The organism is Streptomyces sp. NPDC003691, from assembly GCF_053981115.1.
In genome coordinates, this window is the sequence record NZ_JBSFNQ010000004.1 from 1 (window position 1) to 114,282 (window position 114,282).

At 72.4% G+C, this 114,282-nt stretch carries 93 protein-coding genes, 2 tRNA genes and 2 pseudogenes (1 of these 97 only partly in view); 64 read left to right on the forward strand and 33 right to left on the reverse strand.

Going from position 1 to position 114,282, the window contains the following annotated elements; translation table 11 throughout:
- Positions 1-25: 25 nt before the first annotated feature.
- The gene (locus tag ACWDR0_RS03075) at positions 26-745 is read right to left on the reverse strand and encodes an nSTAND1 domain-containing NTPase (RefSeq protein ID WP_456349858.1); all 720 of its coding nucleotides are present in this window, start codon (positions 743-745) and stop codon (positions 26-28) included.
- A 134-nt stretch (positions 746-879) separates the two neighbouring features.
- Between ACWDR0_RS03075 and ACWDR0_RS03080 the strand changes: the two genes are divergently transcribed.
- Positions 880-2,361: a glycosyltransferase family 39 protein gene (locus ACWDR0_RS03080; RefSeq protein WP_456349859.1), complete on the forward strand. Its 1,482-nt coding sequence runs from the start codon at positions 880-882 to the stop codon at positions 2,359-2,361.
- Between the two features lie 121 nt (positions 2,362-2,482).
- Here the strand turns inward: ACWDR0_RS03080 and ACWDR0_RS03085 are convergent, their stop codons facing one another.
- Positions 2,483-2,896, reverse strand: a complete 414-nt coding sequence (locus ACWDR0_RS03085) for an NUDIX hydrolase (RefSeq protein ID WP_456349860.1) — start codon at positions 2,894-2,896, stop codon at positions 2,483-2,485.
- Entirely contained in the window at positions 2,893-3,552 is a 660-nt protein-coding gene (locus ACWDR0_RS03090; RefSeq protein ID WP_456349861.1) for an NUDIX hydrolase, read from the reverse strand. Before ACWDR0_RS03090 ends, ACWDR0_RS03085 begins: the two co-directional genes overlap by 4 nt.
- A 448-nt stretch (positions 3,553-4,000) precedes the next feature.
- Here ACWDR0_RS03090 and ACWDR0_RS03095 point away from each other — a divergent pair, with 448 nt between their 5' ends.
- From ACWDR0_RS03095 to ACWDR0_RS03120, 6 genes are all read left to right on the forward strand, one after another.
- Positions 4,001-4,510: a nucleoside-diphosphate kinase gene (locus ACWDR0_RS03095; protein ID WP_456349862.1), complete on the forward strand. Its 510-nt coding sequence runs from the start codon at positions 4,001-4,003 to the stop codon at positions 4,508-4,510.
- Positions 4,511-4,568: 58 nt separating this feature from the next.
- Complete coding sequence (locus tag ACWDR0_RS03100) at positions 4,569-4,946, forward strand: hypothetical protein (RefSeq protein WP_456349863.1); 378 nt, start codon at positions 4,569-4,571, stop codon at positions 4,944-4,946.
- A 238-nt stretch (positions 4,947-5,184) separates the two neighbouring features.
- Entirely contained in the window at positions 5,185-5,766 is a 582-nt protein-coding gene (locus ACWDR0_RS03105; protein WP_456349864.1) for a hypothetical protein, read from the forward strand.
- Positions 5,748-6,647: a hypothetical protein gene (locus ACWDR0_RS03110; protein ID WP_456349865.1), complete on the forward strand. Its 900-nt coding sequence runs from the start codon at positions 5,748-5,750 to the stop codon at positions 6,645-6,647. The genes ACWDR0_RS03105 and ACWDR0_RS03110 overlap by 19 nt, the downstream gene beginning before the upstream one ends.
- Positions 6,644-8,077, forward strand: a complete 1,434-nt coding sequence (locus ACWDR0_RS03115; protein ID WP_456349866.1) for a hypothetical protein — start codon at positions 6,644-6,646, stop codon at positions 8,075-8,077. The genes ACWDR0_RS03110 and ACWDR0_RS03115 overlap by 4 nt, the downstream gene beginning before the upstream one ends.
- Positions 8,078-8,181: 104 nt before the next feature.
- Positions 8,182-8,919, forward strand: a complete 738-nt coding sequence (locus tag ACWDR0_RS03120; RefSeq protein ID WP_456349867.1) for a class I SAM-dependent methyltransferase — start codon at positions 8,182-8,184, stop codon at positions 8,917-8,919.
- Between the two features lie 50 nt (positions 8,920-8,969).
- Here the strand turns inward: ACWDR0_RS03120 and ACWDR0_RS03125 are convergent, their stop codons facing one another.
- Positions 8,970-9,425 carry a hypothetical protein gene (locus ACWDR0_RS03125; protein ID WP_456349868.1) on the reverse strand — a complete coding sequence of 152 codons (456 nt, stop codon included), beginning with the start codon at positions 9,423-9,425 and terminating at the stop codon, positions 8,970-8,972.
- Positions 9,426-9,507: 82 nt separating this feature from the next.
- Between ACWDR0_RS03125 and ACWDR0_RS03130 the strand changes: the two genes are divergently transcribed.
- From ACWDR0_RS03130 to ACWDR0_RS03140, 3 genes are all read left to right on the forward strand, one after another.
- On the forward strand, positions 9,508-10,197 hold the full coding sequence (locus tag ACWDR0_RS03130) for a GntR family transcriptional regulator (RefSeq protein WP_456350012.1): 690 nt from the start codon (positions 9,508-9,510) through the stop codon (positions 10,195-10,197).
- Positions 10,194-12,947 (forward strand): dolichyl-phosphate beta-glucosyltransferase, encoded by a 2,754-nt coding sequence (locus ACWDR0_RS03135; protein WP_456349869.1) that lies wholly within the window; start codon positions 10,194-10,196, stop codon positions 12,945-12,947. Before ACWDR0_RS03130 ends, ACWDR0_RS03135 begins: the two co-directional genes overlap by 4 nt.
- A 314-nt stretch (positions 12,948-13,261) precedes the next feature.
- Positions 13,262-13,912, forward strand: a complete 651-nt coding sequence (locus ACWDR0_RS03140) for a hypothetical protein (protein ID WP_456349870.1) — start codon at positions 13,262-13,264, stop codon at positions 13,910-13,912.
- A 112-nt stretch (positions 13,913-14,024) separates the two neighbouring features.
- Here the strand turns inward: ACWDR0_RS03140 and ACWDR0_RS03145 are convergent, their stop codons facing one another.
- A complete protein-coding gene (locus tag ACWDR0_RS03145; protein ID WP_456349871.1) occupies positions 14,025-14,774 on the reverse strand; it encodes an SLATT domain-containing protein in 750 nt (249 codons plus the stop codon).
- Between the two features lie 400 nt (positions 14,775-15,174).
- Between ACWDR0_RS03145 and ACWDR0_RS03150 the strand changes: the two genes are divergently transcribed.
- From ACWDR0_RS03150 to ACWDR0_RS03185, 8 genes are all read left to right on the forward strand, one after another.
- A complete protein-coding gene (locus ACWDR0_RS03150; RefSeq protein ID WP_456350013.1) occupies positions 15,175-15,510 on the forward strand; it encodes a YbaB/EbfC family nucleoid-associated protein in 336 nt (111 codons plus the stop codon).
- Positions 15,511-15,675: 165 nt separating this feature from the next.
- Entirely contained in the window at positions 15,676-16,275 is a 600-nt protein-coding gene (gene recR / locus ACWDR0_RS03155; RefSeq protein WP_456349872.1) for a recombination mediator RecR, read from the forward strand.
- Positions 16,268-16,924, forward strand: coding sequence for a DUF5063 domain-containing protein (locus ACWDR0_RS03160; protein WP_456349873.1), 657 nt, complete (start codon positions 16,268-16,270; stop codon positions 16,922-16,924). The genes recR and ACWDR0_RS03160 overlap by 8 nt, the downstream gene beginning before the upstream one ends.
- A 297-nt stretch (positions 16,925-17,221) precedes the next feature.
- The gene (locus ACWDR0_RS03165; protein WP_456349874.1) at positions 17,222-18,493 is read left to right on the forward strand and encodes an aspartate kinase; all 1,272 of its coding nucleotides are present in this window, start codon (positions 17,222-17,224) and stop codon (positions 18,491-18,493) included.
- Positions 18,490-19,578, forward strand: coding sequence for an aspartate-semialdehyde dehydrogenase (locus tag ACWDR0_RS03170; protein ID WP_456349875.1), 1,089 nt, complete (start codon positions 18,490-18,492; stop codon positions 19,576-19,578). Before ACWDR0_RS03165 ends, ACWDR0_RS03170 begins: the two co-directional genes overlap by 4 nt.
- A gap of 312 nt (positions 19,579-19,890) precedes the next feature.
- Complete coding sequence (locus ACWDR0_RS03175; RefSeq protein ID WP_456349876.1) at positions 19,891-20,616, forward strand: SigE family RNA polymerase sigma factor; 726 nt, start codon at positions 19,891-19,893, stop codon at positions 20,614-20,616.
- Entirely contained in the window at positions 20,613-21,944 is a 1,332-nt protein-coding gene (locus ACWDR0_RS03180) for a hypothetical protein (protein ID WP_456349877.1), read from the forward strand. Before ACWDR0_RS03175 ends, ACWDR0_RS03180 begins: the two co-directional genes overlap by 4 nt.
- Positions 21,945-22,180: 236 nt before the next feature.
- A complete protein-coding gene (locus ACWDR0_RS03185) occupies positions 22,181-22,762 on the forward strand; it encodes a hypothetical protein (protein WP_456349878.1) in 582 nt (193 codons plus the stop codon).
- A gap of 11 nt (positions 22,763-22,773) precedes the next feature.
- Here ACWDR0_RS03185 and ACWDR0_RS03190 read toward each other — a convergent pair whose 3' ends face one another.
- The gene (locus ACWDR0_RS03190) at positions 22,774-23,724 is read right to left on the reverse strand and encodes an SURF1 family protein (RefSeq protein WP_456349879.1); all 951 of its coding nucleotides are present in this window, start codon (positions 23,722-23,724) and stop codon (positions 22,774-22,776) included.
- A gap of 27 nt (positions 23,725-23,751) precedes the next feature.
- On the reverse strand, positions 23,752-25,668 hold the full coding sequence (locus ACWDR0_RS03195; protein ID WP_456349880.1) for a prolyl oligopeptidase family serine peptidase: 1,917 nt from the start codon (positions 25,666-25,668) through the stop codon (positions 23,752-23,754).
- Positions 25,669-25,738: 70 nt separating this feature from the next.
- Between ACWDR0_RS03195 and ACWDR0_RS03200 the strand changes: the two genes are divergently transcribed.
- A complete protein-coding gene (locus ACWDR0_RS03200; RefSeq protein ID WP_456349881.1) occupies positions 25,739-26,575 on the forward strand; it encodes a class I SAM-dependent methyltransferase in 837 nt (278 codons plus the stop codon).
- A gap of 105 nt (positions 26,576-26,680) precedes the next feature.
- Here ACWDR0_RS03200 and ACWDR0_RS03205 read toward each other — a convergent pair whose 3' ends face one another.
- From ACWDR0_RS03205 to ACWDR0_RS03220, 4 genes are all read right to left on the reverse strand, one after another.
- Positions 26,681-26,992 carry a DUF6191 domain-containing protein gene (locus ACWDR0_RS03205; RefSeq protein WP_456349882.1) on the reverse strand — a complete coding sequence of 104 codons (312 nt, stop codon included), beginning with the start codon at positions 26,990-26,992 and terminating at the stop codon, positions 26,681-26,683.
- Between the two features lie 3 nt (positions 26,993-26,995).
- Complete coding sequence (locus ACWDR0_RS03210; RefSeq protein ID WP_456349883.1) at positions 26,996-27,706, reverse strand: 4'-phosphopantetheinyl transferase family protein; 711 nt, start codon at positions 27,704-27,706, stop codon at positions 26,996-26,998.
- Between the two features lie 343 nt (positions 27,707-28,049).
- Positions 28,050-28,625, reverse strand: a complete 576-nt coding sequence (locus ACWDR0_RS03215; protein WP_456349884.1) for a TerD family protein — start codon at positions 28,623-28,625, stop codon at positions 28,050-28,052.
- Between the two features lie 158 nt (positions 28,626-28,783).
- Positions 28,784-30,298 (reverse strand): chloride channel protein, encoded by a 1,515-nt coding sequence (locus ACWDR0_RS03220; RefSeq protein WP_456349885.1) that lies wholly within the window; start codon positions 30,296-30,298, stop codon positions 28,784-28,786.
- A 203-nt stretch (positions 30,299-30,501) separates the two neighbouring features.
- Here ACWDR0_RS03220 and ACWDR0_RS03225 point away from each other — a divergent pair, with 203 nt between their 5' ends.
- Together ACWDR0_RS03225 and ACWDR0_RS03230 are read left to right on the forward strand one after the other, a co-directional pair.
- Entirely contained in the window at positions 30,502-31,917 is a 1,416-nt protein-coding gene (locus ACWDR0_RS03225) for a hypothetical protein (RefSeq protein WP_456349886.1), read from the forward strand.
- A gap of 79 nt (positions 31,918-31,996) precedes the next feature.
- A complete protein-coding gene (locus ACWDR0_RS03230) occupies positions 31,997-32,467 on the forward strand; it encodes a DUF7144 family membrane protein (RefSeq protein ID WP_456349887.1) in 471 nt (156 codons plus the stop codon).
- Between the two features lie 233 nt (positions 32,468-32,700).
- Here the strand turns inward: ACWDR0_RS03230 and ACWDR0_RS03235 are convergent, their stop codons facing one another.
- The gene (locus ACWDR0_RS03235) at positions 32,701-33,816 is read right to left on the reverse strand and encodes a hypothetical protein (RefSeq protein WP_456349888.1); all 1,116 of its coding nucleotides are present in this window, start codon (positions 33,814-33,816) and stop codon (positions 32,701-32,703) included.
- A gap of 378 nt (positions 33,817-34,194) precedes the next feature.
- Between ACWDR0_RS03235 and ACWDR0_RS03240 the strand changes: the two genes are divergently transcribed.
- Genes ACWDR0_RS03240 through ACWDR0_RS03250 form a run of 3 tightly spaced genes read left to right on the forward strand, consistent with a single transcriptional unit; the run spans position 34,195 to position 36,638 of the window.
- A complete protein-coding gene (locus tag ACWDR0_RS03240; RefSeq protein WP_456349889.1) occupies positions 34,195-35,523 on the forward strand; it encodes a glycosyltransferase 87 family protein in 1,329 nt (442 codons plus the stop codon).
- A complete protein-coding gene (locus ACWDR0_RS03245) occupies positions 35,520-35,912 on the forward strand; it encodes a gamma-glutamylcyclotransferase family protein (RefSeq protein ID WP_456349890.1) in 393 nt (130 codons plus the stop codon). The genes ACWDR0_RS03240 and ACWDR0_RS03245 overlap by 4 nt, the downstream gene beginning before the upstream one ends.
- 33 nt (positions 35,913-35,945) lie before the next feature.
- On the forward strand, positions 35,946-36,638 hold the full coding sequence (locus tag ACWDR0_RS03250; protein ID WP_456349891.1) for a M24 family metallopeptidase: 693 nt from the start codon (positions 35,946-35,948) through the stop codon (positions 36,636-36,638).
- Positions 36,639-36,762: 124 nt separating this feature from the next.
- Here ACWDR0_RS03250 and ACWDR0_RS03255 read toward each other — a convergent pair whose 3' ends face one another.
- The 3 genes from ACWDR0_RS03255 to ACWDR0_RS03265 all read right to left on the reverse strand — a co-directional run bounded on the left by ACWDR0_RS03255 (position 36,763) and on the right by ACWDR0_RS03265 (position 38,891).
- Positions 36,763-37,623 carry a hypothetical protein gene (locus ACWDR0_RS03255; protein ID WP_456349892.1) on the reverse strand — a complete coding sequence of 287 codons (861 nt, stop codon included), beginning with the start codon at positions 37,621-37,623 and terminating at the stop codon, positions 36,763-36,765.
- A gap of 189 nt (positions 37,624-37,812) precedes the next feature.
- Positions 37,813-37,886, reverse strand: a tRNA-Pro gene (locus ACWDR0_RS03260).
- A 78-nt stretch (positions 37,887-37,964) separates the two neighbouring features.
- Positions 37,965-38,891, reverse strand: a complete 927-nt coding sequence (locus ACWDR0_RS03265; protein WP_456349893.1) for a metallophosphoesterase — start codon at positions 38,889-38,891, stop codon at positions 37,965-37,967.
- 155 nt (positions 38,892-39,046) lie between these two features.
- Here ACWDR0_RS03265 and ACWDR0_RS03270 point away from each other — a divergent pair, with 155 nt between their 5' ends.
- Entirely contained in the window at positions 39,047-39,511 is a 465-nt protein-coding gene (locus tag ACWDR0_RS03270) for a GatB/YqeY domain-containing protein (protein WP_456349894.1), read from the forward strand.
- Positions 39,512-39,709: 198 nt separating this feature from the next.
- Here ACWDR0_RS03270 and ACWDR0_RS03275 read toward each other — a convergent pair whose 3' ends face one another.
- Positions 39,710-42,073: a transglycosylase domain-containing protein gene (locus ACWDR0_RS03275; RefSeq protein ID WP_456349895.1), complete on the reverse strand. Its 2,364-nt coding sequence runs from the start codon at positions 42,071-42,073 to the stop codon at positions 39,710-39,712.
- Between the two features lie 492 nt (positions 42,074-42,565).
- Here ACWDR0_RS03275 and ACWDR0_RS03280 point away from each other — a divergent pair, with 492 nt between their 5' ends.
- Complete coding sequence (locus ACWDR0_RS03280) at positions 42,566-42,910, forward strand: WhiB family transcriptional regulator (protein WP_040915279.1); 345 nt, start codon at positions 42,566-42,568, stop codon at positions 42,908-42,910.
- Positions 42,911-43,244: 334 nt separating this feature from the next.
- Here the strand turns inward: ACWDR0_RS03280 and ACWDR0_RS03285 are convergent, their stop codons facing one another.
- Together ACWDR0_RS03285 and ACWDR0_RS03290 are read right to left on the reverse strand one after the other, a co-directional pair.
- Positions 43,245-44,753: an ArsA family ATPase gene (locus ACWDR0_RS03285; protein ID WP_456349896.1), complete on the reverse strand. Its 1,509-nt coding sequence runs from the start codon at positions 44,751-44,753 to the stop codon at positions 43,245-43,247.
- The gene (locus ACWDR0_RS03290) at positions 44,750-45,805 is read right to left on the reverse strand and encodes an ArsA family ATPase (RefSeq protein WP_456349897.1); all 1,056 of its coding nucleotides are present in this window, start codon (positions 45,803-45,805) and stop codon (positions 44,750-44,752) included. The genes ACWDR0_RS03285 and ACWDR0_RS03290 overlap by 4 nt, the downstream gene beginning before the upstream one ends.
- 242 nt (positions 45,806-46,047) lie before the next feature.
- Between ACWDR0_RS03290 and ACWDR0_RS03295 the strand changes: the two genes are divergently transcribed.
- The 4 genes from ACWDR0_RS03295 to ACWDR0_RS03310 all read left to right on the forward strand — a co-directional run bounded on the left by ACWDR0_RS03295 (position 46,048) and on the right by ACWDR0_RS03310 (position 48,851).
- The gene (locus ACWDR0_RS03295; RefSeq protein WP_456349898.1) at positions 46,048-46,209 is read left to right on the forward strand and encodes a DUF4177 domain-containing protein; all 162 of its coding nucleotides are present in this window, start codon (positions 46,048-46,050) and stop codon (positions 46,207-46,209) included.
- Complete coding sequence (locus ACWDR0_RS03300; RefSeq protein ID WP_456349899.1) at positions 46,206-46,688, forward strand: RidA family protein; 483 nt, start codon at positions 46,206-46,208, stop codon at positions 46,686-46,688. Before ACWDR0_RS03295 ends, ACWDR0_RS03300 begins: the two co-directional genes overlap by 4 nt.
- Before the next feature lie 355 nt (positions 46,689-47,043).
- A complete protein-coding gene (locus ACWDR0_RS03305; RefSeq protein ID WP_456349900.1) occupies positions 47,044-48,024 on the forward strand; it encodes an NUDIX hydrolase in 981 nt (326 codons plus the stop codon).
- Positions 48,021-48,851 carry an MBL fold metallo-hydrolase gene (locus ACWDR0_RS03310; RefSeq protein WP_456349901.1) on the forward strand — a complete coding sequence of 277 codons (831 nt, stop codon included), beginning with the start codon at positions 48,021-48,023 and terminating at the stop codon, positions 48,849-48,851. Before ACWDR0_RS03305 ends, ACWDR0_RS03310 begins: the two co-directional genes overlap by 4 nt.
- A 174-nt stretch (positions 48,852-49,025) precedes the next feature.
- On the opposite strand, the gene ACWDR0_RS03315 is transcribed toward ACWDR0_RS03310, so the two are convergent.
- The gene (locus tag ACWDR0_RS03315; protein ID WP_006347667.1) at positions 49,026-49,700 is read right to left on the reverse strand and encodes a Crp/Fnr family transcriptional regulator; all 675 of its coding nucleotides are present in this window, start codon (positions 49,698-49,700) and stop codon (positions 49,026-49,028) included.
- Positions 49,701-50,023: 323 nt separating this feature from the next.
- Here ACWDR0_RS03315 and nth point away from each other — a divergent pair, with 323 nt between their 5' ends.
- The 3 genes from nth to ACWDR0_RS03330 all read left to right on the forward strand — a co-directional run bounded on the left by nth (position 50,024) and on the right by ACWDR0_RS03330 (position 53,245).
- Positions 50,024-50,899 carry an endonuclease III gene (gene nth, locus ACWDR0_RS03320; RefSeq protein WP_456349902.1) on the forward strand — a complete coding sequence of 292 codons (876 nt, stop codon included), beginning with the start codon at positions 50,024-50,026 and terminating at the stop codon, positions 50,897-50,899.
- 145 nt (positions 50,900-51,044) lie between these two features.
- Complete coding sequence (locus ACWDR0_RS03325) at positions 51,045-51,851, forward strand: NUDIX hydrolase (protein ID WP_456349903.1); 807 nt, start codon at positions 51,045-51,047, stop codon at positions 51,849-51,851.
- 194 nt (positions 51,852-52,045) lie between these two features.
- Positions 52,046-53,245 (forward strand): MarP family serine protease, encoded by a 1,200-nt coding sequence (locus tag ACWDR0_RS03330; protein WP_456350014.1) that lies wholly within the window; start codon positions 52,046-52,048, stop codon positions 53,243-53,245.
- A 191-nt stretch (positions 53,246-53,436) separates the two neighbouring features.
- Here the strand turns inward: ACWDR0_RS03330 and ACWDR0_RS03335 are convergent, their stop codons facing one another.
- The 6 genes from ACWDR0_RS03335 to ACWDR0_RS03360 all read right to left on the reverse strand — a co-directional run bounded on the left by ACWDR0_RS03335 (position 53,437) and on the right by ACWDR0_RS03360 (position 61,972).
- Positions 53,437-53,625: a hypothetical protein gene (locus tag ACWDR0_RS03335; RefSeq protein WP_456349904.1), complete on the reverse strand. Its 189-nt coding sequence runs from the start codon at positions 53,623-53,625 to the stop codon at positions 53,437-53,439.
- Between the two features lie 141 nt (positions 53,626-53,766).
- On the reverse strand, positions 53,767-54,702 hold the full coding sequence (locus ACWDR0_RS03340; RefSeq protein ID WP_456349905.1) for an alpha/beta fold hydrolase: 936 nt from the start codon (positions 54,700-54,702) through the stop codon (positions 53,767-53,769).
- A 195-nt stretch (positions 54,703-54,897) separates the two neighbouring features.
- Positions 54,898-55,365: a phage holin family protein gene (locus ACWDR0_RS03345; RefSeq protein ID WP_456349906.1), complete on the reverse strand. Its 468-nt coding sequence runs from the start codon at positions 55,363-55,365 to the stop codon at positions 54,898-54,900.
- A gap of 80 nt (positions 55,366-55,445) precedes the next feature.
- Positions 55,446-56,861, reverse strand: a complete 1,416-nt coding sequence (nhaA, locus tag ACWDR0_RS03350; RefSeq protein WP_456349907.1) for a Na+/H+ antiporter NhaA — start codon at positions 56,859-56,861, stop codon at positions 55,446-55,448.
- Positions 56,862-57,253: 392 nt separating this feature from the next.
- Positions 57,254-59,209 carry an acetate--CoA ligase gene (gene acs / locus ACWDR0_RS03355; RefSeq protein WP_456349908.1) on the reverse strand — a complete coding sequence of 652 codons (1,956 nt, stop codon included), beginning with the start codon at positions 59,207-59,209 and terminating at the stop codon, positions 57,254-57,256.
- A 363-nt stretch (positions 59,210-59,572) separates the two neighbouring features.
- Complete coding sequence (locus tag ACWDR0_RS03360; protein WP_456349909.1) at positions 59,573-61,972, reverse strand: SulP family inorganic anion transporter; 2,400 nt, start codon at positions 61,970-61,972, stop codon at positions 59,573-59,575.
- Positions 61,973-62,267: 295 nt separating this feature from the next.
- Between ACWDR0_RS03360 and ACWDR0_RS03365 the strand changes: the two genes are divergently transcribed.
- Positions 62,268-63,716 (forward strand): hypothetical protein, encoded by a 1,449-nt coding sequence (locus tag ACWDR0_RS03365; protein WP_456349910.1) that lies wholly within the window; start codon positions 62,268-62,270, stop codon positions 63,714-63,716.
- 15 nt (positions 63,717-63,731) lie between these two features.
- Here ACWDR0_RS03365 and ACWDR0_RS03370 read toward each other — a convergent pair whose 3' ends face one another.
- Positions 63,732-64,727: an ATP-binding protein gene (locus tag ACWDR0_RS03370; protein ID WP_456349911.1), complete on the reverse strand. Its 996-nt coding sequence runs from the start codon at positions 64,725-64,727 to the stop codon at positions 63,732-63,734.
- A 102-nt stretch (positions 64,728-64,829) separates the two neighbouring features.
- Here ACWDR0_RS03370 and ACWDR0_RS03375 point away from each other — a divergent pair, with 102 nt between their 5' ends.
- The gene (locus ACWDR0_RS03375; RefSeq protein WP_456349912.1) at positions 64,830-65,669 is read left to right on the forward strand and encodes an oxidoreductase; all 840 of its coding nucleotides are present in this window, start codon (positions 64,830-64,832) and stop codon (positions 65,667-65,669) included.
- A gap of 524 nt (positions 65,670-66,193) precedes the next feature.
- Here ACWDR0_RS03375 and ACWDR0_RS03380 read toward each other — a convergent pair.
- Positions 66,194-67,024 (reverse strand): annotated as a pseudogene (locus tag ACWDR0_RS03380) (HAD family hydrolase); the annotation flags it as partial.
- A 537-nt stretch (positions 67,025-67,561) separates the two neighbouring features.
- Between ACWDR0_RS03380 and ssd the strand changes: the two are divergent.
- The 7 genes and pseudogenes from ssd to ACWDR0_RS03415 all read left to right on the forward strand — a co-directional run.
- Entirely contained in the window at positions 67,562-68,599 is a 1,038-nt protein-coding gene (ssd, locus tag ACWDR0_RS03385) for a septum site-determining protein Ssd (RefSeq protein ID WP_456349913.1), read from the forward strand.
- Positions 68,596-69,765 (forward strand): TadA family conjugal transfer-associated ATPase, encoded by a 1,170-nt coding sequence (locus ACWDR0_RS03390; RefSeq protein WP_456349914.1) that lies wholly within the window; start codon positions 68,596-68,598, stop codon positions 69,763-69,765. Before ssd ends, ACWDR0_RS03390 begins: the two co-directional genes overlap by 4 nt.
- Positions 69,762-70,613, forward strand: coding sequence for a type II secretion system F family protein (locus ACWDR0_RS03395; protein ID WP_456349915.1), 852 nt, complete (start codon positions 69,762-69,764; stop codon positions 70,611-70,613). Before ACWDR0_RS03390 ends, ACWDR0_RS03395 begins: the two co-directional genes overlap by 4 nt.
- Positions 70,610-71,392 carry a type II secretion system F family protein gene (locus ACWDR0_RS03400; protein ID WP_456349916.1) on the forward strand — a complete coding sequence of 261 codons (783 nt, stop codon included), beginning with the start codon at positions 70,610-70,612 and terminating at the stop codon, positions 71,390-71,392. The genes ACWDR0_RS03395 and ACWDR0_RS03400 overlap by 4 nt, the downstream gene beginning before the upstream one ends.
- A 276-nt stretch (positions 71,393-71,668) precedes the next feature.
- The gene (locus ACWDR0_RS03405) at positions 71,669-71,806 is read left to right on the forward strand and encodes a DUF4244 domain-containing protein (RefSeq protein WP_246151044.1); all 138 of its coding nucleotides are present in this window, start codon (positions 71,669-71,671) and stop codon (positions 71,804-71,806) included.
- 31 nt (positions 71,807-71,837) lie between these two features.
- Positions 71,838-72,179: a TadE family type IV pilus minor pilin gene (locus ACWDR0_RS03410; RefSeq protein ID WP_456349917.1), complete on the forward strand. Its 342-nt coding sequence runs from the start codon at positions 71,838-71,840 to the stop codon at positions 72,177-72,179.
- A pseudogene (locus ACWDR0_RS03415) lies at positions 72,173-72,817 on the forward strand (Rv3654c family TadE-like protein); the annotation flags it as partial. The gene ACWDR0_RS03410 and the pseudogene ACWDR0_RS03415, both read left to right, overlap by 7 nt.
- A 447-nt stretch (positions 72,818-73,264) precedes the next feature.
- Here the strand turns inward: ACWDR0_RS03415 and ACWDR0_RS03420 are convergent.
- Entirely contained in the window at positions 73,265-75,748 is a 2,484-nt protein-coding gene (locus ACWDR0_RS03420) for a DEAD/DEAH box helicase (RefSeq protein WP_456349918.1), read from the reverse strand.
- 79 nt (positions 75,749-75,827) lie between these two features.
- Between ACWDR0_RS03420 and ACWDR0_RS03425 the strand changes: the two genes are divergently transcribed.
- The 16 genes from ACWDR0_RS03425 (at position 75,828) to ACWDR0_RS03500 (ending at position 97,620) form a co-directional block, all read left to right on the forward strand.
- Positions 75,828-76,181, forward strand: coding sequence for an STAS domain-containing protein (locus ACWDR0_RS03425; protein WP_006347640.1), 354 nt, complete (start codon positions 75,828-75,830; stop codon positions 76,179-76,181).
- 476 nt (positions 76,182-76,657) lie between these two features.
- On the forward strand, positions 76,658-77,107 hold the full coding sequence (locus ACWDR0_RS03430; RefSeq protein ID WP_456349919.1) for an ATP-binding protein: 450 nt from the start codon (positions 76,658-76,660) through the stop codon (positions 77,105-77,107).
- 799 nt (positions 77,108-77,906) lie between these two features.
- Positions 77,907-80,297 (forward strand): sodium-translocating pyrophosphatase, encoded by a 2,391-nt coding sequence (locus ACWDR0_RS03435; protein ID WP_456349920.1) that lies wholly within the window; start codon positions 77,907-77,909, stop codon positions 80,295-80,297.
- A gap of 375 nt (positions 80,298-80,672) precedes the next feature.
- Entirely contained in the window at positions 80,673-81,260 is a 588-nt protein-coding gene (locus tag ACWDR0_RS03440; RefSeq protein ID WP_456349921.1) for a small secreted protein, read from the forward strand.
- A gap of 227 nt (positions 81,261-81,487) precedes the next feature.
- The gene (locus tag ACWDR0_RS03445; protein WP_456349922.1) at positions 81,488-83,011 is read left to right on the forward strand and encodes a DUF7059 domain-containing protein; all 1,524 of its coding nucleotides are present in this window, start codon (positions 81,488-81,490) and stop codon (positions 83,009-83,011) included.
- Positions 83,012-83,611: 600 nt separating this feature from the next.
- Positions 83,612-83,809, forward strand: a complete 198-nt coding sequence (locus ACWDR0_RS03450) for a hypothetical protein (protein ID WP_456349923.1) — start codon at positions 83,612-83,614, stop codon at positions 83,807-83,809.
- Between the two features lie 382 nt (positions 83,810-84,191).
- A complete protein-coding gene (topA, locus tag ACWDR0_RS03455; RefSeq protein ID WP_456349924.1) occupies positions 84,192-87,041 on the forward strand; it encodes a type I DNA topoisomerase in 2,850 nt (949 codons plus the stop codon).
- Between the two features lie 315 nt (positions 87,042-87,356).
- Positions 87,357-90,698 carry a dTMP kinase gene (tmk, locus tag ACWDR0_RS03460; protein ID WP_456349925.1) on the forward strand — a complete coding sequence of 1,114 codons (3,342 nt, stop codon included), beginning with the start codon at positions 87,357-87,359 and terminating at the stop codon, positions 90,696-90,698.
- 276 nt (positions 90,699-90,974) lie between these two features.
- Positions 90,975-92,180 carry a DNA polymerase III subunit delta' gene (locus ACWDR0_RS03465; protein WP_456349926.1) on the forward strand — a complete coding sequence of 402 codons (1,206 nt, stop codon included), beginning with the start codon at positions 90,975-90,977 and terminating at the stop codon, positions 92,178-92,180.
- A gap of 98 nt (positions 92,181-92,278) precedes the next feature.
- A complete protein-coding gene (locus tag ACWDR0_RS03470) occupies positions 92,279-93,838 on the forward strand; it encodes an alpha/beta hydrolase (protein ID WP_456349927.1) in 1,560 nt (519 codons plus the stop codon).
- Between the two features lie 150 nt (positions 93,839-93,988).
- A tRNA-Thr gene (locus ACWDR0_RS03475) sits at positions 93,989-94,062 on the forward strand.
- A gap of 178 nt (positions 94,063-94,240) precedes the next feature.
- Positions 94,241-94,687, forward strand: a complete 447-nt coding sequence (locus ACWDR0_RS03480) for an SRPBCC family protein (RefSeq protein ID WP_456349928.1) — start codon at positions 94,241-94,243, stop codon at positions 94,685-94,687.
- A 127-nt stretch (positions 94,688-94,814) separates the two neighbouring features.
- Entirely contained in the window at positions 94,815-95,165 is a 351-nt protein-coding gene (locus tag ACWDR0_RS03485) for a YciI family protein (RefSeq protein WP_456349929.1), read from the forward strand.
- 4 nt (positions 95,166-95,169) lie between these two features.
- A complete protein-coding gene (locus ACWDR0_RS03490; RefSeq protein WP_456349930.1) occupies positions 95,170-96,420 on the forward strand; it encodes an RNA polymerase sigma factor in 1,251 nt (416 codons plus the stop codon).
- Positions 96,421-96,423: 3 nt separating this feature from the next.
- Positions 96,424-96,855, forward strand: coding sequence for a GNAT family N-acetyltransferase (locus ACWDR0_RS03495; protein ID WP_456349931.1), 432 nt, complete (start codon positions 96,424-96,426; stop codon positions 96,853-96,855).
- Between the two features lie 18 nt (positions 96,856-96,873).
- Positions 96,874-97,620: an AAA family ATPase gene (locus tag ACWDR0_RS03500; RefSeq protein WP_456349932.1), complete on the forward strand. Its 747-nt coding sequence runs from the start codon at positions 96,874-96,876 to the stop codon at positions 97,618-97,620.
- A gap of 111 nt (positions 97,621-97,731) precedes the next feature.
- On the opposite strand, the gene alaS is transcribed toward ACWDR0_RS03500, so the two are convergent.
- From alaS to ACWDR0_RS03515, 3 genes are all read right to left on the reverse strand, one after another.
- Positions 97,732-100,383, reverse strand: coding sequence for an alanine--tRNA ligase (gene alaS, locus ACWDR0_RS03505; RefSeq protein ID WP_456349933.1), 2,652 nt, complete (start codon positions 100,381-100,383; stop codon positions 97,732-97,734).
- Between the two features lie 34 nt (positions 100,384-100,417).
- Entirely contained in the window at positions 100,418-101,488 is a 1,071-nt protein-coding gene (tsaD, locus tag ACWDR0_RS03510) for a tRNA (adenosine(37)-N6)-threonylcarbamoyltransferase complex transferase subunit TsaD (RefSeq protein WP_456349934.1), read from the reverse strand.
- A 168-nt stretch (positions 101,489-101,656) separates the two neighbouring features.
- The gene (locus ACWDR0_RS03515) at positions 101,657-102,259 is read right to left on the reverse strand and encodes a TetR/AcrR family transcriptional regulator (RefSeq protein ID WP_456349935.1); all 603 of its coding nucleotides are present in this window, start codon (positions 102,257-102,259) and stop codon (positions 101,657-101,659) included.
- Between the two features lie 230 nt (positions 102,260-102,489).
- Between ACWDR0_RS03515 and ACWDR0_RS03520 the strand changes: the two genes are divergently transcribed.
- Positions 102,490-103,254 carry a hypothetical protein gene (locus ACWDR0_RS03520; RefSeq protein WP_456349936.1) on the forward strand — a complete coding sequence of 255 codons (765 nt, stop codon included), beginning with the start codon at positions 102,490-102,492 and terminating at the stop codon, positions 103,252-103,254.
- A gap of 289 nt (positions 103,255-103,543) precedes the next feature.
- Here the strand turns inward: ACWDR0_RS03520 and ACWDR0_RS03525 are convergent, their stop codons facing one another.
- On the reverse strand, positions 103,544-104,326 hold the full coding sequence (locus tag ACWDR0_RS03525; protein ID WP_456349937.1) for a TetR family transcriptional regulator: 783 nt from the start codon (positions 104,324-104,326) through the stop codon (positions 103,544-103,546).
- A 180-nt stretch (positions 104,327-104,506) separates the two neighbouring features.
- Between ACWDR0_RS03525 and ACWDR0_RS03530 the strand changes: the two genes are divergently transcribed.
- From ACWDR0_RS03530 to ACWDR0_RS03550, 5 genes are all read left to right on the forward strand, one after another.
- Complete coding sequence (locus ACWDR0_RS03530) at positions 104,507-105,439, forward strand: zinc-binding dehydrogenase (protein WP_456349938.1); 933 nt, start codon at positions 104,507-104,509, stop codon at positions 105,437-105,439.
- Positions 105,440-105,581: 142 nt separating this feature from the next.
- Positions 105,582-106,574, forward strand: a complete 993-nt coding sequence (locus tag ACWDR0_RS03535; RefSeq protein WP_456349939.1) for an LLM class flavin-dependent oxidoreductase — start codon at positions 105,582-105,584, stop codon at positions 106,572-106,574.
- 37 nt (positions 106,575-106,611) lie between these two features.
- Positions 106,612-107,709, forward strand: coding sequence for an alkene reductase (locus tag ACWDR0_RS03540; protein WP_456349940.1), 1,098 nt, complete (start codon positions 106,612-106,614; stop codon positions 107,707-107,709).
- A gap of 233 nt (positions 107,710-107,942) precedes the next feature.
- Positions 107,943-111,392, forward strand: coding sequence for a S8 family peptidase (locus ACWDR0_RS03545; protein ID WP_456349941.1), 3,450 nt, complete (start codon positions 107,943-107,945; stop codon positions 111,390-111,392).
- Positions 111,393-111,611: 219 nt separating this feature from the next.
- Positions 111,612-111,770 (forward strand): hypothetical protein, encoded by a 159-nt coding sequence (locus ACWDR0_RS03550; protein ID WP_456349942.1) that lies wholly within the window; start codon positions 111,612-111,614, stop codon positions 111,768-111,770.
- 117 nt (positions 111,771-111,887) lie between these two features.
- On the opposite strand, the gene ACWDR0_RS03555 is transcribed toward ACWDR0_RS03550, so the two are convergent.
- Positions 111,888-114,282: the 3' portion of a SpoIIE family protein phosphatase gene (locus ACWDR0_RS03555; RefSeq protein WP_456349943.1), read on the reverse strand. It continues 353 nt past the right edge of the window; 2,395 of the gene's 2,748 nt are visible here — the last part of the coding sequence; the start codon falls outside the window, past its right edge; the stop codon is at positions 111,888-111,890.

Genomic DNA, 114,282 nt, shown 5'->3' on the forward strand with positions numbered 1-114,282 from the left:
GTCCCCGGGCCACCGGAGTGCTGCCTCAGGGAACCGGTCGTACCGCACGCTTCGTGCGCCGGCCCGTCCCCCGCCCGCCGGGCGTCCGGCCGTCCGCCCATCCCGCGCCGGTCCCGTGCTCCGGAGCGAGCTGCGGTGCCGCCCGCCGGGCCGGGTCCCGAGGCGCCGCCGCCTCCCGGCCCGGCTCCCGCTCCCGGCCTGCCCCGGGCCCCGGGCCCCGGCCCGTCCCCCGCCCGCCGGGCGTCCGGTCGTCCGCCCCGGCACCCGCCTCCCGTACCGCCGGTATCAGCCCGGCCCGCAGCAGCGACGACTTACCGCTGCCCGAGGCGCCGACGAGGGCGGCGAAGCGGTGCCGCCGGGTGAGGGCGAGGAGTTCGGCGACCAGGTCCTCACGGCCGAAGAAGCGGCCGCTGTCCTCGGGGCCGTAGCGGGCCAGTCCGGGGTAGGGGCCGGGACCGTCGTCCGGCCCGGGCCCGCCGTCCGCGGCGGCCTCGCGCCAGCGCAGCTCCCACTCGGCGGCCCGGCCGCCCGCCCCGCAGGCGGACACATAGGCGAGGGCGACGGCGAGGGACGGCAGCCTCTCACCGGCCGCGGCGGCGGACAGGGTGGGGGCGGTGTACGGGGAGGAGCGGGCCATATCGCGGTACGTCGGCCCGCCGGCCCGCCGCCGTAACTCCCGCAGCTCGTGCGCGAACCGCTGGACCGGCCCGGCGGCCGGGTCCAGCGGCTTCTCCCGTCGTCCCATCCGTCCGCCCCCGTCCGCCGGTCCGTTCCGCCGCCACAGCCTGCACTGCCCGGCCCCGGCCTGCGAGGGTAGTGAATTGATGGGCCCGGCGGCGGGGACTGCGCATCAACGGGCGGCGCGGCTGGACTCGTCGCATGCTCGATATCGCAGGGCCGCCACGGGCCCCCTCAGCACTCCGCCGCCCCACCGCCCCCGCGCCCCCTGCCCGCCCCACGGGCACCTGGCGGATCGCCGTACCGCCCGCCGTACTGATGCTGGCCCTCGGACTGTGGGGTCTGGAGCGCGAAGGCACGCTCTGGGCCGACGAGGCGGTGACCTACGACATGGCGTTGCGCACGGTCGCCGAGATCCTGCGCACCACCGACTCGGCGGATGCGGTCCACGGCCTCTACTACCTCCTGGTGCACGGGGTGTTCACGGTCTGGGAGCCCGGACTCGTCCCGATGCGGCTGCCGTCGGTTCTGGCCATGTGCGCGACCGCCGCCGGAGTCGCCGCGATCGGCCGGCTGCTGGCCGGGCCGCGCGCCGGACTGCTGGCGGGGCTGGTGCTGCCGGTGCTGCCGATGGTGCAGCGGTACGCCCAGGAGGGCCGGTCGTACGCCCTGGTCTGCGCCTGCGTCACCTGGGGAACCTGGCTGCTGCTGCGCCGGAGGTGGACGGCGTATGCCGCGGTGATGCTCTTCGCCTGTCTGCTGCACGAGTTCGCGGTGCTGGCCCTGGCGGCGCACGGGGTGACCCTGTGGCTGGGCGCCCGGCCGAACGCGCTGCCGGGGCCGGAGGGGCGCGCGGCCGCGGTCTTCCACGCCCTGCCGCGCGGCTGGCGGATCGCCGCGGCGGTGGTCTCGCTTGGGCTCGCGCCGCTCGCCGGAATCAGCATGGCCCAGTCCCAGCAGGTCGACTGGATAGCTTTCCCGAGCAACCCCGATCTGATCCTGATCGCCCTGGGGGCGGTGCTGGCCCGGCTGAGCCTGCGCAGCCCGGCGCTGGCCGCGGTCGCGCCGGTCGCCGTGCCGATCCTGGTGCTCCCGACGGCGCTGCTGCTGGCGGTCTCCCTGTTCGACCCCCTGTTCGTGAGTCGTTATGTCCTCTTCTATGCCGTCGGCGCGGCGCTGCTGCTGGGGGCGGTGCTCGACCGCCACTGGTCACGGGCGCTGGTCCTGGCGACGGCCGCGGCATCGGTGGTCGTGCTCGTCGGCCACGGCCCGTACGAGCGCACCCCGGCCGCCCGCTCGGACAACGTCGGCAGGGTCGCGGCGGCGATAGCGGCGGCCTCCGAACCCGGCGACGGCGTCCTCTTCACCCCGTACCGCCGCCGCTCCAACATCCTGGTCCACTCCTCGTCCGTCGACGGTCTGAGGGACGTCTCCCTGGCCGCCGGACCCCGCGCCTCGGACACCCTCTTCGGCGCCGAACTGCCCCCGGACCGGATCCGGTCGCGGATGCTCGCGATGGACCGCATCGTGGCGGTACAGGACCACCGGGGGAAGCCGGTGGACCCGTTCCCGGGGGAGGCGGTGAAGCGCGAGGTGCTGGAGTCGGAGTTCACGCTCCGGGAGGAACGGACGGTGGGCCGGGTCCGGATCGGCGTCTACGTCCGCACGGAACGGGTCCGCTGAGGGCACCGGAGCACCGGAGCACCGAAGGACCGCAGCACCGGAGCACCGAAGGACCGGCGCACCGGGAGGGCGCGGTGGGCCGGGTGGGCCGGGTCGGCGCGGCCGGCAGGGGGCCGTCCGGCTACTCCTCCAGCTCCTCCTCCAGATACCGCTGAACGGGGGTGAAGAGGCCGTACGGGACGTACTCCGGGATCTCCTTCAGGCGGACCCACGCCAGCTCCGCCAGGTCCTCGGGATCGCCCACCTGCTCCGTACCGCCGAGGACCGTACAGGCGGTGTACGACATCAGCCGCCCGGTCGCGGGATGGACGCGCTCGCCGAGGGAGCGGAGCACCGAGACGTCGAGGCCGGTCTCCTCGCGGGCCTCCCGGACCGCCGCGCCGGCGACGGACTCGCCGCTTTCGATCTCACCGGCGGGGAACTGCCACGAAAGACTGCCCTCGCTCCGGCGGCGCCTGACCATCAGGACCCGGCCCCGGTGGACGATGACCGCGGCCGCGATGCCCGGCCGGACGGCGGGCTCCTGTTGCGTCATTTCGGTTCCTCCAGGACGGAAAGAACGGGTGGGAAGATCGTATGGGCGGGAATGAAGCGGGTGATCGCTTTTACCGGCACCCATATGACGTCGACGTTCTCGATCTCATCGGAGTTCGTGGCCTCGCCCGCCAGGTATTCGCAGAGGAAGTATTCGCACAGCACACTGGTCACCGGATGCAGCCGGTCGCCGAGCCGGCGGCGGACCGCACAGTGCACTCCGGTCTCGTCCAGCGTTTCCCGTACGGTCGCGGTCTCCGGCCGGGCGCCGGGTTTGACGACCCCCGCGGGGAATTGCCAGGTGATACCACTCGCATCCGTGTCCCTCCGGCAGACCAGCAGCACCTCCTGATCGCGTATCACCACCGCGATCGCCACGCGCAGCGCCTGCGCCCCGGACGGCCCCGGCACATGGCTGCCACGTTCCCTGGAGATCAGCAGGGCAAACCGCTGGCGTACCGACAGAACGGCATTTTCGTAAACCGTGTCGAGAAGCTGCTGCATTTCGCGGCGGGGCACCACATGGGGATCGGCGTGCCAGGTGGCCACCGTCCGGACGCCAATGCCCAATTGTGCGGCGAACTGCTCATTCGTGAGCCTCAGTGCTGCCTGCAGGAGGCAGGCGTACCGGCCGTTCCAGACGTCGATCACATCCATCGCCGCCCCCTCCGCCCCCTGGGTGTTCCCGCTGCGGGAACATCGGCACTGAAGGTGCACTACGGCTGCACCGGCGCTGCATGGTGGTGCCGGAGGCGCCGGGGGAAGAATGGTGGTCACCGGGGCGGGCGGTCGTACGGGACGCCCCTCCGGCAAACCCTTCCGGAAGATCTTCCCCATCGTGAACGAGAGCGCCTGACGGCCGTTGCCGGCAGTGAGCAGTAACGGTAAAGAGTTTAAAGGAGTGCTCCTGGGCGGTGGTCCGTTCGGCGCATAGTGGCCGGAAGAGGCTCCCCTTGGTATTCATGCACTGTGGTGTTGATCGCGCTGTGCCTCTCGAACGTGTAGTAATTCGGGCGGAAGTTCGGGTGAGGTCCCGCCGGTAGCCTCGGCACCGGACGGTCCTCCGGCCGTCATCCGGAATGTGCATCACATCGAAGGGACAGCCATGGCCCAGGACCGGGAACATTCGGTCGAGCGCACACTCGTTCTGCTCAAGCCCGACGCACTCGCACGCGGACTCGCCGGACGGATCTTCGCGCGATTCGAGGATGCCGCACTGAAGGTCGTCGGCACCAAGATGGTCTGGATGGACCGGGAGTTCACCCGGCGCCACTACTTCGACCTGGAAGAACGGCTGGGAGCCGAGGTCTACCGGCTGACGGATGCCTTTATGCGCCAGGGGCCGGTGATTGCCCTGGTGCTGGAGGGATTCGACGCGATCGCCACCGTACGGAAGATCGTCGGGAGCACTTATCCCAATGAGGCGCCCGCGGGAACCATCCGCGGAGATTTCTCGCACTACAGCTCGGCCGCCAGTATCGCCTCCGGAAAAGCCGTGGCCAATCTTGTGCATGCCTCCGGCAACCGGGCGGAGGCGGAACAGGAGGTGGCGCTCTGGTTCACCGGGGCCGAGCTGCACGACTACCGGACGCTGGCGGAGACCTATACGTACTGACCGTCCCGCCCCGGCGCGCGTTCACCCGGGCCGGGCAGCCGACCGTCCGAGAGGGATCATGAGCGACCGGAGTCCCCGTCCGGCGGCCGCCGCCGGAGAGCCCGCGTCCGTGGCGTACGTGGCGTCCGTGGCATCCGTTGAGGTCACGTCGTCCGCGGAGGTCGTGGAGGCCATGGCGTCGGCCTTCCGGCACGAGCTGGCGAACGACCGCCGGGCCGCCGCCGAGACCGCGTACGCCCTCGCGGTGCTCCACCGCGACCGGGGCGACTGGACGGCGTCCCGGGTCTGGGTACGGGAGTGCCTGGACCTGCTGGACGCCTGCCCGGCCGGCACCGAGGAGCAGGTCGCCACCCGCCGGACGGCGGTCGGCGGCGTACTGCTTCCGGCCCTGCTGCACGACGGGGTGGTCCGGGCACGCTTCGGCTGTCCGGGCTGACCCCGCGCACCTCCCGTAACCCGCGAACTCCCGTAACCCGTGCACTGCGCACACAGCAGACCGCATACAGCAGAGCGCACACCGCACACCGCAACTCCGCACCCACTCATCGGCAGTCCCGCAGTCCCGCAGTCCCGCAGTCGCCCGGACGATCCGCCGGGACCGGCTCCGGCCCTTCGCACACCCTCCGGGCCGGACCGGCGGGCCGCCGTGCCCGAACACAGGAGGCGAACACCACGTGCCCGTCGAGATCGAAATGCGCGCCCGCTACAGCCCGCAGACCCATGACCGGCTCCTCGGCCGGCTGCGGTGCGACGCCGAGGACCTGGGCCCCGACGACAAGAGCATCCACTTCTACGTACTCCCCGACCAACTGCTGAAGGTCACCGAGAACACGTCCGCGGGCACCGCCAAGGTCAGCCTGAAGAACAACCGGATCGGCCGTGGCGCCGCCTTCGGGGAGACCGAGTTCGCCATCGCCCCGGCGGATGTGGCGACCGCCGTACGCCTCCTCGACGCCCTCAGCTTCGGCGGCACCCGCCACGAGGCCTTCACCCGGCGCCACAACTTCCGCCTCGACGGCGTCGAGATCGCCGTCAAGTGGAGCGAGGCATGGGGACACCACGCCGAGTTCGAGGTGCTGCTCGACGACGACGCGCCCGGCGCCGCCCGTACCGCGGCGGCAGAGCGGATCGCCGGTGTCGCGGCGGCACTGGGCGTCGTACTGATGACCGAAGAGGAACTGGCCGAGTTCACCGCCGCCTTCGAGGCCCGGGAGCAGGAGCGCAAGGAGAGCGAGCGGTGGTCCGCAGGCACCTGACAACCGACCCTTCGACCGAGGCCGGTCTGGTGGGCCTCGCCGCGCGCGGGCGGCTCCCCGCGCACCAGTACCAGGACCGGCCCACCCTCGACTGGATCACCGCGCACCGGCCACCGCTCCGCCCGGCGCCCCGGCCGGAGCTGCCGCCCGCGACCCGGGCGCTGATCCTGCGGTCCGCGCCGCCCCCGGACTGGTACGCCGAACCCCGGCTCGCCGACTCCCTCCACGGCGTACGGCACGCGATGCGCACCGCGGCCCTCGCGGGCGTCCTCGCCGCGGCGAACGGGCTGGACGCCGCCGACACCGCGGCCGCCGTGGTGGCCGCGGCGGTGCACGACTGCCGCCGCCGCCACGACCGGGACGACCCGGGGCACGGGGAACGGGCGGCGCACTGGCTGACCGACCGGGCCGGAGAGGTGTGGGCGCGCTTCGGCCTGCCGCGGCCGGCGCCGCCGCACACCGTGCTCCGGGCCGCCACCGCCGTACGGCTGCACGACGTCCCGTACGAGGCCTTCGACCCCGGTGGACCCGGTGACTTAGGTGGACCCGGTGGCGGTCGCGGCGGCGACCCCGGCGGCGAGCGCCGTACGCCTCCGGCCCCTGCCCCGGCCCCTGCTCCGCCCCCGTACAACAACGCTCCCTACCGGGCCCACCGGGCCGTCTGCGACATCGTCAAGGCGGCCGACGCCCTCGACCGCTACCGGCTGCCGAAGCTCTCCTGGTGGCCCGACGGGCGCCGGGTCAGACAGCCCGGTTTCGACGGCTTCCGCGCACTCGCCTTCGACCTGGTCACGCTCTCCGAGCGGGCCCGGCTCGCCGGGGCGGACAGCGCGGCCGCCGTCCTGTCGGCGCTGGCGGAGAAGGACATCGCCCGATCATGACCTGGACCAGCAACGGGGGCGGGCCGGGCAGCTCTGCCACGGAACCCGTCGACGCGTACCGGCCGTGGGCCGACGCCCATGTCTTCTTCGACGCCGCCGGAATCCCCTTCGCCCAGACGGCGAACGGACCGCTCGCCCGGCAGACCGCCGCCTGGGAACGGCGCCTGCACGAATCGCCCAACGGCCATCTGCTGCGGCGCAACACCCTCTTCGACACCCTGCGCGGCAGCGGAACGCTCCACCTCCTCCATGTCACCCATGCCCTGGAGCAGATCAGCCGCCAGGGCGTGCTCTACCCGTCCGGGGGCTGCCTCGTCGGCAGCGTCTACTGTGCGCCGCTGACCCGCACCGAATACGGCTTCCGGATGCACAACCTCGCCGAGTACATCCTCACCAAGGAGGCCCCGGCCGGGCTGGCCCGGCTCGGGGTCACCGACCGGACACCCACTCCGCTGATCTTCGAGATCGATGTGCCCCCGCATGCCTACCGGGGGCTCGCCGGGGTCGACTACCTCCGGCTCGGCCTGATCCACCTGGGCATCTACCGGCATCTGGAGTATCTGCTGAGCACCGCCGAGCGGCACCGGCTGCGGGATGCCGTCGTGGCCCGGGTCCGTAACTCCGCGATCTTCCTGGCAACCGCGGCGGCCGTGGCCCACCGGGGGCTGCGGATCCCCGCCGGACCGTTTCTGCGGATGCTGGCGGACGCCGTGCCCAGGCTGCCCATCCTCGGCTATCTCTACTTCGAGGCGCTGTCGGAGTATCTGATGCTCCACTCCACCTCCCGGCACACCCGGCGCCTCGCCGACCTCGGGGAGCTGAACAACCGGCTCTACAAGGAGATGCTCTTCGCCTCCTATCCGAATCTGCCCGGCAAGTTCGACCTCGCCGCCTTCCACCCCCGGCCGGAGAAGCTGCCGGGTCTGCTCCGCCCGATCGACCCCACCGTCGACCCCGGCCACGCCGCCGACTACCTCGTCGAACGGATCAGCCATCTGGTGGTGGCCCGGCTGATCGCCCCCGGCGGGATCCCTCGCGCCTGGCACCACACACGCTGGGAGTTCGACGCCCTCACACCCCGCTTCGGGCCGCTGCTGGGCCATCTGATCCACCGGGAGCTGCGCACCTTCGGCCGCTATCCGGACTTCTACTTCTACTTCGACCAGTACAAGGCGCTCCAGGCGTGGAACTACTGGAACCAGATGGACATCGTCGCGCCCTTCAACGGCACCATGCCGAAGGGCGAACTGGGCATCAACCCGGCTTATCCGAACCTCGGTTACCGCGTCTGGCGGGCCGAACGGGACGACACCGGCCATGTGCATCCGGTCGAGCAGCTGCCGCTGACCATCGCGCCCCGGCTGGTGGACATCAAGTACACCCTCATGCGCAACAACCAGTGGGCCGCCCCGGCGCCCAGCGCGGCCTGAAACCCCGCCCGCACCCTTGCCCGCAACCCCGCCTGCGTCCTTGCCCGCACCCCCGCCCGCACCCTCATCCGCACCCTCATCCGGAACTCAACGGGAGAACCCTCATGCGCTCCTTCGGCGTGCCCGCTGCCGATGTCCTCGGCGAACAGATAGCGGCCACCCTCTCCGACCCCGCCACCACCCACGGCCTCGCCCGTGCGCTCCGGGCCGCGGCCCGCGAACTCCGGGTCCACCGCCACCACCAGGACGGCCGCAGGTCCCGGCCCGACGGCCGGATCGACCAGCGGCCCGCCCGGGTCCAGATCGGCGGCGGCGGACACCGGCCGGCCGGCTTCTTCAACATCGACGCGGCCCCGCCCGCCGATCTGCTCTGGGACGTCCGCGAGGGGCTCCCGCTGCACGACGGCTCGGTGGAACTCCTCTTCTCCGAACACTTCCTGGAGCACATCGACTACCCGCGCTCCGCCAAGCGGTACGCGGCGGAGGCGCACCGGGTGCTCGCGCCGGGCGGGCGGATCGTCACCGGGGTCCCGGACGCCGCCTTCGCCCTCGGCCGCCACTACGGGCCGCTGGACCCGGTCGAGGAGACCCTGCGCCGGTGGTACGGCCGCCGGGACTGCCGCCCGCACATCAACACCCGGCTGGACCTGGTCAACCTGGTCTTCCGCGACCAGGACGACGATCCGCACTACACCCCGCACCTGTGGGCGTACGACCACGAGAAGCTCGTCCAGCTCTTCACCGAGGCGGGATTCGCGGCGGTGGAGCCGTGGGAGTTCGATGCCACGATCGCGAATCCGAAGCGGCGGTGGGGGAGCGTGTACGTGGCGGCGGTGAAGTAGCCGGGCGCGGTACGGGTGCGGGCCCGGCTACTTCACCGCCGGGCCGCCGTTCACCCCAGCGGTTCGACCTCGACGAACCGCCGCCCCCGCTCCCCGCGGTACAGCAGCGCGTCCCAGCCGCCGATCGCGTCCAGCGCCGCCGTACAGGCCCGCAGCCGGGTGCCCGACTCCTGCTGGGCGCCGCTGCCCGGCGGGCCCAGCCACTCGATGTGCGCGGTGCCGGGGCGCGGGCCCGGCGAGACGCGGTAGCCCGTGGCGGCGCGCTCGCCCGCGGGCGTCACCGCGGACGGCGGCAGGCCCGCGGCCTCCAGGGTCAGCGCCACCGCCCGCACCACCTGGCTGCGTTCCCAGGCCGCCGGTACGGCACCGCTGATCCGGCGGATCTGGAGCAGCCCGGCATACGCCGTACGCACCTCCTCGGCCCGCGCCACCTCGGCATTCGTACCGCCGCCGGTCACGGAGCCGACGACGCCGTCACCGGTCGCCGGTTCGAAGACATCACCCATCGTCCACCACCACCCGCTCACCTCTTCCTCACACGGGGCTGGCCTATCGTGGCGGGAACCCCCGGTGAAGGAGAAGCCCACGATGCCCGGTTCCGGCAGCACCCCGGTCACCCGCAGCACCCTGCGGCAGCAGATCGCGGACGCGTTGCGCGACGAGGTGCTCGCCGGACGCCTCCAGCCCGGCCAGGAATTCACCGTGAAGCAGATCGCCGACCAGTACGGGGTCTCCGCCACCCCCGTACGCGAGGCCCTCGTCGACCTGTCCGCGCAGGGGCTGCTCGAATCGGACCACCACCGGGGCTTCCGGGTCCACCGGTTCACGGTCGACGACTACCGGGACATGGTGGAGACCCGGTCGCTGGTCATCGACGGAATCGTCCAGCACGCCCGCCGCACCGGCCGCACCCGGATCAACGCGGTGACCGTCGCGCCCGTACGGCGGCGCGCGGAGGAGGCGGACCGGGCCGCCCGCAGCGGGGACCTCGACATTCTGATCGGTTACGACCTGCGGTTCTGGCGCGAGCTGGGAACGATAGTTTCCAACCGCTATATTTCCGACTTTATCCATCAATTGCGGGTCCAGATCTGGGTCTTCGCCATGCCGCATCTGCGGATCGAGCCCGATGTCCGGCGCTGGCTGTTCACGGCGTACGGGGAACTGGTCGACGCGCTGGTCTCCGGCGAGGTCGAGGCGGCGCGCGAAGTGCTCTGCGCCTACAACGACCTCTCGCTGTCGTGGGCGGCCCGGCTCGACGAAAAGCTGTCGTCATGACGGACGGCACGGCGAACGGAACGGCGAACGGTACGGCGAACAGCACGGCGGCCCGGGGCGGCACCGGCACCTCGGACACCTCCGGCGGCACGTCGGGCACCTCCGGCGGCCCGGCGGCCCGGCGCGGCACCGGTGTCCCCGCCCCCGTCCGGCAGGGCACCGGCGAAGTCGCCCTGAGCGTCGTCGTCCCGGCCTACAACGAGGCCGAGCGGCTGCTCCCCACCCTGCACGCCGTCCGCGCCCATCTCGACGCCGACCCCGTCCGCTGGGGCCACTGGGAGCTGATCGTCGTCGACGACGGCTCCACCGACTCCACCGCGGCCGTCGCCCGCGGGGCCGCCGCCGAGGACCCGCGCATCCAGGTCGTCTCCTCCCCGCGGAACCGCGGCAAGGGCGATGCCCTGCGCCGCGGCGTCCTCGCCTCGTACGGCCGCCGGGTCCTCGTCACCGACGCCGACCTGGCCACCCCCATCGAGGAACTGGACCGGCTCGACCAACAGCTCACCGCCGAGGACGCGTCCGCCGTCATCGGCTCCCGCGCGCACCCCGGCTCCCGGATCGACGTCCACCAGTGGCGCGGCCGCGAATGGCTCGGCCGCGCGGGCAATCTGCTGATACGGGCCGTCGCGGTACCCGGGCTGCGGGACACCCAGTGCGGCTTCAAGCTCTTCGACGGCGAACGGGCCCGCACGGCCTTCGCCGCCTCCGCGCTCGACGGCTGGGCCATCGACGTGGAGATCCTCCGGTACTTCCGCCGCTCGGGCTGGCCCGTGGCCGAGGCACCGGTGCGCTGGTCCCACCGGCCCGGCTCCAAAGTGCGGCCGCTGGACTACGCCCGGGTCCTCGGTGAACTGGTCAGACTGCGGACGGCCGCCATGCGCCGGGCCGACGTCCTGATCGCGCTGCTGTTCTGCCTGGTGTCCCTGGTCCTCTACAAGGACCTCTGGGCCGACCTCGACCGCGGCTATCTCGCGGACGCGGGCCAGGACCAGAACCAGTGGGAGTGGTTCTTCGCGGTCACCGCGGACAATGTGGCCAACCTCCGCAACCCGCTCTTCACCCATGCCCAGAACGCCCCCGACGGGGTCAATCTGATGGCGAACACGGTGATGCTCGGGCTCTCCGTACCGCTCGCCCCCGTCACCCTCCTCCTCGGCCCCACCGTCACCTGGGCCCTTGTCCTCACCTTCGGCCTCGCCGCCACCGCCATCGCCTGGTACTGGCTGATCGTCCGCCGGATCACCGGGCCCGCGGCCAGGTCCCGGGCCGGGACCGACGGCGGCGGCAGCGGGCCCGGCGGCGCCTCGCCGGGCGGCGCCAAGGGCCCCGGCGGCACCAGGGGCCCCGGCAGCACCAAGGGCCCCGGCAGCGGCCGGGACCCCGGTGGTGCCAAGGACCCCGGCGACGGACACCGCTGGGCCGCCGCCCTCGGCGCCGCCGTCGCCGCCTTCGCGCCGCCGATGATCTCCCACGGCAACGCCCACCCCAACTTCCTCGTCCTGTTCGTGCTCCCGCTCCTCGCCGACCGCGCGCTCCGGCTCTGCGAGGGCCACCGGGTGGTCCGCGACGGCGTCGTCCTCGGACTGCTGGCCGCGTACCAGATCTTCATGGGCGAGGAGCCGCTGCTGCTCGCCGCGATGGGCATGCTGCTCTTCGCGCTCTTCTACGCCCTGCTGGACCGCGAGACCGCCCGCCGCTGCGCCCGGCCCCTGCTGCGCGGCACCGGGATCGGGCTCCTGGTCTGTCTGCCCCTGGTGGCCGGGCCGCTGGCCTGGCAGTTCTTCGGCCCGCAGAGCTACTCGGGGGTGCTGCACGGCTCGGATACGTACAACAGCCCCCGCGCCTTCCTCGAATTCGCCGGCCGCTCCCTCTTCGGCACCGACGAACGCGCCGACCCGCTGGCGATGAACCGCACCGAGCAGAACGCCTTCTACGGCTGGCCCCTGATCGCGCTGGTCGCGGGCATCGTGGTCCAGTGGTGGCGCTCCACCCTGATCGCGGCCCTCGCCCTGACCGCCGGGACCGCGGCACTGCTCTCCCTCGGCGCGGACATCCCGGTCCCCTTCACCGACGCGACCGTGCCCGGCCCCTGGGCACCGCTCGGCAAGGCACCGCTGCTGGAGGCGGTCATCGAGTCCCGGGTGGCGATGATCTGCGCGCCGGTCCTCGGGATGATCCTCGCGGTCGCGGTCGTACGGTTCGCGGAACCCCCGCTCCGGACGGTCCGGATCCTGGGCGCGGCCGCCCTGGCCGCCGCGCTGCTGCCCATCGTGCCCACGCCCTATCCCGTACGGGAGCGGAGCGAGGTCCCCGACTTCGTCACCAGCGGCGCCTACCGCGACTATCTGGCGCCCGGCGAGTCGATGGTGATCGTGCCGCTGCCCGGCCCGGCCGGGGCCGACGCCCTGCACTGGCAGTCCACCACCGGCTTCGGCTTCCCGATCGCCGGCGGCTACTTCATGGGCCCCTGGGGGCCGGACGACCTCGGGATCTACGGTGCGGTGCCCCGCCACACCCCGAACCTCCTGAACGAGGTCCGCGGTTCCGGCGAGGTCCCCGAGATCGGGCCGCTCCAGCGCGAGCAGGCGCGCGCCGATCTGGCGGACTGGAAGGCGGGTGTGGTGGTCCTGCCGCCGCAGCAGAACGAGGAGCCGCTCCAGGCCGCCCTGGAGGCGCTGCTGGAGCGGCCGGGGAAGTGGGTCGGCGGGGTGCTGGTGTGGGATGTGGGGGACCCGGTGCGCAAGAGCTGAGCCACGTACTGAACCAAGGGCCGAACCGGACGAACGGGCGCCCCCGGCATGACCGGACCGGTGGGCGGGTACGGACGGGTGACGGACCCGGATCCGGTACCGGTCCCCGCGGCGCCGGCCGCCGGGGCCGCTCTTCGCTCCGGGCCCGGCGGCGCATAGTCTGGTGCGGCTCGGCCCGGCTCGACTCCGGTGCGGCGCGGGGTCACCGCCCGTGCGCACTCCGCCGTACCGCTGTCCGCCGTGCGTCCGCTGCCCGTGTTGCCTCTCGTCGTCCCTGTCGTGGATCGTCCCTACCGTGGAGAGCGAGCCCTTCCTTGGCCTGTGACCTGTGGCTGGTCCCCCTCGTCGACGTGCTCTGTCACAGCCCCGACAACCCCTTCGCCGAAGAGCTGGCCGCGTACGACACGGCCCTGGCGGAGGCGGGACTGCCGACCGTGCCCGTGTTCCAGTACATGCCCGGGCTCTCCGGGGACGTCGCCCCCGTCGCCGGATTCGACTACGACGCCCTGCACTTCCTGCGCCGCGCCTATCTGCTCCAGCTCTGCGGGCTCGCCGTGACACCCGTCGACGAACTCGGCGGTGACTACGAGCAGTTGCTGGAGATGTTCGAGGGAACCGCCCGGCAGTCGCATCTGGTCTGGCACTACGACCATGCGGGCGCCTATGTCCCGGTCGACTTCGCGGCCCCGCTGTCCACCGACGAACTCCTCTCCGGCGGCGGCCCGCTGGGCTCCACCCAGGGGCTGCTGCGGGAGCTGGAGTACGTCGCCCCGGCGATCGGCATCGACCCGGCGAACCCGCCGGCCCCGCCGCAGCCCCCGGAGCGCGGCACCGATCTGGAGGAGCCCGCCGGGCCGATCCCGTACGACGAGAGCCCCTTCGCCCGGGAACGCCATGTCTGGCTGGGCCTGCACGCGGCGGCCACCCGCAGCCTCGGCCAGGGCTCGATGATCGTCTTCAGCTGACCGGCCGCCGGTCGGCTCGGTCGCCGGGTCGCCGGGTCGCCGGGTCGCCGGGCTCGACCGGCTGCCGGGTTGCCGGGTTGCCGGTCCGGCGTTCACCGGGCGCCCCGCCGCTTCAGCGCGGCGGCTCCGGCGGGCGCTGGCGCGGCATGTTCGGGCGGGTGCCCGGCGGGAGCGCGGTACGGCTCGCGGCGGCGTTCGGATCCGGCCCGCGCGCCGGGCCGCCGGGGCCGGGCAGCGCGCCCGCCTGGAGCACCAGGGCGTCGAGGCCGCCGTGGAAGGAGCGCATCCAGTCGGCGGTCTCCGCCCTGACCAGCTCCTGGACGTCCTCCGAGAAACGGCGCAGTACGGCGAGGCAGCGCTCCGCCGCCTCGCTCGCGGTGCCATCGGCCGGGCCGAGGATCTCCCGTACGCTCTCCGACGCCCAGTCGAATTGCAGCGTCTGCAATCGCCGTTGCACAGCCTGCGCGGTGGCCATATTCCGCATCCACCCCGCGGTGACCCCGAAGTAGCGGTCGCTGACATGGCAGGCCGCGCCCAGAAGCAGCGCGAGATAGCCCCAGCCCGCGGCGCCCTCCAGTTGACCGGTCATGTCCAGCAGGGGGAGCGCGGCACCGGCGATGGTGCCCAGCGCCGTACCGAGCCGCAGGAGCCGCCCCGTACGCCGCTTCCAGACCCGGTCCGCCAGATACCAGTCCACGGTGCGCAGCGCGGCCGTCTCCACCCAGCGGTACAGCTCGTCGAGGCGTTCGGCGGGCTCGCCCCAGTCGCCCAGCGGGAACGGCCGTCCGGTCAGATCACCACGCGGCGGCTCGCTCCGCTCCTCCCGGGCCGGGCCCCCGGGCTGCATCTCCGGCTGGCTCACCGGGACACTCCTCTACGACGTTCTCGGCGTTCTTTGCGTGCTCGGTGTACTTGGCGTGCTGTGCGTACTTCGCGTGCTTGGCATGCTGTGCGCTCGGTGTTGCTCCGGCGAGGTGCCCGCAGGGCGCTGTCGCCGATGCGTCCGGTACGGGCCCGTACCGGAACGACATGCCCTTTCCTACCGCCGAATGGGGGTTCGTGTGGTGGAAATCCCGGTATTTCGTGTCGGCGTATCCAGCACAGAGGGGCCTTGATCGGACAGTGGGCCCGCAGCTTAGCCCCTCGGGCGGCGGGCCCGCCGCTCGGTGCGGCGGTCCGAACCGGGACCACGTAGGCTCGACGGCGTACCCGTGGAGAAGCGCGGCGTACCCGTCAGCGATGCCGAGATGCCAGGAGTGACCGTGTTCCCCGGTGGTGGCCAGCCCAATATGCAGCAGCTCCTCCAGCAGGCCCAGAAGATGCAGCAGGACCTCGCCGCGGCGCAGGAGGAGCTGGGCCGGACCGAGGTCGAGGGCCAGGCCGGCGGCGGTCTGGTCAAGGCCACCGTCACCGGCTCCGGTGAGCTGCGCGCCCTGGTGATCGACCCGAAGGCGGTCGACCCCGAGGACACCGAGACCCTCGCGGACCTGGTGGTCGCCGCGGTACAGGCCGCCAACGAGAACGCGCAGCAGCTCGCGCAGCAGAAGCTCGGCCCGCTGGCACAGGGCCTGGGCGGGATGCCGGGTCTGCCGTTCTGATCCCGTTCGCGCCCCGAGGGGCGTGCGGTGTGCCCTGAGCGGGCTCTTCTGGACGGGGCGGCTCAGCCACTACGGTGATACGGGCCGGAAGGGATCCCGGCGACCGGTCGACGACCGGGCCGGCGGGAGTGCCGCGACGGCCCGGAGCAGAGGAAAGGCAGTCCGTTGTACGAAGGCGTGGTTCAGGATCTGATCGACGAGCTGGGCAGGCTGCCCGGCGTCGGTCCCAAGAGCGCGCAGCGGATCGCCTTCCATATCCTCCAGGCCGAGCCGGCGGACGTCCGCAGGCTCGCCCATGCCCTGCTGGAAGTGAAGGACAAGGTCCGCTTCTGCGCCGTCTGCGGCAATGTCGCCCAGCAGGAGCAGTGCAACATCTGCCGCGACCCGCGCCGCGACCCCGCCGTCATCTGTGTGGTGGAGGAGTCGAAGGACGTCGTGGCGGTCGAGCGGACCCGGGAGTTCCGGGGCCGCTACCACGTGCTCGGCGGGGCGATCAGCCCCATCGAGGGCGTCGGCCCCGACGATCTGCGGATCCGGGAGCTGCTCGCGCGGCTCGCGGACGGCGCGGTCACCGAGCTGATCCTGGCCACGGACCCCAATCTGGAGGGCGAGGCCACGGCCACCTACCTGGCCCGGATGATCAAACCCATGGGTTTGAAGGTCACCCGGCTGGCCAGCGGTCTCCCTGTGGGGGGAGACTTGGAATACGCCGACGAGGTCACGTTGGGACGTGCCTTCGAGGGGAGACGACTTCTCGATGTCTGACGCCATGCTGCACGCCGTGAACCAGGACCCCGCCGACTTCGCGGTCCAGATCGCGGACTCGGTCGAATCGTTCATCGTCGCTGTGACGGAGGTCGCCAAGGGCGACGAACCGGACAGTGCCGTCCCGTTTCTGCTGCTGGAGGTCTCCCAGCTGCTGCTGACCGGCGGCCGTCTGGGGGCGCACGAGGACATCGTTCCGGACGAGCGGTACGAGCCGGACACGGGCCCCGAGCCGGACGTGGACGACCTGCGGGAACGGTTCGCCCGGATGCTCGACCCGATCGACGTGTTCTCCGAGGTCTTCGACCCGTACGAGCCCCGTAAGGCGCCCGTCGCGTTCCGTATCTCGGACAATGTCGCGGACATCGTCACCGATCTGCGGCACGGCCTCGCCCACTACCGGGCCGGGCGCACCACCGAGGCGCTCTGGTGGTGGCAGTTCTCCTACTTCTCCAACTGGGGGCCGACCGCGTCGGCGACCCTGCGGGCGCTCCAGTCCCTGGTCTCGCACGTCCGGCTGGACCAGCCGCTGGCCGAGCTGGACGGGCTCGACACCGACGAGGACCTGGCCGAGGAAGCACTGGCCGAGGAGGCCGGGCGGGTGATGGCGGCGGAGATCGCCGCACCGCTGGGGCTGCGCAGCCCCTGAACCGCCGCTCCATCGCTGCTCCGGCGCCGCTCCACCGCCGTTCCATCGCCGCTCCTCCGCCCGCCGAACCGCGCTCCGTTCCACCGCCGCCGTCCGCGGCCTCCGCTGTGAGGCCGCCCACATGGTGCGTATCCAGGGCTTCTCCGGGGCAGTAGGCCAGCCGGGCGGAGCCGTTCACCAGGCGAGCCGGGCATCTCAGCATGTGATGTGCCGGCCGTCGGACCGGGGCCGCTCGTTAAACTGGGCCGACCGCAGACCACAGGACTGCGGCGGAAAGAAACCGAGCGAGGAGCGCACGTGGGCCTTGTCGTGCAGAAGTACGGAGGCTCCTCCGTTGCCGATGCCGAAGGCATCAAGCGCGTCGCCAAGCGAATCGTGGATGCCAAGAAGAACGGCCACCAGGTGGTCGTCGTGGTCTCCGCGATGGGCGACACGACGGACGAGCTGATCGATCTCGCGGAGCAGGTGTCCCCGATCCCCGCGGGCCGCGAATTCGACATGCTGCTGACCGCGGGAGAGCGGATCTCCATGGCGCTGCTGGCCATGGCGATCAAAAACCTGGGCCACGAGGCCCAGTCCTTCACCGGCAGCCAGGCCGGCGTCATCACCGACTCGGTCCACAACAAAGCGCGCATCATCGATGTGACGCCGGGCCGGATCCGTACCGCGCTGGACGAGGGCAATATCGCCATCGTCGCCGGTTTCCAGGGTGTGTCCCAGGACAAGAAGGACATCACCACCCTCGGCCGCGGCGGCTCCGACACCACCGCCGTCGCGCTGGCCGCCGCGCTGGACGCCGAGGTCTGCGAGATCTACACGGATGTGGACGGCGTGTTCACCGCCGACCCCCGGGTCGTCCCCAAGGCCAGGAAGATCGACTGGATCTCCTTCGAGGACATGCTGGAGCTGGCCTCCTCCGGCTCCAAGGTGCTGCTCCACCGCTGTGTCGAGTACGCCCGCCGCTACAACATTCCGATCCATGTCCGCTCGTCCTTCTCCGGGCTGCGCGGCACCTGGGTGAGCAACGAACCGCAGGGAGACCAGCAGATGGAGCACGCCATCATCTCCGGAGTCGCCCATGACGTCTCCGAGGCCAAGGTCACGGTCGTCGGGGTGCCCGACAAGCCGGGCGAGGCGGCGGCCATCTTCCGGGCGATCGCGGACGCCGACATCAATCTGGACATGATCGTCCAGAATGTCTCCGCGGCCACCACCGCCCTCACCGACATCTCCTTCACGCTGCCCAAGACGGACGGCGCGCGGGCCATCGACGAGCTGGAGAAGGCCAAGGACCGGATCGGCTTCGAGTCCCTGCGCTACGACGACCAGATCGGAAAGATCTCCCTGGTCGGCGCCGGGATGAAGACCAACCCGGGCGTCACCGCCTCCTTCTTCGAGGCGCTGACCGACGCCGGGGTGAACATCGAGCTGATCTCGACCTCCGAGATCCGTATCTCGGTCGTCACCCGCGCCGACGATGTCACCGAGGCGGTGCGCGCCGTACACAGCCGCTTCGGCCTGGACAGCGACTCCGACGAGGCCGTGGTCTACGGAGGCACCGGCCGATGACCCGCAAGCCGGCGCTCGCGGTCGTCGGAGCGACCGGAGCCGTCGGCGCGGTGATGCTGGAGCTGCTCTCCCGCAACGAGGACGTCTGGGGCGCCATCCGCCTGATCGCCTCCCCGCGCTCGGCCGGCCGCAAGCTGGCCGTGCGCGGGGAGGAGTGCGAGGTCGTCCCCCTGACGGAGGAGGCGCTCGACGGGGCCGATGTGGCGCTGTTCCTGGTGCCCGCCGAGATCTCCGCGCGGTGGGCGCCGGTCGCGGCCGCCAAGGGCACGGTCGTCGTGGACGCCTCCGCCGCGTTCCGGCTCGACCCGGACGTGCCGCTGGTCGTCCCCGAGATCAACCCCCATGCCATCCGGCTCAGACCGCGGGGCATCGTCGCCGGACCCCATGACACCACCCTCGCCATGCTTCCGGCGGTGGGCGCCCTGCACGCCGAGTTCGGGCTGCGGCAACTGGTCGTCGCCTCGTACCAGGCCGTCAGCGGCGCGGGGCGGGAAGCCGTCGCCGTACTGCGGGCACAGACCGCGCTGGTCGCCGGTACCGGGCTGGGGGAGACCCCCGGGGACGTACGCCGTGCCGTGGGTTCCCCGGGCTCCCCGTCCGGCGGCTTCGGCCCCTTCCCGGCGCCCGTCGCCCTCAATGTGGTGCCCTGGACCGGCGAGCCCGCCGGGGACGGCTGGTCCTCCGAGGAGCTGGGGCTGCGGGCCGAGGTCCGCAAGGTCCTGGACCTGCCGGGGCTCCAGGTCTCGGCGACCTGTGTCCGGGTCCCCGTACTCACCACCCACTCCCTCGCGGTGCACGCGCGCTTCGAGTCGGAGGTGACGGTGGCCCGGGCCCACGAGATCCTGGCGACCTCGCCCGGAGTGGTCCTCTTCGACGATCCTGCGGCCGGGGACTTCCCGACCCCCGCGGACGTGGTCGGCACCGACCCGACATGGGTCGGCCGGGTCCGGCGGTCGCCCGACGACCCGTGCGCCCTGGAACTGTTCGTCTGCGGCGACAACCTCCGCAAGGGCGCGGCCCTGAACACCGCTCAGATCGCCGAGGCCGTAGCCCAGTCACTGACCCTCACCGGCCCGGCCAGGTGATCGGTTTCCGGCTTTTCCAGCCCTCTGACCTGTCTCAATGTGGTCTGCGCTCTATAGGATCCGTGGACACCCCGTGAGCGCGCCGCCGATCCGTACCGGTCCGGCGCGGGGGGCGAAGACGATCAGTGGTTCCCTGTGCCCCGGCTGCAACCGGCGGTCGGGCCGGGAGCGTCTTTTCTGCGGGCACCGCCGGCCGGTGCCGCGGAGAAGGGGCATGGGGGAAGAGCGAGCACGCATGGCTGCAGAGAATCCACGCCCGGAAGCGGAAGGGCGCGCGTACAACCCTCGCGGGGGGACGCGTGTCCAACAGGCGTGGCAGAGGTACTCGACTTCGCAAGGGTGGCGGCGCCCGGCGTCTCCGTACGCCCGTTCCGCAGGCCGCGCCTGCCCGGGGGCATGCCGGTGATCGCGCCCGTGCCGTCCTCCCCCTCGACGCCCCCCGGGGCGGCGACCGCCCCCGCGCTCTCCCCGGGCATTCCCACCCAGCGGGAGAACGGCGGCGCGCACTCCGCCGCCACCGCGGCCGCGGCACCCGCCGTGGCCCTCGGCACCACCGTGGACCACCTCACGGAGACCTACCGCGCGCACTACCGCTCCCTGCTGGGGCTGGCCGCGCTGCTCCTCGACGACACCGCATCCTGCGAGGACGTCGTCCAGGAGGCGTTCATCCGGGTGCACTCGGCGCGCAACCGCGTCCGGGACCCCGAGAAGACCCTCGCCTATCTGCGGCAGACCGTCGTCAATCTCTCCCGCTCGGCGCTGCGCCGCCGCATCCTCGGCCTCAAACTGCTCTCCAAGCCGATGCCGGACATGGCGAGCGCGGAGGAGGGCGCGTACGACCAGCTGGAACGGGACGCCCTGATCAAGGCGATGCGCGGCCTCCAGCGGCGGCAGCGCGAGGTCCTCGTCCTGCGGTACTTCGCCGATATGACCGAGGCCCAGGTCGCCCAGACGCTGGGCATATCCCTCGGCTCGGTGAAGGCGTACGGCTCCCGGGGCATAGCGGCCCTGCGGGTCGCCATGGGGGCCGGCAAGTGAGCGGCGGGCGGGACAAGGACACGGGAAGCGGGCGGGACGGGCTGCCGGAGCGGCAGCCGGACGCGCCGCTCGACGACCGGACTGGAAACGGAACAGTGAACAACAGGCCCGACAACGGACACGGCGCGGCCGCGCCGGAGCCCTCGGCACAACGGGACCCGCGGCCCGGCGACGGCGCCGCGACCTCCGCCTTCGGCCCCGGCACCGGACTCGGTGCGGCCTCCGGGTCCGGCGCGGGCCCTGACACGCGCTCCGGCTTCGGCACCGGCGCGGGCCGGGATTCCGGCCCCGGCGGCCCCGAGTCCGGCTCCGACTCCGGCCCTGACTTCGCGGCCGATCTGGGGCTGCTGCTCCAGCACGCCGTCGACGGCCTCCAGCCCTCCGACGGTGCGCTGGACCGGCTGCGCACGGCCGTCCCGGCCCGGCGCGCCCGGAAGCGCCAGATGCTGGTGGGCGCGGTGGCGGCGGTCGTGCTGACCGGGACCGCGGTGCCCGCCCTCCTCCATGTCGCGGGCTCGGACGGCAGCACCAGCACCAATACCGCCAACGCGGGCCACGACCGGCCCACCGGCGGCGGCGGGGACGAGTCCTCCGGCACCTCCGGCGGCCCGGACGGCGCCCTGACTCCCCGGCCGGACGACGGCAAAGGACAGGAGCCCGGGCCGGGCGACCGCCCCGGCGGCCCCTCGGCGGACACCTCGTATAGCGAAGACGCCACCGGGGACCCCGGAGCCACCGACGGCACCGGTGAGACGCCGGTCAAGTCCTCCCCGGCCTGTGAGCCGTCCCAGCTCGACGTCACATCGGCGGCGGCCGACGCACCCGACGCGGACGGCAGGGTGTACGGCGCGTTCCGGGTCGCCAACGTCTCCACGAGCGAATGCGCGGTCAAGGGCGCCGGAAAGATCACCTTCACGGTGAACGGCGCCGCCGACGAGTCCAGGATCAGCGTGGTGGAGCACACCGGCGGCGACGCGGCCCCCGGCCTCCCCGCCCCGGCGAAGGAGAACGGCCCGCTGCTGCTGAAGCCCGCCGCGGCCTACGAGGTGCGGTTCGCCTGGGTCCCGGAAGGGAGCTGTCCCACCGGCCAGCCGTCCCCCGACCCCTCCACCACCGAGGGCACCGCGAACACCGGCGGCGGCAGCGGCAACCCAGCGGGACCGCCTCCCGCGGGCACCGACACCCAGCCGAACGGCCCCGACCCGGCACCCGCCGAGGGCAGCGTCTCCGTCACCCACACCGCCGACCCGGGCGCCCCCACCGCGGAAACCACCATCCCCAACGCCTGCGCCGGCACGATCTACCGCACCGGAGCCCTCGGCGACTGAGCCGCCCCCGGGCCCACCGGCCCGGGCCCGCTTCCCGTAGACCCCACCGGTCGCCGGGGCACCCACACCCGCGCAAGCACAGAGAGCCGGGCCGGCCGGGGCGGCAAGCGGGGGTACCCGCGCCCGCCCGGCTGCGTTCGGGCACGGGCCGGGCCCCGCGCCCGAACGCCAGGAGAGACACCCCGCCCACTGATCCGGCCCGACCCACAAGCCCCCTCCGGAGAACGGACGACCTCATGGGCGGCCCCGACAACACCACCGGCCCCGACGGCACGAACGGTCCGGCCCGCACGAACGACTCCGGCGGCACCACCGGCTCCGGTGAGAACCCCGGGCCCCGCAGCGCGGGCGGCTCCGGCGGCCCGGGCGACAACAGCGGTGCGCCCGGCGGTGCGCCCGGCGGCGCGGCCGCCCCGGACCGTACCGGCGGCCCGGGCGACGCGAACCGCCCGGACGACGGCACGGAGGCCCTCCTCCGCTATCTCGCTACCCGCCGCGACCACGGCGACAAGGTCGGTTTCACGCTCCACGACGGCCGCGAGTTCCTCGGCTGGGTCGCCGAACTCCACCCGGACCCCGCCCCGGATCCGGACGAGGAGCCCGACGAGGAGCCGGATCCGGACCGGCCGGAGCGTCCGGAGTCCCTGACCGGCCCCTGCGCTCTGCTCTCCTGGGCGCCCGGCCCGATATACGCCCAGGCATCGGCCGACGGCTCCTGGAACCCGGATGACGAATGGATCCCGCTGAGCGCGGTCGTCCCCGGCTCCCCGTCCCACTACGGCCGCGACCTCCGGGCCTGGATCCCCTACCCCGGCTGATCGCCGGACGGTCAGACCGAGGCCCGCCCGGTCGTGCTCCCCGCGTCCTCCGACGGCACGGTCGTCATCGCGCCCCTGGCGTCCGTACTTGCGGAACCCGAAGCCTCATCGGTACCGGACTCCGGCTCTGAATCCCGCCCCGACTTCGACTCGAGGCCCGACTCCGACTCCGGGTCCGGCTCCGGGCCCGATCCCGCACCGGCCGCCGCCTCCGCGGCCAGTGCCCGCTCCAGCTCCGCGTCCTTCAGCATCTCCACCTCGCGCCGGAACAGCCGGACCCACATGAAGAGGATGAACGCGACCCCGGCGAACCACTCGCCCGAGTAGCCCAGGTTCTGGAAGGCCTTCAGGTCCAGCCCGGTGCCCTCCGGCAGGGTCGGTGGTACGGCCGACAGGCCCGCGTCCGCCTTGGTGAGGGTGACCCAGCCGTCGTAGACATCGTCCGGGACCACATTGACCAGCGATGCCGCGCTGATCATCGCCAGCTGGCCCTTGGGCAGACCACCCGCCGTGTGCACCCCGTCCTTGCCGACGGTCTCGGACGCCTGGAGCGCGCCCGACACCGAGACCCGGCCCGCCGGCGCGGCGGGCGCCGCGGCGCCCTCGGCCAGCCAGCCCCGGACCACCGGGAGGGACTTGCCCCCGTCGGTCTTCAGCAGCGTCAGCACATAGGAACCGGTCCGGCCGTCCAGCTCCCGCCCCGGGACGAGGAACTGTTCGCCGTACCGCCCGCCCGCCGTCGCCGTCCGTCCGGACGTCTCCTTGTCGACGGGCAGCAGCTCGTCCAGCGGCGTCGGCTTCAGCTCCTCCGCCGTGGGCGCCCGCTCCGCCTCCTTCTGGGCCTCGGCCCGGTCCTCGAACCGGCCGAGCTGCCAGGTCCCCATGAAGATGCACAGCGGGATCGCCAGCGCTACGAAGACATTGATGCCCCACCAGCGGGGCGTCAGCAGGAACCTGTACACCCCTCCACGGTACGGAACCCCCTCCGGCTACTCCTGCGCGCCCCCCTCTCCGGCCGGGGTGTCCCCGTCCGCGGCGCTGCCGCCCGCACCGCCGTTCGTACCGCCGCCCGGGCCCGGCAGATGCGCCGCCGCGAAGGCGATCTCCATGGCCACCTGCTTGATCCGCTCCTCGACCACCAGCGAGCCGTGGCCCGCGTCGTACCGGTAGACCTCGTGGACCGCGCCGCGGGCGGCCAGCCGGTCGACGTAGTTCTCCACCTGGCGGATGGGGCAGCGGGGATCGTTGACGCCCGCCGAGATATAGACCGGCGCCCGGACCTCGTCCACATAGGTCAGCGGCGACGAGGCCGCGAACCGCTCCGGCACCTCCTCCGGCGTCCCGCCCAGCAGGGTGCGGTCCATCGCCTTCAGCGCCTCGATCTCGTCGTGGTAGGCCGTGACGTAGTCCGCCACGGGCACCGCGGCCAGCCCCAGCGCCCATATCCCCGGCTGTGTCCCCAGCCCGAGAAGGGTGAGATAGCCGCCCCAGGAGCCGCCCGCCAGGATCAGCCGCCCCGGGTCGGCCAGCCCGGACGACACCGCCCACTCGCGGACCGCCGCGATGTCCTCCAGCTCGATCAGTCCGACCCGGTGCTTGAGCGCGTCCGTCCACGCCCGCCCGTAGCCCGTCGAACCCCGGTAGTTCACCCGGACCACCGCATAGCCCTGGTCCACCCAGGCCGCCGGACCCGCCGCGAAGGAGTCGCTGTCATGCCACGTCGGGCCGCCGTGGATCTCGAAGACCGTCGGCAGCGGGCCGCTCGCCCCGGCGGGCCGCTGCACCAGCGCATGCACCGGGCCGCCCGGCCCCTCCACCCACACGTCCTCCACCGGCACCGACTCCGGCGCCTTCGGACCGGGCGGGTCCAGCACGATCCCGCCCGCGGTGGACCGCACCTGCGGCGGCAGCGCGGCCGAGGACCAGAGGTACTCGACCTCGCCACCGGGGCGGACCGTCGCCCCGGAGACCGAGCCGGGCGGACTGTCGATCCTGGTCAGCCCGCCCGACGCCAGGTCGTACCGCCACAGCTCCCCGCGCGCCTTGAAGCTGTGCGCGATCAGCAGCCCGGAGCCGTCGGGATACCACTCGGCGTTCACATCGCCCGGCAGGTCGATCGCCAGCGCGGTCTCCTCGCCGGAGGCGACGTCCCAGATCATCGGCTCCCAGCGGCCCCGGCGCTGATGCCCCACGAGCAGCCGGGTGTCACCGTCGACCGGCGCGAAGCCGAGCACCTCCAGACCCAGCTCCTCCGTGCCGCCCCTGGTGTCGTCCAGTTCGGCGACCGTGCTTCCGTCGAGGCCCACCACCCGCAGCGCCGAGTGCATCGCGTCACCGTGCTCGGTGTGCTCGATGGCGATCAGCGTCCCGTCGTGGGAGAGATCGCCCACTCCGGCCGACTCGCGGTGCCGGTAGATCTCCACCGGCGGGCTGCACGCCGCCGCGTTCCGTACGACATGGATGGTCGTGCCGTCCTCGTCGGTGGACCGCCCGATCACCGCGACACCGGTCCGCCCGATCGCCAGCCCCGCCGGATAGGAGGGGTCCAGACCCGGGGCGGCCGGTTCGTCGGGGCCGCCGCCGAAGGGCTGCCGCAGCCATATGCCGAACTCGTCCCCGTCCTTGTCCGAGAACCACCAGATCCACTTGCCGTCCGGGGAGAGCGTCCCGTCGGTCGTACCGTTCGGCCGGTCCGTGACCTGCCGCTGCCCGCCGGTCGCCCGGTCCCACGCGTACAGCTCGTACGTCCCCGTGGCATTGGAGACGAACAGCGAACGGTCCGGTGCGTCCCGGGCCCAGTCGGGGAGCGAGACGCGCGGTGCCCGGAAGCGCTGCTCCCAGAGCGGGGCCTGCGGCGCGCCCTCCGGGACGGCCTGCGCCGGGTTCAACTCGGTGTTCTCAGTCATGACCCCATTCTGCGCCGGACGCCCGACAAATCGTTCGCACTGTCCTCAGCCTGTGGATAACGTCGGGCTCATGTCTGCATCCACGGTTCCCGAAGGCTGGCGAGAGGCCAATCGCGCCAACTGGGACGAGCGTGTTCCCATTCATATGACCGGCGAGTTCTACGAGGTCGAGGCATTCCGCGCGGGCAAGGATCCGCTGCGCGATTTCGAGGTCTCGGAGGTCGGGGACGTCACCGGCCGCAGTCTGCTCCACCTCCAGTGCCACTTCGGCCTCGACACCCTGGGCTGGGCCCGCCACGGCGCCTCGCGCGTCGTCGGGCTGGACTTCTCCGAACCGGCCGTCGCGAACGCCCGTGCCCTCGCCGCGGAGGCCGGCTGGGGCCCGGAGCGTGCCGCGTTCGTGGCCGCGGACGTGTACGACGCCGTCGAAGCCGTGCCCCCGGGGCCGTACGACATCGTCTACACGGGCTTGGGCGCCCTCAGCTGGCTGCCGGACATCCGGCGCTGGGCCGAGATCGCGGCGTCCTTCGTGGCGCCCGGCGGCTTCCTCTATCTCGCCGAGTTCCATCCGATCACCGATGTGCTCGACGACGAGACCGGATCGCGGGTCGTCCACGACTACTTCACGCGCGAGCCCTGGGTGGAGGAGGTGGCGGGGACCTACGCGGACCCGTCCGCCGAGACCGTCCACAACCGCACGGTCGAGTGGCAGCATCCGATCGGCGACGTCGTCTCGGCGCTCTGCGCCACCGGGCTGCGGCTGGAGTTCCTTCATGAACACGACGTATCGGTGTTCGAGCGCTTCGAGAACCTGGAGAAGCGGGACGGCTACCTCCGCTTCCCGGCCGGGCAGCCGCGCGTTCCGCTGATGTACTCCCTGAAGGCGAGCAGGCCGGCGGCTTCCTGACCCGGCGGGCGCCGGACCGCGCCTGCCGCCTGCCGCCGCCCGGCCGGGCGGCGGCAGGCCGTCCCCAGAGGCGGCGTCACGGCTGCTGCGGGCCGTCCGCCCGGTTCAGCGGGCGCCGCCCTCCGCCCCGGCCGGCGGCAGCCGTACCACCGCCACCCCGCTGTCGAGATCCACGGTGGAACGATTCGGCGGGGCACCGTCCTCGTCGTCGTCCTTCATCAGCAGCGAGCTCTGCCGCTCCTTCAGCTCGGTCGCCTTCCCGGGGGAGAAGGAGGCGTGCAGTTGCTCGAAGCCGGTCGCCGACACCCGCCCGGTCCGCTTCCCGCGCCCCGTCGCCCGCATCAGATAGTCGGCGAAGGCTATGACCGTCAGCAGGATCACCAGCCCCGGAAGCGTCATGAAGATGATGAACTGCATGGTTCAGACTCCGCTCCGGCCGGTTGATCCGAGTACGGCGACGGCCGCCGCATAGCCGTCCCCGGCGGGCAGATCGGCCAGCGCACAGGGAGTGGCGGCCCCCAGAGGCCGCTGCTGCGGGACCTGTCCCGCACCCACATGGATGCCGCTCACCCCTTCGCCGAGCCCGGCGCCCGTTGCCTTGAGGACGGACTCCTTCCGGGTCCAGCAGCGGGCGAAAGCGAGCGGCCGGTCCGCCGGATGCAGAGCTTCCAGTTCCGTCTGCTCCTGCGGGTGGAGCTGTCTGCTGACCTCGGCGACGGTCCGCTCCTCCGGCACGATCTCGACGTCCACCCCGATCGGGGCGCCCGCGAGTGCGATCAGCACCCTGCCGTCCGAGGTGCGGCTGGTGTGCGAGAGGGAGAAGTGCACCGGGTCACCGGGAACGGCGGGCCGGCCGTGCGGGCCTTCGCACCGGGCGCAGGGGCGGCGTTCCATAGTGACGGCCGCGGGGGCGATGCCCAGATGCGCGCCCAGCAGTCTGCGCAGGGCCACATGCGCCACGGCGTAGGCATGGCGGTCCTTGGGCCGGAAGAAGGCGTCCAGTCTGGACGTTTCCTCGGCGTCGAGGAGATGGCGGTGGGCGAGGGCGTCCTCGGCCAGCTCGGCCACGCGGCCGTACCAGACCAGGTCGACGCCCGGAGGTGGTGCGAGGTGCTCGGCGGTCGTGGCCATGGATACCTCGTCCTCTTCGGTTCTTCGGTTGTACGGCCCGGAGTTACGGCCCGGGCCGGAGCGGCCCGCGCGCCCGGACGGGGCGGCGGGATCCGTGCCGTACGGCCGCGCGGAGACGGCCCCTGCCCCTGCCCCTGGTCCGGTCCGGCTCCGCTGCCGGACCACCAGTGGATCACCCGTCCCGGGGACCGGCAAGGGCCCGCCGCCCAACGGCGGCGGACCCTTTGCGCGGCGCACTCCCATACCCGTCCGGCACCGCCCGAAAGGACGGTGCCGGACGCGGCAGCTACCGCTTTCCGCGCGGCGCGCGAGGCGCGTTGTGCGCTGTCTGCAATACCTGCGATCAGATGTTGACGCCGAAGTCCTGGGCGATACCGCGCAGACCGGAGGCGTAACCCTGGCCCACCGCACGGAACTTCCACTCCGCGCCGTGGCGGTACAGCTCGCCGAAGACCATGGCGGTCTCGGTCGAGGCGTCCTCGCTCAGGTCGTAGCGGGCCAGCTCGGCGCCGCCGGCCTGGTTGATGACACGGATGAACGCGTTGCGGACCTGGCCGAAGGACTGGCCGCGGCTCTCGCCCTCGTGGATCGAGACGGGGAAGACGATCTTCTCGGCGTTGGCCGGAACGGCGGCCAGGTCGACCTTGATCTGCTCGTCGTCGCCCTCGCCCTCACCGGTGAGGTTGTCACCGGTGTGCTCGACGGCGCCCTCGGGGCTCTTGAGGTTGTTGAAGAAGACGAAGTGGTGGTCGGAGAGGACCTTGCCGCCGCCGTCGATCAGCAGCGCGCTCGCGTCGAGGTCGAAGTCCGTCCCGGTGGTGGTACGCACGTCCCAGCCGAGGCCGACGACAACCGCGGAAAGGCCGGGGGCCTCCTTGGTCAGCGAGACATTGCCGCCCTTGGAAAGGCTGACACCCATGGAAATCCCTGCGCAATCCGGCGCGGGCCGCGCCTTCCTTGACGTTTCCTTTGCCCAATATGCCCAACGAGCCGCCCCGGGGTCGGGTTCCCGGATACGGCAAAGAGTTGCCGGGTTACTCCTTACGGCCCTGTGTCCGCCGCACGGCCCGCCCGCGGTCACCCGCCGGCCGTCCCCGGCTCCGCCGCCGCCCCCGCCTTCTTCTCTCCGTGCCGGCCCAGGCTCTCCATCACATGCGCCGTAACGAAACCGACCACCGAGCAGACCGCGACCAGCGGCATCTGGTTCGCCGCGTCCGGCCCGAGCAGCAGCGCGGCCAGTACGGCGCTGGTCACGGGCAGCCGGGTGACCACCGCCGTCGCGGTGACCATCCCGAGCGCCAGCCCCGCGGTCACCCCGAGCCCCGGCAGCCCCGAACACGCCACCCCCATCGCGGCCCCGAGCAGTACCGCCGGGAAGATCGGGCCGCCGCGCAGCGACCCGAGCGCGATGCCCCAGGCCAGCCCCTTGCAGAGCACGAGCACCAGAAGCGCCGCGACCGGCCAGGCGTCGGGATCCGCGGCGAGCACCCCGAGCGTGGCCTGCCCCGAGAGCGCGGCCTCCTCCGGGGACCGGCCGGTGATCAGGGCGTACGCGGCGATGAGCACCCCCACGGCCACGGCGCAGACCACCGTCCGCGGCCCGGTGCGGGCCCGGGTCCACCGGGCCGTCAGGGAACCGATCCGGTGGGCGTACAGCACGATCACGGCGATCAGTACGGCGACGGGCACGCCCCACAGGAAGTCACCGGCGTCCGGGGTGGTGTCCGGCGGTACGGAGGGCAGCGAGAGCGCGCCCGTGGAGAAGCCCGTCCACCGGCCGAAGCCGGTGAAGACCAGCGCGCCCACCCCGCTCGCCAGCAGACAGGGCAGCAGCAGGACGAAGAGCTGCGTACCGGCAAGCCCCGCCGCCTCCACGATCATCACCACCGCGACCAGCGGTCCGCCGAAGATGGTGGAGATGGCCGTGGTCGATCCGCTCATGGCCAGCACCAGCCCGGCCTTCGGATGGGCGGACTGCTTCACGGCCCTCAGCGCGAGGAGCGCGAGACCGCTGCCGAGCGCCATCAGCGGGGCCTCGGGCCCGAGCACCACGCCCAGGGGAAGCGTCGCCAGTGCCGCGATCACGACGCCCGGCAGCGCTTTCGGCCCGAGCGGCGGCCCGCCCAGCCCGTCCACCGGATGGTGGCCGCCCCCGCCGGGGAAACGGGTGACGACCGGGACCAGGATCAGCCCCGCCAGCAGCAGCGCGGGCAGCGGCCACCACCAGGGCGCCTCGGCATAGCCGACGGCTTCGGGGAGGTCGGTCCAGACGGCGTGCTGGAGCTGGTGCTGCAGGCTGACGAAGAGGAAGGCGAGAAAAGCGATCGGGGCGCCGATGACCGCCGAGAACAGCAGCAGGGCGAGATAGCCGCGGCTGCTGAGGATGGTGCGCAGCGGAAGCGCGCTGGCCGTCCCGGGCCCGCTGGGCGCGGCCCCCGCTCCGCCCTCCGCCCCCTTCCCGCCCCCGTTCCCCGGTCCGGGCCCGTCCCCGCTCGCCGGTCCCTTCCCGTCGCCCGTTGCCGGCGCGCCCCCGGACCCGGAACGGGAGCCGCCGCTCCCGCCCGGTGCCGCGGTTCCGTCGTCCGTACGCATGCCCCCACTCAAAGCCCCGCCGATGTGCTCGGCGCGGGGACGGGCCCGTACGGGTGAGCCCGTGCCCGTACGGCTCAGTGCGGCTCGCCGGGGCGGCGCGCTGCCGGTTCGCTGGCTGCACCGGCTCCGTCACGGCCGGACGCGGACCCCGCCGAGGGGCCGGTGGACGGCGGCGAAGAGCGACCGCGGCGGAGGTGGCACAGATGGCACAGGAACCACCGGGCGCCCCGGAACCGCCCCAGGAGCCCCGCCAGGGGCCGCACGGTGCCGAACCCGACGAGCTGCACCGCCTGCGGGAGCGTGTCGCGGCCCTGGAGAGCGCACAGCGGACGCCCGGCGACCCCGGGCACCACCGGGCCCGTGCCTTCTTCTCCGTCCTGCTGATCGTGGTCGCCTGTGTGCTCGCCCCGCTGAGCGTGGTCGCCGCCTGGGCCGCCCAGGAAGTCGGGAACACGGACCGCTATGTGGCCACCGTCGCCCCGATCGCCGCCGACTCCGACGTCCAGAACGCGGTGGCCAACCGGGTGACCGACGCCGTGATGGAGCACATCGACCTCAACAGCCTGCTGGAGGGCGTCGCTCCGGCCGACCGGCCGAGGCTGACGGCCGCGCTCGGCAAACTGAGCGCCCCGCTGGAGAACGCGCTCAAGAGCTTCGTCCACGACAAAGCGAAGCAGGTCGTCGCCTCCGACCGCTTCCAGACCTTCTGGGTGAACGCGAACCGGAAAATCCACAGCTCTGTGGACAAAGCCCTGACCGGCAGCGGCGGGGGAGCGGTCAAGCTCACCGACGACGCCGTACAGATCGACCTCGCCCCGGTGATCGACCAGGTCAAGGAACGACTGGTGGCCGACGGCCTGACCGTCGCCGGCAAGATCCCCGAGGTCCACACCCAGTTCACCATCGTCAAATCCGATGACATCGGAAAGCTCAAGACCGGATTCAGACTCCTCCAGCTGGCCGGGTTCTGGCTGCCGGTCCTGGCACTGCTGCTGGCCGCCGCCGGAGTGCTGCTGGCCGTACGCCGCCGCCGGGCCCTGGTCGCCGCCGCGCTCGGCGTCGCGTTCGCCACTCTGATCCTCGGCCTCGGCCTGACCGTGTTCCGGGCGGTCTATCTGGACGCGCTGCCGCCGTCGGCCTCCCAGCCGGCCGCCGGGGCCGTGTACGACGCGCTGATCAGGCTGATGCGGACGACCATCCGGATGGTCGTCGTCCTCGGGATCGTGATCGCCCTCGCCGCCTGGCTCACCGGACCGGGCCGCCGGGCCGGTCTCGTACGGCAGCTCTGGCACTCCGGTATCCGCTCCGTCCGGTCCACCGCCGACCACCACGGAATGCGCACCGGCCCCGTCGGCCCCTGGATCCACCGCTACCGCCGCTGGATCGTCTGGGCGCTGGTCGCGGTCGCGCTCCTGGTCTATCTGCTGTGGAGTTATCCCACGGCGTGGGTCGTCGTCGGTATCGCCCTGGCTCTGCTGCTCGCCTTCGCGATCGTCGACTTCCTCGACGAGCCCGACACCTCCGGCGGCCCCGGCGCCGCCGATGGGAACGACGGCCCCGACCTGCCAGGATCCGGTACCCCGCCCCCGAAAATCACCCGAACGGGTGCATCCGAATAGCGGTACGAGAGGTCCGGTCCGACGCTCGAATCCGGAACCCCGTATGCGTCAGGCGTACGGGACGACGAAGGAGAGTCCCATGACCCAGGCATCACAGCCGACCGGGACCCCGCCGCACAGGTCCGGGGCCCACGGCACCGGCCCGGGCTCCTCGGGCAACAGCTCATGGGCGGTCGGCGGGGTCGTCTTCGCCGGGGTCCTGATGCTGTGCAACGGTGTCCTCGCGATCCTCCAGGGCATCGCGGCGGTCAACAAGGACGTGGTCTACGGAACGGTCGGCGACTACGTCTACCGGATCAACCTCAGCGGCTGGGGCTGGATCCATCTGATCATCGGCATCCTCCTGGTGATCACCGGTTACGGGGTGCTCAAGAACATGGAGTGGGCGCGCTGGCTCGGCATCTTCCTGGCCTCGATCAGCCTGATCGCCCAGTTCCTCTTCCTCCCCTATCTGCCGGTCTGGGCCCTGATCATGATCGCGATCGACGTGTTCATCATCTGGGCACTGGCGGTGTACCACCCGGAGAACCGGAAGGATCCGCTCCTCTGACGGCACCGGATACCGCGGCACCGGATACCGCGGCGGCGGGCACCGAACCCCCGCCGCGGTTTCCCGCGTTGTGCACGGCGTCGGCGCGGTTCCGCCGCCGCGCATCGTGCTGACCGGGGCCGCGGTGCCGCTGCGGTTCACCGCCTCGCCCCGCCCCGCACCCGTCTCCGCGGAACCCCGCCCGCCACCACAGTCCTCCCTCAGCAGCATCTCCGCTTCTCCGCTGCTCCGGCTCACCGGGGCACGTCTGCGCTGAGGACATGCGGATCGGAGAGCGTGTACTGCGCGGAACTGGCGATATGCACCGTGCCGCCGTCCCGGGCCAGGGCCGTCGGATTGCGCAGCCCGTCCTCCTCGTCCAGCACCACCACCTCCTGTCCTGCTCCCTCCCGTACCAGCAGCAACCGGCTGTCGGTCACTCCGGCGACCAGAAAACTGTCGCCGTCCCCGGTGAACTCCAGGTCGTCGATCTCCCCCAGCCCGTCGGCCACCGTTTCCGGCGACCCCGCGGAGGGTGCCGACCTCGCCCCCGTCACCGGAAACCGCAGCACGGTCCCCCGGTCGTGGTTGGTCACCCACACCGCCCCCGCACGGACCCTGATCCCATTGGCCCCCGCGAACCCCTCGGGATGCCGCGCCAGAACCGGATCCGCACTCCACACCACCGCCGAGCCTCCGCCCACCGGCGCCCGCCACACCCGCCCGGCGAAGGAGTCGGTGATGTACAGCTGCCCGGCAGCGGCATCCAGCGCCAGCCCGTTCGGCAGCCCTCCCGCGGGTAGTGCCACAACCCGCCGCGGAACACCACCGCCCGCCGCCAGCCGCCAGACACCGGTGAGTTCGTCAGTCCCAGTGGCATAGGTGACATAGAGCGTCCCGTCCCCGGCCCGGACGATGCCGCCCGGATACGGCTCCCCGACCGCGGGCGTCTCCGCCTGCGGCGGCGGAGCGGGCAGCGTGCCCAGGACCCGCATCCCACCCGACGGACCGATCCGCACGATCTGCCGCGTCGGCGCAAAGGTGACCACCACGGAACCGCCCGGCTCGACGGCGATGCCCTCCGGCTGCTGCCCGGAGTCGACGCTCAGCCGCACCAGTACCCGACTTCGCGCCGCTGCCCTCTCCGTGACCCCCTTCCCATCGGCCTGCCCCGACAACTCACCAGCATCCCCCGAGGGCACCGGGGCCACCCGGATCGCCCCCTCGTAAACCCCGGACACTCCTTTCTCCTGACCGCCGGGCACCGCCCCCGCCTGGGTCACATACAGAACGGTCAGCACAGCGCAGACGACGGCACCGGGGAGCCTGCGCGAAGGCGACTTCGTCAACGGGGACTTGGACTGGGTCACATGGGTCTCCTGAGCGGGAGCGCGTCCACGGCACACCCCCGGGGAAGGAGCACACCGGACCGGCCGGAGGCGTCACCCTACGAGCTGAGGCTGTGCGGAGCGCCCCAACCGGCCGAAGAAACCCAGGATTTCTGAGCACGCCGCTTCAGCAATCGGCCCTCCCCGCCCTGCTTCCCTCCTCTCTCGCCCGGAATCAACTGTGCGGGCCAGGAGGGTGGACCCGCATCGGAGCACGGGCCGATCTTCTCCTCCACCTCACCCCTGAGACCGACCTGCAACACCCGACCCAGGTGTGACGAAGCCGGCGGTACCGCGTTCCTAACCTCTCGCCCCGACACCAAGATCATCTGCACCGCGATCACCCAGGGGATCCGAGCCATGCCCATACGCGGCCCGAAAGCCACCAGAACCACCAGAACCACCAGAACCACCAAGACCGCGAGCACTACCAGGCCCGCCGAGCCACTCCGTACACCCCGGCCCCGTACGCCCCCGCTCCACCCCACCCTCGCCGCCGCCGTATCGAGCCCCGCGCCCTGGCTGCTCTGCGCGGCCTTCACCGCCCTGTTCGCCCTGGCCACCGAACTCCCGGCGCACCGCGCCTGGGCCACCACAGCGACGGCGGGCTATCTGATCGCCGCGGCCGCCGCCCCGTACCACCGCAGACGTCCCCGGCGCCCCCTCCGTACCCCCGCCCCCATCCCCACCCTCACTCCCTTCCCCGTCCCCCTCCACCTCCTCATCGCCGCCGCCCTCACCGCCCTTCTCCCCCTCGCCCTCCTCACCGCCACCGGCGACGCCCAGCTCGAAGTGCAGGTGGTCGCCGAGTCCGCGTCCCGGCTGCTCGAAACCGGCACCCCCTACCACCCGTCTCCCGAGAAGGCGGCCGACTACAACCCGTACCTCCCCGGCACCGCCCTCTTCGGTCTCCCGTCCGCCCTGACCGGCGGCGGAGCCCTCACGGACCCCCGGTGGTGGCTCGGCCTCTGCTTCGCCGTGACGACCGCGGCCGCCCTCCGCCGCACCGCGGCCACTCGTGCCGCCCCGCTGCTCCTCGTCCTCCTCGCCCTCCCGCCGGTCGCGATGTCCCTCGCGGTCAGCGGTATCGACCTCCCCCTCATCGGCCTGATGTGCCTCGGCACGGTCCTCGCCGCCCAGGGGCGCGCCGGCGCCGCGGGCCTGGCGCTCGGCCTGGCCTCCGCCATGAAATGGACCGCCTGGCCCGCGCTCGCCGTCGCCTGCGCGGCCCTGGCCGCAACCACCGGCCGCCGCGCCGCTACCCGCTGCGTCCTGCTCGCCGCGGCCGTCGTCGCCGTCATCGTCGGCCCGGTCGCCCTCCGCGACCCCGGGGCGTTCGCCCAGCACGTCATCGCCTTCCCCCTGGGCCTCGCCGACACCCCCTCCCCGGCCGCCAGTCCCCTCCCCGGCCGGCTCATCGCCACCACCCTGCCCGGCGGTACCGGCCGTCCGGTGGCCCTGACCCTGCTCTGCGCGGCGGCGCTGCTGATGGCGGTCTCCCTGGTGGTACGCCCGCCCGTTTCCGTACGGTCGGCCGCGAACCGCACCGCCCTCGGCCTGCTCCTCGCCCTCACCCTGGCCCCCGCCACCCGGTACGGGTACCTCCTCTACCCCCTCGTCCTCCACTTCCTCGCCCGTACCGTACGAGTCGACCCCTCGTCCCACCCCCCGAAAAAGGAAGCCCCGTGAACGCCCCGACCCCGTCCGGCGAAACCGTCCACCTCTTCTCCTACGGCACCCTGCAATTCCCCCAGGTGCAGCTCTCCCAGTTCGGCCGTCTCCTCAACGGCACCCCCGATGCCCTCCCGGGCCACCGCGTGACGACCATCCCGATCACCGACCCCCTCGTCATCGAGGCCAGCGGCACCGACCGGCATCCCCTGGTCGTCCCGTCCCCGGACCCCGAGGACGCCGTCCCGGGCCAGGTCTTTGCGATCACCGCCGCCGAGCTGGCCATGGCCGATTCCTACGAGGTCGAGGACTACGCCCGCGTCGCCGTCACCCTCCGGTCCGGCATCCGCGCCTGGGCCTATCTGGAGCGCGGCGCGGACGGCGGGAAGGCGGCAGGTAATCCGTAGATCCGAACGACCGCCGTCGGTTAGGTTCGCCCCATGGCGGATGACGAACCCACGCGCGCGGCGCGCCTGCTGAGCGCCCAGGCGAAGGCGGCCCGGCTCTTCGAGACCATCGAGGAGCAGGGGCTGGTCGCCCCGGGCCGCACCGAGCAGGCCGTCAGCGACGACGTACGGGATCTGGCGAACGAACTTTTCGGCACCACCCGCCACTGGCACAAGCGCATCGTCCGTTCGGGCCCCAACACCCTGATGCCGTACCGCGAGAACCCGCCGAACCGGACCATCGGCACGGACGACATCGTCTTCGCCGACTTCGGCCCGATCTTCGAGGAGTACGAGGCGGACTTCGGCCGCACCTTCGTCCTCGGCGACGACCCGGTCAAGCACCGCCTGAACGACTCCCTCCCGAGCGTCTTCGCCACGGCCAAGAACCACTTCGCCCGCCACCCCGGCATCACCGGAAGCGAGCTGTACGCCGAGGTGGCACGCCTGGCCGACGAGTCCGGCTGGACCCTCGGCGGCTGGCACGCGGGCCATCTGGTGGGCGAGTTCCCGCACGAAAAGATCGACGGCGCGGACGTGGAGTCCTATATCGCCCCCGCCAACACCACCCCTCTCCGCCGCACGGACAAGACCGGCCGCACCTGCCACTGGATCCTGGAGATCCACCTGATCCACGGGCCGGGCGGCTTCGGCGGCTTCCACGAGGAACTCCTCACCCTCGGCTGACCCCAATCAACCGGCCCCGGTGACCCTTGGATCACTGGCCAATTGGAAGATTGAACGCTCGTCCAAGAGATTCATGCGTGGTCATAGGTATCCACGGACGGTGTCGCGGCGAACAGACGGGTGCTCAGCTCGTCGACCGAACCTCCGCAAGGATCCGCCCCGCGGCCTGCCTGGCGGGTTCGATCCGGGGATCCGCCGGATGCGCGCCCGGCGCGAGGATCTTCGCGCACACGAAGAGCGTCATCAACCGGCCGTCCCCGCTCTCGAAGTCGTGCCGCAGCTCGTGCCGCACCCGGTCCGCCAGAGCGGGGACGGCGAGCGAGGCCGCCCAGAGCGTCGCGGCGTCGAGACCGCGGGGGGCGTTCCCCCAGTCCTCCCAGTCGAAGAGCGAGAAGGCCGGTGCGCTCATATTGGCCCAGTTCAGATCGGCGTGAGCCGGAACCCATCGCTCGACGGTTGTGCCTGTCGCCTCGGGGAACACATCCCGAATCGACTCGGTGACCAAGTCCTGGGTGATCGTGACGGTGTCCGGAGTGGCCACCCGCCCGGTGGTGTTCCCCGCCAATGCCCTCAGCGAATCGCCGAGGGCTCGCCACCACTCCACGGACAGCTTCGGCTCTTCGCCCAGGACGGTGGTCCCGATCGGCGCAGCGGGAAGAAGCGTGGTCTCGTCGGCCCGCCACATCACCGACCCGTCTGCGTCCCGCCACACCACGCACCCTTGCCACACGGGCTGGGCGACCCCCTCCAAACGGGCCGCGCTCTCCGTACCGTTCCACCCCTGACCAGCAATCCGCTCAAGCGGGCGCCGCTCCACCCGTACCCAGGTATCCCGATCTGTCCGGGCCCCCACGGACCGGCGCTTGCGCACCACCGTGTCCCGATCCAACCGGGTCCGAAGAGACCACTCGACGCGGTCGAGAACCTCGTCGACGGGCTCGACCCGAAGATCCACAGAGCGACCGGCGGAGACCGAATGCGTCATGCGGGGAACGTAGCAGCGGGCCGGGTGCCATGAAGATCTCCCGGTCCGTGGGGGCGACCGGCTCCCGGGCCCTGCCGTCGGCACGCGGGGCTGCCGGCCGTAGAGATGCGGGGAGCGGTAGTCACACAGACGGAAAACAGGTGAGGCACCTAGGAACGTTCCTAGGTGCCTCACCTGGTATTTCAGCTGTCGGGGTGGCGGGATTTGAACCCACGACCTCTTCGTCCCGAACGAAGCGCGCTGCCAAGCTGCGCCACACCCCGATGCCGCCACTCTCGTGGCGACATCGATTACTTTAGCCCACCCGCGCCCCCACGCGAAATCCGGTTTCGACCCGTCCGCTAGGGGCGCTCGACCAGGGTCAGGAGGGTGGCTTCGGGGGGGCAGGCGAAGCGGACCGGGGTGTAGCGGCTGGTGCCGCAGCCTGCGGAGACGTGGAGGTAGGAGGTCCGGTCCGCGGCGGTGTGGGTGGAGAGGCCCTTGACACGGTCGGTGTCCAGGTCGCAGTTGGTGACCAGGGCGCCGTAGAAGGGGATGCAGAGCTGGCCGCCGTGGGTGTGGCCCGCGAAGATCATGGGGTAGCCGTCGGCGGCGAAGGCGTCGAGGGCGCGGAGGTACGGGGCGTGGACCACGGCCAGGGAGAGGTCGGCGGCCCGGTCGGGGCCGCCCGTGACCGACTCGTAGCGGTCGCGCTTGATGTGCGGGTCGTCCAGGCCGGTGAAGGCGATCTCGCCGGCGTCGAGCTTCAGGGTGCCGCGGGTGTTGTTCAGGCCCACCCAGCCCGCCGTGTCGAAGGCGTCGCGCAGCTCTTCCCACGGGTTGTGGACCACTCCGACCGCGGGCGCGTTGCCGTTGAGGCCGTGCCGGCCCTGGACCTTCTCCAGCAGGTAGCGGGCGGGGTTCCGGAGGGTGGGGCCGTAGTAGTCGTTGGAGCCGAAGACGTAGACGCCGGGGAGTTCCATCAGCGGGCCGAGCGCGTCCAGCAGCTCCGGGACGCCCTCGGGGTCGGAGAGGTTGTCGCCGGTGTTGATCACGAAGTCGGGGCGCAGGCCGGCCAGGGACTGGAGCCAGGCGCGCTTCTTGCGCTGGCCGCTGACCATGTGGACGTCGGAGACCTGGAGCACTCTGAGCGGGCGCATGCCCTGGGGGAGTACGGGGACGGTCAGTCGCCGGAGGCGGAACGAGCGGGCCTCGAAGGCTGCCGCGTAGACGATTCCGGCGGCGCCGACCGCAGTGACGGCCAGGGGGACTCCGTAGCGTGCGCGCATGGGTCCATGGTCGCAGACCCGGTGCGGGGCACGGGCGCCGGAGTGATCATGAGAGTGCAATCGGGGGATTCGTCCGGTGATGGGGGCTGCGCGGAGGGTGACGGCCGGGGGAAAACGGTGGGCGGGTCCGGACCCGTACCTGTCACACTCTCCCTATGACCACGCTCAAGGCCAAGCTCAAGGACGACCTCACCGACTCGATCAGGGCGCGTGACGAACTGCGCTCGGCGACGCTCCGCCTCACCCTCGCGGCGATCGCCAAGGAGGAGGTCGCGGGCACGACCGCCCGTGAGCTCTCCGACGACGAGGTGCAGAAGGTCATCGCCCGGGAGGCGAAGAAGCGGCGCGAGGCCGCCGAGGCCTTCGGCAAGGGCGGCCGGGCCGAGCAGGCCGAGCGGGAGCTGGCCGAGGGCGCGCTGCTGGACACCTACCTTCCGCAGCAGCTGTCCGACGAGGAGCTGGCGGCGATCGTGGCCGAGGCCGTCGCGGAGGCGAAGGCGGGCGGTGCCGAGGGGCCGCGGGCCATGGGCGCCGTGATGAAGATCGTGAACCCGAAGGTCGCCGGGCGTGCCGAGGGCGGCCGGGTGGCCGCCGCGGTGAAGCGACTGCTCGCCGGCTGACCCGGCGGGAGCCGGCGCGAGTCGGCAGGAGTCTGCGGGAATCGAAGAGGGCCAGCCGGGCGGAAGCCCAGCGGGCCCGAGCCGAGCGGGCGGGATACGCCGGTGGCCGCGGAGCAGCTCGGCGTGATCCGTAAGCAGTCGCAGGGAAACGGAAGGGCCCGGTTCGGGGAGAACCGGGCCCTTCCGTTCTGCGGTGTCTCAGGGCGAGAAGCCACTCCGCTGGCCGCCGCCTCCGATGACGCCCGGTGCCACGGAGACGCCGGGGATCGGGCCCCCGCCCGCGTCGCCCTCACCGTCGCCCTCGCCACCGCCGCCGTTTCCGGTGCCGCCGTCGGTCCAGCCGCCGATGTCGCCCCAGTTACCGCCGTTGCCACCGTTACTGCCGTTGCCGCCGGGGTTGCCCCAGGAGCCGTTGTCCCCGCCGTCCCCGTTGTCCCCGTCGCCCGGACGTTCGCCGTCCCCTCCGCCGGGGGTCTCGCCCGGCTCCGGCTTCTTCACATCCGGAATGGTGACCCGGTTGAACCTCGGGGCCTCCTTGCCGTCCAGCGCGCCGGTCATCGCCTTCCGCCAGATGGAACCCGGCACCTCACCGCCGAAGACCTTCGGCTTGAACCGGCCGCCGATGGTGATGTTGAACATCTTCACCTGCTGGGTGGGGCTGCCGACCCAGACCGCCCCGGCGAGATTGGGGGTGTAGCCGACGAACCAGGCATTCCGCCGGCCGTCGGTCGTACCGGTCTTGCCCGCGTTGTCCCGGCCCGCGAGGCCGGCCTTCGCGCCCGTACCGGCGTCGGAGACCACCCCGCTGAGCAGCGAGCTGATGCTGTCGGCGGTGTTCTGGCTCATCGCCCGCCGGCAGGTGCTCTCGGGTACGTCCAGCTTCCGCCCGTCGGCCGTTTTGATCGACTCGATGGCGACCGGGGTGCAGTACGTGCCCCGGTTGGCGAAGCCCGCGTACGCCGACGCCATGGTCAGCGGCGACATGCCCTCCGAACCCAGGGTCATGCCGGAGGGAGTGAAGGCGAGGTTCTTGCCGTTGCCCACCATCAGGCCCAGCTTGTCGGTCATGTCCTTCACCGGGCAGAGCCCGATATCGGCGACCATCTGGACGAAGTAGGTGTTGACCGACTTCTCCATCGCCTCCTTGAAGCTGTACGGACCGACCTCCGACTCCATCTCGTTCTCGACCTTGTCGTTGTCGGTGTTGACCCAGGGCTTGCCGTCGCAGGTCTGGATCGGGCTCGGGTACGGCATCTCGTACGGAGCGGGATACGTCTGCGACAGCGGCGTCCCCCGCTCTATGGCGGCCGCGGCGACGAACGGCTTGAACGTCGAGCCGACCGGGAAGCCGAAGTTCGACCCCTCCATCCGCTTGTCGACGGAGTAGTTGATCTGGGTCTCGTTCTTGCCGAAGCCGTACGGCTTGGACTGGCCCATCGCCAGGATCTTGCCGGTGCCGGGCTCGACCATGGTCACCGCGGTGGCGACCTTGTCGCCCTTGTAGACGTACTCCTTGATGGAGTCCTGCGCCGACTCCTGCGACTGCGGGTCGAGAGTGGTGCGGACGGTCAGGCCGCCGCGGTTCCACAGCTTGGACCGGTCCTCGCGGCTCTTGCCGAAGACCGGGTCGCTGAGGAAGACGTTCCGTACGTAGTCGCAGAAGAAGCCCGCTCCGCTGACCGCGGTGATACAGCCGTTCTTCGGGGTGCTCACCTTCAGCGCGACCGGCGCGAGCTTCGCCCGGTCGGCGTCGGCCTGGGTGATGTCACGGACCTCGGCCATCCGCTGGAGGACGATGTTCCGGCGCTTCTTCGCCTCCTCCTCGTCGTTGACCGGGTCGTAGCGGCTGGGGGACTGGACCAGCCCGGCCAGCAGGGCCGACTCCGCCAGGTCGAGGTTCCTGGCGGACTTGGAGAAGTAGCGCTTGGCGGCGGCCTCGATGCCGTACGCCTGCTGCCCGAAGAACGTGATGTTGAGGTAGTTCTCCAGGATCTTCTTCTTGCCCAGCTCCTCCTCGACCTGGATCGCGTACTTCAGCTCCTGGATCTTGCGGCCGAGCGTCTGCTGGGTGGCCTGGGCGACCTTGTCGGGATCGTCGCCCGCCTCCTCCACGAAGACGTTCTTCACATACTGCTGGGTCAGGGTCGACGCGCCCTGGGCGACGCCGCCCGACTGGGCGTTGCGGTTGAGCGCCCGCAGTACGCCCTTCATGTCGACCGCCCCGTGCTCGTAGAAGCGCGAGTCCTCGATCGCGATGATCGCCTTCTGCATGTACGGGGAGATCGCGGTCAGCGGGACGACCGTACGGTCGCGCGAGTAGACCGTCGCGATCGTGCCGCCCTCGGCGTCGAGGATCGTGGTCCGCTGACTGAGCGGAGGGGTCTTCAGATTCGCCGGGATCTCGTCGAACCCTTTGACCGTGCCTTTCGCGGCCAGTCCCAGCGCGCCCGCGGCCGGCAGGGCGATGCCCGCCAGTACGGCTCCGGCGAGCACACTGACACCGAGGAACTTGGCGGCTTGCTGGGTCCCTGACAGACCACCGCCGGAGCGGGTCTTTGGCATGGCGTCAGCCTACGTTCTCAATTGCCGGACAGGGGGGCAGCCGTTGGCCTAAGCTGCTCCCAACTGTCACAGCAGTGCGGTTTTGCATCAAGGCAATCATGGTCGTTCCCGGAATTCACCGGAACTCCCCAACTGTCTCCCTGGCGTGTCCCGTAGTCATAGGGGGCTGGTGAGAGGGAAAGTGGAGTTCGGCATTCCAGGCCGGGCCGCCCGATGGGCCGCCCGAAATCTCGCCGAATCTGCGCTATGTGCCGCGCGATGCCCTTGATGATCTGATGGTTCTGTCCCGGTTTGAGGGGTTGGGTTTATATGTCCTCGCCTCACTCCCCTGGGTGATCTGCCGCGTACGCATAGTCCGTTCGGGCCATTCGAGATTGGGCCCGCAGGGGGTGTTGCGCCGCGCCCGCCTTCCGTAACGTCCTCAACTGGCAGCGGTGAATATGCCGCTGCCGCCGTGGGGGAGCCTCGATTCGGGAGAGGACGGCAGCCGTGATGGGCTGGGTAACCGACTGGAGTGCGCAGGCAGCCTGCCGCACTACCGATCCGGATGAACTGTTCGTACAAGGGGCAGCACAGAACAGGGCCAAAGCGGTCTGCACCGGATGTCCGGTGCGAACCGAATGTTTGGCCGATGCCCTCGACAATCGTGTGGAGTTCGGTGTGTGGGGAGGAATGACCGAAAGGGAACGGCGCGCGCTCTTGCGCAGGCGCCCCACGGTCACCTCCTGGCGCAGGCTCCTGGAGACCGCGCGCACCGAGTACGAGCGCGGCGCTGGCATGCTGCCGGTCGGGCTCGACGACGACGAGACGTACGCCGCGTACGCCGCCGTGGGCTAGCCCGGCGCAGCGGTATCGCCAGTACTGCCTGGTCACGGCGATTGCGCGGAAGTCCGCCGTCCCGTTGCCGGGTATTCACCCGCCGCTGCTGCGGTCGATCCGTCGAAGCAGCCGTCGGTGGTAGTAACGCGCCTTCCCATGTGCGTGCGGGCGGGCGGTTATCGGCCGTCCGGGCCATGGGGCATGGTCGGCCTGCCGTGCTGCCCTATGCGTATGCCTTGCCTGTGGCGCGAAAGCGCCTGTAGGGAAGAGAGCGCTGAGGTGGTGCCGTGCGCGGATTCCCGTACGGGGTGCCGAGTGCGGAAGTGCTGTGGCGCGGGCCGCTCCGGTCCGGCTAGGTCTTTGTGCGCTTGGTTCGGGCGCCGCCGGCCGCCAATTGCTCACCGATCGCCCGCAGGCCCGCGAGATCGTGGACATCTCCGGGGAGCGCGGCAACATGAGCCACCGCCACTTCGGGGTGAAGGGCGGTGAAACGGTCCCGCATGCGCTGCTCACGCGCGAGCACCTGCATCCGTTCGGCATGCAGGCGCAACAAGCCGGCCGTCAGTGCTTCCGTGGTGTGTTCGTGGTGTGCCTCAAGGGGAGTGGGGTGCTCGGGGGCGTGGTCCACGGGCGGGGATTCGGGAGAGGCGCCCGTGGCCTCACGAACACCAGTCTTCCCTGACCCATGATCCACAATGCGGGCGTCGGCAAGATTTTCTGAGGATTCCACCAGCGGCTCGTCAGACACGTCAGACACGTCTGACACATCCGAATCATCAGACGCATGTGACTCGTGTGATTCATGTGAATCTTGCGGTTCGGCCCATTCGCCGAACTCTCCGATGGTGTCCGTGCCGTCCGCGCCGTCCGGGTCGGCGATGCCGTCGGTGTCATGCGCTTCCGGAGCCTCCGGCTCCAGCACCTCGGCCGCCGCCAGGGCCCGCTGAGCCGACAGCTTCTCCGCCCCGCTGCCGTGCACCCGGTTCAGCACCAGCCCGGCCAGCGGCATCTCCTCGGCCGCCAGCCGCTCGACGAAGTAGGCCGCCTCCCGCAGGGCGTCCCGCTCCGGCGCCGCCACGACGAGGAACGCCGTCCCCGGAGCCTGGAGCAGCCGGTACGTGGCATCGGCCCGGGTGCGGAAGCCGCCGAACATGGTGTCCATGGCCGCGACGAAGGTCTGGACGTCCCGCAGCAGCTGACCCCCCAGCAGCTTGCCGAGCGTCCCGGTCATCATGGACATCCCGACGTTCAGGAACTTCATACCCGCCCGGCCGCCCATCTTCGCCGGGGTGACCAGCAGCTTGATGAACTTCCCGTCCAGGAAGGACCCCAGCCGCTTGGGCGCGTCGAGAAAGTCGAGCGCGCTCCGCGACGGAGGGGTGTCGACGACGATCAGATCCCACTCGTCCCGGGCCCGCAGCTGGCCCAGCTTCTCCATCGCCATGTACTCCTGCGTACCGGCGAACCCGGCCGACAGGGACTGGTAGAAGGGGTTCTCCAGGATCGCGCGGGCCCGTTCGGGGTCCGCGTGGGCCTCGACGATCTCGTCGAAGGTCCGCTTCATGTCGAGCATCATGGCGTGCAGTTCGCCCGCCGGTCCGGCGCTGCCCGGTTCTATGCCCTTCACCCGGCGCGGTGTGTTGTCGAGGGAGTCGATGCCCAGTGACTGGGCGAGCCGACGGGCCGGGTCGATGGTGAGGACGACCACCCGCCGGCCGCGCTCCGCCGCGCGTACGCCGAGGGCCGCCGCGGTCGTCGTCTTGCCGACCCCGCCCGCCCCGCAGCACACGATGATGCGGGTGGCCAGGTCGTCGATGAGCGGATCGACCTGAAGGGGGCCGACGGCTGCGTCCAGGCTCATGAACCGGTCCCTGTCCCTTGGCCGGCGGTGCGCCGGTCGTCCTTCCGGCCGTTCGTCGCGGCCGCCGTCCCACGGGCCGTTCCCGCGGGGCGCCGTGCGTGCTGCTGGGCCCGCAGCTCCTTCGAGAGCCGGTACAGCCCGGCGAGGTCGACACCCTCGCTGAGCAGCGGAAGTTCATACGAGGGCAGCTCCAGCCCGGCCAGCGCGGCGCGCTGCTCCCGCTCCAGGGCGACCCGGCGGGCATGGTCGGACGCCTGGGCCAGCAGCGGGGCGACCAGGGACCTGGCGCCGCTCACCCCGGCCGCCGTGAGGGCCGCCGCGATCTCCGTACGGCGGCCGTCCGCGGCACCGCGCACCGCCGCCTCGTCCAGGACATGCGGGCGGACCATGTTCACGATGACCCGCCCCACCGGCAGGTCGGCCGCCCGAAGCTCGGCGACCCCGTCCGCGGTCTCCTGGACGGGCATCTCCTCCAGCAGCGTGACCAGGTGGACCGCCGTCTCCGGGGACTTCAGCACCCGCATCACGGCCTGGGCCTGGTTGTATATCGGCCCGAACTTCGCCAGCCCCGCGACCTCGTCGTTCACATTGAGAAAACGGGTGATCCGCCCGGTGGGCGGGGCGTCCATGACCACGTAGTCATAGGCGTACGAGCCCTGCTTCGTGCGCCGCCGGACCGCCTCGCACGCTTTGCCGGTCAGCAGGACGTCCCGGACCCCGGGCGCGATGGTCGTCGCGAAGTCGATCGCGCCGATCTTCTTGAGGGCGCGGCCGGCGCTGCCGAGCTTGTAGAACATCTGGAGGTAGTCGAGGAGCGCGCGCTCGGCATCGATGGCCAGCGCATAGACCTCGCCGCCCCCGGAGGAGACGGCGATCTTGCGTTCCTCGTACGGCAGTGCCTCCGTCTCGAAGAGCTGGGCGATGCCTTGTCTTCCCTCGACCTCCACGAGGAGTGTCCGCTTGCCCTCGGTCGCGAGGGCGAGCGCGAGGGCGGCGGCGACCGTGGTCTTACCGGTGCCGCCCTTGCCGCTGACGACCTGGAGCCTGCTCACGCTTTCGAGCCTAACCAGTCGGACCCTGCCCTACGCACGAGGCCACGTGCGGGCTGCGTCACGTGCCCACGGGACAGGTGTACGAGTACGGCCGGGCGGGGCGGCCGCACGGCACGGGTCCGGGGGTCCGGCGGGATGCCGGGCGGGATACGGCGGGGGAGCCGAACGGGCCGCGGGCGGACCGCAGGGGGAGGCGGGCGGGTGGATCCGGGGCGGCGGACCGGGACGGATACAGTCGGCCCATGACCAAGAAGTGGGAATACGTCACCGTGCCGCTCCTCGTGCACGCGACCAAGCAGATTCTGGACAACTGGGGCCAGGACGGGTGGGAGCTCGTCCAGGTCGTGCCCGGTCCCAACCCCGAGCAGCTCGTGGCGTACATGAAGCGGGAGAAGACCTCGTGACGACCGCCGGTGGCGGGGTCGTCGAGGCCCGCCTGGCGGAGCTGGGCCTGACGCTGCCGGAGGTCGTACCGCCGCTCGCCGCGTACCAGCCGGCCGTCGTGTCGGGGCCGTACGTCTACACGGCGGGCCAGCTTCCGATGGTGGAGGGCAAGCTGCCGGTCACCGGCAAGGTCGGGGCCGAGGTCACCGCCGAGGAGGCCAAGGAACTGGCCCGGACGTGCGCACTGAACGGCCTGGCCGCCGTGAAGTCGGTCGTCGGCGACCTGGACCGGATCGCTCGAGTGGTGAAGGTCGTCGGCTTCGTCGCCTCGGCGAGCGACTTCACCGGCCAGCCCGGCGTGATCAACGGCGCGAGCGAGCTGCTGGGCGAGGTCCTTGGCGAGAAGGGCGTCCACGCGCGGAGCGCGGTGGGTGTCGCCGTACTGCCGCTGGACGCACCGGTCGAGGTCGAGTTCCAGATCGAACTGGTGCAGGACTGACTGACTGAGCTGCGCTGCCGGTAGTGGCCGTGGCAGGAGCCGGGCCGGGGCCGTCGGCAGGCACGGGTCGCCTGCCGCGGGCTGCCGGTCCCCTCCGGCGGTTCCCGTTGTGGGCCGCGCCCGGTCCGGCGGCCGTACGGCGGCCCGGGGCTCGGCGGCCCGGTGGGTGCCGCGGCCCGTGGCCGGGCCTGTGCGCCCGTAAGCCCCCTGTGGCCCCCGCGGTGCCACTCCGGCCTCTTCGGCCGTCACAGCGGCCACCAGGTCCCGTGTAGGGGCCATCTTCGTTCCACGTGAAACAGGGCGCACTCGCCGGGCACCTCTCGAACATCCCGTCCGATCCGCATAGCATCCGGCCATGCCCGATGGTCAGTGGTACCCCCCGGAGTGGCCCGAACGGATCCGCGCACTGGCGGCCGGTGAGCTCGTCCCCGTCGTGCCCAGGCTGGCCGCGACCGTCATGCTGCTGCGCGACACCCCCGACGGCCCTGCCGTCCATATGCTGCGCCGCCGCGCCTCCATGGCCTTCGCCGGAGGCGCCTACGCCTATCCGGGCGGCGGGGTCGATGCCCGGGACTCCCGGCCCGTCCGCTGGGCGGGGCCCCCGGTCGCGGAGTGGGCCCGCAGGCTCGGTACGGACGAGGCGACGGCCCAGTCCGTGGTCTGTGCCGCCGTCCGGGAGACGTTCGAGGAGTCGGGGGTACTGCTCGCCGGGCACACCGCCGATACCGTCGTCGGAGCCGTGCACCACGACATGACGCACGGCGACATGACCCCAGGTCCCGGACCGGACGGCCCCGCCCCGGACAGCCCCGGACCGGACGGTCCCGCCGAGGCCGGTCCCGTACAGGTCCATGAGGATCCCGGTGGCTGGGAGGCCGACCGCCGGGCGCTCGTCGACCGCGAACTGTCCTTCGCCGACTTCCTGGACCGCAGGGGGCTGGTCCTGCGCTCGGATCTGCTGGGTGTCTGGGCCCGTTGGATCACACCCGAGTTCGAATCCCGCCGCTACGACACCTGGTTCTTCGTCGCGGCCCTCCCCGAGGGGCAGCAGACCCGTAACGCGTCCACCGAGGCGGACCGTACGGTCTGGATCCGGCCCGCCGACGCGGCCGCCGGATACGACCGGGGCGAGCTGCTGATGATGCCGCCGACCATCTCCACGCTCCGCGAACTCGTCCCGTACGACACGGCCGCGAAGGCGGTCGCCGCCGCGGACGGGCGGGTGCCGGACCCGGTCCTCGCCACCGCCCGGCTGGAGGGCGACACCCTCGTACTGAGCTGGCCGGGGCACGAGGAGTTCACCAAACACATCCCCGCCGACGGAGGTACGCGATGACGGAGGCGGCGGCCCTGCCCGGACAGCCCCGCGGCGGTGTCCTCTCCGGACCCGCCACCGCCCGGGCCGTTAACGTCCTCGCGCCGAACCCCTCGGCGATGACGCTCGACGGCACCAATACGTGGATCCTCGCCGAGCCCGGCTCGGATCTGGCCGTGGTCGTCGACCCCGGTCCGCTCGACGAGACCCATCTGCGCCGGGTGACCGAGACCGCGGAGCAGGCGGGCCGGCGGATCGCCCTCACCCTGCTCACCCACGGCCATCCCGACCACGCCGAGGGCGCCGCGCGCTTCGCGGAACTGACCGGGACGAAGGTCAGGGCCCTGGACCCGGCGCTGCGACTCGGCGACGAGGGCCTCGGCGCGGGGGAGGTGATCACCGTCGGCGGTCTTGAACTGCGGGTGGTCCGCACCCCCGGCCACACCGGCGACTCCCTGTGCTTCCATCTCCCCGCCGACGCCTCCGTGCTGACCGGTGACACCGTCCTCGGCCGGGGCACCACGGTCGTGGCCCACCCGGACGGGCGGCTCGGCGACTATCTGGACTCCCTGCGCAGGCTGCGCTCCCTCACCGTCGACGACGGGGTGCGAACCGTTCTGCCCGGCCACGGACCCGTCCTCGACGACGCCCAGGGTGCCATCGAGTTCTATCTCGCCCATCGGGCCCACCGGCTGGCACAGGTCGAGACGGCGGTCGAGAACGGCCACCGGACGCCCGCGGAGGTGGTCGCCGCGGTGTACGCGGAGGTGGACCGCTCGCTCTGGCCGGCGGCGGAGCTGTCCGTACGGGCGCAGCTGGAGTATCTCCGCGAGCACGGGCTGATCTGACCCCCCGGACAGCCCCTGACGGCCGACGGCGGAGCGGGTCGCTCCGCGGAGTGGCCCGGCGGAGAAGAAGCGGACCGGAAGAAGCGGAGCAACGGAAGGGGCCCGGAACCGATCGGTTCCGGGCCCCTTCACATGCTGCGAGGCGGCCGTACGCGTACGGGGTACGGCTCCGGGTCAGCGGGAGCGCTTCGCCAGCCGCTCGACGTCGAGCAGGATCACGGCCCGTGCCTCCAGCCGCAGCCAGCCGCGCTGCGCGAAGTCCGCCAGGGCCTTGTTCACGGTCTCCCGGGAGGCGCCGACCAGCTGGGCCAGCTCCTCCTGCGTCAGATCGTGGACGACATGGATGCCCTCGTCCGACTGGACACCGAAGCGGCGCGACAGGTCGAGCAGGGCCCGGGCCACCCGGCCCGGCACATCGGAGAAGACCAGGTCGGACATCTGGTCGTTGGTCTTGCGCAGCCGGCGGGCAACGGCGCGCAGCAGCGCGGACGCCACCTCGGGGCGGGCGTTCAGCCAGGGCTGGAGGTCACCGTGGCCCAGACCGAGCAGCTTGACCTCCGTCAGCGCCGTCGCGGTCGCGGTGCGCGGACCCGGGTCGAACAGGGACAGCTCACCGATCAGCTCACCGGGGCCGAGGACGGCGAGCATGTTCTCGCGGCCGTCGGGCGAGGTGCGGTGGAGCTTGACCTTGCCCTCGGTGACCACGTACAGGCGGTCACCGGGGTCGCCCTCGTGGAAGAGCGCGTCACCTCGGGCGAGCGTCACCTCACTCATCGAGCCGCGCAGCTCCGCCGCCTGCTCGTCATCGAGCGCCGCGAAGAGCGGGGCGCGCCGCAGAACGTCGTCCACGAGTTCTCTCCTTGTCGACCTGCTCAGGGACCGTGGCCCCCATGATGCCGGACCGCACCGTGCCCGTCCGGGGGACACCGCGGGCGGGACGCGTAGGACAGCTTCGCCGCGGCGGACCTGGCAAGTAAATATTCGTGCGATCAATCACAACAAGTTTGACGTACTGGAGCACGTGTTCGTGCTCCAGGGGCCCGATTGGGTCCGGATCAGCGGTGGCCGGGGCGGACGCGGACGGTGGACCGTAGGCTGGCCGGGTGTCCAAGTCGCCGGTGAGAGCGCAGGCCAAGGGGGCCGGAAGAGTGTCCGGAAAGCAAAATTCCGCTATGGGCGAACAAGCTCCCATCGGTACCCGAAATGCCGCAAAGTCCGGTAAATCGCCGAGCGGGGCCCGCCCTGCCCCGTCCCGTGCCCGCAAGCGCGCCGAGCCCCGGCCGGAGTCGCGGCTCGCCATGGTCCGCCGGGCCCGCCGGATCAACCGCGAGCTGGCCGATGTGTATCCGTACGCCCATCCCGAGCTGGACTTCCGCAATCCGTTCGAGCTGCTGGTCGCCACCGTGCTGTCGGCGCAGACCACCGACCTCAGGGTCAACCAGACGACGCCCGCGCTCTTCGCGGCCTATCCCACCCCGGAGGAGATGGCCGCGGCGGTCCCCGAGGAGCTGGAGGGCATCATCCGGCCCACCGGCTTCTTCCGTGCCAAGGCCCGTTCCCTCCTCGGGCTCTCCGCGGCACTCCGCGACGGCTACGACGGCGAGGTGCCGGGGAAGCTGGAGGAGCTGGTGAAGCTGCCGGGTGTGGGGCGGAAGACCGCGTTCGTCGTCCTCGGCAATGCCTTCGGGGTCCCCGGCATCACGGTCGACACCCACTTCGGAAGGCTCGTCCGCCGCTGGAAGTGGACCGAGCAGGAGGATCCGGAGAAGGTCGAGGCGGAGATCGCCGAGATCTTCCCGAAGTCCGACTGGACCATGCTCTCCCACCGGGTGATCTTCCACGGCCGCCGGATCTGCCATGCCCGCAAACCGGCTTGCGGCGCCTGCCCGATCGCCCATCTCTGCCCGTCGTACGGAGAGGGCGAGACCGACCCCGAGAAGGCGAAGCTGCTGCTCAAGTACGAGATGGGCGGTAAGCCGGGACAGCGTCTGAACCCGCCCGCGGACTACCCGGGCAGCCCCGCAGCACCCCTTGAGGCCACCGGTTAGGCAGCGGACGGACGCCGGTACGGACGCGCCGGGCCCGACAGCGGGCCGGACAGCGGGCCGACCTCGGGCCGGCCTCCGGCGACAGCCTGTGAAACAGGCGGAACGATCTGTGCCGGCCGGTGCGTTGTGAGACGAGGGGGTGCCCATGCGCGCACGACAGACGGGAACCGGCGGTGACGGTGAGACCGAGGTGTACGGAGCCGGGGTGTCCGGATCCGGGGTGTCCGGGGTGTACGGACCCGGCGGATCCGCCCGGGCCACGGGCGTGAACGGCCGCAGCGGCTTCGGAGGCGCTGTCTCCACCGCGGGCCTGCCCCGCTGGCTGGACCCCGTTGTCACGGTGCTGGAGACCGTCCAGGGCCGCCAGCTCAGCCGCTATCTGCCCCCCGCCGGCGGCCATGGCAGACCGTCGGCCGTACTCGTCCTCTTCGGCGAGGGCGCCGACGGCCCCGAACTGCTCCTCATGGAGCGCGCGGGCGGTCTGCGGTCGCACGCCGGGCAGCCCTCGTTCCCCGGTGGTGCCCTCGACCCCGAGGACGGCGACCCGGAGACCACGGGTCCGCTGCGTGCCGCGCTGCGGGAGGCGGAGGAGGAGACCGGCCTCGACCCCGCGGGCGTACAGCTGTTCGGCGCCCTGCCCAAGCTCTACATTCCGGTGAGCGGCTTCGTGGTCACCCCCGTACTGGGCTGGTGGCGCGCGCCCACCCCCGTGGGAGCGGTCGATCCGGCCGAGACGGCCCGGGTCTTCACCGTTCCCGTGGCGGATCTCACGGACCCGGCCAACCGGGCCACGGCCGTCCACCCCAGTGGTCACCACGGCCCGGCGTTCCTGGTCGAATCTGCTCTGGTCTGGGGTTTTACGGCCGGAGTCATCGACCGCATCCTGCACTTCGCGGGCTGGGAACGCCCCTGGGACCGGGCCCGGCAGGTCCCCCTGGACTGGGGCTCATGACAGGCTGAACCCTTCGCGTACCGACGAGTCACCCCCGTACAACCCCGGTGCAGCCCCCGTACACCGCAGTACACCCCCGTACGGATCCGTATCTCCCGGGTGTTCTTGGTGCCCGGCCGGGCACCTTTCCCCCGAGCCCCTTCCCTCCCTTCCGACCCCCCTCCGCCGAGACAGTGACTGCGAGGCAAATGACGGTGAATGTGCTGGACATCCTGCTGCTGGTCGCGGCCGTATGGTTCGCGATCATCGGCTATCGGCAAGGGTTCGTCGTCGGCATCCTCTCCGTCATCGGCTTCCTCGGTGGCGGCCTGGTCGCGGTCTATCTGCTGCCGGTGCTCTGGGACGAGCTGACGAACGGGTCCGAGGTGTCCACCACCGCGATCGTCGTCTTCGTCGTCGTGGTGATCGTCTGTGCCTCCGTCGGCCAGGCGTTCACCACCCATCTCGGCAGCCGGCTCCGCCGCCACATCACCCGGTCACCCGCCCGGGTGCTGGACGCCACCGGCGGCGCCCTGGTCAACGTGGTCGCCATGCTGCTGGTCGCCTGGCTGATCGGATCGGCGCTGGCGGGCACCACCCTGCCCACGCTCGGCAAGGAGGTCCGCAGCTCCAAGGTGCTGCTGGGGGTCTCCCAGGTGATGCCGGAACAGGCATCCCATCTCTTCAACGACTTCTCCGGTGTCCTCGCGCAGAACGGCTTCCCGCAGGTCTTCAGCCCGTTCTCGAACGAACCCATCAAGGAGGTGCAGGCCCCCGACCCGGCGCTCGCCGGCAGCCCGGTGGTCGCCCGCGCCAAGAAGTCGATCGTCAAGGTCGTCGGTACGGCGAACAACTGCGGCAAGGTCCTCGAAGGCACCGGCTTCGTCTTCGGCGAACGGCGCGTCATGACGAACGCCCATGTCGTCGGCGGTGTCGACGAGCCGACCGTGCAGATCGGCGGAGAGGGCAAGCTGTACGACGCCAAGGTCGTCCTCTACGACTGGCGGCGGGACATCGCCGTACTGGACGTGCCCGGCCTCAAGGCGAAGCCGCTGCAGTTCGCCGACACCGACGCGCGCAGCGGGGACGGCGCGATCGTCGCCGGCTTCCCGGAGAACGGCGCGTACGACGTCCGCTCCGCGCGCGTCCGCGGCCGGATCAACGCCACCGGCCCCGACATCTACCGCCGCGACACCGTCCACCGCGATGTGTACTCGCTGTACACGATGGTCCGTCAGGGCAACTCCGGCGGACCGCTGCTCACCCCGGAGGGCGAGGTCTACGGCGTGATCTTCGCCCGCTCGCTCGACGACAAGAACACCGGCTACGCGCTGACCATCGACGAGATCGCCGACGACATCACGGCCGGGCTCGCCGCCAACCAGGAGGTCAGCACGGAAGGCTGTGCCCTCTAGACACGGACACGGCCTGCCGGCCGCTGGGGGCGGAGTGGCCGCCATGGCCGCTCTCCACGGCCGTTCCCTCCGTGGTGCGTTCGGCGTCCCCGCGGTGCGCCCGCCGCCCCTCCGCGGCACGCCCGGTCGGCGACCCGCGGCCGGAAGGGCCGTGGAGCGTCAAGGGCGTTCCGCCGAGGGGCAGGCGGGAGTCAGCCGCGGGTGTGCCGGAGCCGGGCAGACACCCAGCGCGCCCGGCGCCGCAGAATCCTGGGAATTCCGATGCCCTGTACCGAGTGGTCATGACTCCGGCCCTGGGGGCCGTCCCCGTCATGAGAGCCCGGCCCATTGGCCGGGCGACGGTCACGTGCCGCGTCGCCATAGTCGTACGTCCAGCCCATACCGGGACGTCTGCCCGGGCCCCAAGGTCGGTAACCGTACGGAGGCCCGCCAATTGGCCTATGCGCCGGGCACGTGGCCACGACCCGCCGCCGGGACGGCATCCCGCTCCAGCGGGCCCGGCCCGATCCGTAGGAAACTCCCTACCGGTCCGGCTCCGGGTCCTTCAGCCAGTTGACGAGTTCGGTGGAGAACGCCACCGGGTCCTCCTCGTGCGGGAAGTGGCCGAGACCGTCGAAGAGCCGCCAGCGGTACGGCGCCTCCACGTACTGCCCGGACCCCGCCGCGCTCCGCGTCCGCATCGCCGGGTCCAGCGAGCCGTGCAGATGGAGCGTCGGCACCCGCAGCGGGCGCTTCATCCGGCGGTTGAACTGGATACCGTCCGGGCGGGCCATCGACCGCACCATCCAGCGGTACGGCTCGATCGAGCAGTGCGCCGTCGACGGAATGCTCATGGCCCGCCGGTACGTGTCCAGAACGACCTCGTCGGGCGGCTTCGGCCCGGACCAGTCGGTGATCAGCTCGCCCACCAGCGCCGCGTCGTCCGCGACCAGCCGGCGCTCCGGGATCCACGGACGCTGGAAACCCCAGATGTACGAACCGGCGCGGGTCTGGGCGAAGTCGGAGAGCATCGCCGAACGCCACCGCCTGGGGTGCGGCATCGAACAGACCGCCAGCCGGCGCACCAGCTTGGGCCGCATCACCGCGGCCGTCCACGCCAGATAGCCGCCCAGATCGTGTCCGACGAGGGCGGCGTCCGGCTCGCCGAGCGAGCGCACCACACCGGTGATGTCGAGCGCGAGGTTGGCGGGGTCGTAACCCCGCGGCGTACGGTCGCTGCCGCCGACCCCCCGCAGGTCCATCGCCACCGCGCGGAAACCGGCGTCGGCGAGCGCCGGCAACTGGTGCCGCCACGCCCACCAGAACTGCGGAAAGCCGTGCAACAGCAGCACCAGGGGGCCGTCGCCCATTTCGGCGATGTGGAAGCGCGCGCCGTTGGCCGCCACATCGCGGTGGGTCCAGGGACCGTCGATGCGTACGGGGCTTCCGGAGCCGGTGCCGGAGTCAGGGGCCGTCATGCCCACGAGCGTGCCACACCGGCCGGGGTGGTGCGGCCCGCACTCATCACTCGTACGGGTGTACGGGTGTACGGGTGTACGGGCCTGCGGTTCGGCGGGCCGGGGCCGTCACCCGGTCCGGCGCCCGGGTTCACGGTCCCGCGGTCCACGCCCCCGCGGTCCGCGAGGTCCGGTCCCGGTCCCGGCGCCGGGGCTTCAGCGGCGGGAGAGCGCCCGCTCCGCCGCGGCCGGAAGCTCCGGGCGCCGGACGGCCTCCGGGCGCGGGTGGGGCTTGACGTTCTGCAGCACGGCCGCGGTCTGCTTGGCCGACGCGATGGTCTTCTCCGGCGGCTTGACCTTCTTGAACTTCGCGATGGCCAGCAGCGACAGCAGCACCGCCAGAATGACGTACGCCCCGCCCACGATCAGGAACGACCAGGCCAGGCCGAGCCCCAGATTGTGGATGCCGTACGCCGCGGCGAAGCTGAATACCGGCAGCGAGAACAGCAGGAAGACACCGGCGATCACAAAGGCGATGGAACCCGTGATGCCGCGCTTCACGTCCTGCCGGAGTTCCGCCTTCGCCAGCGCGATCTCGTCGTGCACCAGCGCCGACATCTCGGCGGTCGCCGATGCGACCAACTGGCCGATGCTGCGCTCGGCACCGCTGCCGGGGTCGCTCATGGCTGCTCCCTCTTCCGCTTCCGTGTGTTCCCGGACGTCCCGGACCGGGCCGGACCGGATGGCCCCGGCCCGTCATCAGATCATGCCGGACCCCGGCCGTCGGTGCGCGACGCCCCCGCTTCCCCGGCCGCGGCGGCCGCCAGCTTCCGGTGTTCGGCGGCCTTCTTCTCGTAGATCTCCGCCATCCGGAGGTGGTACTCGGGGTTGTCCTGCTCGTAGACGTCGGGAATGCCGTCCTGGTCCTCGTCGCGCTCCTCCGCCTCGTACAGCGCCTGGTACTTGCGGACCCGCAGTTTGAGCAGGACGGCCGCGAATACGGCGGCGATCAGGGAGCCGACCAGCACCGCGGCCTTCACCGAGTCGGTGAGGACCGGGTCCCCGGCGAAGGCGAGTTCGCCGATGAGGAGCGAGACGGTGAAACCGATACCGGCGAGGGTGGCGACGGCGAACACATCGGGCCAGGCCAGCTCGTCGTTGAGTTCCGCGCGGGTGAAGCGGGCCGCCAGCCAGGTGCCGCCGAAGACGCCGAACGCCTTGCCGAGGACCAGGCCGAGGACCACTCCCAGCGTCTCCGGCTCGGTGAAGACCCGGCCCAGCGCACCGCCGGAGACCAGGACTCCGGCGGAGAAGAGGGCGAAGAGGGGGACGGCGAAGCCCGCGGAGACGGGGCGTACCAGATGCTCGATGTGCTCACCGGGGGAGTGCTCCTCGCCTTCGCGGCGGGTGCAGCGGAGCATCAGGCCCATCGCGACACCGGCGATCGTGGCGTGGACACCGCTGTTGTACATCAGGCCCCAGATCAGCAGTGCCAGGGGGACGTAGATGTACCAGCCGCGGACGCCCTTGCGCAGCAGCAGCCAGAAGACGGCGAGACCGATGACGGCACCGGCCAGTGCGGCGAAGTCGAGTTCGCTGGTGAAGAAGATCGCGATGATCATGATCGCGAAGAGGTCGTCGACGACGGCGAGCGTGAGGAGGAAGGCCCGCAGGGCCGAGGGCAGCGAGGTGCCGATCACCGCGAGGACGGCCAGGGCGAAGGCGATGTCCGTGGCGGTGGGGACGGCCCAGCCCCGGGTGTCGCCGCCGCCGAAGGTGACCGTGGCGAAGTACACCAGCGCGGGGACGGCCATACCGCAGATCGCGGCGATGACGGGGAGCGCGGCGGCCTTGGGGTCGCGCAGTTCACCGGCGACGAGTTCCCGCTTCAGCTCGATACCGGCCACGAAGAAGAAGATCGCGAGGAGTCCGTCGGCGGCCCAGTGCTGGATCGACAGGTCGAGGCCGAGGGACGCGGGGCCGAAATGGAAGGAACGTATCGCCTCGTAGCTGTCCCGCAAGGGTGTGTTGGCCCAGATCAGCGCGGCCACGGCGGCCAGCAGCAGCAGTACGCCGCCGACCGTCTCGGTGCGCAGCGCGTCCACCACGAAGGTGCGCTCGGGAAGAGAGAGCCGCCCGAGGAACTTACGGGGGGTGGGCGTGGGGGTGGGCGCGGGCATGGCGGAGATCCTCCGGCGGTCGGTCGGGCAGGGCGAAGCACATGCCGACCAGACTTCCCGGCGCACCTAGGTATTTCTTGGCGCATCTTTGATGCGGTCCTTACTTTACCCAAGTGGGCAAGGGGGCATCCGGCGTCCTCCCACTCTAGGACTTCGCGGACTTTTCGCACGTCGGAGGGGGCGGAGGGGCCGACAGGTTTCCAACAGCCACCGGAAAGGCGTGGGTGCGGGGGCGGCGCTCGGGCGTGCGCGGGGGCGTGCGGAGGAGTACGGGGGCGCTGAACGCGCACCGGGCGGCCGCCCGCGCCTCGGTGCGAGGCACGGGCGGCCGCCCGGTGGTGTACCGCGGGTGTGCCGGGAGAGAGAGCCTCCCGGCCACGACGCTCTGCCGGTCAGTCCTCCGAGGCCGCGCTCGGCAGCTTCGTCTGGATGAGGTCCATCACCGAGGAGTCGGTGAGGGTGGTGACGTCTCCGAGCTGGCGGTTCTCGGCGACATCGCGGAGCAGCCGGCGCATGATCTTGCCGGAGCGGGTCTTCGGCAGCTCGGCGACCGGCAGCACCCGCTTGGGCTTGGCGATCGGGCCGAGGGTCGCCCCGACGTGGTTGCGCAGCTCGGCGACGAGGTTCTCGTCCTCGGACGCCGTACCCCGCAGGATCACAAAGGCGACGATGGCCTGGCCGGTGGTCTCGTCCGCCGCGCCCACGACCGCCGCCTCGGCGACCTTCGGGTGCGATACGAGGGCGGACTCGACCTCGGTGGTGGAGATGTTGTGGCCGGAGACGAGCATGACGTCGTCGACCCGGCCCAGCAGCCAGATATCGCCGTCGTCGTCCTTCTTCGCGCCGTCACCCGCGAAGTACTTGCCCTCGAACCGGGACCAGTAGGTGTCGATGAACCGCTGGTCGTCGCCCCAGATGGTGCGGAGCATCGACGGCCACGGCTCGGTGAGCACCAGATAGCCGCCACCGCCGTCCGGCACCTCGTTCGCCTCGTCGTCGACGACGGTCGCGGAGATGCCCGGCAGCGCGCGCTGCGCGGAACCCGGCTTGGTCTCGGTGACGCCCGGCAGCGGGGAGATCATCATGGCGCCGGTCTCGGTCTGCCACCAGGTGTCCACGATGGGCGCCCGGCCGCCGCCGATGTGCTCGCGGTACCAGATCCACGCCTCGGGGTTGATCGGCTCGCCGACCGAGCCGAGGACCCGCAGGCTCGACAGGTCGAACTTGGCGGGGATGTCGTCGCCCCACTTCATGAACGTCCGGATCGCGGTCGGCGCGGTGTAGAGGATGGTGACGCCGTACTTCTGGACGATCTCCCAGAACCGGCCCTGGTGCGGGGTGTCGGGAGTGCCCTCGTACATCACCTGGGTCGCGCCGTTGGCCAGCGGACCGTAGACGATGTACGAGTGGCCGGTCACCCAGCCGATATCGGCCGTACACCAGTAGACGTCGGTCTCCGGCTTGAGGTCGAAGACGGCGTGGTGGGTGTAGGCCGCCTGGGTGAGGTAGCCGCCGGAGGTGTGCAGGATGCCCTTGGGCTTCCCGGTGGTGCCGGAGGTGTACAGGATGAAGAGCGGCTGCTCCGCGTCGAACGCCTCGGGGGTGTGCTCCGCGGACTGGCGGTCCACGATGTCGTGCCACCAGACGTCGCGGCCTTCGGTGACGGCGGTGTCCTCGCCGGTGCGCCGCACCACCAGAACGTGCTCGACCTGCGGGCACTTGGTGACCGCCTCGTCGATGGCGGGCTTGAGCGCGCTCGGCTTGCCCCGGCGGTAGCCGCCGTCGGCGGTGATCACCAGCTTGGCGTCCGCGTCCTGGATACGGGAGGCGACCGCGTCGGCCGAGAAGCCGCCGAAGACCACGGAGTGGGCCGCGCCGATCCGGGCGCAGGCCAGCATCGCGACCACGGCCTCAGGGATCATCGGCAGATAGACGGCGACCCGGTCGCCCTTGCCGACACCCAGCTCGGTCAGGGCGTTGGCGGCCTTGGAGACCTCGTCCTTCAGCTCCGCGTAGGTGACGGACCGGCTGTCGCCGGGCTCGCCCTCGAAGTGGATCGCGACCCGGTCGCCGAGCCCCGCCTCGACATGGCGGTCGACGCAGTTGTACGCGACGTTGAGCTTGCCGTCCGCGAACCACTTCGCGAAGGGCGGGTTGCTCCAGTCCAGCGTCTCGGTGGGCTCGGTGGCCCAGGTGAGCCGGCGTGCCTGCTCGGCCCAGAAGCCGAGCCTGTCGGCCTTCGCCTGCTCATAGGCGTCAGCCGTGACATTGGCGTCCGCGCTCAGCGCGGCGGGCGGCGCGAACCGCCGCTCCTCACGCAGCAGGTTGGCCAGGCTCTCGTTGCTCACGACATCTCCCTTTCCCAGGGCGTCCTCAGTACCTGTGTGTCCCGGGCCATAGCTCATCAGCCGAAGGCCCGGGTGACAAGAGCCTTCGGGTAAATGGTTTAGACCTGTCGTGGGTTTTGCCCCGCCATGGTGGGCCGTTGCCGGGCCGCGGGGAGAAACGCCAGGTGGAGGCGGGCGTGTCGGCTGGATTTCGTACGGTCTCTCCTCCCCGGGCGGCGGGGAGGAGAGACCGTTACCCCGTTGCACGGGCCCCGGACGGCTCCGGTTCACCCCAGTTTTCGGAGTTTCCGGCGCGGGCCGGGCTCCGGTACGGGCCGGCCTGGCTCCGGTGCGGAGCGCGTACCGCGGGGCGGGCGTCTCCGGTCAGCTTCCGGTCCGGACCGAGCGGGCGCCCGACGGCGGTACCCGGTGGAAGACCATGTCGAACGCGGGCCCCGCAGCCACCGGCCCGCCGCCGGTCGCCGGCTCGCCACCGGGCGCGTCCTCCCGTGCTCCCTCCGGCTCGGCCAGCAGATATGCCTGTGCCTCGCCGACATGGAAGTACATGCCGTGGAGTTCGAGCGTCCCGTCGGCGAGTCTCCGGGCCACCGGCTCGTAGGCCCGCAGATGCTCCAGCTGCTGCACCACATTGGTCAGACAGAGCTGCTCCACCGCGTCCTTCGGCAGCCGGCCGGAGAGGCGGGCGGGTACGGCGCGGATGCTGCCCATCCGCTCCAGGCTCGGCAGCCCGTGCCGCAGCCACCGCCGGAGCGGGGTCTGTTCGCCGGTCCGGTCGCCGTCGGGCGGCAGCCGCAGCAGGGACTGCATCGCGCCGCAGCCCGAATGACCGCAGACCGTGATGGAGCCGACGCCCAGCACCTCGACGGCGTACTCGATCGCGGCGGCCACCGAGTCATCGCCGCTCTCCTCGCCGGGCAGGGGAACCAGGTTCCCGATGTTCCGTACGGTGAACAGGTCGCCGGGGCCGCTTGCCGTGATCATGCTGGTGACCAGGCGGGAGTCGGCGCAGGTGAGGAAGAGCTGGGAGGGCCGCTGGCCCTCCCGGGCCAGCCGCGCCAGCTCCTCCCGGACCAGGGGTGCCGTATCGCGCTGGAAGGAGCCGAGGCCGTCGGCCAGGCCGCGGCCGGTGCGCTTCCCGGGGGAGCTGTGGCAGTGGTGGTTGCGCCAGGGGGTCCAGGGCCGGCAGCAGCTCTGCGACTCCGCCGAGGGGCCGCCGATCCGGCCGCCCGCCCGGCCGGTGAACTCCACCGTCCCGCCGTGGGCCGTATGCGCCGCCTGCCAGTCGTGCAGCGCCTCGTACGCCGCGTGGTCCATAAAGGAGCCGTCCAGCTCGACCACGCAGTCCGTACCGCGCGGGACCTGGCTCAGCGCCCGGGTCAGCCGGGGCACCGCGAGGAATGTCAGCTGGCCGCGCACCCGGATCCGGTGGACACCGTCGTACTCCTCCTCGGAGATCCGGGTCCTGGTCAGCCGGTGCAGGGAGACGGCGACCGCGGCGGCGATGCCGATGGCCACGCCCTCCAGCACGCCCGTGGCGACGACGGAGAGCAGGGTCACCGCGTAGACGAGCATTTCGCGGTTGCGCCGGACGGTCCGCAGATGGGTGATGCTGACCATCTGGATGCCGACGACCATCACCAGCGCGGCGAGAGCCGCCAGCGGGATGAGGTCGAGCAGGGGCACCAGCAGCAGGGCGGCGAGGACGACCCACAGCCCGTGCAGCATGGTGGAGTTCCGGCTGACGGCTCCCGCCGACACATTGGCCACGGTCCTGACGGCCACTCCGGCGACCGGCAGTCCGCCCAGCGCGCCCGAGACGATGTTCGCGGCGCCCTGGCCGGCCAGTTCGCGGTCGAGGTCCGAGCGGGGGATCCGGGACTGGGCGGCGCCCGCCGCGGTCCGGGTCCGCTTGGCCAGCAGTTTGTCGACGGCGACCGCCGACAGCAGGGACTGGACGCTGGTGACCAGCGTGATCGTGACCACGGCGGCGGCGATGCCCAGCACCGGGTCCTGCGGCAGCTGCGGCAGGGCATGGCTGCTCCAGGACGGCAGGTCGACCCGGGGCAGCCCGGCCGGCCGGGCGACGACGGCGAACGCGGTGGCGCAGGCGACGGCCGCGAGCGCGGCCGGAATCCGCCGCAGAACCCGGCCGGTGCGGCCGGGGAGCCGGGGCCAGGCCAGCAGTACGGCGACGGTGACCGCGCTGACCGTGACGGCATCGGTGTGCAGCGCGGCCAGCCGGCCCGGCAGGGCCAGCAGGTTGTCGAAGGCGGCGGAGTGCGGGCTGCCGCCGAGCACGATGTGCAGCTGGGCGAGGGCGATCGTCGCCCCGATGCCCGCGATCATGCCGTGGACGATCGCCGGGCTGACGGCGAGAGCGGAACGGGCCACCCGCAGGGCGGACAGACCGAGCTGGGCGAACCCGGCGAGGACGGTGACGGCGCAGGTCGCGCGCCAGCCGTACTGCTGGATCAGATCGGCGGTGACGACGGTCAGCCCCGCCGCGGGCCCGCTGACCTGGAGCGGCGAGCCGCCGAACCGGCCGGCGACCAGCCCGCCGACGGCCGCGGCGACCAGCCCCGCCTGGAGCGGGGCTCCGGTGGCGAGGGCGATGCCCAGGGAGAGGGGGAGCGCGATCAGGAAGACCGAGATGGACGCGGACACATCGGCGCCCGCGATCCGGAAGCGGCCGGGTGGCGGGCTGTGGGGCAGAGGAGAGCCCTTGGGCGGCGAGTCGGTGCGGGTGGGGACGCAGGCGGACATGGTTCCCGTCTCCTCCGGGGCAGCGCGGTCGCGGAATGTGGGGGGCGCGGCCGTGGGCCACGGCGTGCAGCGGCGGGACATGCTGGAGAGCCTCAACTCTCAGTAAATTGATCGTAATGGAGAGTAAAGACCGAGGTCGGACAGTCCGGGCATATAGGTCAACGTTTCACCCTTTCCAGCGATTAATGCGGTTAATGCGGCCCGTCGCCGATCCCGCCGGCCGCCGCGGTGTGACTTTGTCGAATCGGTAATACCGATCGGAAAACCACAAAGTCATATGAAAGTGGGTGGGCGGATGAAGGCCGCCGTCGCACGGAGGGCCGCCGTCGGCGCGGTGGCCACGGCGCTGATCGCGGGGCTGGCGGGCTGCTCCCTCCCGGGTGACCGGTCCGCGCAGGAGGGCGCGCCGGGTGCCAAGAAGGCGCCCGCGCCCAAGGCCGCGCCGCAGTTGATCGGGGACGGCTCGACCGCGTTCACCGGGGTGCAGCCGAACCAGCTGAAGCCGCGGAAGCTGAAGCCCGGCCAGAAGCCGCCCCAGTTCGTCGTCTTCTCGTGGGACGGCGCGGGCGAGGACAGCCAGAAGCTCTTCTCCCACTTCCGCTCCGTCGCCCGGAAGTACGACATGACGATGACGTACTTCCTCAGCGGGGTCTATCTGCTGCCCGAGGAGAAAGCTTCCCTCTATCTGCCGCCGAAGCACGGCGCCGGCCGCTCCGACATCGGCTTCAACGATGTCCAGGGCATCCGTGACACCGTGCGCGAGCTGCGCGCCGCCTGGCAGGAGGGCAATGAGGTGGGCACCCACTTCAACGGCCACTTCTGCGGACCGGAGGGCGGCGACAGCTGGTCGGTCGAGGACTGGAAGAGCGAGATCAGCCAGGCCAAGGCCTTTGTGAAGAACTGGCGGACGAACTCCGGGCTGGCCGACGAGAAGCCGCTGCCCTTCGACTACGACAAGGAGCTGATCGGTGCCCGTACGCCCTGTCTCGAAGGCCGCAAGAACTTTGTGAAGGCCGCCTCCGAGCTGGGCTTCCGCTACGACACCAGCGGTATCAACGACCAGATCTGGCCCGAGAAGGAGCTGGGGGTCTGGGACCTGGGGCTCCAGATGGTCCCGTTCCCCGGCCGCGGCTTCGAGACGCTCTCCATGGACTACAACTTCATGGTCAACCAGTCCGGGACGGTCAAGGGCGACCCCGCGCAGCACGACTACTGGGGCCGCCAGATGCGCGACGGGCTCGTGCAGGCCTTCGACCGCGCCTACGACGGCAACCGGGCGCCGCTGATCATCGGCAACCACTTCGAATCGTGGAACGGCGGCACGTACATGCGGGCCGTCGAGGACACCATCGCCACGGTCTGCGTGAAGAAGGACGTCCGGTGCGTGTCCTTCAGGCAGCTGGTGGAGTGGCTCGACGCGCAGGACCCCGAAGTGCTGGCCAAGCTGCGGACGCTGAAGGTCGGCCAGGCGCCGGCGGGCGGCTGGCCCGCCTTCACGGGCGGGACGAAGGCCGCCGGTCCGGCGGGTGAACCCGGGGGCAAGGGGGCAGGGCCCGCCGGGGACGGAGCGGAGCCCGGACACCGGGCCGTACCGCCCGCCGGGGACGGGGCCGGACCCGCCCGGCCGGAGGCACCGGCCGACGGGGACGCGGCCGGTGATGCCGCCGGGCCGGAGGAGTCCTCGGCCGGGGACGGCGCGGAGGCTCCCCGGCCGGAGGACGGTCCGGCGGCGGACACGGCGTAGGGATGCCCTCCCGGATCAGGCGGGCAGCGGAGACCTGACCTCCGCCGCGCTCTCGCCGAGGACGAAGGCGGGGTCGACCTGGGCCGCCAGGTCGGCACCCGTCTTCGCGTTGCCCCAGCTCTCGGCGTTCCGGAGATGGAAGTGGACCATCTGGCGGGTGTACCGCTCCCAGTCGCGCCGCTCGTAGGTGTCCGCGACGGCCGCCAGGAGGGTCTGCAGTGAGGCGCGGTTCTCCGGTTCCAGCAGGTCGTACGGCCTGGGGCGGCCCTTCTCCATCGCCCGTACCCAGTCCGAGTGGCCGACGGTGACCAGCAGGTCGTCGCCGACCTCCTCACGCAGGAAGTCGAGGTCGTCCTCGCCCTGCACCTTGTTGCCGACGACCCGGAGCGCCACGCCGAAGTCGCGGGCGTACTCCTTGTACTGGCGGTAGACCGAGACGCCCTTCCTGGTCGGCTCGGCGACCAGGAAGGTCATGTCGAAACGGGTGAACATGCCGGAGGCGAAGGAGTCCGAACCGGCGGTCATGTCGACCACGACGTACTCGTCCCGCCCGTCGACCAGATGGTTCAGGCACAGCTCCACCGCGCCGACCTTGGAGTGGTAGCAGGCCACCCCGAGGTCCGACTCCGTGAAGGGGCCGGTGGCCATCAGCCTGATCTCCGCCGGGCCGAGGCGGACCGGCCGGGCGCAGGCGTCGTAGACCGGGTTCTCCTCCCGGACGCGCAGCAGTCTGGATCCCTCGCCGGGGGGTGTGGTTTTGATCATGGTTTCGGCGGAGGCGATCCGGGGGTTGGTGCCGCGCAGATAGTCCTTGATGAGGGGCAGTTGGGCGCCCATGGCGGGCAGTGCGGCGGCCTCGTCCTCGTCGAGACCCAGGGCCGCGCCCAGGTGCTGGTTGATATCGGCGTCCACGGCGACGACCGGGGCCCCGCCCGCTGCCAAGTGCCGGATGAAGAGCGAGGACAGCGTGGTCTTCCCGCTGCCGCCCTTCCCCACGAAAGCGATCTTCATGTTCACCTAGGGTAGTGCTGGCATTCCCCTCCGTTGTCAAGCCGGGTGAAGAAGACCACTCGAAAGGGGGACGTACGCCGGGGGCGCGTAGCCTCCATGGCTATGAGGACGAACGCCACGCCCGCCCCCGCCACCGATCCGCTCGCCGCCCTCGGTGAACTGCCGGGAGTGCCCGAGGCCGTCGCTTCGGTACGGACCGCGGTGGACCGGGTCTACGGCCACCGGATCATGCGGCGGCGCAGTACCGAGGTGACATCGGAGGCCGCGCTGCGCGGGGCCCGGGGTTCGGCGGCGCTGGCCGGTGCCGACTGGGCGCTGGAGGAGGTCCGCAGGCGTACGGACTTCGGTGCCGGGGACGAGGCGCTTGCGGTCGGGGCGGCGCTCAGGCTCTCCGCCGAGGCCGGGCAACTGCTGTCCGTCTGGCGCCAGTCGCCGCTGCGGGTGCTGGCCAGGCTGCATCTGGTCGCGGCCGGCGGAGGCCGCGAGGACGGCACGGTCGGCCGGCCCCGGCTGGCCGGGGAGCCGGTCGACGAGCCGCTGGTAACGGCTCCGCTGCCGGGTGCCGCGGAGCTGAGCGGCCGGCTGGACGGGCTGGCCGGGCTGATCGTGGCGGGCAGCGGCGCACCGGCGCTGGTGAACGCCGCCGTGGTGCACGGCGAACTGCTGGCCCTGCGCCCGTTCGGCTCGTACAACGGACTGGTGGCGCGGGCCGCCGAGCGGATCGTGCTGATTGGCAGCGGACTGGACCCGAAGGCGATCTGCCCGGCCGAGGTCGGCCATGCGGAGCTGGGCCGGGAGGCGTATACGGCGGCTCTGGAGGGCTATCTGTCCGGGACCCCGGAGGGGATGGGTGCCTGGATCGCCCACTGCGGCCGTGCCGTGCAGCTGGGGGTGCGCGAGTCGACGGCGGTCTGTGAGGCTCTCCAGCGCGGAGCGGCCTGAGTCCGGCCGGCCCGGGCGGGGGATCCGGGGCCGGACAGGGTTGCGGCGGTACCGGATCGGTACCGCCGCTGGCATGTCCGCCGAGTTACCAAGCGTCCTCGATGATGCGCCCATCAGGCCGGGAACTTTGCCCTTCACCTGGTGCGGCTGGCCCGTATTCGACGGGTCGACGTCGCGTGGGTGCCCGGTTTTCATGCTCGGTCCGTGGGGCCTTCATGCGTGTTTTAGGTGATCCTCTCGGATGTCCTTGGTCTCGCGGGCCGTTGAATCCTTTGTACTCCTGCGGGCAGGGAAGCGGAACCCCTGCCCGCACTTCTTTACTTTTAGCTTCAAATAGGGAGAAAGCGGTCGGCTGAGCGGCCGATGAGCCGGCCCGTGGTGCGGCGGGTGGCGCCGGAGGCCGCGCCGGTGGCTCCGGCGCCGGTCTCCGGGGCAGCCCCGGCAGTCCCTGTGGCGGCGGTACGGATCGCCTGGGCGACGACCCGCGCCGTGCCGGCCCGGACGGCCGTCCGTCCGCTGCCGCCCCGGCGGCGGGCGGCGTACCAGACGAGTCCGGCGGTCGCGGCCGCCGCGCCCACCGCGGCCGCCGCCATCAGTGCGGGACGCGGCGGCATCGACAGCGCGGGCAGCCGCTGCTTCAGCCGGACCGGCCGGTTGAAGACCAGAACCGGCCAGTCCCGGGCGGTTGCCTCCCGGCGGAGCGCCCGGTCGGGATTGACCGCGTAAGGATGGCCGACGGACTCCAGCATCGGGACATCGGTGATGGAATCGCTGTACGCGTAGCAGCGGGAGAGGTCGTATCCCTCGGACTCGGCCAGTTCTCTGATGGCTTCCGCTTTTGTCGGCCCGTAGGCGTAGTACTCCACCTCGCCGGTGAAACAGCCGTCGTCGCCGACGACCATCCGGGTGGCGACGACCCGGTCGGCTCCCAGCAGCTCGCCGATGGGCTCGACGACCTCGGCACCCGAGGTGGAGACGATGACGACATCACGGCCGGCGGTGTGGTGTTCCTCGATGAGGGACGCGGCTTCGTCGTAGATGATCGGGTCGATCAGGTCATGGAGCGTCTCGGCGACGATCTCCTTCACCTGTTGAACGTTCCAGCCCTTGCAGAGGGCCGAGAGATACTCGCGCATCCCCTCCATCTGGTCGTGGTCGGCGCCGCCCGCGAGAAAAACGAACTGGGCATACGCGGTCCGCAGTACGGCCCGGCGGTTGATCAGGCCGCCGTGGTAGAAGGACTTGCTGAAGGTCAGCGTCGAAGACTTCGCAATGACCGTCTTGTCCAGGTCAAAGAACGCGGCTGTGCGGGGCAAGGAGTGGTTTTCCACGCCCCGAGCATAGGTGGCCTCCATTCGGCGTACGCTCGGGCGTGTGGGTTTGCCTGAGAAGGCTCTCGGGTACACCATGGAAGTCACGGATCGTTCGCGACCGTGCTAACCCGGTCCGGCTCCTCCCCCCCCCGAGTCGGCCGGAGAGGCGACCCCCGCTCTCCCCCCCGGCGGGGGTCGTCGCATGTCCGGGTGGGTTTCTGCGCTATCGCAAGATCCAATGGGCTTCCCCCTCTCCTTGTGAGGCGCTCCGCGTCCCCTCGCTCCAACACTCTGCATCGTCACTGTGCGTGATGGAAGGGGTGTGCAGGGGAGTCACCGGTATGGACGACCGAGTTATTCACAAGCAGTGAGTTGTCCACAGTTTTTGAGCAAGATCCACACGATTTCCCGGTGCGCCGCACCGTGATTCCACCCGCGTAGTTCGCGGACATCAGGAATCACCGATCCCGTTTCGCCGCGGGATCGCGGCAAACAAGGGGTGGAGAGCGTGGCTGGATCCATCACATCGCGTCGGCCGACGAAGGGCACGGGGGCGCCCCGCTGATCCTCACGGAGGACATGGAGCTGCTCGACGATCTGCTGCGGCTGTGCGCCGCCGCCGGAGCCGAGCCCGAAGTGCGCCCGCGCCTGCCCGAGCGCCGGGAGGAGTGGGAGGGGGCGCCGCTGGTCCTCGTCGGGGACGACGCGGCGGCGCACTGCCGCGGTGCCGCCCGCAGAAGCGGAGTGCTGCTCGTGGGCCGGGACCCGGACGGAGCGGCGGGCTCGGTAGCCCCCGTCCTCTGGCGGCACGCGGTGGAGATCGGTGTCGAGTCCGTGGTGCGGCTGCCCGATGCGGAAGGCTGGCTGGTCGGCCGGATCGCCGATGTCGTCGAGGGCGCCGGACAGCAGGCGCTGACGGTCGGGGTGCTCGGCGGCCGGGGCGGTGCCGGGGCCTCCACCCTGGCCTGCGCTCTCGCCGTGTCAGCCGCCCGGGCCGGGGTGCGGACACTGCTCGTCGACGGCGACCCTCTCGGCGGCGGACTCGACGTACTGCTGGGCGGCGAGCGGGCCGAAGGCCTCCGCTGGCCGGATTTCGTCGGCACCAGGGGGCGGCTCGCCGGTGGCGCCCTGGAGGAGTCCCTGCCGGAACTGCACCGGCTGCGGGTCCTGAGCTGGGACCGGGGAGCGGAGTTCGCCGTCCCGCCGGAGGCCGTGCGGTCCGTGCTGGGGGCGGCCCGCAGGCGCGGCGGGGCCGTGGTCGTGGACCTGCCGCGCCAGTTCGGCGACGGCACGCGCGAGGCGCTGGCCCAAGTGGACATCGGGCTGCTGGTGGTCCCCGGTGAGCTGCGGGCCGTCGCCGCGGCCGGGCGGGTGGCCGCCGTGGCCGGTCCGGCCCTCAAGGACCTCCGGGCCGTCACCCGCGGTCCGTATGCCGAAGGGCTCGACGAGCGGTGGGTCGCCGCCGCCCTCGGGCTGCCCCTCGCCGGTGAGCTGCCCCGGGAGCCCGCCCTGCGGTCCGGGCGGGACGGCGCCCCGCCCGGCGCCGCGGACGGGCCCCTGGCCCGCTTCTGCGCCGCCTTCTGGGACCGGGCCCTCGACGGGGACGTGGTCGTATGAGCGCGGTACTGCTGGACGCGGTGCGGCGGCGGCTCGCGGAGAGCGGGGCCGAGCCCACCCCGGCGCGGGTCGCCGCCGCCCTGCGGGCCCAGGGCCGGCTGCTGGGCGACACGGAAGTGCTCGGCGGCACCGAGTCCCTCCGCTGCGAACTCGTCGGCACCGGACCGCTGGAACCGCTGCTGGCCGACCCGGCCGTGACGGACGTCCTGGTGTCGGCACCGGACCGGGTCTGGGTCGACCGGGGCAACGGACTGGAGCGGGCGGGGATCACCTTCTCCGACGCCGCCTCCGTCCGCAGGCTCGCCCAGCGGCTCGCCGCGGTGGCGGGCCGCCGACTGGACGACGCCCGGCCCTGGGTGGACGCCAGGCTGCCCGACGGGACCCGGATGCACGCGGTGATTCCGCCGGTATCCGTGGGTTCGACCTGCCTGTCGCTGCGAGTGGTCCGGCCCCGGGCCTTCACCCTTTCCGAGCTGACGGCCGCGGGCACCGTGCCGCCCGGCGGCGACCGGCTGCTGACGGCCCTCGTCGCGTCCCGGGTCTCGTTCCTCATCAGCGGCGGCACCGGCAGCGGGAAGACCACCCTGCTCGCCGCCCTCCTCGGGCTCGCCGGGGAGCGCGAGCGGATCGTCCTCGCGGAGGATTCCGCGGAACTGCGGCCCGACCATCCCCATGTGGTCCGCCTCGAATCCCGCCCCGCCAACCAGGAGGGCGCGGGCCTGGTCACCCTGCGGGACCTGGTCCGGCAGGCACTGCGGATGCGCCCCGACCGGATCGTCGTCGGCGAGGTACGGGGTGCCGAGGTCACCCAACTGCTCGCCGCGCTGAACACGGGCCACCAGGGCGCCGGAACGGTCCATGCGAACGCGGCGGCGGACGTGCCCGCCCGTCTCGAAGCCCTCGGCACCGCCGCCGGGCTCGACCGGGCCGCCCTCCACAGCCAGCTGGCAGCCGCGCTGGACGTGGTGATCCACATCGCCCGGGGCTCCGGCGGACACCGGCGGATCACCGAGCTGCATGTCCTGGAGCGCGGCCCGGCCGGGCTGGTGACCACGGTCCCCGCCCTGCGCCGCACCGGGGACTCCCCAGGGGATTCCGCCGGGGACTCCTTTGCGTACGAACGCGGCTGGGAGCGGCTGCGGGCCCTGATCGGGGGCGCGTTGTGAGTCCGGTGGTGGAGCCGGTGCACGCCGCGCTGCTGTGCGCCGTGGCCGCCGCCGTAGTGCTGGCGGACGGCCGGGGCCGCGGGCGGTGGGCGAAGCCGGCGCTCGCCGGATACGGACCCGTCCAGTTGCCGTCGCGGCCGCGGTGGCGCTGGACCGTTCCGGCGCCGGGCGCCCGCGGCGAATGGCTGTGCGCCGCCGTCGCGGTGGCCGTCGCGGCCCTGGCCGGGTCGGTGCTTCCGCTGCTCGTGGGGGCGCTGGCCGTGCCCCTGGTCCGGCGGGCGCGGCGCGGCCGCGAGCGGGAGCGGGTGAGGAACCGCCGCGCGGAGGAGGTCATCGCCCTGTGCGGCTCCCTGGCCGCGGAGTTGAGGGCGGGGCTCCAGCCGGGGCAGGCGATGGCCGCTGCGGACGCGGGGCGGGCACTGGGGTCGGCCGAGCCCGCGGTGCTCGCGGCCGCCCGGTTCGGCGGGGACGTACCTCGCGCCCTGCGGGACGCGGCGGCCGAGCCCGGGGCCGAGGGGCTGTCGGGGATCGCCGCCTGCTGGAGCGTGGCCGTCGGCAGCGGGGCGGGGCTGGCAGCCGGTCTGGACCGGCTGGAAGCCGCTCTCCGGGCCGAACGCGACCAGAAGGAGGATCTGGACGCCCAGCTCGCGGGCGCCCGCTCCACGATCGTTCTGCTGGCCTTCCTGCCCTTGGTGGCGCTCGGCCTGGGCATGCTGATGGGCGCGGATCCACTGAGGGTGCTGCTGCACACCCCCGCGGGCCTGCTCTGTCTGCTGGCCGGCGCCGTGCTGGAAGCGGCCGGGCTCTGCTGGGCCGCGCGGATCGTCCGGCAGGGGCGGCTCCGGTGAGCCCGGAGGGATACCGGCGCGCGGGACAGCTGCTCGCGGTGGCGCTCCTGTTCGCCCTCCCGGCCCTGGCAGGGGTGGCCGTGCTCGCGGCCCGCCGCCTGGAGCACGGCACGAGGCAGCGGGCCGGCCGTCTGCTGGGCCGGGAGCGGCAGCGTCCCCGCGGACGGCCCGCCCTGCGGGCACGGGCGCGTCTGTGGGGACCGCCGCTCGGCGCGCTCGCCGCGGGCCCGGTACTCGTCGGCGGTCCGTCCGGCTGGGCCGCGGGGGTGGTCGCGGGCTGCGCGGTCCATCTGTGGCGGCGTCACCGGCCGCCGGGCGCCAGGGCGGAGGAGTCGGCCGCGGCCCGGCAGCTCCCCCTCGCCGCGGACCTTCTCGCCGCCTGCGTCTCCGCCGGGGCCGGGCCGAGGGAGGCGGCCGAGGCGGTCGGTGAGTCCCTGGGCGGCCCTGTCGGCGAACAACTCGTCCGTACCGCCGCCGAACTGCGGCTCGGCGGTGAGCCCGACCAGGCGTGGGGAGGGCTCGCCCGGATACCCGGGGCGGCGGAGCTGGCGCGCTGTCTGAGCCGGGCCGATGCCACGGGCGCGCCCGCGGCGGAGCCGGTCGCCCGGCAGGCACAGCGCCTCCGGGCCGCCCGCGCCCGCACGGCGACCGCCCGGGCCCGCCGGGCACAGGTCATGGTCACGGCGCCGGTGGGGCTCTGCTTCCTCCCCGCGTTTCTCGCGGTGGGCGTGGCGCCCGTCGTCATCGGCCTCGCGGCCGGGCTGATCGGCCGTACCTGACGGCGGACCGCCCCCGGGTGCGAGTCGCCCCGGCGCATCGCACCAGGCACATCACGCACCACACACATCACGCACCAGGCAGATCACATCAGCAGGCACATCACATCAATCGAATCGGAGGAGTCCGGGATGGAGAACGACCAGGCCGGAGGCCCGGCCGGAAACACCGGAAAGCCCGGAAGCGCCGGAGCAGCGGACCCGCGGCGGGCCGGAGGCGGACCGGCACGCGGGAGGGGCGGGAAGGACGGGAAACGCGTGTCACGCGGGGACCGGGGGATGGCCACCGCCGAGTACGCGGTAGGGACCGTCGCGGCCTGTGCCCTGGCCGCGGTCCTCTACCGGATCGTCACCGGGGGCAGTGTCACCCGTGGGCTGGAGTCCCTGATCGGTGAGGCCCTCAGTGCACCGTTCTGAGCCGGTTGCCACGGCCCGGGACCGGGGTTCGGTGACGGCGGAGACCGCGGTGGCGATCCCGGCGCTGATCGCCCTTGTCGCGGCCTTTCTCTGGGCTCTGACGGCCGCGGTGGCACAGATCCGCTGTGTCGACGCCGCCTATGCGGGCGCCCGGGCGGCGGCACGGTCGGAGCCCCGGCCGGTGGTCCTGGAAGCGGCCCGGGCGGCGGCCCCCGCCGGGGCACGTATCGAGGTCCGGCGCGCTGGTGCCTTCTGGCGGGTCCGGGTGGAATCCCCGTCACCGGGCCCCGGAAGCCTGGCGCTCACCCTGAGCGCGGAGGCCGCGGTCCGTGCCGAGGAGCCGGCGGTGGAGGCGCGGGTGACGGCATGGTGAGCGCCGGGGTTCCCCCGCCGACCGTCCCGGGGGCGGTGCGGGGCGATGGGCCCGGTGCCCGGGCTGCTGCGGGGGTGGTCAGGGGCGGCGAGCCCGGTGCCCTGGCCGTCGCGGCGGTGGTCAGGGGCGGTGGGCCCGGCGACCGGGCTCCCGGGCTCGGGCCGGGTGGTCACGGTCCCCGGGGCAGCCGGGGCGGCTCCTCCGGGGCATCCGGGCGCGGGGCGGACGGTCACCGTGGCGGGGTTGGCGGGGGTCGCCCTGCCCGGGCGTTCGAGCGCGGGGATGGTCGTCGGGTGCGCAGGCGGGCTCCGACGGCCGCCGGGCGGGCGCCCGGGGGCCCGGACCGTGGTTCGGCGACGGTCTGGGTGGTGCTGGTGGCGACCGTGCTCGCCGCCCTCTTCGGGACGGTGCTGGCCCTGGGGCAGGTGGTGATCGCACGGCACCGGGCGGCCGCCGCGGCCGATCTGGCGGCACTGGCCGCTGCGGACCATGCGCTCCTGGGCGAGGAGACCGCGTGCGCCCGGGCAGCTGAGGCGGCCCGTGCCCAGGGGGCGGTGCTGCTCCGGTGCGAGCTGCGCGGGGCGGTCGCGGACGTGGAGGCGTCCGCGCGGCTGGGTCCCTTCACCCCGACGGCCTTCTCACGCGCCGGACCGGCACATTCCGTGCCCGCCGCCGAGCCCTCCGGCCGGCCCCCCGCCGCGGCGCCGGGGCCGACCGACCCCGGCGCGCCGGAGTTGCCCGGCCCCGCAGTTCCGGGGCCGCTTGCTCCCAAGCCTGCCGCTGCTCCGGCTTCTCCCGGGCGGCCCGCACCTGCCGCTGCTCCTGCTCCTCCTCCCGGGCCGCCCGTGCCTGCCGCTCTCGCTGCTCCGCGGACGCACGGGGCCGGGGCGGGTGGCGCCGTGTCCGCGCCGGCGGGCCCGGGGGCGCCGCGCCCGGCGGGGGTGGCCGGCGCGGTGTCACCGGGGGCGGAAGCGGCGCCCCGGGACAGAGGTGGCGGATCCGGCGGCGGTCCGCCACCGGTCGGCCGCTTCACCCGGACGGACGGGCCGGTGGAGACCGCGTGGCCGGGCCCGGCCCCGGGCCGGCTACTGCGTCTTCCGCGAGGGGGGCTCGTCGGTCTCCGCGGGGGCGGCGGAGAGGAGCTGGGTCAGCAGGCGGATCGCGGCCCGTTTGTCGAGGGGGTCGTTGCCGTTGCCGCACTTCGGGGACTGGATGCAGGAGGGGCAGCCCGTCTCGCATTCGCAGGAGGCGATGGCCTCCAGAGTCGCCGTCAGCCAGGGGCGGGCCGTGTGGAAGGCGCGCTCGGCGAAGCCCGCGCCGCCCGGATGGCCGTCGTAGACGAAGACCGTGGGGAGGAGGGTGTCGGGATGGAGCGGGACGGAGACCCCGCCGATGTCCCAGCGGTCACAGGTGGCGAAGAGCGGCAGCATGCCGATGGAAGCGTGCTCCGCCGCGTGCAGGGCGCCCCCGAGCTGCTCGGGGATGATCCGGGCGGCGTCGAGCTGGTCGTCGGTGACGGTCCACCAGACCGCCCGGGTCCGCAGGGTCCGCGGCGGCAGGTCGAGCTTGGTCTCGCCCAGCACCTCGCCGGTGATGAGCTTGCGGCGGAGGAAGGAGACGACCTGGTTGGTGACCTCCACGGAGCCGTAGCAGAGCCGGCCGTCGCCCCAGGGCACCTCGGTGTCGGTTTCCAGGACGGAGACGGTCGTGGTGTCGCGTGCCGTCGTGGAGTACGGGGGCACTGCCTCCTCGACCAGGGCGACCGAGTCGTCCAGGTCCAGCCGACGGACGAGATAGGTCCGGCCCTGGTGGAGATGGACCGCTCCCTCGTGGACGGAGGCGTGCGCGGCGGACTCGTCGACGGTGCCCAGGAGCCGGCCCGTGCCCTCCTCGACGATCTGCACGGGCTGTCCGCCCCCGCCGCGGATGTCGGTCAGATCGGCGGCGCGTTCCCGTCGGGTCCAGTGCCAGCCCGATGCCCGGCGCCGGAGCAGTTTCGCGGCCTCCAGCTGCGGCATCAGGCCGGGCGCGGACGGTCCGAAGAGGGCCAGGTCGGTTTCGGTGAGCGGGAGTTCGGCCGCGGCGGCGCAGAGGTGCGGTGCGAGAACGTACGGGTTGTCGGGGTCGAGCACGGTCGACTCGACGGGCTGGTCGAACAGGGCCTCGGGATGGTGGACGAGGAAGGTGTCCAGCGGATCGTCCCGGGCGATCAGCACCGCCAGGGCGCCCTGGCCGCCGCGTCCGGCCCGGCCCGCCTGCTGCCACAGCGAGGCCCGGGTCCCGGGATAGCCGGCGATCAGGACCGCGTCGAGACCGGCGACGTCCACCCCGAGTTCCAGGGCGGTGGTGGCGGCGAGACCGAGGAGTTCGCCGGAGTGCAGGGCGCGCTCCAGGGCACGGCGCTCCTCGGGCAGATAGCCGCCCCGGTAGGCGGCGACGCGGCGGGGCAGCGTGCGGTCGACCTCGGCGAGCCGCTCCTTGCTGATCACGGAGATCAGTTCGGCGCCCCGCCGCGAGCGGACGAAGGCGACCGTGCGGACTCCCTGCACGGTCAGATCGGTGAGGAGGTCGGCGGTCTCCGCGGTCGCGGTCCGCCGGACCGGCGCGCCCTTCTCGCCGTGCAGCTCGGTGAGCGGCGGCTCCCAGAGGGCGAAGACCAGTTCGCCGCGGGGCGAGGCGTCGTCGGCGACCTCCCGGACGGGCACTCCGGTCAGCCGTCCGGCGGCCACGGCCGGGTCGGCCGCGGTGGCGGAGGCCAGCAGGAAGACCGGGTCCGCGCCGTACCGGGCGCATATCCGCCGCAGCCGCCGCAGTACCTGGGCGACGTGCGAGCCGAAGACACCCCGGTAGGTGTGGCACTCGTCGACCACGACATAGCGCAGCGCGCGCAGGAAGGAGGACCAGCGGGGGTGGGACGGCAGGATGCCCCGGTGGAGCATGTCCGGGTTGGTGAGGACGTATCCGGCGTACTGGCGTACCCACTCCCGTTCCTCGAAGGGGGTGTCGCCGTCGTAGACGGCGGGCCGGACCCGGTTGCCCAGCGGGGCCGCGAGCGTCTTCACGGCCCGGCACTGGTCGGCCGCCAGGGCCTTCGTCGGCGCCAGGTACAGGGCGGTGGCCCCGCGGCCGTTGGGGGCCTCGGCGCCGTCCAGGAGGGCGGTGAGGACGGGGGCGAGATAGGCCAGCGACTTGCCGGACGCCGTTCCGGTGGCGATGACGACGGACTCCCCGTCGAGCGCGTGTTCGGCGGCCGTCGCCTGGTGGGCCCACGGATGGTCGATCCCGGCCCGCTGGATTGCGTCGATCACTTCCGGCCGGATGCGGTCGGGCCAGACGGCATGACGGCCCGGTCGCGGGGGCAAGTGCTCCGTATGAGTGATGCGCGCAGCCCTGTTCGCCCCCGAGGAGAGGCGGTCGAGGACCTCTCGGGGGGAGGGGCGGGTGTCCCCGCTCTCGTGGGGTCGTCCGGGACGGAGATTCTTGGCCATCGGCACCGAGTGTGTCACCGGCGTGACGGACAATGGTCCCAAGGCGTCGTGCATGGTTGCAGGTAAGTGATTGAATGCCATCGCGGCTGGCGACCGTCCCCCGGCTCCGCCGGGGAGACCTGAGGGGGCGGCCGCTCGATAGCAAGGTGCTGGAGGATCCGTGGACCTGTCCCTGTCGACTCGCGTTGTGCCCGGTCCGAACGGCGACCGTACGGTCGTCGAGGTCGGTGGCGAGATTGATGTTTATACCGCGCCCAAGCTGCGCGAGCAGTTGGTCGAGCTGGTGAACGACGGCAGTTATCACCTGGTCGTCGACATGGAGGGCGTGGACTTCCTCGACTCCACCGGGCTGGGAGTGCTGGTGGGTGGCCTGAAGCGCGTGCGCGCGCATGAGGGTTCGCTGCGTCTGGTCTGCAACCAGGAGCGCATTCTGAAGATCTTCCGGATCACCGGTCTCACCAAGGTGTTCCCGATCCACACCACGGTCGACGAGGCCGTCGCGGCTCCGGACTAGACCGTTCCGTCCCGCTTCCGCCGGGCACCGGCCGGGTCTTCCCGGGCCGGGGCTCGTCGCGGCCGTCCGGTTCTCCGGCCGGCCCGGTCCTGGACCGGGCCGGGACGCCCGGGGAACGGCCGGTCGGGTGTCCGGTTGCCCGGATGCCCGTCCGGTGGCCTCCGGTCGTGCCCGGGTTCGCGTTCGCGCGTCCACGGGCCGCCGGTCCGGACCGCTGTCGGCGGGCCGGCCCTGGGCGCTGTCACCGGGCCCGGAGGCCCGGGGCGGCGGCTGGGGCACCGTGAGGTGGTGAGAAGGGCCGGAAGCGGGCTCGTCGTGGGCTCCGGCCGGAGAATCCGTCCGGTTCCCGGACCGGATCCGGTGCCGGGCCCTTCGGGGGCCGGCCGGGTCGGTCGGAAGAACAGCAGGACCAGGGGGGAACCGGGCGGCCAGCCCGGTGCCCCCGTACGCACGCCCGTACGTCCGAGGGGGATCGTATGACCACCGTCGAACTTCGCTTCAGCGCTCAGCCCGAGCATGTCAGGACCGCCCGTTTGGTGGCCGCTGCCGTGGCGCGCCGGGCCGGGGTCGACGAGGCCGTCCTCGACGAGGTGCGGCTCGCCGTGGGCGAAGCCTGCAGCCGGGCCGTCGGACGGCACCGTTCGCACGGCATCACCTCGCCCATCAAGGTCGTCCTGACCGAGGAGGACAAGACCTTCTCCATCGAAGTCGGGGACGAGGTCCCCGCCTCCGGTACCGACGGCCCCGCAGGGCCGGCCGACGGCGGCGACACGCCCGGGCAGGCCGATCTCACGGCCGATGGCGAGGACGATATGGGCCTCGCCGTGATCAGCGGGCTGGTGGACGACATGGAGGTCTCCACCACCGAAGAAGGCGGCGTGATCCGGATGAGCTGGCCGACGGCCCAGGTCACCGTTCTGCCCTGAGGCCCCGCGCCGCGCCCGTTCCGGCCCCGTCCCGCACTTTCCGCTGGGCTTTCCGCCGTGCCTTTCCGTGCCCGGCGTTTCCGGTTTGCCCGGTGATGCCCGTGCGGTGTCTGTACGGCGCCCGTGCGGTGTCTGCCCGCGTGGTGCCCGGGTCCCGTTCGGCCGTGGTGTCCGTGCGGCATCCGAAGTCCGTGATTCGTCCACCGTGGTTTCCGTATGCCCCGGGCCGGCAGTCCGACGGCCCGCCTGCCGTGTGCGCACCGGTGCCGTGAAGCCGCGGCCAGGCGGCGGGGACGGGCGGCGCGGCCGGTCCGGGCGGTCCGTGCTCCGGCGCCGGTGGGCCGTTCTTTGAGCCCTTCGGCGCCGGGTGCTCCCGGCTGCCGTGACGGCCCGGCCCGGGGTTCCGGGCGCCGCGGCCCGGCCGTCCGGAACCCCGCCCGTCTCCCGCGTCCCACGCCGTCCGGCCCCGCCCGGCCGGCCCGGCTCTCTTCAACGACCCTGCTGAGCAGGGCCTTTCCCGGCGCTCCCGATCGTTTCCCCGGCCCTCCGCCGATCATTTCCCCGGAATTTCCCGGACGATCCACCGGGGCGGCGATCAAGGGTCAATGCCCTCGCCCCATTACTTCTTTCGGGTGTATTTACGGAACTCGATCATTTGCCAAGGGGTACAAGGGTCACTTTGCATTTGTCGTGCTCTGTTTTGATCAGGTTCCGCTCCCTACAATCCGTCCACATCTTGAGCTCTGAACGACGTCAAGGAGGACGAATGGCGGGGCTCTTCCATCAGACAGATCAGGAAATGATCAATCAGTCCATCTCTCTGTCGGCCGCGGTGCTCACCGATGACAACCGGGTGATCGTGGCTGTCGTCGCCGCGGTCGCCGTGGCCGCGCTCGTCGTCGCCCAGCTGCTGGTCCGCCAGGTGCTGGCGGCCGACGAGGGCACCGATTCCATGAAGAAGATCGCGGCCGCCGTACAGGAGGGCGCGAACGCCTATCTCGCCCGGCAGCTGCGCACCCTCGGCATCTTCGCCGTCGTGGTGTTCTTCCTGCTGATGTTCCTTCCGGCGGACGACTGGTCCCAGCGCGCCGGGCGTTCGCTGTTCTTCCTGGTGGGTGCGATTTTCTCGGCAGCCACCGGATACATCGGCATGCGGCTCGCGGTACGGGCGAATGTCCGGGTGGCGGCCGCGGCCCGAGAGGCGAGTCCGGCTCCGGGGGAACCGCAAAAGGATCTGACGGACGTCTCCCACAAGGCCATGAAGATCGCCTTCCGTACGGGCGGCGTGGTCGGAATGTTCACCGTTGGTCTCGGTCTGCTCGGCGCTTCCACCGTCGTTCTCGTCTATGCCGCCGACGCCCCCAAGGTGCTGGAGGGCTTCGGCCTCGGGGCCGCGCTGATCGCCATGTTCATGCGAGTCGGCGGCGGTATCTTCACCAAGGCCGCGGATGTCGGCGCCGATCTCGTCGGCAAGGTCGAGCAGGGCATTCCGGAGGACGACCCCCGCAACGCCGCCACCATCGCCGACAACGTGGGCGACAACGTCGGCGACTGCGCGGGCATGGCCGCCGATCTCTTCGAGTCGTACGCGGTGACCCTGGTCGCCGCCCTGATCCTCGGCCAGGCGGCCTTCGGTGACGCCGGGCTCGCCTTTCCGCTGATCATTCCGGCGATCGGCGTGCTCACCGCGATGATCGGAATCTTCGCGGTCGCTCCGCGGCGCTCCGACCGCAGCGGGATGACCGCGATCAACCGCGGTTTCTTCATTTCGGCCGTGATCTCCCTCGTCCTGGTCGCCGTCGCCGTACTGCTCTATCTGCCCTCTTCGTACGCCGATCTGGACGGGGTGCTCGACCCGCCCGTCCAGGAGCACGGCGGCGATCCCCGGATCCTCGCCCTGGTCGCCGTCGCGATCGGTATCGTGCTGGCCGCCCTGATCCAGCAGCTGACCGGCTACTTCACCGAAACCAGCCGCCGCCCGGTCAAGGACATCGGGAAGTCGTCGCGGACCGGTCCCGCGACGGTCATCCTCGCCGGGGTCTCCGTCGGCCTCGAATCCGCCGTCTACACCGCGCTGCTGATCGGTCTCAGTGTCTACGGGGCGTTCCTGCTCGGCGGTACTTCCATCACCCTCGCGCTCTTCGCGGTGGCGCTCGCGGGCACCGGACTCCTCACCACCGTCGGTGTCATCGTCGCCATGGACACCTTCGGCCCGGTCTCCGACAACGCCCAGGGCATCGCCGAGATGTCGGGCGATGTCGAGGGCCCGGGCGCGCAGGTGCTCACCGACCTCGACGCGGTCGGCAACACCACCAAGGCCATCACCAAGGGCATCGCCATCGCCACGGCCGTACTGGCGGCTGCGGCGCTCTTCGGCTCGTATCGCGCCGAGATCACCACGGCCGCCCTGGACGTCGGCGAGGACCTCGCCGTCAATCCTCCGATGAACCTGGTGATGGACATCTCCCAGCCCAACAACCTGGTCGGGCTGATCCTGGGTGCCGCGGTGGTCTTCCTCTTCTCCGGACTGGCCGTCAACGCGGTGGCCAGGTCGGCCGGAGCGGTGGTCTACGAGGTGCGGCGGCAGTTCCGCGAGCACCCCGGGATCATGGACTACACCGAGAAGCCGGAGTACGGGCGGGTCGTCGACATCTGCACCAAGGACGCCCTGCGCGAACTCGCCACACCCGGTCTGCTGGCCGTGCTGACCCCGATCGCGGTGGGCTTCTCCCTCGGTGTGGGGGCGCTCGGCGCGTTCCTGGCGGGCGCGATCGGCACCGGCACCCTGATGGCGGTCTTCCTCGCCAACTCCGGCGGCGCCTGGGACAACGCGAAGAAGCTGGTGGAGGACGGCCACTACGGCGGGAAGGGCAGTGAGGCGCATGCCGCGACCGTGATCGGCGACACCGTCGGCGACCCGTTCAAGGACACCGCCGGCCCCGCGATCAACCCGCTGCTGAAGGTGATGAACCTGGTGGCGCTGCTGATCGCCCCCGCCGTCATCCAGTTCAGCTACGGGGAGGACGCCAGCGCTCCGGTACGGGCGCTGATCGCCGGCCTCGCGATCCTGATCATCGTCGGGGCGGTGTACGTGTCGAAGCGCCGCGGAAGTGTCGTGGGCGACGACGAACCGGGCCCCACGGGGGCGGAGCGGAACGCTTCGTCTCCGGATCCCGCGGCGGTTTCCTGACCGGATCGACTTTCCGGGTCCGGCCCCCGCACCACGAGTAAACGTACGTCCGGTACTTCCAGTACATCTGGTTCCAGTACGTCCCACGTCTCGTACGTCGCACGGCAGTAACGTCAGTTCACCAGTGCTCGGAGTTCAGGATGCGGGCGGCCGGTGCGCCCCTCGGCGTACCGGCCGCTTTCCGTTGTCCGCCTTTTTCCGTTGTCCGCCTTCCGCCCCTCCGCCCGCGGCTCGGGACCGGGGTGAGGCTTCTCTCCCCGGCACCCTTGGTGCAAATGGCTTCAATGGCCCATGAACCGGTCAGTCGGCCGATGTCCGGCGTCGGCCCGGCGTGTATGTTCCGGGGCGCAAGGAGCCTTGGAAGGGACCGATCCGGTGAACAAGAAGCTTGCGGCCGCTCTCTCCGGCGGCGCGGTACTGGTACTGGCGCTGTCCGGGTGCAGCAGTGATGAGAAGAGCAACCCGGTCGACGACTGGGCGAGGAAGTACTGCGACCAGGTCAAGACCCAGTTCAAGATCAAAGCGGAGGCCGATCAGCTGATCGCCGTGACCGCGATCGACGGCAAGCCGGCCGACCTCCAGGCGGCCGACTCGAAGGCCTTCCAGGACCTCGCGAACGTCAACAAGGCGCTGGCCGCCGCCTTCCGTACGGTGGGCACGACCCCCGTCGAGGACGACGAGCAGCTCGTCCGCGCGGCGGCGGCGGAGCGCGAGGCCAGCGCCGCGTTCTATCTCGACCTGAAGAAGCAGGTCGACGCCCTCGACGCCGCCGACCAACAGAAGTTCGCGGACGGTCTGATGGTCGTCTCGGAGGGCTTCGCCAAGGCCGAGGCCAACGAGAAGGCGTGGAACAAGCTCCGGGCGAGCGAGACCGGCAAGGCCATGGGCAAGTTCCAGGGCTGCCAGGCGGTCAAGGCGAAGCCGCCGGCCGCGGCGGGCCCGTCGCCCTCGGCCTCCTCCTGACGGACCTGACGGACCGGACCTGGCAGACCTGACGGACCGGACCTGACGGACCGCGACCCCCGGGCGCCCCGACGGACCGGACGGACCTGACGGACCGGACCTGATGGCCCGGACGCGCTGACGGACCGGACGCCCGGGCAGCGGTAGGGCCCCGGTCCGCCGGGTGCCGCGCATCCGGCGCCGGTGTCCCTGCCGCGGGCCGCCCCCACGGCGGGGACAATGGGCGGGTGAGTACGACCGCTGTCACCCCGCCCATCCCCGCCCCCGGCCACGCGCCCCGGCTCCGCGACGCGCTCATCGCCGCCGACTTCACCGCCGACGGCCTGCTCGAACGGCTCGGGGCCACCGCCTACGCCGCCCTCGCCCGCAGCGAGACGGTCCCCGCGCTGCGGGCGACCCGCGGCGACGGCCCCCTCGACGCGCTGGTCAGGCTGTTCCTGCTCCAGCGTGCCACCGCGTACGACCGGCTCCGGGACGTCCTCCCGCTCGACGAATGCCTGGCCGACGGCTGGCTCGTCCGGGACGGCGACACCGTCCGGGCGACCGTGGACGTGCGGCCCTACGGCGGCCCCGACGGCGAGGACTGGTTCATCGTCTCCGACCTCGGCTGCGCGGTCGGCGGGGCGGCGGGCGCGGGCGGACAGGGCGAGGCCGTGGTCCTCGGCGTCGGCGGGGCCTCCACCACCCTCGCCGGAATCACCGTACGGACGCCCGTCGCCGCCGCCCTCGACCTGGGCACCGGCTCCGGTATCCAGGCGCTGCACGCCACCCGGCACGCCACCCGGGTCACCGCCACCGACCTCAACCCGCGGGCGCTCGCCTTCACCCGGCTCACCCTCGCGCTCTCCGGCGCGCCCGGGGCCGAGCTGCTGGAGGGGTCGCTCTTCGAGCCCGTCCCGGACTCGGAGCCGTACGACCTGATCGTCTCCAACCCGCCGTTCGTGATCTCGCCCGGGGCCCGGCTGACGTACCGCGACGGCGGGATGGGCGGCGACGACCTGTGCCGCACGCTCGTCCGGCAGGCGGGGGAGCGGCTGGCCGACGGCGGATACGCCCAGTTCCTGGCCAACTGGCAGCACGTCGAGGGCGAGGAGTGGCAGGACCGGGTCCGCGCCTGGGTGCCGCAGGGCTGCGACGCGTGGATCGTGCAGCGCGAGGTGCAGGACGTGACGCAGTACGCGGAGCTGTGGCTGCGCGACAGCGGCGACCACCGCGGGGACCCCGAGCGGTACGCCGCGCGGTACGAGGAGTGGCTGGACGAGTTCGCGGCCCGGCGCACCAAAGCGGTCGGCTTCGGCTGGATCACCCTGCGGAAGTCGGGCGCCGACCGGCCGTCGGTCGTCGTGGAGGAGTGGCCCCATCCGGTGGAGCAGCCGCTGGGCGAGACGGTCGTCGCGCACTTCGCCCGGCAGGACTATCTCCGTACGCACGACGACGCGGCGCTGCTGGCCGACCACTTCGCCCTCGCTCCGGAGGTCGTGCAGGAGCAGGTGGGGCCGCCGGGCGCCGAGGACCCCGAGCATGTGGTGCTCCGGCAGAACCGCGGTATGCGCCGGGCGACCAGGGTCGACACGGTCGGCGCGGGCTTCGCCGGGGCCTGCGACGGGACGCTGAGCGCCGGCCGGATCCTCGATGCCATCGCCCAGCTGCTCGGTGAGGACCCCGTACTGCTGCGGGACCGCACCCCGGCGGCGCTGCGGGTACTGGTGGGGGAGGGATTCCTGGAGCCGGTGGGAGTACGCGGGGTCTGAGGCTCCGACCGGCTTACGGGGGCTACGGGGGCGGCCTCGCCCGGCCCGGCACCGAGTCGCCCCCTCGGAACGCCGGCTCCGCCCGCGCCCTGCACCGCCCGGGCCCTGCACCGGCGCTGCCCGCCCGCCGGGCCCGTACCCACCCGCTCGCCGGGCCCGTACCCGCCCGGCGGCCGATCCGCCCGTCCCCTTCCTCCCGGCCCGGCCCGAGGCTGCCCCCCTCGCCCCCGCCGGAGCCGGTCCGGGGCGGGGGGAATCGGCCAATGTTCGTTCTGTGTGACGAGCCGGTTCCCCTCGGTCACCGGACCTCACCGGGCCCCACCGGACGCCTTCGGTCCGGGCCCGGCTCCGCCGCAGGCCAGGGCGCCGGAGCCGCCCGGACCACCCCGCGCCCCGCCCGCAGCGGGCCCGTAAAAGGTCCGGTAAAGCTTCGCCGGCCGTCCCGACGGGCCGGGTCCGGCCCGCCGCGGGCCGCCGCCACGCGGGTGAACCCCCGCGCCGTTCACCCGGAATTCGCAACTCCGCCGCCCGGAGCTGTCAGCCTCGGGAGTCCGGTGCCGGGGCGGCACCCGAAAGGCCACAGAAGGGCGGGAAACGGGCATGGAGAGCGGTCCGGCGATTTTCGCGGCGGCGGCGTTCGGCCTGTTCGGAGCGGCACTTCTGGTGTGGACCGGGGTGCGCACGGCCCACCGTTCGCCCGTCGCCGCGGGAGTGAGTCCCGCCACGGCCGCCGCCCTCACGACCCTCACCGGCGTGGTCTGCCTCGCCCTCGGGGTGTGGTGTCTGACCCGGGTGTGAACCCCCGGGGGAACCCGGCCGGCGGCCGGGTGTGAGCATGTCCCCATCAGGGATCCGGCCCTCTGCCGCGGGCCCGGGCCGCGGGGCGGCCCGGAGGGCCGCCGGAGGGTTCCGGCCCACCGGCGTACCGGTCCGGGCGGCAGGATCGGCCGGTCTCGGGTTACCGTTCGAGTGGCCGTTGCGGGCTTTTGCCGTTTGACACGGGGGCGGGTTGTACCGTCACACTCCGCAGCGACGGCACCGGCGGGCCCGCCGGGCCGTGCCGTGCCGGGCAGCGCGGCCCCTCACGGGGCCCGTCCAACCGAACAGCGACGCACCACGCACACCGACCACCACACCGTATCCGCCGCACACCGAGTGCCGACCGGAGAGAAGAGCCACGTTGTCCCCGACCAGCGAGACCGCACAGGGCGGCCGCCGACTCGTGATCGTCGAGTCGCCTGCCAAGGCGAAGACGATCAAGGGCTACCTCGGCCCCGGCTATGTCGTCGAGGCAAGCGTCGGGCACATCCGCGACCTCCCCAACGGCGCCGCCGAGGTGCCGGAGAAGTACACGGGCGAGGTCCGCCGCCTCGGTGTCGACGTCGAGCACGACTTCCAGCCGGTCTATGTCGTCAACGCCGATAAGAAGGCACAGGTCAGGAAGCTCAAGGAGCAGCTGGCCCAGAGCGACGAGCTCTATCTCGCCACCGATGAGGACCGCGAGGGCGAGGCCATCGCCTGGCACCTCCTCGAAGTGCTCAAGCCCAAGGTCCCGGTCCACCGGATGGTCTTCCACGAGATCACCAAGGACGCGATCCGCGAGGCCGTCGCCAATCCGCGCGAGCTGAACCAGCGGATGGTCGACGCCCAGGAGACCCGCCGTATCCTCGACCGGCTCTACGGCTACGAGGTCTCCCCGGTGCTCTGGAAGAAGGTCATGCCGAAGCTGTCGGCGGGCCGGGTCCAGTCCGTGGCGACCCGGCTGGTCGTCGAGCGGGAGCGGGAGCGCAGGGCGTTCCGCTCCGCCGAGTACTGGGATCTGACCGGAACCTTCGCCACCGGCCGCGCCGGTGACCTTTCCGACCCCTCCTCCCTGACCGCCCGGCTGGCCGCGGTCGACGGCCGCCGGGTCGCCCAGGGCCGCGACTTCGGCCCGGACGGACAGCTCAAGGGCGCCTCCGCGGGCTCCGCCGGGCAGGTGCTGCACCTCGACGAGGCCGCCGCCCGCGGGCTCGCCGCCGCGCTGGAGAACGCCGCGTTCTCGGTGCGTTCGGTGGAGTCGAAGCCGTACCGCCGTTCCCCGTACGCCCCCTTCCGTACGACCACGCTCCAGCAGGAAGCCTCCCGGAAGCTCGGCTTCGGGGCGAAGGCCACCATGCAGGTCGCCCAGAAGCTGTACGAGAACGGCTTCATCACCTATATGCGTACGGACTCCACGACGCTCTCCGACACGGCGGTCGCGGCAGCCCGGGCGCAGGTCACCCAGTTGTACGGCGCCGACTATCTGCCCGACCGGCCGCGGACGTACGCGGGCAAGGTGAAGAACGCCCAGGAGGCGCACGAGGCGATTCGTCCTTCGGGTGATCGTTTCCGCACTCCCGCCGAGACCGGTCTCACCGGCGACCAGTTCCGGCTCTACGAGCTGATCTGGAAGCGGACCGTCGCCTCCCAGATGAAGGACGCCACCGGTAACTCGGTCACCGTCCGGATCGCGGGCACCGCCTCCGACGGCCGGGACGCCGAGTTCACCGCCTCCGGCAAGACGATCACCTTCCACGGCTTTATGAAGGCGTACGTCGAGGGCGCCGACGACCCGAACGCCGAGCTGGACGACCGCGAGCGGCGGCTGCCGCAGGTCGGCGAGGGCGACGCGCTGCGCGCCGAGGAGATCACCGCCGACGGCCACGCCACCAAGCCGCCCGCCCGCTACACCGAGGCGTCGCTGGTCAAGGAGCTGGAAGAGCGCGAGATCGGCCGCCCGTCGACATACGCGTCCATCATCGGGACCATCCTCGACCGCGGATACGTCTTCAAGAAGGGCACGGCCCTGGTGCCGTCCTTCCTCTCCTTCGCGGTCGTCAATCTGCTGGAGAAGCACTTCGGCCGGCTCGTCGACTACGACTTCACCGCCAAGATGGAGGACGACCTCGACTGCATCGCGCGCGGCGAGGCCCAGGCGGTGCCGTGGCTGAAGCGTTTCTACTTCGGCGAGGGCGCGGGCCACGAGGGCTCCGCCGCCGAGGCCGGCAACGGCGACGGCGACCACCTCGGCGGACTGAAGGCCCTGGTCACCGACCTGGGTGCGATCGACGCCCGGGAGATCTCCAGCTTCCCCGTCGGCGAGGGCATCGTGCTCCGCGTCGGCCGCTACGGCCCGTACATCGAGCGCGGTGAGAAGGACACGGAGGGCCACCAGCGCGCCGATGTGCCCGAGGACCTGGCGCCCGACGAGCTGACCGTGGAGTACGCGGAGGAGCTGCTGGCCAAGCCGAGCGGCGACTTCGCGCTGGGCAAGGACCCCGTCTCGGGCAACGAGATCGTCGCCAAGGACGGCCGCTACGGCCCGTACGTCACCGAGATCCTTCCCGAGGGCACCCCGAAGACCGGCAAGAACGCGGTCAAGCCGCGGACCGCCTCGCTCTTCAAGTCGATGTCCCTCGACACGGTCACGCTCGACGAGGCGCTGAAGCTGATGTCGCTGCCGCGGGTCGTCGGCGCGGACGCCGAGGGTGTGGAGATCACCGCGCAGAACGGCCGGTACGGCCCGTATCTGAAGAAGGGCACCGACTCCCGTTCGCTGGAGAACGAGGACCAGCTCTTCAGCATCACGCTGGAGCAGGCGCTGGCGATCTACGCCCAGCCCAAGCAGCGCGGCCGGGCCGCGGCCAAGCCGCCGCTGAAGGAGCTGGGTACGGACCCGGTGAGCGAGCGCCCCGTGGTGGTCAAGGACGGCCGGTTCGGCCCGTACGTCACCGACGGCGAGACCAACGCGACCCTGCGGACCGCCGACAGCGTCGAGACGATCACGCCGGAGCGCGGTTACGAGCTGCTGGCGGAGAAGCGGGCGAAGGGGCCCGCGAAGAAGACGGCGAAGAAGGCCGTCAAGAAGGCTCCGGCCAAGAAGACCGCCGCGAAGAAGACCACGGCGGCGAAGACCGCGGCGGCCAAGAAGGCCCCGGCGAAGAAGACGGCGGCCAAGAAGACCACCGCGGCCACCGCGGCCGCCGCGAAGAAGACCGCGGACGAGTAGGCGCCGCAGGAAGCAGTCGCAGGAAGCAGTCGCAGGAACAGGTGCCGGTTTCCGAGTGCGCCCCGTACCCGCCGGGTATGGGGCGCACTCGTATCCGGGCGCCCGGTCCGGGGGCGTGCGCGGCACGGGCCGGGCGCGCCGGTGGGCGCGTGCACGGCGCGGGAGGTGCGGGAGGCGCACCCCGTGAGCGGCTCCGTACACCCCGTAATGCCTGGTAACACCCTCGTATCAAAGGGGTACGGCCCTCGCTGCAGGGTACGGTCGCGCGTTCGTACGGGCCTCCGGCGGCGGGGGCGCTCCGGATAGGCTGGGCGGATGACGCGAGCCGAGCAGCCAGACGAGCCGAAGGCGGTCGTGAGCGCCGTCTCAGAGACTGCCTCAGACTCCGGCGCAGCCACCTCCACCGCCACCCCCGCACCCGGTCCGGGCCCCGACGAGGCCCTCGCCGCGGACTCCCGCGAGCGCGCCCTGCGCTCCCTGCTGAGAGTCCCCACCCTGCGGCGGCTGTGGAACGCACAGGTCGCCGGGGGTGTCGCGGACGTGGTCGGGCTGCTCGTCCTCGTTCTGCTCACCCTTCAGGCCGCCGTCTCGGACGCCACCTTCGGCGACGGCTACCGCGGTGCCGCGTTCGCCGTGGCCGCCGTGCTCGGGGTCCGCGTCGTCACCACGATCCTCTTCGGCGCCGTGCTGCTGGGCCCGCTGACCTCGCTGACCGCGCCGTCGGGCCCGCTCGACCGCCGCTGGACGATGATCGGGGCGGACGGGGTACGGCTCGCGCTGCTGATCGTCGCCCCGCTGTGGATCGACTGGACACCGGCCAACGCCACCCTGCTCCTGCTGGTGACCGTGTTCGTCACCGGTGCCGCGGAACGGCTGTGGACCGTCGCGCGCGACGGCGCGGCGCCCGCGCTGCTGCCCGCGCCCCCGCCGGAGGGCGCCGCCGTGCGCCCGCTGCCCGACCACCTCGACGCGCTCCGGCGGCTCTGGCTGCGGACCTCATTCCTGGTGATCCCGGTGGCCGCCGTGGTGCTGCTGGCCGCGGTGCTGGTGGCCGAGCTGCTGGGCACGGGAATCGAGTGGTTCGAGCTGCACCAGGCCGCCCTGGCCTCGTATCTGGCCGCCGGGCTCTTCGCCGCCTCGGCATCGCTGCTCTGGGCGGTCACCCTGCCCGGCGGCGCCGGCCCGCGCCCCCGCTCCCCGCTGGAGGGCCTGCGCAGGCCCGGCGCGGCGGACGGCGCCGACGGCGCGCGGACCGCGGACCGGGGTCGTACCAGCTCGGTGACGCTGTTCCTGCTGGGCTGCGCCGCGGTCGCCGCCGCGATCGCGGCCGCCGTCTCCGTCTCCGTACTGCACGCCTACGACCTCGGCGGCGGGCCCGCCGCGTACGCCCTGCTCGTACTGGCCCTGACCGGCGGTACGGGGCTCGGCATCCGCGCCGCCGGGTCCGTGCTGCCCGCGCTCTCGCGCCGCCGCCTCCTTGCGCTCGCCCTCGCGGTGACCGGGGTCGCGCTGCTGGCCACGGGTTTCGTGCCGGACACGGCGACCGTCCTGTTCATCTCCACCGCCGCCGGTTTCTCGGCCGGTGTCGCCGCGGCCACCGGCCATGCGCTGATCGACCAGGAGACCGAGGAGCCCCGGCGGGCCCGGACGACGGACCATCTCCAGGCCGTGGTCCGGGTCGCGATCGCGCTCGGCGCGCTGGTTGCGCCGCTGCTGGCGGCGGCGATCGGGCCGCACCGCCTCGCGAGCGGCGACTTCGTCTTCGCGCACGGCGGGGCCGCGTTCACGCTGATGCTGGTGGGCGCGCTGCTGCTGCCGGTCGCCGCGGTCGTCCTGGCGAAGACCGACGACCGGGCCGGGGTACCGCTGCGGCGGGATCTCGGCGAGGCACTGCGGGGCGGTTCCGACCCGCGGCAGGCCACCGCCGCGAACGGCTTCTTCATCGCCATCGAGGGCGGCGACGGCGCCGGCAAGTCCACCCAGGTCGAGGCCCTCGCCTCGTGGATCCGGGCCAAGGGCCACGAGGTCGTCGTCACCCGCGAACCGGGGGCCACCCCGGTCGGCAAGCGGCTCCGCTCCATCCTGCTGGACGTCTCGTCGGCCGGGCTGACCAGCCGTGCCGAGGCGCTGCTGTACGCGGCCGACCGGGCCGAGCACATCGGTTCGGTGGTCCGCCCGGCGCTGGAACGCGGCGCCGTGGTGATCTCCGACCGCTATATCGACTCGTCCGTCGCCTACCAGGGCGCCGGGCGGGACCTCTCGCCTACGGAGATCGCGCGGATCTCGCGCTGGGCGACGGACGGGCTGGTTCCGCATCTGACCGTGCTGCTGGACGTCTCCCCGGAGACCGCGCGGGAACGGTTCACCGAGGCACCGGACCGGCTGGAGTCGGAGCCGCTGGAGTTCCACCAGCGGGTGCGGGCCGGGTTCCTGACGCTGGCCGCCGCCGACCCCGGACGGTACGTCGTCGTGGACGCCGGCCAGGAGCCGGAGGCCGTCACCACCGTCGTACGGCACCGGCTCGACCGGATGCTCCCGCTGTCCGCGGCCGAGGTCGCGGCGCTGGAGGAGGCCCGCCGCAAGGCCGAGGAAGAGGCCCGGCGCAAGGCCGAGGAGGAAGCCGCCCGCAAGGCGGAGGAGGAGCGCCTGGAGCGGGAGCGCCAGGAGCAGCTCGCCAAGCTGAGGGCCGAGGAGGAGGCCCGGCGCAAGGCCGAGGAGGAGGCCGCGCGGCAGGCCGAGGCCGAACGGCAGGCGGAGGAGGCCCGGCGGCGCGCCGAGGAGGCCCGCCGGCTCGCGGAGGAGGAGCGCCGCAAGCGGGAGGCCGAGGAGAAGGCCCGCCAGGAGGAGCAGGAGCGGCTGCGCAGGCTCGCCGAGGAGCAGGCCAGGCTGCGGGCCGAGGCCGAGGAACGGCGGCTGGAGAAGCAGCGCAAGGCGGAAGAGGCGCTGCTGAAGGCCGAGGAGGCGCGCCGGAAGGCGGAGGAGGCCAGGCTGGCGGCCGAGGCGGAGGCCGCGCGACTGGCGGCGGAGGCCGAGGAGGCGCGGCGCAGGGCCGAGACGACGGTGACGACGGAGCTGCCGGCTCCGCCGGTGCCGGAGGCCTCGGCCGGGGACTCCGCTGACTCCGTGGAGTCCGCGAACGAGGTGACCGTGCCGACGCCGATCGTCCGCCCGGACGACGAGACGCACGAGATCCCGCAGGTCCCGCAGGTCGCGCCGGAGCGGGGGGCGCGGGACGCGGACGAGACCGCGGTGCTGCCGCCGGTCCGGGACGTCGACGAGACCGCGGTGCTGCCTCCCGTACGCGATGCGGACGAGACGGCCGTGCTCCCTCCCGTAAGGGATGAGTCCGTGCGGAACGAGCCTGTACGGGACAAGCCCGTACGGGGCGAGTCGCCGGCCGACCGCGTACCGCAGGGCATTTTCCGCGACGAGGACGGTGGGACGGGCGGAGCCGACGGCGGTGCCGGGCCCAACGACCGTACGCGGGAGCTGCCGCAGATCGACCCGGAGACGGGCGCCCCGCGCCGCCGGTCCGACTGGGCGGAGGAGACCCCGCTGGACGAGGTGCCGACGCTCGCGGACGAGCTGTTCGGGCCGCACGACGACAACCGGGACGGCCGGGGCGGCGGCAAGGGCGGACCGCGCCGCGGCAGGTGAGCCCGGGGGTACGGCCCCGGTGCCGCGCTCGGCGGCCCGCCCGGGCACCGACCGGACCGGACCTGCCACTGACTGGGCACCGACCGGACCGCGCAGTACCGGTCCGGTCCGGTACCCGGTCCGGTACCCGTCCGGCCTGCGGGTTCACGCGTTGTCGTACCCACCCCTCACAATGGGGAACACGCGGCACGGTTCCGGACCACCCCCCGGGACCGGTGTCGCGGGCAGGGCCCCGGCGCGTCGGGGACCGGGGATCGGAGAAGGAGGGGTGACGGCATGACGGTCTGGGACGACCTGGTCGGTCAGGAACAGGTCGGCGAGCAGCTCGAAGCCGCCGCGCGGGACGCCGATGCGCTGGTGACGGCGGCAGCGGCGGGGACGGCTCCGCCCGAGGCGTCCAAGATGACGCACGCCTGGCTGTTCACCGGACCGCCCGGGTCCGGTCTGGCGACCGCGGCGCGGGCGTTCGCGGCGGCACTGCACTGCGTCAGCCCGGACCGCGCGCTCGGCGGCACACCGGGCTGCGGCTTCTGCGACGGCTGCCACACCAGCCTGATCGGTACGCACGCCGATGTGGAGGTCGTCCGCACGGACATGCTCTCCATCGGCGTCAAGGACACCCGCGAGCTGGTCCGCCGCGCTCAGCTCTCGCCCGCCGGCGGCCGCTGGCAGGTGATCGTCCTGGAGGACGCCGACCGGCTCACCGAAGGCGCGTGCAATGTGCTGCTGAAGGCCGTCGAGGAGCCCGCGCCGCGGACGGTGTGGCTGCTCTGCGCGCCCTCGCAGGACGATGTGCTGCCGACGATCCGCTCGCGCTGCCGGCATCTGACACTGCGGACACCGCCGGTCGCAGCGGTCGCCGATGTGCTCGTACGGCGGGACGGGATCGAGCCGGAGGCCGCCGCGGCCGCCGCCCGGGCCACCCAGGGGCATATCGCCCGGGCCCGGAAGCTGGCCACCGACGAGGGAGCGCGCGCCCGGCGCGCGACAGTGCTGAAGCTGCCGCTGCGCGTCGGTGACGTCGGCGGGGCGCTGAAGGCGGCCCAGGAGCTGATCGACGCCGCGGCCGAGGACGCCAAGCAGGTCGCCGACGAGGTCGAGGCCAAGGAGACCGAGGAGCTGAAGACCGCGCTCGGCGGGGCCCAGGGCGGCCGGATGCCCCGCGGGACGGCCTCGGCGATGAAAGAGCTGGAGGACCGGCAGAAGAAGCGCCGTACCCGTACCCAGCGGGACAGTCTGGACCTCGCGCTCAGCGATCTGACCGGCTTCTACCGGGATGTTTTGGCCCTTCAGCTCGGCAGCCGGACCGCGCTGGCCAATACGGACGTCCAGGACGCGCTGGAGCGGATCGCCCGTGAGTCGACTCCGGAGCGAACGCTGCGCCGGATGGAGGCGGTCCTGGCCTGCCGGGAGGCGCTGGGGGCGAATGTGGCACCGCTGCTGGCGGTGGAGGCGATGACGATGGCCCTGCGCGCGGGCTGAGCGCGGCGCTCCGGGGCATTCACCCGTACGGGCCCGGGTGCGGGGACAGCAAGGGAGGAAACGGACCGTATGCGAGGTGCGTCGCCTAGGCTCCGGGGATGGACCCACGCCGTTTGCTCCGCAGTTCCGCCCTCGCACTGGCAGCCACGGGCCTGCTGCTCTCCGGCTGCACCGGCGGGGGCTCCTCGTCCAGTGCCTCGGCGAACCCGTCGAAGGGCGGCTCGGGCCAGGGCGCGCGGTCCGCTCCCTCGGCGGAGCTGAAGCCCTTCTACTCCCAGAAGCCGGCATGGCGGAAGTGCGGTACCGGCGGCTTCGAGTGCGCCACGCTCAAGGCGCCGCTGGACTACGCGAAGCCCGACGGCGGCACCGTCGATCTGGCCGTGGCCCGCAAGAAGGCCACCGGCCCGGGCGCGAAGCTGGGCTCGCTGCACGTCAACCCGGGCGGGCCGGGCGGTTCCGCGGTCGACTTCCTCCAGTCGTACGCGGGCATCGGGTACCCCGCCCCGGTCCGCGCCCGCTACGACATGGTGGCCATGGACCCGCGGGGCGTGGCCCGCAGCGCGCCCGTGGAATGCCTCGACGGCAAGGCCATGGACGCGTACACCCAGGTCGACCAGACCCCGGACGACCAGCCCGACGCGGCGAAGCTGCTGACGGCACTCAAGGACTTCGCGGCGGGCTGCTCGAAGAAGTCCGGTACGGTCCTGCCCCATGTCTCCACCGCGAACACGGCCCGGGACATGGACGTCTTCCGGGCCGCGCTCGGCGACCAGAAGCTGACGTACGTCGGCGCCTCGTACGGCACGTTCCTGGGCGCGACGTACGCGGAGCTGTTCCCGGCGCGGACGGGCCGGCTGGTGCTCGACGGGGCGATGGACCCGTCGCTGTCGGCGCGGCAGCTCAACCGGGACCAGACGGAGGGCTTCGAGACGGCGTTCCAGTCCTTCGCCAAGGACTGCGTGAAACGGAAGGACTGCCCCCTGGGCCGTACCTCGGCCGCGGACGCCGGGACCCGTCTCAAGAAGTTCTTCGACCGGCTGGACGGCGAGCCGGTGGCGACGGGCGGGAGCCGGGAGCTGACCGAGTCGCTGGCGACGACGGGCGTCCTGGCCGCGATGTACGACGAGGCCGCCTGGCCCCAGCTCCGGGTCGCACTCACCGACGCGATGGCCGGCCGGGGCGCGGGGCTCCTGGGGCTCGCCGACTCCTACTACGAGCGCGACACCGACGGCACGTACTCGAACCTGATGTTCGCCAACGCGGCCGTGAACTGCCTGGACTCCCCGCCGGCCTTCCCGGACGAGGCAGAGGTCCGGGCGGCGGTGCCCGACTTCGAGCAGGTCTCGCCGACCTTCGGCCGGAACTTCGCGTGGGCGGCCCTGAACTGCGCGTACTGGCCCACCCCCGCCACCGGCACCCCGCACCGCATCGAGGCGAAGGGCGCCTCCCCGATCCTGGTCGTCGGCACCACCCGCGACCCGGCAACCCCCTACAAGTGGTCCCGCGCCCTCGCCGCCCAGCTCGACTCGGGCCGCCTGCTCACGTACGACGGCGACGGCCACACGGCGTACGGCCGCGGCAGCGACTGCATCGACACGGCGATCAACACCTACCTCCTGGAGGGCACCCCGCCCCAGGACGGCAAGCGCTGCCGCTGAGGCCACCAGCGGCGGGACCGGTTCCGGCCCCGGAACCGGTCCCGCCGCTGGTCGGAAGGGGGATGGTCGGGAGCACTCCCGATAACCCTGTAGACTCAGCTCCGCTGCTGATGCGAACGTTCTCTCGTAGAAAAGTTGCGTCGGGGTAACGCCGCCTTAGCTCAGTTGGCCAGAGCAACGCACTCGTAATGCGTAGGTCTCGGGTTCGAATCCCGAAGGCGGCTCAGTAGGAGAACCCCAGGTCACCAAGATCGTGACCTGGGGTTTTCTCATGTCCGGACAGGGTTCCCGGAGGGGTTTCCGCTGGTTTCCGGGGTGGTGTCGAAATGAGGGGCGCTCGGGCGTCGACGGAGTGAGCGGGGTGGCGATCGGCTCCCGCGTACGACGTCACAGGAGGTCTTCATGAGCACCACTGCCCGACCCGGGATGCCCACCCTGGCGCTGGTGAGCCGACAGGTCGTCGTCGGGGCTCCGCCGGCGGTGATCTTTGCGTTGCTGGCCGCGCCGGGGGAGCACGCCGGGCTGGACGGCAGTGGTGAGGTGCAGGGGGTTGTGGAGGGGCCGGTGCGGCTGGAGCAGGGGGCGGTGTTCCGGATGCGGATGAAGGGCTATACGACCACCAACACCGTGGTGGAGTTCGAGCAGGACGCCCTGATCGCATGGCGGCACCGCGGGCGGCATGTGTGGCGGTGGGAGTTGCGGGCGGTGCCCGGCGGTACCGAGGTCACGGAGACGTTCGACTACACCGCCAAGCGGGCCCGGCGGCTGGTGGAGCTCGCGGGCTTTCCGCGGCGGGCCGGTACGGCGATCGACCGGACTCTCGGGGCGTTGCAGGCGCGGTTCGCCTGAGCGGCCGGCCGGGGCGCCCGGGTTCCGGCCGGCCGGAAAAAATGCCTGTCCTACGCTGTCGAAACCTTGCCCGTACGCGCGTCGGACAGGTGAGAGGCGGTACCGCCGCCGCAAGGAAGGGAATGCCATGCGCTACATCCTGATGTCGCACGTCGACGACTCCGCCCTGGTGGGAATGGCCCCCGAGGAGTTCGGGGCCGTGATGGAACGTTTCGTGTCCTTCACCCAGGCGCTCGCCGAGTCCGGAGTGCTGCGCGGTGCGGAGCAGTTGCAGCCCGCCGATACGGCGACCACGGTGCGGAACCGGCAGGGGGACGTCCTGCTCACCGACGGGCCGTACGCCGAGCTGACCGAGTCCTTCGGCGGCTTCTGGATCGTGGAGGCCGCCGATCTGGACACCGCGCTGAAGTACGCGGCCGACTGCCCGGCCGCGGACTTCGGTTCGGTCGAGGTCCGGCCCCTGGCCGAGCTGGGCTGAGCGGATGCCGAACCCGGTCGAGGTCGCCGTCGAACAGGTCTACCGGGCCGAATGGCCCGCGCTGGTGGCCGGTCTGGCCCGGTGGACCGGGGACCTCGACCGGGCCGAGGACGCCGCCGCCGACGCGGTCGCCACGGCCTTCGAAACCTGGCCCCGCGACGGGATCCCCGCCCGGCCGGGAGCCTGGCTGCAGACCGCGGCCCGCCGCAAGGTCCTCGACCGGCTGCGCCGCGACCGGGTCGCCGTGGAGAAACTCGCCGCCCTGGCCGGTGAGCTGCGCGACGAACCGGCCGCCGACAGCGTCGGCGATCCCGACGACCCGTTCGCCGCCGTCCACTGGTCCGACACCGCGGCCGAGGACCTTCTCCGGCTGGTCTTCACCTGCTGCCACCCGGCCCTCGCCCCTTCCGCCCAGGTGCCGCTCGCCCTGCGTCTGCTGTGCGGACTGACCGCCGCCGAAACCGCCCGGCTGCTGCTCACCACCGAACCGACCGTCGCCCAGCGCCTGGTCCGCGCCAAACGGAAGATCCGCGACGCCGGGATCGCGCTGGAGATACCGCCCCGCGCCGCCTGGCCCGACCGGCTGGACGCCGTGCTGACCGTCATCGGCCTGGTCTTCACCGAAGGGCATACGGCGGTCGAAGGACCGGAGTTGATCCGCGCCACCCTGTGCGACGAGGCACTGCGTCTGGCGGCTCTGCTCCGCAGGCTGCTGCCCGACGAACCCGAAGTCCTCGGGCTGTCGGCACTCCTGTTGCTCACCGACGCCCGGCGCGATGCCCGCACCGACGGCGACGACCTGGTGCTCTTCGCCGATCAGGACCGCAGCCGCTGGCGGTGGGACGATATCGGCCGGGGGCTCGCGCTGGCGGCGGGCGCCCTGCGCCGGAGCGGTGACCGGCCGGGCCGGTGGGTGCTGGAGGCCGCTATCGCCGCCCTCCGGGTCCAGCCCGTGCCGGACCTGGAAGCCGTCGTCACCCTCTACGACCGGCTCGCCGAACAGGCACCGTCCCCGGCGGTCCTGGCCAACCGTGCCGCTGCCATCGCTCTCGCCCGCGGGCCCGCCGCCGGTCTCGCCGCTCTGGAGGGTGTCCGGGCCGCTCCCGGGGACCACCGGCTGCTGGTGCTCGGCGCCGAGCTTACGGCCGGGCTCGGCCGGTATCCCGAAGCGCGGGAGCTGATGAGCCGTGCGGTCGAGGCGGCCCGCAACGATGTCGAACGCCGCCATCTGCGGCGACGACTCGACAGCTTGTAATCTTTGAATGTGCTGAACGATCCTTACGAAATCTCTTCCGGTGTGCCCTCCGTCAAGGACTACCGGCGGCTTCGCACGGAATCCGGGCTCTCGGACAAGAGCGAGGCGGCGGCCGCGGCCGGGCTGCCGAACACCTGGTACGGCGTGCTGGTGCGGTACGAGGGGCGGGCCGTCGGGATGGGGCGGGTGATCGGGGACGGGGGGACCGCTTTCCAGGTCGTCGACGTCTGTGTGCTGCCCGCGCACCAGGGGAAGGGCCTCGGCAAGGTGATCATGGAGTCGCTGACGGCGGAGCTGGAGCGGCGCGCGCCCGCGGGGGCCTATGTGTCGCTGATCGCGGACGGGCCCGCCCGTTTTCTCTACGAGCGGTACGGTTTCGCCGATGTGTCCGGGCACGGGTCGGTCGGGATGTACTGGGCCAAGAGCGTCGGCTGATCCGGGAGGGGTGGCGAAGTGTTCGTCGAGCGGGTATCCGTGCCGTACGGGCTGGCGCCGGACGCGGCCGGGCGCGGGCAGTGGCCGTACACCGTGCCGGCGGTCGCCCGGTTGCTGGACGAGGGGCTCGTCTTCGAGCGTCCGGTGACCTTTCTGGTCGGGGGCAACGGCTCGGGGAAGTCCACCCTGGTCGAGGCGATCGCGGAGAGCTTCAAACTCGATGCCTACGGCGGGCGGATGGCCCGCCGCTACGGGCGGCCCGACGCGTCGAAGACGGCGCTGGGCGAGGTGCTGCGGGCGGATACGACCCGGGCGGGGGCGCGGATGCTCGCCGGGCCGCGCAGCAAGAAGAAGGGTTTCTTCCTGCGGGCCGAGACCGCGTTCGACATGACCGAGAACCTCGGCGGGGTGCCGGGGTACTGGGCCGAGGACACCAGCGCGATGAGCCACGGCGAAGGCTTTCTGACCATGTTCCGGGCGATGTTCGACGGCCCCGGTTTCTATGTCATGGACGAACCCGAGGCCGCGCTCTCGTTCACCTCCTGTCTCCAGCTCGTCGGGCTGATGCACGAACTCGGCCGCAGCGGTGCGCAGATCGTCTGTGCCACCCATTCGCCCGTGCTGGCCGGTACCCCGGGCGCGGACATCGTCGAGGTGGGCGAGCACGGCTTCCACCGGACGGCGTGGAAGGACCTGGAGCTGGTCGACCACTGGCGGCGGTATCTGGGCAATCCGGACGCCTATCTGCGCCATATCGTCGAGTAGGAGGGAGGAGGGAGGAGGGAGGAGGGAGGAGGGAGGAGGGAGGAGGGAGGAGGGAGGAGGGAGGAGGGAGGAGAGGGAGAGGGGGTGGGCAGGGAACCCCGGACGGAGTGCCTAGCCCGGTGTCTCCGTGACGGTGCGCAGGAACTCCCGCAGGGTGTCGGGGATTCCGGCCGCGGTGAGGCCGCCGCCCTGGGCCAGGGCGGGGGAGCCGCCGCCGCGGCCGTTCAGGAGGTGTTTGACCAGGGCGGCGGCGTTCAGGCCGGTGGTGACTGCGGGCAGGTTGAGGGCGACGACCAGGTTTCCGGCGGGGGTGGCGACGGCGGCCGCGCCCGGGGTGTCCGCGGGGAGGCGGTCCCGGATCGCCGTGGCCAGGGCGCGGGCGTCGTCGGCCGGGTCTTCGGTGGTCGTGGTGACCGCCCGGACGGAGCCTGCGGAGACGGCCCCGGCGGCGAGTTCGGCGGCGCGGGCTCCGGTGGCCTGCTGCCTGAGGCGGGCGTTCTCGCGGTCGGCGGCCTTGAGGCGGTCCAGCAGGCCCGCGATCCGGTCCGGGAGTTCGGCGCGGGGCGCGCCGAGCTGTTCCGCGATCCGGGAGACGAGGTCGCGTTCGCGGGCGAGGTAGCCGAAGCCCTCGACACCCACGGCCGCCTCCAGCCGGCGCATCCCGGAACCGACGGAGGACTCGGCGGTCAGCGCGACCGTACCGATCTGCGAGGCGTGGTCGACATGGGTGCCGCCGCACAGTTCGCGGGACCAGGCCCCGCCGATCTCGACGACGCGGACCTTCTCGCCGTAGACCTCGTCGAAGAGGGCGAGCGCGCCCAGCTCCTTCGCCTCGGGGAGGGGCATCCAGCGGACGCCGACCGGCAGATCGCGGCGGAGGGCCCGGTTCGCGGACTCCTCGATCTCGCCGCGGACCGTGGGGGAGAGGGCGCCGCGCCAGGGGAAGTCCAGCCGGAGGTAGCCGGGCCGGTTGTACGAGCCGGACTGGAGGGCGGTCGGGCCGAGGACCTCGCGGAGGGCGGCGTGCAGAACATGGGTGCCGGAGTGGGCCTGGCGGGCGCCGAGCCGCCACTCGGGGTCGACGGCGGCGGCCACGGCGTCCCCGGTGGCCAGCTCCCCCGAGGTGACCCGGACCCGGTGGACCACCAGGCCCGGCAGCGGGCGCTGCACATCGAGCACCTCGGCCTCCGCCGAGGCGCCGGAGATCCGGCCCGCGTCACTGTCCTGGCCGCCGGATTCCGCGTAGAACGGGGAGCGGTCCAGTACGACGGAGACGAGGTCGCCCTCCGAGGCGGCGGGCACCGGTCCGGCGGGCCCGAGCAGGGCGAGCACCGTGGACTCCGTGGTCAGCGCGGACCAGGCGCGCCAGTCGGTCGGCCCGTGGGCGTCCAGCACCGCGCGGAGCGCCGAAGTGTCCGACGTACCGCCCGACTTACGGGCCCGGGCGTCCGCGCGGGCCCGTTCGCGCTGGGCGTTCATCAGGGCGGTGAAGCCCTCCCGGTCGACCTCGACGCCCTGTTCGGCGGCCATTTCCAGGGTGAGGTCGACGGGGAAGCCGTAGGTGTCGTGGAGGAGGAACGCCTGGGCGCCGGGCAGTACCCGTCCGCCGTCCGCCCTGACCGCGGCGACGGCGGTGTCGAGGACGGTGGTGCCCTGCTTGAGGGTGGTGCGGAAGGCGTCCTCCTCGCCGTACGCCCGGTCGGCGATCCGGGCGAAGCCCTCGGCGACCTCCGGGTAGGAGGGGGCCATGCAGTCCCGGGCGACGGGCAGCAGCTCGGGCAGAGCCGGGTCCCGGAAGCCGAGCCGGCGCATGGAGCGGACCGAGCGGCGGAGGATCCGGCGCAGGACGTAGCTGCGGCCCTCGTTGCCCGGGGTGGTGCCGTCGGCGAGCAGCATCAGGGCCGTACGGACATGGTCGGCGACGACCCGGAGCCGGACGTCGGCCTCCTCGTCGGCGCCGTACCGCACCCCCGCGAGTTCGGCGGCGCGGTCCAGGACGGGGCGGGTCTCGTCGATCTCGTAGAGGTTGTCGACGCCCTGGAGGAGGGTGGCCATCCGCTCCAGGCCCATTCCGGTGTCGATATTGCGCCGGGGCAGTTCGCCCAGGATCGGATAGCCGCTCTTGCCGGGGCCCTCGCCGCGCTCGTACTGCATGAAGACCAGGTTCCAGAACTCCATGTAGCGGTCCTCGTCGACCGCCGGGCCGCCCGCGCGGCCGAGGGCGGGGCCCCGGTCGTAGTACAGCTCGGAGCAGGGGCCGCAGGGTCCCGGGACGCCCATGGACCAGAAGTTGTCCTCGTCGCCCCGGGCCACGATGCGGGCGTCGGGGAGCCCCGCGACCTTCCGCCAGATCGCCCGGGACTCGTCGTCGGAGTGGTGGACGGTCACCCAGATCCGGTCCGGGTCGAGGCCGTATCCGCCGTCCGCGACGGGGGTGGTGGAGAGCTGCCACGCATAGGTGACGGCCTCCTCCTTGAAGTAGTCCCCGAAGGAGAAGTTGCCGTTCATCTGGAAGAAGGAGCCGTGCCGGGTGGTCTTGCCGACCTCCTCGATGTCCAGGGTCCGGACGCACTTCTGCACGCTGGTCGCCCGCGGCCACGGCGGGGCCTGCTCGCCGGTCAGATACGGCTTGAAGGGGACCATGCCCGCGTTGACGAAGAGCAGCGTCGGATCCGGGGTGGGCAGCGGCGCACCGGGGACGACGGTGTGGCCCCTGGCGGCGAAGAAGTCCAGGAAGCGGGAGCGGATATCGGCGGTGCGCACGGTTCCTCCGAGGGGTGAGGGGGCCTGGCCGGGGTTACGCGATACGGGCCGCGGCCTCGGCGACCGGGTGGAGGGCCGCGTACTCCAGGGGTGCCGACGGGTCGATCGACACGCCGAGCTGCGCCGGGGCGGCCTCCGCCCGGACCAGGAGATCTCCTACGGCGGCGATCATGGCGCCGTTGTCGGTGCACAGGGTCAGCGGCGGAACCCGCAGCTCCACCCCGGCCGCCGCACACCGCTCCTCGGCCAGGGCGCGGACCCGGGAGTTCGCCGCGACCCCGCCGACCACCACCAGGGTGCCGACCTCGTAGGCCCGGCAGGCGGCCAGCGCCTTACGGGTCAGGACGTCCGCGACCGCCTCCTGGAGGGAGGCGGCGCCGTCGGCCACCGGCAGTTCGGTGCCGTCGAGCCGGTGCTTCTCGGCCCAGCGGGCGGCGGCGGTCTTCAGCCCGGAGAAGGAGAAGGCGTACGGGTCGTCGCGCGGCCCGGTCAGCGGGCGGGGGAAGGCGACCGCGCACGGGTTGCCCTCCCGGGCGGCCCGGTCGATGGCCGGTCCGCCGGGATAAGGCAGCCCGAAGACCCGCGCCACCTTGTCGAAGCACTCGCCCGCCGCATCGTCCACGGTGTCACCCAGATGGATGATCGGGTCCCGGACGAGATCCCGCACCAGCAGCAGCGAGGTGTGCCCGCCCGACACGATCAGGACCATGCAGGGGTCGGGCAGCGGGCCGTGCTCCAGGGTGTCGGCGGCCACATGTCCGGCGAGATGGTGCACCCCGTACAGCGGTACGCCTGCCGCGTAGGCCAGGCCCTTCGCACCGGCCAGGCCGACCTGGAGCGCGCCCGACAGGCCCGGCCCGGTGGTCACGGCGACCGCGTCGAGGTCGGAGAGCCGGAGTCCCGCCTGGTCCAGGGCCTCCCGTACCACAGGGTTGAAGGACTGCAGATGGGCCCGGGCGGCGATCTCCGGGACCACGCCGCCGAAGCGGGCGTGCTCGTCCATGCTCGACGCCACGACGTGCGCCAGCAGTCTGCCGCCGGACACGATTCCCGCGCCGGTCTCGTCGCACGACGACTCGATGCCGAGTACTACTGGTGAGCCCATGGCGGTCCCTCGCGCCTTTCCCCGGCCTGCTGCGCGGCCTGATGCGGGTGGAGTGCAGTTGCAATAAGTGTGCAACAAGGGTGGGGGTGGTGCGGCCGGGGGATCGGCCGGGCGCATCGGAGGGGGCCCTCGGCGGGGGTATCCGGGTCCCTCGGCGGCGCGTCGGGTTCAGCCGGTGAACTGGGCACGGGTGGGGGAGGGGACCGGCAGCGGGCGGGCGGGGCCGGTGCTCAGACCGTCGAAGATCATGGCCAGATAGCGCTGCCAGAGCCCCGGCGCCTCCTCGCTGATGCTGAGGACCGCCTGGGAGGCGGCGCTGAGCAGCAGCACGATGTCCAGCCCCGTGACATCGTCGCGGACCGCCCCGGCCTCCCGGGCCCGGCCGACCAGGGTGTCGGCCACATCGGCGAGCCGCTCGCGCGAGGTGCGGACGGTGACCTCGGAGCGCGAGAGGGCGGCCGCGGCCTGGCAGAAGGAGCGGTCGCGGGCCTGGATCTCGGTGCCGATGGTCATGAACTCCAGCAGCGCGGCCCCGGGGTCGTCCGCCGTGGCAAGGCGTTCCCCGGCGGCGACCAGCTCTTCGAGACGGTCGCTGAAGATCTCGGCCAGCAGTTGTTCCTTGGTGTCGAAGTGGCGGAAGACGGTCCCCTTGCCCACGCCAGCGCGCGTGGCGATGCGGGTGATCGACACGTCCATGCCGTTCTCGGCGAACTCGGCGGTCGCGGCGTCCATCAGCAGTCGTCTGTTGCGTACGGCGTCGGCTCTTGTCATGGCACCCATCCTACCTAAGCGGACCGTGCGGTCCGGTTCTGTGCTACGGTTCAGAACATGACCGGGCGGTCCGTTTATCGGAACGGGGCGTACGGAGTGCCTGGCCGGCCCCTGCTCGCGGGGGAGCGGCACAGGCGCGGCACGGCGGCAGAAGCAGAAGCAGAAGCAGACGCCGGCAAGCAGAAGCAGCAAGCAGTACGAGAAGCAGTACGAGAGTGAGAGGAAACGTCATGGACGTCCGCGGCTACGAGACCGGCCCCATCAAGGCGGAGGCGGCCTTCACCTCCGACTTCCCCCTGGACAACCGGTACTCCACGCAGGACATCGCCGACATGCTGGAGCGTGAGCGCCCCAACATGGACATCCGTCCCGGCATGCGGCACAAGTACACCCCGCTGCGCTTCGACCCGGCCACCGGCGTCAAGTACATCGGCGGCCGCTACCTCTTCGACACCTGGGAGAACGTCCTCGACTACAACCACTTCACCAACGAGGAGCTGTACCCCGAGCCGGGTGTGAAGTTCTGGTCCCGCTTCCCGGGCGTGGACAAGCACTACTGGAAGGTGACCGGCGCGCACGACTTCAAGCCGATGGCCACCTCGCACCACATCAACCGGTTCGAGCGCTACTCCTACACCGGCGGCGACGTCGAGACGCTGCTGGCCGAGGTCTGGCCCGCCATCCGCGACGAGGCCGAGAAGCAGGGCCTCTCCAGCGTCTGGCTGATGTTCCAGCCGGAGGAGAAGCAGATCGGCATCCTGACGGTCGCCGAGAAGGCGGGCGACGCCGACCCGGCCGCGGCCGTCTCCAAGGGGCTGGAGTACCTGGAGCGCCTGGACGCCTTCGGCCGCTTCCTGCCGCAGGCGCTCGGCACCGAGCAGCTCATGGACCGGACCAGCCTGATCATCTCCTCCTGGCTGCCGGAGTCCCGGGCCCTCGGCGGGGCGCACTCGTCCTTCGATGTGTCGCCGCCGCACCCGAAGCCGCAGATCTGACGCCGGGAGGCGGCAGGCCGGACCGGTGAAGAGCCGGATCGGTGAAGAGCCGGACCGGTGAAGAGCCGGACCGGTGAAAACCGGTGACGGGCGGCGCAGGACGGGCGCCCGGTCGGAACACCCTCACGGTTCCGGCCGGGCGCCCGCGCCGTTCCGCGGGCGGCGCGGCGCGGTGCGGTGCGGTGCGGTGCCGTCGTACGGCAGGGCCGGGGAGCGGGGCCGGGGCCGTACGCCGACACTGACACCGGCGCGGTGCGGGTCGGGACCGGGGCCGTACGGACCGGTCCGCTCAGTCCGTCCCGGCCGGGCGCGCCGTCAGGTCCAGACTCCCCGGTACGGCCGCGAACGCGCGGTCCGTCAGGGCGATCAGCTCCGGCCGGCCCGCGTCCGCCGGGCCGGTCGACCAGGCGTGCAGCGCGCACCGGAAGGCCGCCACGGTGATCTCCAGTGCGATCCGCAGCCGCAGTTCGTCCGTCCCCGGCTCGGCCGGAAGCGTGTCGTCCGCCTCCAGCGGGCCCAGCCCGGTGGCAAGCAGCGCCAGTACGGCGTCCGCGGTCTCCGCGCAGTGCTGAAGGCTGTGCGCCGCGAGCGACGGGACCCGCTCCACCAGCCTGCGGCTCTCGGCGAACTGCCGCTCCCACTCCCCGTCCATCCGCTCCAGCGCGGTGATCAGGGTCCGGTGCAGCGCGCCGAGGACCGGGCCGGAGAGCCCGGTCTCCCGCTCCCGCAGGTTCTCCCGCAGAACGTCGAGGAAGGCGGACCAGAACTCCTTCTCCGGCGCCAGCGCCACATCCTCCTTCGAGTCGAAGTAGCGGAAGAAGGTGCGCTTGGAGATCTCGACCTCGTCGGTGAGGTCGTCGAGCGTCGTCCGGTCGAAGCCGTCCCGGGTGTAACGCGTGAGCGCCGTGTCGACCAGGGCGCGCCGGGTCCGCAGCCGCTTGCGCTCGCGCAGCGGCAGCTCTCTCCCGTCTCTCCCGCCGGTGCTCCCCGGCTGCCTCTCCGGCTCGCTCTCCGGCTCGCTCTCCCGGTTCTTCTCCGGCCTTCTCCCGGGTCGGCCGGTCGCGGTGCTCATACCGGCGAGTGTAGGCGGGCCGGCCGGCGGAATAAGGGGCTCGCCCCCTGCGTTTGCCTCTCATAGGCAAGTGCCACTGAGTGACATTTTCTAGGTTCTCTCTTGCGGCGCCTGCCACCCCGTCCCGGGCGACCCGCGCCCCGGACTCCCGGCTCCACAGAACCGACCGGAGGACCATCCATGCGTGCCCTGATCGCCGACCGCTCCGCCCCCGGGCAGCTGCGCCTCGCCGAAGCCCCCGACCCCGTCCCCGCGCCGAACCAGGCGCTCGTACGGATCACGGCGATCTCGCCCAACCCGGCCGAGTTCCGCTATATCCTTCCGGCCGTTCCGGACGGCGCGGTGATCGGCTGGGACGCCGCGGGCGTGGTCGAGCGGGCCGCCGCCGACGGCTCCGGACCGGCGGCCGGCACCCCCGTGACCACCCTCGGCCTCGCCGCGGGCTGGGCGGAGCTGCGGGCCGTCGACACGGCGCTCGTCGGCACCGTCCCCGAGGGCGCCGACCCCGGCGAGATGAGCACCCTGCCCGTCTCGGCCGGGACCGCGCTGCGCGCCCTGCGGAAGCTGGGCCCGGTCCTGGGCCGCCGGGTCCTGATCACCGGGGCCTCGGGCGCGGTCGGCCGGTTCGCCGTCCAGCTCGCCGCCCGGGCCGGGGCGTACGTCGTCGCGGTGGCCCGGAAGCCGGAGCTCGCCGCCGAACTGCGCGCCCTCGGCGCCGACGAGGTCGTCACCGGCCCCGGCGGAGTCACCGCACCGGTCGACGGAGTGCTGGACCAGGTCGGCGGGCCCGACCTCGCCGCCTACTTCGGCCTGCTCGGCGAGGGCGGCACGCTCGTCCTGACCGGCGCGGCCTCCGGCGGCTCCACCGTCTTCGAACCGGGCGCCCTGCTCGCCGACCCGGCCCGCCAGGACCGCACCATCGTCACCTTCTTCGAGATGTCCGGCGACGGTATCGACCGGGACCTGACCTGGCTGGCCGCCGAGGTCGCCGCGGGCAGGCTCCGTCCCCACATCGCCGTACGCGGCGACTGGGCCGGGCCCGAAGCGGCCGGGATCCTCGACGCCGTACGCGAGAGCCGGCTCGCCGGAAAGGCCGTACTGGACCTGTCCTGACCGGTCCCGGCTGCCGCAGAGCCCGCCCGTGACGGCGACGGCCCGGTTCCCCCGCGGAACCGGGCCCCCACCCCCTGCCACGCATCGCACGAATCCTCCCCGGGGCCCGCCCACCGGTGCCCCGCCCACCGAAGGAACCGCCATGAACACCCCCCGTGTCCCGCTCTCCGTCCTCGACCTCGCCCCGATCCGCAACGACCGGCCGGCCGCCGACGCCCTGGCCAACACCGTCGCGCTGGCCCGGGCCGCCGAGGCGTACGGCTACCGCCGCTTCTGGATCTCCGAGCACCACAACACCCCGGCGATGGCCAGCTCCGCGACCGCGATCATCATCGGGCAGGTCGCCGCGGCCACCGAGCGCATCAAGGTCGGCGCGGGCGGCATCATGCTGCCCAACCACGCCCCGTACGTGGTCGCCGAGCAGTTCGGCACCCTCGACGCCTACCACCCCGGCCGGATCGACCTCGGCCTGGGCCGGGCGCCCGGCACCGACCCGTGGACCACCCGCGCTCTGCGGCGCGAGCACCGGAGCGGCGCCGACTTCCCCGAGCTGGTCGCCGAACTCCGCGGCTACCTGGCCCCCGGCAGCGCCGAGCGCAAGGTTCGCGCGATCCCGGGCGAGGGCTCCGGCGTCCCCGTTTTCGTCCTCGGCTCCAGCACCTTCGGTGCGGCGCTCGCCGCCCGCGAGGGGCTGCCGTTCGTTTTCGCCTCGCACTTCGCGCCGGACCAGCTCGGCACCGCGCTGGAGCTGTACCGCGCCGGATTCCGCCCGTCGGCGACCCTGGCACGGCCGTATGCGGTCGTCGCGGCCAACGCGGTCGTCGCCGATACGGAGACCGAGGCCGTACGGATCTTCAGCTCGCTCCAGCAGAAGTTCCTGACGCACTTCCGCGGAGGCATGGAGTTCCGGCCGCCGGTGGACGACATCGACGCCCTGTGGTCCCCGCAGGAGGCGCAGATGGTGAACGGGATGCTCGCCGAGTCCTACGTCGGCACCCCGGACACCGTCCGCCGCGGCCTCGAAGGGCTCGTCGACCGCACCGGCGCCGACGAGCTGATGATCCTCGGCGAGGCATGGGACTTCGACGCCCGGCTGCGCTCGTACGAACTGCTCGCCAAGGCCTGGAGCCTCTGACCCACCGCCACGAAAGGCACGAAAGAAAGGAAAGACCGTGCACGCGCCCGCCGCCCTCTTCGAGCCCGTCCGGCTCGGCGACCTCACCCTGCCCAACCGTATGGTCATGGCCCCGATGAGCCGTGCCCGCGCGGACGCCGACGGCACCCCGGGCACGCTGATGGCCGACTACTACGCCCAGCGCGCCACCGCCGGGCTGATCGTCGCCGAGGGCACCCACCCGGTCGCCGCCGGGGCCATCGGACCCGGCGCCCCCGGGCTGTTCACCGACGCCCACCAGGACGGCTGGGCCCGGGTCGCGGACGGGGTGCACGCGGCGGGCGGACGCGTCTTCCTCCAGCTGATGCACGCGGGCAGGCTGGCCCACCCCGGCTTCCTGCCCGCAGGCGTCCGGCCGGTCGCCCCCTCGGCGGTGGCCGCCGACGCCCTCGTCCACACCGGGGACGGCCGGGTCCCGGCCGTCGTCCCGGACGCCCTCACCGACGGTGAACTGCGCGGGCTGGTCGACGGGTTCGTCCACTCCGCCTGCCGGGCGGTCGCCGCGGGCCTGGACGGCGTGGAGATCCATGCCGCCAACGGCTATCTGCTCCACCAGTTCCTCGCGGAGAACGCCAACCTCCGCACCGACCGCTGGGGCGGTGACGCGGCGGGCCGGATCCGGCTGACCGTGGAGATCGCCCGCGCGGTCGCCGGGACCGTCGGCCCGCACCGGGTCGGGCTGCGGATCTCCCCCGCCAACCCCTTCGGCGGCCTGGTGGAGGACGACCCGTACACCACCTATACGGAGCTGGTCCGCGCCCTCGCCCCGCTGGGCCTCGCCTATCTGCACCACGGCGAGACGGGCACGGAACTCGACACGGCGGTACGGGAGCTGTGGCCCGCGGCCCTGCTGGTCACCCCGCTCCCGGCCGACCGCGACAAGCCGGAGGCCGCCGCCCACGCCCTGGCCCGCGGCGCGGACCTGGTCTCCTTCGGCCGCGACTTCCTCGCCAACCCGGACCTGGTCGCCCGCTGCCGTATCGGCGCCCCGCTCAACGAGGTCCGCCCGGCGGGCTTCTACGGCGGCGGTGCGGCGGGCTACACGGACTATCCGGCCCTGGGGCCGGCGCCGTTCAATCCGTGCACCCAGTGCTGAGCGGGGTGGTGGGGCGGGCGCGCTGAGCCCGCGACCTGGGGTGGCGCGGCCCCGGACGGCGGGACCTGCGGCGGCGGGCGCGCTGAACCCGTGACCTCGGGCGGCGGGCGCGCTGAGCCCGCGACCTGCGGCGGCGGGGCCCTGGGCGCCCCCGGCCCCGCCCCCGATCGGCGACGGCCGTCGGTTGGTTCGGTTTCGGCCATCAACCCACTGGCGGGCAACGGGATTTGGTCATGATCCCTCTTCCTCCCCAGGAGCGGGTAGCGGGGACCGTTCCCGGCATCTCGTCGACCGACCCCGCAGAGCAGGGAGTCACCTTGTTCTTCACCGAACGTCAGAGCCGTGGGGCGGCGTCCGTCACCGCCGTGCTCGCGGCGGCGACTCTTGTCGCCGGGCTGACCAGTACGAACGCCTTCGCGGCCCCCGGTGGGTCCGGGCAGCAGGGCGAGAGCAGGACCGCCGGGGCCGGGGGGCTCCGCTGGGTCACGCTGATCACGGGGGACCGGGTCGGGGTGGACGGCCGGGGGCGGGCCGTGGCCGTGGACCGGGGGGAGGGGCGGGAGAAGATATCCGTCAGGACCTGGACCGAGAAGGGGCGGACCTACGCCGTTCCGCGCGACGCCGAGAAGCTGATCGCGCAAGGGACCGTCGACCGGCGGCTCTTCGACGTCACCACGCTCAGCACCCCGGAGAGCCTGCGGGCCTACCGCAAGGGCCTCAAGGCCATCGTCGTCTACGAGGGCTCCTCGGCGGCCGCCGCCCGCAAGGGGGTACGGGGGGACGCCGAGGTACAGCGGACGCTGCCGTCGCTGAACGCGGACGCGGTGACCGTCTCCGGGCCGGACGCGGGCGCGCTGTGGAGCACCCTCACCCGTACCGCGGAGGGGCGGAAGGCGGAGAAGGGCGCCCTGGCGGCCCGGACCGCGCCGGGGATCTCCCGGGTCTGGCTGGACGCCGTGCGCACCGCCAGCCTGGACAAGAGCGTGGCGCAGATCGGGGCCCCGAAGGCCTGGCAGGCCGGATACGACGGGACGGGCGTCACCATCGCCGTCCTGGACACCGGGGTGGACGAGACCCACGCCGATCTCAAGGGCCGGGTCACCGCGGAGGCCAACTTCTCCGACTCGCCCGACACCGAGGACCGCAGCGGCCACGGGACCCATGTCGCGTCGACCGCGGCGGGCACCGGCGCCCACTCGGGCGGCAAGTACAAGGGCGTCGCTCCCGGCGCCAAGCTGCTCAACGGCAAGGTCCTCGGCGACCACGGCGGCGGCAGCGACTCCGGGGTCCTCGCGGGTATCGACTGGGCGGTGGCCCAGGGCGCCGACATCATCAATATGAGCCTCGGCGGCGAGGACACCCCCGAACTGGACCTGCTGGAGGCGCGGGTCAACCAGCTGACGAAGGAGAAGGGCGTCCTCTTCGCCATCGCGGCCGGTAACGAGGGCCCGTCGGCCCGTACCGTCAACTCCCCCGGCAGCGCGGAAGCCGCCCTGACCGTCGGCGCGGTGGACGACGCCGACCGGATGGCCGACTTCTCCAGCGTCGGGCCGCGGGTCGGCGACGGCGGCGCCAAGCCCGACCTCACCGGGCCCGGTGTCAACATCACCGCGGCCTCCGCGCCCGGCAGCGAGATCGCCCGGCAGTACGGCGAGAATCCGCCCGGCTACACCACCATCTCCGGCACCTCCATGGCCACCCCGCACGCCGCGGGCGCCGCCGCCCTGCTCAAGCAGCGCAACCCCGCCTGGACCGGCGAGCGCATCAAGTCCGTGCTCACCGGCTCCGCCAAGGACGGCGGGCACGGCGTCTTCCAGCAGGGCACCGGCCGGCTCGCCGTCGACCGGGCCCTGGAGCAGAGCGTCGTCGCCGACGAGACCAGCATCTCCTTCGGCCTCCAGCGCTGGCCGCACACCGACGACCAGGCCGTCACCAAGCAGATCACCTACCGCAACCTCGGCGCCCAGGACATCGACCTGGAGCTGGCGGTCCGCGGTCTCGACCCGAAGGGGCAGCCCGCCGAGGCCGGTTTCTTCACCCTCGGCGCCACCCGGGTCACCGTGCCCGCCGGTGGTACGGCCACCGTGCCGCTGACGGCCGACACCAAGATCGGCGGCAGCAACGACGGCGCGTACACCGCCACCGTCACCGCGACCGGCGGCGGGCAGACCGTACGCACCACGGCGGCCGTGGACCGCGAGGTCGAATCGTACGATCTGACCCTCAACTACAAGGGTCCCGACGGCAAGCCCAGCAGGGACTTCGTCAGCTTCGCCGGACAGCTCGCCGGGGTCGCGGGCGGCCACTTCTTCGACGGCAGCGGCAAGCCCACCGTGAAGTACCGGCTGGCGAAGGGCGATTACGTCCTCAACGCGATGCGGCTTGTGGAGACCCCCTCGGGCGTCTCCGAGGACCGGCTGGTCCACCCCAAGCTGGCGCTGACCAAGGACACCGTCGTCGAGGTCGACGCGCGCCTCGCCAAGCCCGTCCGGATGAGCGTCCCGGACACCAAGGCGAAGATGACCGGTGCCCGGACGTCGTACGAGATCGACAACGGCCGCGGCGGCTCCATCGGCTCCGGTGAGTTCCTCGGCACCTTCGACCGCTACCGCACCGGACAGCTCGGCCCGAAGCAGCCTTCGGGCGTCAAGCTCTTCGAGTCGTTCAACGGCCAGTGGGAGCGCGGTGCCGGGCTCCAGTACAACGCTGCCGTGGGCGGTCCGGTGAAGCAGCTCTCCTCCGGCCTCACCACGAAGTTCAAGGCCACCGACTTCGCCACGATCACCTCGACCACCGGTGCGTCGGTGAAGGGCAAGAAGGGGGTCTCCACCGTCGCCAGCGGCCTGGACGGCTCCTCCTCCGAATCCGAGCTGCCGTTCGCCCTGCCCGGCAGCCGCACCCACAAGGTCGCCACGCGCGGCAGCGCCAACGTCTGGTCCGTGGAGACGGCCCAGCTCGGTGCCCAGGGCCGGTTCGAGGCCGACTGGCTCAGCCCGATGCGGACCTACCGCCCGGGTACCACCGGCCGTGTCGTCCTCAACACCGCTGTCCACTCGCCGCTGATGAACGAGTACGCCGGGGTCTTCCGCCGGGACGACGCCCTCTGGGCGGAGGTTCCGCTCTTCTCCGACGGCCGCGGCAACATGGGCCGTTCCTCGTTCACCTCGGCGAAGACCACACTGCACCGGGGCACCGTGAAGATCGGTGAGATCGAGGACGCGCTGGAGGGCACCGACGGTTTCTACCTCGGCCCCGAGGACGCCGAGTACACCCTGACTACCTCGGTGCGGCGGGCCCCGTCCGTCTCCACCGTCGGAACCCGGATCGACGGTTCGTGGACCTTCCGCAGCAAGCAGACACCGGCGGAAGAGCGGGTGCGGACGCCCCTCTCCACCGTCCGCTTCGGCGCTCCGGTGGCACTGGACGGCACCGTCCCGGCGGGCCGCACGGCCACCTTCCCGGTCACCGTCCAGGGGCCCGCGGCCGGCAAGGGCCTGAAGTCCCTCGCCGTCCTCGTCTCCTACGACGGCGGCAAGACCTGGAAGCGGACGCCCGTCACCAAGGGCAGCATCACGGTCAAGAACCCGGCCAAGGGGAAGACCCTGGCGCTGCGGGGCATCGTCGCCGACACCAGGGGCGGCAAGGCGAGCGTGATCGTGTTCGACGCGTACCGCGGGAAGTAACCGCCGCTCGGTGGCGGTGAGTACCGCCGCGGAGTGAGCGAACCGTGCCGTCCGTCCCAATTGTGAGGGGGCGGGCGGCGCGGCCGTTTCCGGGGCGGGGCGGGGCGCCGGAGCCGGTCCGGAGCGGCCGGTGACGGTCCGGGTAGCGTGAGTCCATGCCGTACGACAGCAGCCGTCTCCTACGCCGGCCCCAGGGCGGGGCGCGTAGGAAAGGAAGACATGGCTCACTCACCGCACCGCCGCCGCAAGGGCTGCGGGCTGTGCAAGCCGCACAAGCTCAGGGGCTACGGCCGTTCCGTCCGTGATCCCTGGCCGGTCGCCCGGAAGCTCGGCAGGAAGCGCCGCTTCGGCCGCCGGGACGTCGGCGACCAGGACTGAGACACGGACTGAGACACGGACTGAGACACGGACTGAGACACGGATGATCGCGGGCGCGGGCCCGGCGGATGACCGCCGGGCCCGCGCTCGCGTCCCGGCCCACCGCCGTCCCCCGGCCTACAGATTCCAGTGGTCCAGCAGGGCGTCCGTGAGGTCGGGGCCGCCCGCGGGGGCCGCGCCGGGGCCGCCGATGTTCTGTTCGGTCCAGATCGCCTTGCCCCGGGCCGTGTAGCGGGTGCCCCAGCGGTCGGCGAGCTGCGCCACCAGGAAGAGCCCGCGGCCGCCCTCGTCGGTGATCGCGGCCCGGCGCAGATGGGGTGCCGTACTGCTGCCGTCGAAGACCTCGCAGATCAGCGAGGTGCTGTGGATCATGCGTACGGTGATGGGCTGGGCGGCGTACCGGATGGCGTTGGTGATCAGCTCGCTGAGGATCAGCTCCGTGGTGAAGACCATCTCCTCCAGCCCCCAGTCCCGCAGCCGGTCGGCGCACGCCGCCCGGACGGGGGAGACGGCCGCGGTGTCCGACGGCACCTGCCACTCCGCGATCCGCTCCGGGTCCAGCCGGTGCGTCCGGGCCACGAGCAGCGCGATGTCGTCCCGGGGCTGGGCCCCCGGCAGGGCGGTCAGCACCGCCCGGCAGGTCTCCTCCGGGTCGAGTCCGGGCCGTCCGGCGACGGCTTCGCGGAGCAGCGCGAGCCCGGTGTCGATGTCCCGGTCGGGCCGTTCCACCAGGCCGTCGGTGTAGAGCACCAGCCGCGCGCCCTCCGGCAGGGTGAACCGGGCGGTCTCCACGGGGAGTCCGCTGCCGGTGCCCAGCGGCGGGGAGACGGGCACCTCGGGGACGCGGACACTGCCGTCGGGGTCCACGACGACGGGCGGCGGATGCCCGGCGCGGGCCATCACGCAGTCCCCGGTGACCGGGTCGTAGACGGCGTACAGGCAGGTCGCGCCGGTCACGTCGGGGCCGTCGTCGCCGGGGGTGCGCTCCTGGTCCATCCGGTCGACGAGTTCGTCGAGGTGGCTCAGGATGTCGTCCGGCGGCAGGTCGAGGGCGGAGAAGTTGTGCACGGCGGTACGGAGGCGGCCCATGGTCGCCGCGGCGTGCAGCCCGTGGCCCACGACGTCCCCGACGACGAGGGCGACCCGGGCGCCCGGCAGCGGGATCACGTCGAACCAGTCGCCGCCGACACCGGCCTGGGCGGGCAGATAGCGGTACGCCACCTCCACCGCTTCCTGGACCGGGAGGTAACGCGGCATCAGGCTGTGCTGGAGGGTGACGGCCATGGTGTGCTCGCGGGTGTAGCGGCGGGCGTTGTCCAGGGAGACGGCGGCCCGCGCCGCGACCTCCTCGGCGAGCGCGAGATCGTCCGTGTCGAACGGCTCCGGCTGCCCGGCGCGCCAGAAGCAGACCACGCCCAGCAGGGTGCCGCGGGCCGAGAGAGGCGCGGCGACCAGGGAGTGGACGCCGTACTCCACCAGCCGTTGGGCGCCCTCGGGGTCCGGGGACTGCCAGCCGGGCGCGTCGCTCAGCACCGGCTCCAGCACCGGGCGGCCGGTGGTCATGGCGCGGGCCTGCGGGGTCGCGGGGGCGACCTCGATACGGGAGCCCTCCGGGTAGAAGGGGGCGCCCCGGACCCCGGCGACCACGATCCGGCGTACGTCGCGCTCCCCACCGTGCAGCTCCTCGCCCCGCAGCACCGCGTCCATCAGATCGACGGTGACGTAGTCGGCGAGCCGCCCGGCGGTGCTCTCCGCCAGCTCCCGGGCGGTACGGCGGACGTCCAGGGTGGTGCCGATGCGCATCCCGGCCTCGTAGACGACCCGCAGCCGCCCCTGCGCCGCCTCGGCGCGCACGGTCAGCGCCAGCATTTCCGTGGTGTCGCGTACGGTGGCCACCCGCCCGGCCTCCGCACCGGGGCGGCCGTCGGTGCCCTGGGTGGGACGCTGGCTGACGGCCAGGGTCCGGTCGCCCACCCGGTACAGCTCGTCGGTGGCCTCCCGGCCCGATTCCAGCAGTTCCCCGATGCCCGGCGGCAGGTCGAGCCCGGCCACCTCCCGGCCCTCGGCGTCCCCGGGCAGCCCCAGCAGCCGCCGGGCCTCGTCGTTGGCGAGCCGGAGCGCACCGTCGGGGTCGACGATGACGACGCCCTCGCGGACCGAGTGCAACACCGCGTCGTGGTGTTCGTACAACCGGGTGATCTCGGTCGGCCCGAGGCCGTGGGTCTGGCGCAGCAGCCGTCTGCTGAGCAGGGCCGTCCCGGCGGTGCTGAGCAGGACCGCGCCGCCGGTGGCGGCCAGCACGGCGGGGAGCTGCTCCCGGGCGGCGGACTGCACGGAGGCGATGGTGACCCCCGCCCCGACCGCCCCGACCACCTCGCCGTTCGGCCCGCGTACCGGCACATAGGCCCTGACCTGCGGCCCGAGCGTGCCGACCCACTCCTCGACCACTGTCTGCCCGGCGAGCAGGGGCTCGATGTCGGTGGAGGTCTTCTTGCCGATCCGGTCCGGCAGC

Excerpts from the sequence above, each read along its gene's own strand:
- ACWDR0_RS03250 (WP_456349891.1), top strand. The coding sequence starts at position 35,946 with ATGGCGGATGACGAACCCACGCGCGCGGCGCGCCTGCTGAGCGCCCAG.
- ACWDR0_RS03265 (WP_456349893.1), bottom strand. The coding sequence starts at position 38,891 with ATGCGCGCACGCTACGGAGTCCCCCTGGCCGTCACTGCGGTCGGCGCC.
- ACWDR0_RS03470 (WP_456349927.1), top strand. The coding sequence starts at position 92,279 with ATGGACCCACGCCGTTTGCTCCGCAGTTCCGCCCTCGCACTGGCAGCC.
- ACWDR0_RS03220 (WP_456349885.1), bottom strand. The coding sequence starts at position 30,298 with ATGCGTACGGACGACGGAACCGCGGCACCGGGCGGGAGCGGCGGCTCC.
- ACWDR0_RS03515 (WP_456349935.1), bottom strand. The coding sequence starts at position 102,259 with ATGACAAGAGCCGACGCCGTACGCAACAGACGACTGCTGATGGACGCC.
- ACWDR0_RS03160 (WP_456349873.1), top strand. The coding sequence starts at position 16,268 with ATGTCTGACGCCATGCTGCACGCCGTGAACCAGGACCCCGCCGACTTC.
- ACWDR0_RS03120 (WP_456349867.1), top strand. The coding sequence starts at position 8,182 with ATGCGCTCCTTCGGCGTGCCCGCTGCCGATGTCCTCGGCGAACAGATA.
- ACWDR0_RS03550 (WP_456349942.1), top strand. The coding sequence starts at position 111,612 with ATGGCTCACTCACCGCACCGCCGCCGCAAGGGCTGCGGGCTGTGCAAG.
- ACWDR0_RS03225 (WP_456349886.1), top strand. The coding sequence starts at position 30,502 with ATGGCACAGGAACCACCGGGCGCCCCGGAACCGCCCCAGGAGCCCCGC.
- ACWDR0_RS03325 (WP_456349903.1), top strand. The coding sequence starts at position 51,045 with ATGCGCGCACGACAGACGGGAACCGGCGGTGACGGTGAGACCGAGGTG.
- ACWDR0_RS03405 (WP_246151044.1), top strand. The coding sequence starts at position 71,669 with ATGGCCACCGCCGAGTACGCGGTAGGGACCGTCGCGGCCTGTGCCCTG.
- ACWDR0_RS03525 (WP_456349937.1), bottom strand. The coding sequence starts at position 104,326 with ATGAGCACCGCGACCGGCCGACCCGGGAGAAGGCCGGAGAAGAACCGG.
- ACWDR0_RS03205 (WP_456349882.1), bottom strand. The coding sequence starts at position 26,992 with ATGCAGTTCATCATCTTCATGACGCTTCCGGGGCTGGTGATCCTGCTG.
- ACWDR0_RS03280 (WP_040915279.1), top strand. The coding sequence starts at position 42,566 with ATGGGCTGGGTAACCGACTGGAGTGCGCAGGCAGCCTGCCGCACTACC.
- ACWDR0_RS03420 (WP_456349918.1), bottom strand. The coding sequence starts at position 75,748 with ATGGCATTCAATCACTTACCTGCAACCATGCACGACGCCTTGGGACCA.
- ACWDR0_RS03535 (WP_456349939.1), top strand. The coding sequence starts at position 105,582 with ATGAACACCCCCCGTGTCCCGCTCTCCGTCCTCGACCTCGCCCCGATC.
- ACWDR0_RS03095 (WP_456349862.1), top strand. The coding sequence starts at position 4,001 with ATGGCCCAGGACCGGGAACATTCGGTCGAGCGCACACTCGTTCTGCTC.
- ACWDR0_RS03125 (WP_456349868.1), bottom strand. The coding sequence starts at position 9,425 with ATGGGTGATGTCTTCGAACCGGCGACCGGTGACGGCGTCGTCGGCTCC.
- ACWDR0_RS03135 (WP_456349869.1), top strand. The coding sequence starts at position 10,194 with ATGACGGACGGCACGGCGAACGGAACGGCGAACGGTACGGCGAACAGC.
- ACWDR0_RS03295 (WP_456349898.1), top strand. The coding sequence starts at position 46,048 with ATGACCAAGAAGTGGGAATACGTCACCGTGCCGCTCCTCGTGCACGCG.
- ACWDR0_RS03450 (WP_456349923.1), top strand. The coding sequence starts at position 83,612 with ATGGAGAGCGGTCCGGCGATTTTCGCGGCGGCGGCGTTCGGCCTGTTC.
- nhaA (WP_456349907.1), bottom strand. The coding sequence starts at position 56,861 with ATGCCCGCGCCCACCCCCACGCCCACCCCCCGTAAGTTCCTCGGGCGG.
- ACWDR0_RS03310 (WP_456349901.1), top strand. The coding sequence starts at position 48,021 with ATGACGGAGGCGGCGGCCCTGCCCGGACAGCCCCGCGGCGGTGTCCTC.
- ACWDR0_RS03085 (WP_456349860.1), bottom strand. The coding sequence starts at position 2,896 with ATGACGCAACAGGAGCCCGCCGTCCGGCCGGGCATCGCGGCCGCGGTC.
- ACWDR0_RS03195 (WP_456349880.1), bottom strand. The coding sequence starts at position 25,668 with ATGACTGAGAACACCGAGTTGAACCCGGCGCAGGCCGTCCCGGAGGGC.
- ACWDR0_RS03130 (WP_456350012.1), top strand. The coding sequence starts at position 9,508 with ATGCCCGGTTCCGGCAGCACCCCGGTCACCCGCAGCACCCTGCGGCAG.
- ACWDR0_RS03275 (WP_456349895.1), bottom strand. The coding sequence starts at position 42,073 with ATGCCAAAGACCCGCTCCGGCGGTGGTCTGTCAGGGACCCAGCAAGCC.
- ACWDR0_RS03200 (WP_456349881.1), top strand. The coding sequence starts at position 25,739 with ATGTCTGCATCCACGGTTCCCGAAGGCTGGCGAGAGGCCAATCGCGCC.
- ACWDR0_RS03215 (WP_456349884.1), bottom strand. The coding sequence starts at position 28,625 with ATGGGTGTCAGCCTTTCCAAGGGCGGCAATGTCTCGCTGACCAAGGAG.
- ACWDR0_RS03100 (WP_456349863.1), top strand. The coding sequence starts at position 4,569 with ATGAGCGACCGGAGTCCCCGTCCGGCGGCCGCCGCCGGAGAGCCCGCG.
- ACWDR0_RS03240 (WP_456349889.1), top strand. The coding sequence starts at position 34,195 with ATGCCCATACGCGGCCCGAAAGCCACCAGAACCACCAGAACCACCAGA.
- ACWDR0_RS03090 (WP_456349861.1), bottom strand. The coding sequence starts at position 3,552 with ATGGATGTGATCGACGTCTGGAACGGCCGGTACGCCTGCCTCCTGCAG.
- ACWDR0_RS03255 (WP_456349892.1), bottom strand. The coding sequence starts at position 37,623 with ATGACGCATTCGGTCTCCGCCGGTCGCTCTGTGGATCTTCGGGTCGAG.
- ACWDR0_RS03465 (WP_456349926.1), top strand. The coding sequence starts at position 90,975 with ATGACGGTCTGGGACGACCTGGTCGGTCAGGAACAGGTCGGCGAGCAG.
- ACWDR0_RS03340 (WP_456349905.1), bottom strand. The coding sequence starts at position 54,702 with ATGACGGCCCCTGACTCCGGCACCGGCTCCGGAAGCCCCGTACGCATC.
- ACWDR0_RS03545 (WP_456349941.1), top strand. The coding sequence starts at position 107,943 with ATGATCCCTCTTCCTCCCCAGGAGCGGGTAGCGGGGACCGTTCCCGGC.
- ACWDR0_RS03075 (WP_456349858.1), bottom strand. The coding sequence starts at position 745 with ATGGGACGACGGGAGAAGCCGCTGGACCCGGCCGCCGGGCCGGTCCAG.
- ACWDR0_RS03430 (WP_456349919.1), top strand. The coding sequence starts at position 76,658 with ATGACCACCGTCGAACTTCGCTTCAGCGCTCAGCCCGAGCATGTCAGG.
- ACWDR0_RS03230 (WP_456349887.1), top strand. The coding sequence starts at position 31,997 with ATGACCCAGGCATCACAGCCGACCGGGACCCCGCCGCACAGGTCCGGG.
- ACWDR0_RS03520 (WP_456349936.1), top strand. The coding sequence starts at position 102,490 with ATGGACGTCCGCGGCTACGAGACCGGCCCCATCAAGGCGGAGGCGGCC.
- ACWDR0_RS03390 (WP_456349914.1), top strand. The coding sequence starts at position 68,596 with ATGAGCGCGGTACTGCTGGACGCGGTGCGGCGGCGGCTCGCGGAGAGC.
- ACWDR0_RS03270 (WP_456349894.1), top strand. The coding sequence starts at position 39,047 with ATGACCACGCTCAAGGCCAAGCTCAAGGACGACCTCACCGACTCGATC.
- ACWDR0_RS03370 (WP_456349911.1), bottom strand. The coding sequence starts at position 64,727 with ATGAAGATCGCTTTCGTGGGGAAGGGCGGCAGCGGGAAGACCACGCTG.
- ACWDR0_RS03185 (WP_456349878.1), top strand. The coding sequence starts at position 22,181 with ATGGGCGGCCCCGACAACACCACCGGCCCCGACGGCACGAACGGTCCG.
- ACWDR0_RS03530 (WP_456349938.1), top strand. The coding sequence starts at position 104,507 with ATGCGTGCCCTGATCGCCGACCGCTCCGCCCCCGGGCAGCTGCGCCTC.
- ACWDR0_RS03305 (WP_456349900.1), top strand. The coding sequence starts at position 47,044 with ATGCCCGATGGTCAGTGGTACCCCCCGGAGTGGCCCGAACGGATCCGC.
- ACWDR0_RS03365 (WP_456349910.1), top strand. The coding sequence starts at position 62,268 with ATGAAGGCCGCCGTCGCACGGAGGGCCGCCGTCGGCGCGGTGGCCACG.
- ACWDR0_RS03490 (WP_456349930.1), top strand. The coding sequence starts at position 95,170 with ATGCCGAACCCGGTCGAGGTCGCCGTCGAACAGGTCTACCGGGCCGAA.
- ACWDR0_RS03080 (WP_456349859.1), top strand. The coding sequence starts at position 880 with ATGCTCGATATCGCAGGGCCGCCACGGGCCCCCTCAGCACTCCGCCGC.
- ACWDR0_RS03375 (WP_456349912.1), top strand. The coding sequence starts at position 64,830 with ATGAGGACGAACGCCACGCCCGCCCCCGCCACCGATCCGCTCGCCGCC.
- ACWDR0_RS03435 (WP_456349920.1), top strand. The coding sequence starts at position 77,907 with ATGATCAATCAGTCCATCTCTCTGTCGGCCGCGGTGCTCACCGATGAC.
- ACWDR0_RS03210 (WP_456349883.1), bottom strand. The coding sequence starts at position 27,706 with ATGGCCACGACCGCCGAGCACCTCGCACCACCTCCGGGCGTCGACCTG.
- nth (WP_456349902.1), top strand. The coding sequence starts at position 50,024 with ATGGGCGAACAAGCTCCCATCGGTACCCGAAATGCCGCAAAGTCCGGT.
- ACWDR0_RS03285 (WP_456349896.1), bottom strand. The coding sequence starts at position 44,753 with ATGAGCCTGGACGCAGCCGTCGGCCCCCTTCAGGTCGATCCGCTCATC.
- tmk (WP_456349925.1), top strand. The coding sequence starts at position 87,357 with ATGACGCGAGCCGAGCAGCCAGACGAGCCGAAGGCGGTCGTGAGCGCC.
- ACWDR0_RS03115 (WP_456349866.1), top strand. The coding sequence starts at position 6,644 with ATGACCTGGACCAGCAACGGGGGCGGGCCGGGCAGCTCTGCCACGGAA.
- ACWDR0_RS03485 (WP_456349929.1), top strand. The coding sequence starts at position 94,815 with ATGCGCTACATCCTGATGTCGCACGTCGACGACTCCGCCCTGGTGGGA.
- ssd (WP_456349913.1), top strand. The coding sequence starts at position 67,562 with ATGGAGCTGCTCGACGATCTGCTGCGGCTGTGCGCCGCCGCCGGAGCC.
- ACWDR0_RS03480 (WP_456349928.1), top strand. The coding sequence starts at position 94,241 with ATGAGCACCACTGCCCGACCCGGGATGCCCACCCTGGCGCTGGTGAGC.
- ACWDR0_RS03345 (WP_456349906.1), bottom strand. The coding sequence starts at position 55,365 with ATGAGCGACCCCGGCAGCGGTGCCGAGCGCAGCATCGGCCAGTTGGTC.
- ACWDR0_RS03170 (WP_456349875.1), top strand. The coding sequence starts at position 18,490 with ATGACCCGCAAGCCGGCGCTCGCGGTCGTCGGAGCGACCGGAGCCGTC.
- ACWDR0_RS03360 (WP_456349909.1), bottom strand. The coding sequence starts at position 61,972 with ATGTCCGCCTGCGTCCCCACCCGCACCGACTCGCCGCCCAAGGGCTCT.
- tsaD (WP_456349934.1), bottom strand. The coding sequence starts at position 101,488 with ATGGGCTCACCAGTAGTACTCGGCATCGAGTCGTCGTGCGACGAGACC.
- ACWDR0_RS03335 (WP_456349904.1), bottom strand. The coding sequence starts at position 53,625 with ATGGGCTGGACGTACGACTATGGCGACGCGGCACGTGACCGTCGCCCG.